Raw genomic sequence first — 112,609 nt, 5'->3', positions numbered from 1 at the left:
CGGCCGGACGACGCGCGCTGGCTGTCGGACGCCGACAAGGCCGCGCTGCGCGCCGCGCACGCGCACGCCGAAGCCGCCACGCCGGACGCGAACGCGGCACGGCCGCTGCTTGCGCACCGCGATTTCTGGCTGCTGTGCGCGGCCAATTTCGCGATCGCGGCCGCCGGCTACGCGCTCGTGTTCTGGATGCCCGTGATCCTGCATCGCGGCGGCCTGCATGGCGCGATGCGGATCGGGGTGCTGTCCGCGCTGCCCTACCTGTGCGGCATCGTCGGCATGCTCGCGATGGGCTGGCGCACCGAGCGGCGGCGCGAATGGCGCGGGCACGGCGCGGTCGCGATGCTCGCGTGCGCGGCCGCGCTCGCCGGGCTGGCGAGCACCACCGGCACATCGCACCTGATGATCGCGCTCTGCGTCGCGGTCGCCACACACGCCGCGGCGCTGCCCGCGTTCTGGGTGCTGCCGGGGCTCGCGCTGCCGAAGCGCTCGATGGCGGTCGCGATCGCGGCGATCACGATGTCCGGCGCGATCGGCGGGTTCGCGAGCCCGTTCCTGATGGGCGTGCTCAACACGGCCACCGGGTCGATGCGCGGCGGCCTCTATTTCAACGCCGCGCTGCTCGCGGCCGGCGCCGTCGCCTTGCTCGGCACGCTGCGCACCCGCGCGGTGTCGCGCACGAACGCCGCCTGACGGCATCGACCTCCCTTTACTCACCCTCATCGACTCCCATGAATTTCGACCTTGAACTCGAACACCGGATGATCCGCGACCTCGTCGCACGTTTCGTGCAGGACGAGCTGATTCCGCTCGAAGCAGCGGTCATGGCCCGCGAGGCCGACGGCCAGCGCTTCGGGCTGCTCGACGAAGAACGCGCCCACCTCGACGAGCGTTCCCGGCAGCTCGGCCTGTGGGGCCTCGACGCGCCGCTCGACGCCGGCGGCTCGGACCTGCCGGCCGTCGCGATGGTCGGCGTCAACGAAGCGATCGGCACGACCGTGACGCCGTACATCCTGCCGCCCGATTCGCCGAACCTGCGGATGCTGTGCGACGTGGCCGACGACGCGCAGCGCGCGCGCTATCTCGAACCGTACGCACGCGGCATCACGCGTGCCGCGATGGCGATCTCCGAACCGGGCGCCGGCTCGGACCCGGGCGCGCTGTCGACGACGGCCGTGCGCGACGGAGACAGCTGGGTGCTGAACGGACGGAAGATCTGGATCAGCCACGCGCCCGAAGCCGACTGGACGATCGTGATGGCGCTCACCGATCGAAGCAAGGGCAAGCGCGGCGGCATGTCGGCGTTCATCGTCGACCGCGGCACGCCCGGTTTCATCATCGAACGGCGGATCCCGATGATCGGCGGGCTGTCGACCTACGAAATCGTGCTGGACGACTGCCGCATTCCCGTCGCGCAACTGCTGGGCCAGGAAGGTGCCGGCTTCGCGCCGATGCAGGCACGGCTCGCGAACCGGCGGCTGGAGATGGCCGCATGGTGCATCGGCCGCGCCGAGCGCGCGGTCGCGATGCTGTGTGACCATGCGAAACAGCGCAAGACCTTCGGCGTGCCGCTCGCGGAACGCCAGGCGGTCCAGTGGTGGGTCGCCGACGCGCTCACGCAGATCCACGCGTGCCGCCTCATGACCTACGAAGCGGCCGTGCGCGTGGATGCCGGGCAGGATGCACGCACGCAGATCTCGATGGTCAAGGTGTTCGCCACCGAAATGGCGTCGAGCGTCATCGATCATGCGATGCAGACGCTCGGCGCGATGGGCATGACGAAGGAAATGCCGTTGCAGCAGATGGCCAGCGAAGCGCGGCTGATGCGCATCTTCGAAGGCCCGACCGAGGTGCACCGCTGGGTCATCGCGCGCAGCGCGCTCTGACCGCGGTGCACCGCCCACCTTCACGATGGAGCCATGCGTTGGACACCCTGCATCTCGTCGACCCTGAAATCCGCCCGCTGCTCGAGACCTGGCCGACCGTCACGCTCGGCATCGACAACCTCGCGCAGTCGCGCGAACGCGTGCTGCCGCTGCCGCCGCCCGACCTGGCCGGCAGCACGCTCGAACACCGCACGGTGCCCGGCCCCGCCGGTGCGCCGGACGTCCCGGTCCTCGTCTACCTGCCTGACGATCACGCGCGCCCGCTCCCGGCCATCGTCCACCTGCATGGCGGCGGCTTCGTGCGCGGCAAGGCGAAGGATCTCGAGGCGGTGCACCGGTCGCTCGTGACGCAGCTCGGCTGCGCGCTGATCTCGATCGACTACCGGCTCGCGCCTGAAACCGTGTTTCCCGGCGCGATCGAGGATTGCTACGCGGCGCTCGCATGGGTCTTCCGCCATGCCGATACGCTCGGCATCGATGCGTCGCGGATCGGCGTGGCGGGCGAGAGCGCGGGCGGCGGACTCGCCGCGTCGCTGGCGCTGCTGGCCCGCGACCGCGGCGAATACCGGCTCGCGTTCCAGCATCTGATCTACCCGATGCTCGACGATCGCACCTGCACGCGCACGCCGCACCCGCATGCCGGCGAGTTCGTCTGGCACGCGGCCAACAACCGGTTCGGCTGGACCTCGCTGCTCGGTCACGCGCCGGGCATCGACGGCGTGTCGCCCTACGCGGCCGCCGCGCGCGCCACGCGGCTCGACGGCCTGCCGCCCGCGTTCCTGTCGGTCGGCTCGCTCGACCTGTTCCTCGACGAAAACCTCGACTATGCGCGGCGCCTGCTCCGCGCGGGCGTGCCGACCGAACTGCACGTGCTGCCCGGCGGCGTGCACGGTTTCGACATCGTGCCCGGCGCGCGCATCGCCGAAACGGCGCGCCGCCTGAGCCACGACGCGCTGCGCCGCTTCCTGCACGGCTGACGAAAACGACGCGGGCGGCCGAAGCCGCCCGCATCCGCGCCGATGCCGGCGACGATCAGAACGCGTCGCCCGGCACCCGCACCCAGCCTTCCATCAGCACGCGCGCGCTGCGGCTCATGATCGCCTTGGTGACGGTCCACTCGCCGTTCTCCTGCTGCTGCGCTTCCGCGCCGACGCGCAGCGTGCCCGACGGATGCCCGAAGCGCACCGCGTTGCGTTCGCCGCCGCCCGCCGCCAGGTTGACGAGCGTGCCGGGGATCGCCGCGGCCGTGCCGATCGCGACCGCCGCCGTGCCCATCATCGCGTGGTGCAGCTTGCCCATCGACATCGCGCGCACCAGCAGGTCGACATCGCCCGCGTTCACGCGCTTGCCGCTCGACGCGACGTAATCGGCCGGCTTCGCGACGAACGCGATCTTCGGCGTGTGCTGCCGCGTCGCGATTTCATCGAGCGTGTCGATCAGGCCCATGCGCAGCGCGCCGTGCGCGCGGATCGTCTCGAACTTCTCGAGCGCCTTCGCATCGCCGTTGATCGCGTCCTGCAGCTCGGTGCCCGTATAGCCGATCGCTTCCGCCTCGACGAAGATCGTCGGGATGCCCGCGTTGATCATCGTCGCCTTCAGCGTGCCGACGCCCGGCACCGCGAGATCGTCGACGAGGTTGCCGGTCGGGAACATCGACCCGCCCGCGCCTTCCTCCTCGGCGGCCGGGTCCATGAATTCGAGCTGCACTTCGGCGGCCGGGAACGTGACGCCGTCCAGTTCGAAGTCGCCCGTCTCCTGCACCGCGCCGTTCACGATCGGCACGTGCGCCACGATCGTCTTGCCGATGTTCGCCTGCCAGATCCGCACGGTCGCGATGCCGTCGCGCGGCACGCGCGACGGATCGACGAGCCCGCCGCCGATCGCGAACGGGCCGACGGCCGCCGACAGGTTGCCGCAGTTGCCGGTCCAGTCGACGAACGCGCGGTCGATCGCGACCTGCCCGAACAGGTAGTCGACGTCGTGGCCGGGCCGCGTGCTCTTCGACACGATCACCGTCTTGCTGGTGGACGACGTCGCGCCGCCCATCCCGTCGATCTGCTTGCCGTACGGATCGGGGCTGCCGATCACGCGCAGCAGCAGCGCGTCGCGCGCGGCGCCCGGCGCCTGCGCGGCGTCCGGCAGGTCCTGCAGCCGGAAGAACACACCCTTGCTGGTGCCGCCGCGGATATAGGTCGCGGGAACCCTGATTTGAGGAATGTGAGCCATGTCCGTGTTCTCTCCGTAGGCCCGTCAGGCCGCCTGCGACGATTCGAGGAAGTCCTGCGCGAAACGCTGCAGCACGCCGCCCGCTTCGTAGATCGACACTTCCTCCGCCGTATCGAGCCGGCACGTCATCGGCACCTCGACGCGCTCGCCGTTCTTGCGGTGAATCACGAGCGTCAGGTCGGCGCGCGGCGTGCGCTCGCCGATCACGTCGAAGGTTTCGGTGCCGTCGATGCCGAGCGTCGTCCGGTTCGTGCCGGGCTTGAACTCGAGCGGCAGCACGCCCATCCCGATCAGGTTCGTGCGGTGGATCCGCTCGAAGCCTTCGGCGGCGATCGCCTCGACGCCCGCGAGCCGCACGCCCTTCGCGGCCCAGTCGCGCGACGAGCCCTGGCCGTAGTCGGCGCCGGCCACGACGATCAGCGGCTGCTTGCGATTCATGTACGTCTCGATCGCTTCCCACATCCGCATGACCTTGCCTTCCGGCTCGACGCGCGCGAGCGAGCCCTTCTTCACCGCGCCGTCGACCACCGCCATCTCGTTGATCAGCGTCGGGTTCGCGAAGGTCGCGCGCTGCGCGGTCAGGTGGTCTCCCCGGTGCGTCGCGTACGAGTTGAAGTCTTCTTCCGGCAGGCCCATCTTCGCGAGGTATTCGCCGGCCGCGCTGTCCAGCAGGATCGCGTTCGACGGCGACAGGTGGTCGGTCGTGATGTTGTCGCCTAGCACCGCGAGCGGGCGCATGCCCTGCAGCGTGCGTTCGCCGGCCAGCGCGCCTTCCCAGTACGGCGGGCGGCGGATGTACGTGCTCTGCGGGCGCCAGTCGTACAGCGGCGCCGCGCGCTCGCCCGCATCGGCGCTGCGCGCGAACATCGGCTCGTAGACCTTGCGGAACTGCTCGGGCTTCACGCTCGACGCGACGATCGCATCGATCTCCTCGTCGGTCGGCCAGATGTCCTTCAGCGTGACGGGCTTGCCGTCCGGGTCGTGGCCGAGCGCGTCCTTCTCGATGTCGAAGCGGATCGTGCCGGCGATCGCATACGCGACGACGAGCGGCGGCGACGCGAGGAACGCCTGCTTCGCATACGGGTGGATGCGGCCGTCGAAGTTGCGGTTGCCGGACAGCACGGCCGTCGCGTACAGGTCGCGATCGACGATCTCCTGCTGGATCTTCGGGTCGAGCGCGCCCGACATCCCGTTGCAGGTCGTGCACGCGAACGCGACGATGCCGAAGCCGAGCTTCTCGAGTTCGGGCAGCAGGTTCGCTTCCTCCAGGTACAGCTCGACCGCCTTCGAGCCGGGCGCGAGCGAGCTCTTCACCCACGGCTTGCGCGTGAGGCCCTTCGCGTTCGCGTTGCGCGCGAGCAGGGCCGCGGCGATCACGTTGCGCGGGTTGCTGGTGTTCGTGCAGCTCGTGATCGCGGCGATGATCACCGCGCCGTCGGGCATCTCGCCCGCCTTCTCTTCCCACTGGCCGGCGATCCCGCGCGCGGCGAGGTCGGACGTCGGCAGCCGCTTGTGCGGGTTCGACGGGCCGGCCATGTTGCGCACCACGCTCGACAGGTCGAACGTCAGCGTGCGCTCGTACTGCGCATCGTTCAGCGTATCGGCCCACAGGCCCGCCGCCTTCGCGTAGGTCTCGACGAGCTTCACCTGCTCGTCGCTGCGGCCGGTGAGGCGCAGGTAGTCGGTCGTCTGGCCGTCGATGAAGAACATCGCGGCCGTCGCGCCGTATTCGGGCGCCATGTTCGAGATCGTCGCGCGATCGCCGAGCGTGAGGCTCGCCGCGCCTTCGCCACGGAATTCCAGATACGCGCCGACCACCTTTTCCTTGCGCAGGAACTCGGTCAGCGCGAGCACGATGTCGGTCGCGGTGATGCCGGGCTGGCGCTTGCCGGTCAGCTCGACGCCGACGATGTCCGGCAGGCGCATCCACGATGCGCGGCCCAGCATCACGTTCTCCGCTTCGAGCCCGCCGACGCCGATCGCGATCACGCCGAGCGCGTCGACGTGCGGCGTGTGGCTGTCGGTGCCGACGCAGGTGTCCGGGTACGCGACGCCGTCCTGCGCCTGGATCACCGGCGACATCTTCTCGAGGTTGATCTGGTGCATGATGCCGTTGCCCGGCGGGATCACGTCGACGTTCTCGAACGCCTTCTTCGTCCACTCGATGAAGTGGAAGCGATCCTCGTTGCGGCGATCCTCGATCGCGCGGTTCTTCGCGAACGCGTCCGGATCGAAGCCGCCGCACTCGACGGCGAGCGAGTGGTCGACGATCAGCTGCACGGGCACGACCGGGTTCACCTTCGCCGGGTCGCCGCCGCCATCGGCAATCGCGTCGCGCAGGCCCGCGAGATCGACGAGCGCCGTCTGCCCGAGGATGTCGTGGCACACGACCCGCGCCGGGAACCACGGGAAGTCGCGTTCGCGCTTGCGCTCGATGATCTGCTTCAGCGAATCGGCGAGGATCGCCGGATCGCAGCGGCGCACGAGGTTTTCGGCGAGCACGCGCGACGTGTACGGCAGCGTGTCGTAGGCGCCGGGCGCGATCGCGTCGACCGCGGCGCGCGCGTCGAAATAGTCCAGCGACGTGCCGGGCAGGGGTTTGCGGTTGGCGGTATTCATGATGTGGGGCGGAATTCGGGGTAAGACGTTCCGCGCGCGCCGGCGGCCCGCATCACGGGCGCCGGCGCGCGCGGCGGGCGTTTCAGCGCTTCTCGATCGGCACGAACTGCAGGTCTTCCGGACCGGTGTAGTTCGCGCTCGGGCGGATGATCTTGTTGTCGATGCGCTGCTCGATGATGTGCGCGCTCCAGCCCGACGTGCGCGAGATCACGAACAGCGGCGTGAACATCGCGGTCGGCACGCCCATCATGTGATACGACACCGCGCTGAACCAGTCGAGGTTCGGGAACATCTTCTTCGCTTCCCACATCACCGATTCGAGGCGCTCGGCGATGTTGTACAGCTTCAGGTCGCCCGCTTCCTTCGACAGCTTGTGCGCGACGCCCTTGATCACCTTGTTGCGCGGATCGGAGATCGTGTAGACCGGGTGGCCGAAGCCGATCACGACTTCCTTGTTCTCGACGCGGCGGCGGATATCGGCCTCGGCGTCGTCCGGCGAGCTGTAGCGGCTCTGGATTTCATACGCGACTTCGTTCGCGCCGCCGTGCTTCGGCCCGCGCAGCGCGCCGATCGCGCCGGTGATCGCCGAGTAGATGTCCGAACCCGTGCCCGCGATCACGCGGCCGGTGAACGTCGACGCGTTGAATTCGTGCTCCGCGTACAGGATCAGCGACGTGTGCATCGCCTCGACCCACGACTTCGACGGCGTCTTGCCGTGCAGCAGGTGCAGGAAGTGGCCGCCGATCGAGTCGTCGTCGGTTTCCGTCTCGATGCGCTTGCCGTTGTGCGAGAAGTGATACCAGTACAGCAGCATCGAACCGAGCGATGCCATCAGGCGGTCGGCGATGTCGCGCGCGCCCGGCAGGTTGTGGTCGTCCTTCTCCGGCAGCACGGTGCCGAGCACCGACACGCCCGTGCGCATCACGTCCATCGGGTGCGCGGATGCCGGGATCTGCTCGAGCGCGGCCTTCAGCGCGTTCGGCAGGCCGCGCAGCGCGCGCAGCTTCGCCTTGTACGCGGCCAGTTCGGTCAGGTTCGGCAGCGTGCCGTGAACGAGCAGGTGCGCGATTTCCTCGAATTCGCACGATTCGGCGACGTCGAGAATGTCGTAGCCGCGGTAGTGCAGGTCGTTGCCGGTCTTGCCGACCGTGCACAGCGCCGTGTTGCCGGCCGTCACGCCCGACAGCGCCACCGATTTCTTCGGCTTGAATGCGCCTGCGGCGGCCGGTGCTGCTGCGTCTTTCGTCTCGCTCATCTTTCCGTTCTCCAATATGTATCGTGGGTGTCATGTCCGCCGGGCGCGGCACGGGTGCGCGCGGCCCGGTTTCATGCAAGGCATGCCGGGAATCGTGCCCGGCGCGCGGGCCGCGTTACTTCTTGCCCTGCGCGAACAGCTCGTCGAGCTTGCGCTCGTATTCGTGATAGCCGAGGAAGTCGTACAGCTCGGCGCGCGTCTGCATCGTCGGCACGGCCGCCTTCTGCGTGCCGTCGCGGCGCAGCGTCTCGTAGAAGTTCAGCGCGGCCTTGTTCATCGCGCGATACGCGCCGCAGCAGTACAGCGCGATGTCGACGTTCGCCTCGCGCAGCTCGTCGAGCGTGAACAGCGGCGTCGAGCCGAACTCGGTCAGGTTCGCGAGGATCGGCACCTTCACGGCCGCCTTGAAGCGGCGGTAGTCGTCGAGCGTCTTCATCGCTTCCGGGAAGATCATGTCCGCGCCGGCCTCGACATAGGCCACCGCGCGCTCGATCGCCGAATCGATCCCTTCGGCGGCGGCGGCGTCGGTGCGCGCCATGATCACGAATTGATCGTCGGTGCGCGCGTCGACCGCGGCCTTGATGCGATCGACCATTTCGTCGGCCGGCACGACTTCCTTGCCCGGACGGTGGCCGCAGCGCTTCTGGCCGACCTGGTCTTCCAGGTGCACGGCCGCGACGCCGGCCTTGATGAACGAGCGCACCGTGCGCGCGATGTTGAACGCGCCGCCCCAGCCCGTATCGATGTCGACCAGCAGCGGCAGGTCGGTCGCGTTGGTAATCCGGTTCGCGTCGATCAGCACGTCTTCCATCGTGCTGATGCCGAGGTCGGGGATTCCGAGCGAGTTCGCGGCGACGCCGCCGCCCGACAGGTACACGGCCTTGAAGCCGACGGCCTGCGCCATCTTGGCCGCGTACGCGGTGATCGCGCCGACCACCTGCAGCGGCTGCTCGGCCGCGACTGCCGCGCGGAATTTCGCGCCGGCGCTCTGAAGATGCGTGTTGCTCATGAACGGCCTCCTGATGGAATGCCCGATAACAGCAAGGACCGGGCCAGCTCGCGGAATGTCGCTAACTCTCTGATTCTTAAGCAACCGGCACGGGCGATGCCGCACCCGGCGATTTCAATTCAGCAATTTCATGTTTCAAAAATGAAATCGCGCGCGCATAATCGACCGCCATGGACCTCTCCTCGACCAAGCCCGTCGGCCCGGCGGATCGCGCGGCGCGCCCGCGCATCTGGGCGATGGGCATCAGCCGCCTGCGCGAACTCTTTCGCGAGATCGCCGGCGAATTCGACGAACGCGCCGACGTGCGCATCGTGACGCGCGCCTATGAGGATGCGCTCAGCGCGATCGCCGAGGCCGGCACCGCGCGGCCCGACGTGATCGTCGCGGCCGGCTCGAACGGCGGCTTCCTGAAGACGCGTGCGCAGGTGCCGGTGGTGGTCGTGTCGCCGACCGGCTTCGACGTGATGCAGGCGCTCGCGCGCGCCCGGCGCGACGCGTCGCGGATCGCGCTCGTCAGCGCCGGCGAAACGCCGCCCGAAGTGCGCCGCTTCGTCGCCGCATACGGCCTCGACGTGCAGTTTGCGTCATATCAGTCCGCGCAGGAAGCGGAAGCCTGCGTGCACGAGCTGCGCGACCGCGGCATCGAGACGATCGTCGGCCCCGGCCTCGTCACCGATCTCGCCGCCAGCGCCGGCATGGGCGCGGTGTTCCTGTATTCGCACGCGTCGGTGCGCAAGGCCGTCGATACGGCGCTCGAAGTCGCGTACGCGACGCATGCCGAGGCGTTCCGCCGCCAGCGGCTCGACAACCTGCTCCAGCACCTGCGCGACGGCGTGGTCGCGCTCGACGCGCGCGGCCGCGTGGAGGCGATCAACGAGCGGCTCGCGTCGGCGCTCGGGGTCGAACCCGCGGCGGCCGTCGGCCGCGCGCTCGTCGACCTGCGGCCCGAGCTGCGCACGCTGCGCGGCGAGGACGGCGACGCGCTCGCGACCGTGCGCGGCGTGCGCTACGTCGTGCATCGCGGGCCGCTGGTCGATCGCGGCGTCACGTCGGGCAGCGTGCTGACGTTCCAGGAATCGCGCGCGGTCGAACGGCTCGACCGCGCACTGCGTTCGCAGCCCACCACGCAGCAGTTCGCGGCGCGCTACGCGCTCGACGACGTGGTCGGCGCATCGGCGCCGATGGCGCGCGTGCGCGATCTCGTGCGCCGCTACGCGAAATCCGACGCGACCGTGCTCGTGCTCGGCGAAAGCGGCACCGGCAAGGAAATGATCGCGCAGAGCCTGCACGCGCTGTCCGCGCGGCGCAGCTACCCGTTCGTCGCGGTCAATTGCGGCGCGTTTCCGGAAGCCCTGCTCGAAAGCGAGCTGTTCGGCTATGAGGAAGGCGCGTTCACCGGTGCGCGGCGCGGCGGCAAGACCGGCCTGTTCGAAGCCGCACACCGCGGCACGCTGTTTCTCGACGAGATCGGCGAGATGCCGCCGTCGCTGCAGAGCCGGCTGCTGCGCGTGCTGCAGGAGCGCGAGGTGATCCGCCTCGGCTCGACCGAGCCGATCCGCATCGACGTGCGCGTGATCGCCGCGACGCACCGTCCGCTGCTCGCCGCCGTCGAGGCCGGCACGTTCCGCGCGGATCTCTATTACCGGCTCAACATCCTGAACGTCGGCCTGCCGCCGCTGCGCGAGCGCGCAGCCGACATCCCGGCGCTCGCGGCCACGCTGCTCGTGCAGGCCGCACGACGCGAACCGCGGCTCGCCGAGCGCCTGCGCGACGCCGACGACGCCGCGCGCGTGCTCGGCGCGACGCAGACCGGGTTCACGCGCTACCGGTGGCCCGGCAACGTGCGCGAACTGCAGAACGTGATCGAGCGGATCGCGGTGGAGCTGGCCGAGGAAGCCGACGAAAACGATCCGGCCGCCGCCTGCGGCACGCTCGATCCCGACGCGCTGCAGGCGATCGCGCCCGAGCTGTTCGCGGCGCCCCCCGACGCGGCCGACGCCGACGATGCGCAGACGCTGCACGCACGCCGCCGTCGCGCGGAAACCGACGAGATCCGCGCGGTACTCGACGCGTGCGGCGGCGACCGCGATCGCGCATGCGCGATGCTCGGCATCAGCAAGACGACGCTGTGGCGGAAGTTGTCGGTGAAATAGGCAGGCCGGATGCGGTGCGCCGGCGCGCGCCTGCGTAACGAGGAACGTCAGTCGACCTTGTGATAGTGGCGGTACGCCTTCGCGCGATTGCCGCACGACGACATCGAACACCAGCGGCGGCTGCCGTTCTTGCTGTCGTCGATGAACAGCCACTGGCAGGCGTCGTTCGCGCAACGCTTGACCTTCGCGAGCCGCGCACCGCCAAGCAGGTCGATCGCCGACCACAGTACCGGGCTCAGCAGCGCCGCGAGCGTGGCGCCTGCGCCGATCCGCCACGCATAGGCGCCGTCGATGCGCGCCAGCGCGACGCGCGGCGCCGCTTCCGCCAGGAAGCCGCCGAGCAGCGCCAGATCGTCGGCATGCGGCTCGCGCTGCTCGGCCTGCGCATGAAACAGCCGATACAGCGCCTCGCGCAGTGCGAGCGCGCGCGCGAGCATCGCCGGCTCGTCATCCTTGTCCCGCACTCGACACGCGTCGGCCAGGCCGGCCGGTACGCACGCCTGCTCGCGGCACCACGTCAACAGGTCGTCCAGCGTCCCGAAGGTCTCCGTCGGCGTGTCGGCGCCGCGCCAGTACAGCGTGTTCGCGAAATCGATGCTCAGCGTTTCCGGCGGCGCCGGAATCAGGCAGTCCGTCGTGACGGAAGGTTGCGTTTTGCTCATGACGCGATCGTATCTAACCAGCATGCCGGTTGACAAGCATCCGGGCGCTTTCTAACATAACCGGCATGGTGGTTAAAAACGGTTGACTGCACTGCGCCCTTTCAGCTCAAGGAGACACAGATGATCGATCGCCTTTTTTCAGCGTTATCCACAACGACCGCAGCCGGGTGTTCGACGACAGCACACTCGGTGCGCTCCGCTACAAGCGGCTGGTATGGTGCTTGTAGGCAGCTTTGCCGTCCTGACGTCCCCTCTTCAGTTCAAGGAGCCCACAGATGATCGATCACCTTTCCTTCGGCGTTGCCCACATCGACCGCAGCCGCACGTTCTACGACAGCACGCTCGGCGCGCTCGGCTACAAGCGGCTGTATAGCGACGACGGCTCGATCGGGTACGGCGAGACCGAGCCGGTGCTGTGGCTGCAGCATGCGGCTCGCCCCATCGCCGCCGATCCCGATTCCGGGCTGCACCTGTCGTTCAAGGCCGCGTCGCCCGTCGAGGTCGACGCGTTCTACCGCGCCGCGCTCGAGCACGGCGGCCAGGACAACGGCGGGCCCGGCAAGCGCGAGCACTACGGCCCCGGCTATTACGCGGCGTTCGTCGTCGATCCCGACGGATATCGGCTCGAAGCCCATTGCGAGCTGGACAACGTCGTCTGATCCGGTTCGTACCGACGCGGGTGAACGACAAGGGCCCGATTCCGCATCGCGCGGAATCGGGCCCTTGTCGTTGTTTTTGCTGCATCGAGGTTCGGTCGCGACGCTCGCCGTGGGCAAGCACGCCGATGCCGGGCGGCGCGGCCGGCTCGCGGCCGATTGCCCCGCGATCCGCCCGCGTCGGGCACGCGCTTACTGCGCGTTGCGCGTGCTCTGCAACTGCTCGCCGAGCCCGTCGATCCCGAGGCGCACCGTCTGGCCGGCCTTCAGGAACACCGGCGACGGCTTGATGCCCATCCCGACGCCCGGCGGCGTGCCCGTCGTGATCACGTCGCCCGGCTGCAGCGTCATGCAGCTCGACAGATAGGCGATCAGCTGCGCGACGGTGAACACCATCGTGCGCGTGTTGCCGTTCTGATAGCGGTGGCCGTCGACCTCGAGCCACAGGTCGAGAAGCTGCGGATCGGGCACCTCGTCACGCGTGACGAGCCACGGGCCGATCGGGCCGAACGTGTCGAAACCTTTGCCCTTGTCCCACTGGCCGCCGCGCTCGATCTGCCATTCGCGCTCCGACACGTCGTTGACGACGCAGTAGCCCGCGACGTAATCGAGCGCGCGCGCTTCGTCGACGTCCTTGCAGGTCGCGCCGATCACGACGCCCAGCTCGACTTCCCAGTCCGTCTTGACCGAACCCTTCGGGATGTCGATGCCGTCGTTCGGGCCGCAGATCGAGCTCGTCCACTTGCCGAACACGACGGGCTCCTTCGGCACCGGCATGCCGGCTTCGGCCGCGTGATCGGCGTAGTTCAGGCCGATGCCGATGAACTTGCCGACATGGCCGACGCACGCGCCGATGCGCGGCTCGCCCGACACGAGCGGCAGCGTGGCCGGATCGATTGCACGCAGACGCGCGAGACCCGCGTCGGACAGCACATCGCCGGACAGATCCGGCACATGCGCCGACAGGTCGCGAATCCGGCCGTCCGCGTCGAGAATACCGGGCTTTTCCTGGCCGGACGGGCCATAACGAAGCAGTTTCATCGTGCTCAACCTCTGTTGTCGAATGGGACAGGATACCGGCCGACGCCGCTCTTCGCGGCCGCGTGCCGGACTGATTGTCGATCGTCGATTGCGCGCGTCGGCGCCGCATCCGGCATGCCGTTCGACGCGCGAGGGTCGCGCGGGCGCAGCGATCGTGGCGCCACACGGAAGTATGGCGCGCATCGAACGGGCGGCCGCCGGTCTGCGCATCGGCGACGACGGCCCGGCACCCGCGACATGGCCCGGCCCGTACCGGCCGGCGTCACGCGCGGCCGCACCGTCGCTGGCCCGCCAGTCTTTGTACCATCGGCCGCGCACGATGAAATGACGCGCGACGGATACCGACTATTGGTGCGCCCGCGGGCGCTGCGGCGCAGCATCGCGGGCGGCGGCGCAGCCCGATTTCCTTTCGAATACCTTGAACCGGTGCCACCTGTCATGAATACCGGGTATTCGGAGCTTCCCTGTCATCCTGAAAACAAATTGATCCGTTCTTGTTAGGTAACGATCGGTAAAAAGACGCTGCATTGCACACTAAATGTTTGTTGTTAAGCTCGGACGGATGGCGTGCGTCGCCACACGCGAGCCCGACACAGGCGAAGTGCAGAATCGGTCAGCGTGCGTCGCCAATCGATCGACAGTAATCCCCCAACCTCACATCGACAATGCAAACAACCAACGACCTGCTTCCCGGCTGCGACGCACGGGAATCGATGGGCACAATCGACCGTTATCGCGCACCCGCGCTCGACAAGGGTCTCGACATCCTCGAACTCCTGTCGGAGCAGAAAGAAGGCCTCACCCGCACCGAAATCACGAAGGAACTCGGCCGCAACGCGAGCGAGATCTACCGGATGCTCGAACGCCTCGTCGCGCGCCGCTACGTGATGCGCTCGACCGGCGGCGACCGCTATACGCTCAGCCTCAAGCTGTTCTCGCTCGCGCACCGGCATCCGCCGATGAGCCGGCTGATCGCCGAGGCGCTGCCGCCGATGCAGCGCTTCGCCGATTCCTCGGAACAATCGTGCCACCTGTCCGTCTACGATCGCGGCAACCTGCTCGTGATCGCGCAAGTCGACGGGCCCGGCCCGTGGGGTGTGTCGGTCCGGCTCGGCTCGCGCATCGGGCTCGCCGATACGGCATCGGGGCGGGTGATGCTGTCGTTCCAGGGCGCCGAGCAGCGCGCGCACATGCTCGCGGAGCACCGCAAGGTCAAGGGCGAAGCGCCGCTGAACGAGCAGGAACTCGCGTACGCGTGCCAGTCCATCCGGCAGGCCGGCTACCTGCGCCAGGACAGCCGCCAGGCGTACGGCGTGACCGACCTGACCGCGCCGATCCTCGGGCCGTCCGGCCATGCGATCGCGGTGCTGACCTGCCCGTACATGCGCCGGATCGATGCGCACATGGCGCCGTCGGTCGACGCGGTCGTCGATGGGTTGCGCGAAACGGCCGCCCATCTGTCGATGTGCCGCACCGAAACCTGCTGACACAGCTGACCCTGCCGACACGCAGGCTCGTCGGAACGCACCGGGTACGGCGCGATTGCGCCGATCCCGGTCGCCCGCGATCACGCCGGTGCGAGGCGCGACGCACGGTGCCATATCGTGCGTCCACGGCGCTACGCTAAAATAGCGGCCCTCTCAAAAACTACGGCGGCCGGTTGTCGCGGCCGTCGTGTCCGATGGATGTCATGGCCAAACTTCTGAACGATCAAGAATTCCAGCGTTTCTCCGAACTTCAGCAGAAGCAGGCAAGCTTCACGATCACGCCCGAGGAGGCGGACGAACTGCGCGATATCGTCGCGCGCGCGCAGAAGAAGCGCGACGATCGTGCCGCCGCGATGCAGGCGATCGAGAACTACATCGAGCAGTTCGACATCACGCCCGACGAACTCTTCTCGCCCGAGCAGATCGGCGACGCGGCCCGCACCTACGGGCTCATCACGGCGACCAAGAAGGAACGCACGCTGCCGCCGTCGATCACGTTCAACGGCAAGCCGTACCAGTGGACCAAGACGCTTCCGGACGACGTGCGCGGCGCGCTGTTCGAAGCATTCACGTCCGGCGAATCGGTCAAGCGCTTCATCGCGATGCCGAAGGACATCGCGCGCTGCGCGCTGACGATCGCCCGCCTCGAGCGCGAAACCGGCGCCGTCTATGCCGATTCGCACCTCGAGGAACTCGCGATTTCGCGCGACCAGGTGAACGACGCGGCGGCGAAACTCGCTGCCTGAATGTAAGCGCGGGCACGGTTCATGCGTGCCCGCCCCCTGCTCAACGCCGACCTTGGCCGGCGTTGCGCTTGCACAAACCGTGCGTCCGGACACTCCCGAAAAGTCTCACCCTGGCGTCCCGCAAGCGCTCACCCACACCTCCCGAAAAAGCTCACCAAGGCTCCCGGAAACCCTCACCGAAGCCTCCCGGATGTGCTCACCGACACGTCCCGCAGCCCCTCACCGATGCGCCCCGGAAAGGCTCACCGACGCCTCCCGCAGGTACTCACCGGCCACTCCCGGGAAGGCTCACCGAATGCTCCCGTATCGGCTCACCTCGACCATCCTGGAGAAGCTCACCGGCGGCTCCTGAAAAATCTCACCTTTTGGGCAGGCTCGAATATTCGAGGCGGAAATACGGCGGCAAATACGTGTGGACACCGCGCGGAAAACTGCGCCGCGGGACCGATATCGCGGCAAACGAAACGCGTCTCGCGATGCCTGCCGTATGCGCGTCGTTGTTTCCATCGCGAACAGGCAGCGACACGTTCGCCGTTGTTTCGCTCGCGAGACCGGTTCGAATGCCCGGCATTCGTGACCGGAAACATCCTCAACGTGCCGGGAAGCCGGGGACATCGACGGCATACGGCGTCCGTGCGCGCCGAGCCGCCGACGGACGCTACGGCTGCAGCTTCATCCTGAAGCCGACGACACCGGGCTCCTCCGTCGTCGACACGGCGAAACCGCACGACTTCGCAAGCGCGATCATCGCCGAGTTCTCGCGCAGCGCCTCGCCGATCATCCATGCGGTTCCGCGCGAACGCGCGTAGTCGATGATCCGGTTCATCATCAGCCGGCCAAGCCCCTTGCCCTTCTGGTCGGGTCGTACCGCGATCGCGAACTCCGCCGTCTCGTTGTCGGGATCGGCCACCGCGCGCGCCACCGCGAGCGTGTGGTCGCGCCCGGACACATCGGTGAACGACACGATGAAGGCCATCTCACGGTCGTAATCGATCTGCGTCATGCGCGCCACCTGTGAATGATCGAAGCTGCGCACCGCACCGAAGAATCGCATCCGCAGATCGTCCGGTGTCATCGCGCCGAGCAGCTCGTTGTGCGCGGCCTCGTCTTCCGGACGGATCGGGCGGATCGTCACCGTCTCGCCGCGCCACTCGAGCGTCTGTTCGAGGTGGCGCGGATACGGCATGATCGCGAGCCGGCTGCGGCCCGTGGCCAGCGTGATACGCGGTGCGATCACTTGCGCACGGTCGGACAGCACGCGCAGCGTGACCGACATCGCAACGACTTCACGCACGTCGCAGACGACCTGCGACAGCGCCGTCAATGCGTCGAGCGTCGGCTCGACGGGTGTGCGGCGTGCATACGGCGAGCGTTCCATCACCGCGCGGGCGAGCACGGTGTTCAGCGGCGGCAGGCCATAGACGACGAACGGCGCCGATACGCCGTCCGCGGGCGGCACGGCATAGCGAAACACCGGGCCGAAGTTCGCATCGTCATACATGTCGACCGTGACATCGACGACTTTCGTGCCGGCCGGCTCGGCGGCCTGCTCGCCCTGCAGGCCGAAACGGGACAGCCAGCCCAGCGCGGCTTCGCCGGTCAGCTCATGCTCGCCGGCTTCGACCATCCGGCGCGCGTCGGCCTGCGCGGATGCAACGCACTCGGCCGGCTGCAGCGGCGTGCCCTCGGGCGTTTGCATCAGCAGTTGCCGCCCGAGGTTGTAGTCGACGAGACGCGCATACGCGCGTGCGAGCCGCTGCGGCGTGGTGTGCACGGGAATGCCGTTCGCATGCAATGCATCGCGCGTCGCCGCGTCGACCGCGCCGAAGAAACACGCGAGGATGCCGCGATGCGCGTACTGCCGCGCTTCGATCAGCGTGTGCGCGACCGCATCGGCCGGCGCGCTATGGGAAGTCGAATGGACGACGAACAGCGTGCCCGTTTGCGGGAACGGCGCGAGCGCCTTGACCGCCGCGGCAAAATGCTCGGGCCGCGCATCGTCGCCCAGCGTCAGCGGATTGCCGGGCGACGCGAGATGCGGCAGCGCGGCCGAGACGGCCGACGTGGCGGCGGGCGGCCAGTCGGCCAGTACGTCGCGCACGTCGGACACCGCGTCGACCGCGAGTTTCGCGACCCCCGCATCGCTCGTCACGAGCGTGGCCGCGCCGCGTGCCGTGACGCGGCCGACGCCGAGCGTCTCGATCTCGTCGAGCAGGTCGTCGAGCGCATCGACCCGCACCATCCCCGCGCGCTGGAACGCAGCCGTATAGAGCGCGTCGCCGGGATCGGCGCGCCCGGTGCGCAAGGCGAGCACCGGCTTGTTGCGCGCGGCCGCGCGGGCGGCGGACATGAACTTGCGCGCCGCGCGCACGGTATCGAGTTCGAGCAGGATCGCGCGCGTGCCGGGGTCGCTCGCGAGATAGTCGAGCACGTCGCCCGCATCGACGTCGGACTCGCTGCCGAGCGCGACGACATGCGAAAAACCGAGGCCCCGTGCGTCGGCCCAGCCGAGCACCGCGTTCGTCAGCGCATTCGATTGCGACACCCACGCGACACCGCCCGATCGCGCCGTATAGGCCGGCGCGCCGAAATGGGCATGCCGTCCGGGCGACAGCACGCCGAGGCTGCCCGGCCCGACGATACGGAGCACGAACGGCTTCGCCGCCTTCAGTGTGCGATCGAGCGCGGCGCGATCGGCATCCGTGCGCGCCTCGCCGACGATCACCGCCACGCGCGTGCCGAGCTCGCCGAGCTTGCGCACGATGCCGGCCCAGGTCGCGGGCGGCGTGCAGATCACGGCAACCGACGGCGGTGCGGGCAACCGGTCGACATCGGCAACGACCGCATGCCCGTGCAGGTCACGATACTTCGGATTGACGGGCCACACGGGCCCCTGGAACGCGCCGTCGAGCACGCGCGACCATACCATCGCGCCGATACTGCCCGCGCGCGACGACGCGCCGACGACCGCAACGGACTTGGGCTGGAACAACGCATCGAGATGGCGAACGGTCACATCGGCTCCCTGCGGTAACGAAAGACGACCCGATCGGCATGCGGCACGGACACAGGCCATACACCGATCGACGCGAACCCCAAGCATAGGCGAAGCGCATGCGGCTGCCTATATGCCGGACGGCCGACTATTCGACAGACGTCAACGCACGCACCATGGGCCTGTGACACGAGCACGAAAAAGCCGTCGCCGCGCGCCGGGCGTCCACATTCGCTCGACGCAGCCGGCGTTCGCATTCGGCGCGGCGCCGTGTCCGCTTCGTCAAAGGTGAGGATTTACAGGAGCTATGGTGAGTAAATTCGGGAATTGCACGGCGCGACGCGCAAACACGCGAAAGGTGATCGGAATTCGCGACGCGCGTGCACCGCGAGAATGGCGCGAGCCAATGCAGATGTGCCGTGAAATTGCGGCGCTGTTTACCGAAAATCGCCGCGATATGCAGCCGAATCGCAGCGAATTCGCAAAACGGGATCCTTTAATTGCGCGGCATCGCAGTTCAATACGCCGTCGGGAATCGCGCCGGGAATGCACAAAAACAAAACGGTGCGACGGCCGCATGGCCGTTCGCACCGTCGGTCGGCACGCGAAAGGTGAGAATTTTCGGGAGTCAGTCCTTGATCAGGAAACGCGTGCGATTCTTGCCGAGCCACGTCGGCGACCGTCCACGGCCACTCCACGTTTCACCCGTCTTCGGGTTCAGGTACTTCGGCGGCGACGTACGCTTCGGCTTCGCGGCGGCAGCCGCCGTCCCTGCGGCCCGGAACCCGAGCTCTTCCGGCGTAATGTCGTATTCCTCGATTTTCGCGCGAATATCGGCAATCGCATCGGCAATCGCCTTTTCGCGTTCCTTGTCGATCTTTTGCTGAAGCCGTTCGAGCTGCGCGGTCAGTTGCCTGTAGGTCGCCATATGGATGGGACTCCGTGAGTGTTATTCGTGAAAAATAGGTGACTCTCAGCAAACAGAAAAGCGCTTCGCCCGATCGTGATCTCCCCAGCCGGTTATCTCGAGGTCAATAACCGCTCTTCTTCTTGCACGCGAAGAGAAGATTTCGCGTGGCGTCATCGCTCGATTGCTGAAGCACTTCGAAATCCCCGTTGCAGATCGCCCGGGCATTGTCCGTGCAATTGCTCCAGTCGCTGCCGGTGCATTGCACCTGGGTAGTCGGACGCCCGTCCGAAGTGAACAGCGGCGCGCTGCCGCCACACCCGCCGAGCCCGGCAACCAGACCCAGCACAACGGCCGCCCGAGGCCACCGACAGACCGACGCAAGCATGTGTTTCATTGTTCTTCCCGTCAACCTTTTTTTGAATGTCGCGAGTATGCCATGCGCGGCCCTTTCTCCGTCAGTCCGGCGTGCGGCCGGGTTGCCCGCGCGCCTTGTACGGCAAGCGCTTGCGCGGATCGTCGGTGATGCGAACGAACACCTGCTCGACGTCCGGAATCGCCTCGAGTTCACGCTGCAATGCCTGCCGGTCGAACGCCGTATCGGCACATCCTTCGACGTAAATGAAACGCCGCTGCACCGTGATCCACAGGCTCGTGCCGTGCAGTCGATCGGAGCCGGCGAAGTGTGCCTTCACGGCGTCGGCGATCGGTGCGTCATACATGTAGGAGTTCGGCTTCGTGCAACGGTGCGCGAGCCAGCACGTGGTGCCGCGTTCGGCACGGTAATGCGCGTCGTCCGTCATCTCGGCCCGGGTCATCCACGGGCCGAGCGGCAACGGGCATTCGGCCACGTCCCGCGACAGCGCGATGAACGGATCGTTGTACCAGTTGCGCCGCGCCTCGGGCGCGTCGGCGTCGCCGGACTGCGCGAGCGCGGCGCTCGCCAGCAACAGCGTCAGCCATCCTGCGATGCCGATCCGTTTCATCGTGCTCTCCTGTTCGATGCCGCACGTCCGGCCGCATCGGCGTTGCCGGTCGGCCTACCGGTCGATGCCCAGCGCCGCCAGCTTCTTGTACAGCGTCGCGCGGCCGATCCCGATGCGCGCGGCCGCTTCCACCACCTTGCCGTCGCAAGCCGCGAGCGCATCGGTCAGGAACTGGCGCTCCCACGCCGCCAATGCATCGGCATACGACGCGGCCGGTGCAGCCCGCATTTCGCCCGTGCGCCGCTCGACCGTCGACACGGCCGCCGGCTGCGCCGGTACTGCACCGTCCGTCGATACGCGCACCGGCCCAAGGAACGGCGCGAGCGCACGCGCATCGATCACCGACCGGTCCGACAGCATCAGCGCGCGCTCGAGCGTATTGCGCAACTCGCGCACGTTGCCCGGCCACGGATACGCACACAGCATCCGCAGCGCATCGTCGGTCAGTTCGCAATGGGCCGCGCGCCCGTGTTGCGCGGCCAGTTCCTCGAGGGTTGCGTAGACGAGCGCCGCAATGTCGGAAGCGCGCTCGCGCAGCGGCGGCGCGTGGATCGTCAGCACGTTCAGACGGTAATAGAGATCCGCGCGAAAACGCCCGGCTGCGACCAGCGCCGGCAGGTCGGCGCTCGTGGCCGCGATGATCCGGACGTCCGCGCGCACGATCCGGTTCGAGCCGACCGGCTCGAACTCCTTGTCCTGCAGCACGCGCAGCAGCTTGCCCTGCAGCGGCAGCGGCATGTCGCCGATCTCGTCGAGAAACAGCGTCCCGCGATCGGCCAGCTCGAACTTGCCGACGCGCCCCTTGCGGTCGGCGCCCGTGTACGCACCGGGCGCCGCGCCGAAGAATTCGGTTTCGAGCAGCGTGTCGGGAATCGCGGCAACGTTGACCGTCACGAGCGGCTGGAGTGCACGCGCCGACGCCGCGTGGATCGCATGCGCGAGCAGTTCCTTGCCGGTGCCCGTCTCGCCGAGCAGCAGCACCGGCGAGTCGACCTGCGCGGCGCGGCGCGCCTGGCGCTTGGTTTCGAGACTCGCCGCACTCGTGCCGACGAAACTCGCGAACGTGTATTTCGCGCGGCGCGCCTGCGCGAGCGAACGCTGTGTCGCGATCAGTTGCTGCTGAAGCTGGGCGTAGCGGGAAAAGATCGGCGTGAGCGTCTTCAACTGGTCGAACAGCGCGAAGCCGATCGCGCCGACCGTCTCGCCGGCCTCGTTCTTCAGCGGCAGGCGCGTGACGACGAGCGGCTCGCGGCCCGTCTCCATGATGTCGAGCAGGATCGGCTGCCCGGTCGACACGACCTCGCGCATCAGGCTGTTCGGGATCACGGCCTCGCAGTCGAGGCCGACAGCCTGTTGCGGATCGGCGAAACCGAAGCGCGCCGCATACCGCTCGTTCATCCACACGACGCGTGCATCGCGATCGACGACCACCGTGCCCGCGCTCGAATCCTCGAAGGTCCTGAACAGCGACTCGGCGGCGCGCCGCAGCACGTCGCCGTAGTTGACGGGCAGGCGGGCCCAGTCGTTCATCATCGTGTCTTCGTCTCCGTGTATTGTCGACCGGCTGTCTCCGGAACGAGACGGATTATCTCACTCTGGAGACACGCCGCAACACGTTGCCCGGGAACGCCCCGCGCGCTTCCACGGGCTGGCCGGACGGCCATTTCGTCTCCAGATGGAGACGTTTTATGTAGAATCGTCAGACAACGACCGGCGCGGGCCCGCCGGTCCCCGGCGGATCCATGTCCGGCGGCGCTATCCGGCCGATGGCACGAAACCTGCACGAACCCGAGCCGGTCCGCGGCGCATCGCGCGATCGAACAACAACCAAAGCCATTAGGAGACTCCCTTGTCTTTCGTGATCGTCCTCGCCGCGCTGGCGTTCCTGATGTTCGCCGCGTATCGCGGCTACAGCGTGATCCTGTTCGCGCCGATCGCCGCGCTCGGCGCGGTGCTCCTGACCGAACCCGCCGCCGTCGCACCGGTCTTCTCCGGCATCTTCATGGAGAAGATGGTCGGATTCGTCAAACTGTATTTCCCGGTGTTCATGCTCGGCGCGGTATTCGGCAAGGTGATCGAACTTTCCGGGTTCTCCGAGTCGATCGTCCACGCGGCGATCCGCTACATCGGCCGCTCACGCGCGAATGCGGTGATCGTCGCGGTGTGCGCGCTGCTCACCTATGGCGGTGTGTCGCTGTTCGTCGTGGTGTTCGCGGTCTATCCGTTCGCGGCCGAACTCTATCGCCAGAGCAACATCCCGAAACGGCTGATGCCCGGCGCGATCGCGCTCGGCGCGTTCTCGTTCACGATGGATTCGCTGCCCGGCACGCCGCAGATCCAGAACATCATCCCGACCACGTTCTTCAAGACGACCGCCTGGGCCGCGCCCGCGCTCGGCACGATCGGCTCGCTGTTCATCATCGTCGTCGGCCTCACGTATCTCGAATGGCGCCGCCGTTCGGCGATGGCAAAGGGTGAAGGCTACGGCACGTCGCTCGTCAACGAACCGGAGCGCGTCGAGGCGAAGTCGCTGCCGAATCCCGCGCTCGCGATCCTGCCGCTGATCCTCGTCGGCGTGTCGAACTTCGCATTCACGAAGCTGATTCCGCAGTGGTACGGCGCCGCGTCGTACACGGTCGCGCCGGAAGTGCTGCCCGGCGTGCACGCGCCGGTCACGACGTCGATCAAGACCGTCGTCGCGATCTGGTCGGTCGAGGCTGCGCTGCTGCTCGGCATCGTCCTGGTCGTGCTGACCGCGTTCAAACGCGTCAGCGGGCGCTTCGCAGACGGCTCGAAGGCCGCCGTCGCCGGTGCGCTGCTCGCCGCGATGAACACCGCGTCGGAGTACGGCTTCGGCGGCGTGATCGCGGCGCTGCCGGGCTTCCTCGTCGTCAGCGATGCCCTGAAGAGCATCCCGAACCCGCTCGTCAACGCGGCCGTGTCGGTCAGCTCGCTCGCCGGCATCACGGGCTCGGCGTCGGGCGGCATGAGCATCGCGCTCGCCGCGATGTCGGACCTGTTCATCAAGGGCGCGCAGGCCGCCAATATCCCGCTGGACGTGCTGCACCGGGTCGTCGCGATGGCGAGCGGCGGCATGGACACGCTGCCGCACAACGGCGCGGTGATCACACTGCTCGCGGTCACGGGCCTCACGCACCGCGAGTCGTATCGCGACATCTTCGCGGTCACGATCATCAAGACGCTCGCGGTGTTCTTCGTGATCGCCGTGTACTACATGACGGGGCTCGTGTAATACCCCTCGCGCGGCGGCCCGTCTCCGGGTCGCTGCCCGCCGGCCGCCGGCCACGTCGCTGCGGCCGGCTTCTCCCCCGCTCCTCCCCTTTTTGCCGGGCACCGTCCAGGTGCGCGCGCCGGCCGTTCATTGTTGTCTTCCGGAGAACACTACGTTGGGCGCAGCGGCATTTTTCGCGCGTCAGGCGAGGCCTACACTGCTTTCGACGGTCACCGAACGTGATCGGCGCCGTCGAAAACCTGGAGGTATCCGCTCATGAACCCGCTGCTCCGCACACTCGCCCTCGCGGCCGCATTCGCCGCTCCCGTCGCCGCGCAGGCGCAAGCCACCTCGCCGCTCACGCGCGCCGAAGTTCATTCCGAAGTGGTTGCACTGAGAAAAGCCGGCTTCCAGCCGAGCGACTGGTTCTACCCTGCCAGCATCCAGGCCGCCGAAGCGAAGATCGCCCGGCAGCAAGGTGCGTCGCGGGCCGCGGGCGCCGGCTACGGCAATCGCGGCGTGTCCGCCACGGGCCAATAGTCCGGGTCCAACCCAGCGGGCTGCGCTCGCGTCAGCGCCACCTTCCCGGCGCGCGCAGCGCTCACCGCGCTGCACGGTCAGCGCGGCTCGATGACCGCTTTCGCGTAGGACTCGCGCTCCAGTTCCAGTATTTCCGCGGACAGTTGCAGGTGCATGCCGGGCGGCGCGACGACGTGCCGCTTCAGTTCCGCCAGCACCCGCTCCGAGAATTCCCGCTTGACGTCAGTCGGGCGGCCGCTCAGCACCGCGAGCTTCGCGTGGACGAACGCGCGCGGCGCCGGCGACGTGCCGACCGCGAATGTATCGAGCCGCAGCGCGCGGCTCTTGATATCGCGCTCGTCGAAATGGCCGGACGCGGCAAGCGCGGCATTGAGCGCGCGCAGTGTCGCGCCGGCGTCGAACCCGTCGAGGTTCGCAGAATATTCGAGCGTCAGGTGGGGCATGGGGTCGGTGGCCTCGTCGGTATCGGGAAACACGCCGGCCGGCATCCCGAAAGCCCACGCAGTGCCACCGGATCTATGCCTTGACCGGCTGGATCAGGCGCTCGCAGGCGCTTGCCTGCGGATCGCCGGCGGGCAGTTTCCCACAGATGCCGTCGAACTGCTTCGCGATCGACCTGACCGATGCGTCGTGCGCGCCGCTGCCGCGCCAGCGGTTCAACTGCGTGACGACCTTGGTCAACGCGCGCAGGTTAGCGCCGTAGAACGCGTCCCGCGTCTTGTCGGCCTGCGCGAGCACACTTGAGGCGATCCCTTCGATGCGCGCCGAATCGTCCGGCGCCAGTTCGACCGCATTCGCGAAATAGGTCGCACCCCAGCGCAGCTTCGTCGCCGGCCCGCTCGCCGCATCGTATGCCTTGCGGTACCAGTCGAGCGCCGCGGCCTTGTCGCCGCGCGCCTTCGCATTCGCGGCCAGCCCGGACATGAAGTAGTACGGCGTGGACGAGCGCGGCAACTCGGCCTTCAGCAATGCATCCGACTCGTCGTACAGCCCCGCGTCGGTCAGCGTGTCCGCGCCTTCGCTGACGAGTGCCTGCCGCTCGTATGCGTTCGCGGCGCCCTGCACCGACGCCAGGATCTGTTTGCGCGCCGTATCGGCCAGCGCCGGCACGGCGAGCGGTGCGCCCTTGCGTGCATCGCCGCGCGCGAGCAGCACGCGGCCGTGCAGCGCCATCAGCCGGTCGATCGACGACAGCGTGGTGTCGGTCGACAGGCGCGCGAGCGCCGTGTCGTACGCGCCGCGCAATTTCGCGCGCTGCGCGTCGCCGCCACCGAGATACGCGACCACGCGCGCGGGCGCGGCGACCAGCACGTCCGAATCGACCCGCGACAAGGCGGGGTCCTGCAGCACCGTGCGCAGCGAATCGGCCAGCGCCGTCTTGTCCAGCGCGCCGGCCTGCGCCGGATCGTCGGACGCGGCGACCACGGCCGACTTCAGCGCGAAGCGCGCCGATTCGGCCTTCGCGCCGGCCGCCCGTGCGCGTTGCGCGAGCGACTGCAGCGTCTCGGCCACGCGATCGGCCGACACCGGCAGCGCGCCGTCGGTATCCCATGAATAATCGGCCAGCAGGCGCCATTCGTCCGGCGTCAGCGACGCACCGTTTTTCAGCGCGGTCGCGAGCGTCTGCCGCACCGGATGCGCGGCCGTCATCCCGAGCGACAGCGCCTGCATGTAGCGGTCGAGATCGGCTTCGCCCGGCAGCCGCGTCACTTCGGTGCCGTCCGGACGGAACAGGATCATCGTCGGGTAGCCGTGCACCTTGAAGCGCTCGCCGAGCTTCTGCGCGCTTTCGGTATCGCCGTCGAGATACACGGGCACGAAGAACGACGAGCGGGTCTTGAATGCCTGCTGGCTGAAGATCGTCGATTTCACCTGGTTGCACGACGGGCACCACACCGCGCCCCAGTAGAGCAGCAGCGGCTTGCCGGTGCGCTTCGCCAACGCGAAAGCGGCGTCGACGTCGCCGTGCTGCCACGCGATGCCGGGCGGCAGGTGCGCGCCGTCGGGCGATGCGCTCGCGACCGGGGTGCCCGTGGGCGCGGCGGCGGCAAACGCCGCACCCGCGGCGGCTGCGAGCAGGCAGGCGGCAGTCAGATTCCGGAGAGCGGTTTTCATCGAAGCGGGTCCGTTGAAAGAGAAGGTTGCGGGAAGGAGTGGCGCGCCAGGCGACGACGGGAAGCGACGACCTGAAGCGAGATTCATGAAGCGATGAAGCGCACCGGCGTGCGGCGTGGCGTAAGCCGGCGTGCGTCGATGCACGCCGCACGCATCGATGCGGAGACCGTCAACGCCGCCCGAAGCGGCCGGCGCAAATCCGTCAACGATACGATCCGCGCAGCCGGCGGGAAACGAACGAATTCTTGAATGAATATGACGCGCGGCATCGTCGCCGCGCGTTCACTCTCGGCCCTTGATCCGCGCCATGTGATACACGGACATGTGCACGCCGTCGCGCAATGCATAACCCGGCGATTCGCCCTCGATCCGGAAGCCGTGCTTCTCGTAGAGCGCGATCGCCGCGCGGTTGTCGGTGAACACGGTCAGCTCGAGGCGCGTGAGGTTCAGCCAGTTTTCCGCGAGATCGATCGCGGCCGCGAGCAACCGGCCGCCGATGCCGCGCCCGTGCCGGGTCGCGTCGACCATCATGCCGAGCCCTGCCGCATGGCGCCGACGCGGATTCGGTTCGAACTCGAGGCCGAGATGGCCGACCACCTCGCCGTCGATTTCGGCGACGAGGCTTGCGCCGCGCTCGTGCGCGTTGGCGAGCCGTTTCTGCCATTTTTCGAACGATGGAAACGGATACTGCAGCGTATTCATGTACACCGCGGGGTGCGCGGCGATCTGCCGGATCGCGTCGACGTCGTGCGTCTCGCTGTGCCGGATCTTGATGTCGGTCATGGGTGGGCCGGTTCCGAAAAGTCGCGCCCGCGGCGCGGGCTGCGCACATGCGCAGCAACGGATCGAGCTTATCCGATTTCACGCATTTGAAACATCGGCGTCATGCGGTGCCGTTGCACCCGCAACGACCAGCGCTCAAGCCACGCCTCCACGCGCAGGGAAAATCTGACCGGCCCGGCGGCCGGAAACCGGTAATTCCTTACCCGCTTCCGTCACGCATCGCTTCCCGATGCCTCCCGATCGATCGTTGCGCACGCAACGTCACGCGCGCGACATGCGATGTCATGCCTTCATCACGTCGGCGTCACGTCGACTCCCTAGACTGGGCGCCGCCCAATCCGGCACGTACCCGGCCGGTGTGTGCCGACGTCCTGGCCCGCGCATCACGAGCGCGCGTCGCGCAGGATCGCGGCAACGGCCCAGGCATCCGCGCGACACCACGGATTGCGCGCGACGCGCGCACTTCCGCCACGCGCGGCCGCCGCACTCGACCGCCCATACCGCGTGCATCGCCCCGGCGGGCGACGCACGGGCACCGCCAGACGAAGTCACGAACGCTCCCATCATCACAGGACCCGAACGCCATGACGTCACGCCGCAGATTCCTCCAGCAGACCGCCACTTCCGGCCTCGCCGCCGCCGCACTCGCCGCGTTTCCGCCGAGCATCCGCCGCGCGCTCGCGATTCCCGCGTTTCACGAAACGGGGACCATCCAGGACGTCAAGCACGTCGTGCTGCTGATGATGGAGAACCGCGCATTCGACAGCTACTTCGGCACGTTCAAGGGCGTGCGCGGCTACGGCGACCGCTTTGCGGTGCCGTCGCCGAACGGCCGCAACGTGTTCTACCAGACGTACACGAAGCCGATGCCCGCCGCCACCGTCACGCCGTATCACCTCGACGCGAGCCAGGGCAACGCACAGCGCGCGGGCGGCACGCCGCACACGTGGGCCGATGCGCAGGCCGCCTGGGACCATGGCCGGATGAACCGCTGGCCCGACGCGAAGACGCCGCTGTCGATGGGCTACTACGACGCGGCGGAAGTCCCGTTCCAGCGCGCGCTCGCCGATGCGTTCACGCTGTGCGACCACTATCACTGCGGGATGCACACGGGCACGATCGCGAACCGCCTGTTCTACTGGAGCGGCACCAACGGCCCGAACGGCATCAGCCCGGCCGACGGCAGCCGCGTGAAGATCGCCGCGCTGAACAACCAGTTCAACGGCGGCAACGACATCGGCCCGTCGAGCCAGGGCTGGACCTGGACCACCTACGCCGACCGGCTGCAGCAGGCCGGCGTGAACTGGAAGGTCTACCAGAGCCTGATCGACAACTTCGGCTGCAACGAGATGATGAGCTTCCGCCACTGGCGCGCGGCGATCGAGCAGATGCCGCCCGCGCGCCGGCCCGCCTACGTCGCGTCGACGGACATCACGCAGCCCGTGACGGCGGCCGGCGCGTTCTACGATCCGGCGATCGACGATCCGCTGAGCCCGCTCGCGAAGGGATTCGGCAACACGATGCCGTACGGCTTCCTCGAATCGTTCCGCGACGACATCCGCAACGGCAAGCTGCCCGAGGTGTCGTGGATCATCCCGCCGTCCGTGTACAGCGAACACCCGGGGCCGTCGAGCCCCGCGCAGGGCGGCTGGTACGTGCAGGCGGTGCTCGATGCGCTGACGGCGAACCCGGAGGTATGGAGCAAGACGGTGCTGCTGGTCAACTACGACGAGAACGACGGCTTCTTCGACCACATGCCGTCGCCGGCCGTGCCGTCGCGCAACGCCGACGGCACGCTCGCCGGCGGCCATACGCTGCGGGACGCCGACGTCGCCGTCGAATACCACGACTTCACGCCGGCCACGTCGAGCCAGCCGGCGATCGACGGCCGCCCGTACGGCCCGGGCCCGCGCGTGCCGATGTGGGTCGTGTCGCCGTGGAGCCGCGGCGGCTGGGTCAACTCGCAGGTGTTCGACCATACGTCGACTTTGCTCTTCCTCGAAAAGCGCTTCGGCGTCGCCGAGCCGCAGATCAGCGCGTACCGCCGCGCGGTATGCGGCGACCTGACGAGCGCGTTCAACTTCCGCTCGCCGAACAACGAACCGCTGCCGACGCTCGCGGGCCGTACGACGAAAAGCCAGGTCGACGCGCTGAGCGCCGCGCAGCAGGCCGCGCCGAAGATCGTGCCGCCGGCCGCGCCGTCGCTGCCGGCGCAGGCCACCGGCGTGCGCCCGTCGCGCGCGCTGCCTTACGAGCTGCATGCGAGCGCGCGTGCCGATGCCGGCAACGGCACGCTCACGCTGAAGTTCGCGAATACGGGCCGCGCCGCCGCCGTGTTCCACGTCTATGACAAGCTGCACCTCGACCGCCTGCCGCGGCGCTACGTCGTCGAACCGGGCAAGACGCTGCACGGCGACTGGGCGGCGCGCGCCGACGACGGCGGCAAATACGACCTGTGGGTGCTGGGCCCGAACGGCTATCACCGCCGCTTCACCGGCGACCTGAGCCGCCTGGCCGGTACACGCGCGCCCCATCCGGAAGTCCGCGTCGGCTATGCGGGCGCGAGCGGCAACCTCCACCTGCGGCTGCGCAACCACGGCGGCGGCACGGTGCGCTTCACCGTGAAGTCGAACCAGGTCTACGGGCCGCTCCCGGGCCGCGGCGCACACGACGGTCGCGGTCACGGCCATGACCATGGCATCGAGGACGGCAACGGCCAGGGTCGCGGTACCGGTACCACGTGGACGGTCACGGTGCGCGCCGGCGACCAGGCCGAACTGGACTGGAAGCTCGACTCGACCGGCCACTGGTACGACTTCATCGTCACCGCGGACAGCGACCCGGGTTTCTCGCGCCGGGTCGCCGGCCGCGTGGAAACCGGCCGCCACTCGGTCAGCGACCCGGCGATGGGGCTCGCCGACCACTTCTGATGCCGCCGCGGCGACACGCGTTGCGCCACGTTGTACGCGTGTCGCCGCCCGCGCCGGCCCGGCCGCGAACGACGCCCGGGCGCCGGCCGCGGCCGGCCCCGATCCGGCGCAAACGCCCGCCCCGCGCGGCTCAAACATCAGAAGGATCGATGGTTCAGCCCTCATTTCAGCTTGCGAAAATGCTCCGACTTGCGGCCCGTTCGCGTTAAACTGCGTCGAGCTGTATTCAACAAAGACATCTTCGCCACTACGGCATCCACGATACGAGGATAGGTTCGATGCGCACTACCGGCTCATCCGGGGCAATGACCCTGCTCACCGAACACGACCCGGCCGACGGCCGCGAACTGCGCTCGCTCCGGCTCGAGGCAACCGGCGACGGCAAAAGCGTGCTGCTGATCGAGATCGACGAACGCAAGCCCGGCATCCATCGCGAAGTCCGCTACGAGATCACGCCGGCCGAACTGATCGCGGCGATCCGCTCGCACGGCGCCGAGCTGCCCGGCGAAAACCACGGCGCCGCGTCGCTCGCCCGCACCTCCTCCTGATTTCGAACGGTGAGCCGCTCGCAGCGCGCCGGCTCACCGCGCCCCTGCCGCCGTCAGGCGCTTTCCGTCATTCCCGCCGTTGTCTTGAAAAAGGCCGATAATCGGCCCATCTGCGTTTCCTGCCCACGCATGTCCTTTTCGGCCAGCCGTCATGCTCCGTGACCTCGTCGCCCAATACGGGCCGCTTCTCGTCTTCGCCAACGTGCTCGCGGCGGCCATCGGCCTGCCGGTGCCCGCGATGCCGACGCTCGTGCTGTTCGGCGCGATGTCCGCGATGCATCCCGAGATGATCGGCTCGCAACTGGTGACGGTGGTGGCGCTGTCGGTGCTCGGCGCATTGATCGGCGACACCGTGTGGTACGTCGCCGGGCGCCGTTACGGCGGCACGACGCTGAAGACGATCTGCCGGCTGTCGCTGTCGCGCGATACCTGCGTGAGAAAGACCGAACGCTTCTTCGGCCGCTACGGCGTGCGCGTGCTCGCGGTCGCGCGCTTCATTCCCGGGTTGTCGCTGGTATCGGTGCCGATGGCCGGTGCGCTCGGCACGCGCTACCGCACGTTCGCCGGCTACGATGCCCTCGGCGCCGCACTGTGGACGATCGTCGGCCTGGTGGCCGGGCTGGTGTTCTACCGGCAGATCGACTGGCTGTTCGCCGGCGCGAGCCGCCTCGGCCGCGCGGTGCTGCTGGTGATCGTCGCGCTGCTCGCCGTGTATGCGGCCATCCGCTGGATGCGCCGCCGCGCGCTGATCCGCCAGCTGGCCAATGCGCGGATCAGCGTCGACGAACTCGACCAGCTGCTGCGCGACGCCACCGCGCCGGTCGTGCTCGACGTGCGCTCGCCCGAGCACCGCAAGCTCGACCCGTTCACGATTCCCGGCGCGCAATTCGCCGACGATCGCCAGATCGGCGACATCGTCGCGCGCTATCCGCTCTCGCAGAAGTTCGTCGTGTACTGCTCGTGCCCGAACGAAGTGACGGCGGCCCTGATGGCGAAGCGCCTGCTCGACGCAGGCTTCACCGATGCGCTCGCGCTGCGCGGCGGCCTCGACGCCTGGCGCGATACGGGCCGCCAGCTCACGTCGCTCGTGGAAGACATGCCGGCCGCGAACGATCCGGTCGCGGGGCTGCACAAGCCGGCCTGATCGTTTCGATCGAAAGCCGGCCGTGCGAAGCGGGGGCGCATGCCCCCTTCGATCAGAACGCGTGCAGCGGCAGGTTCACGACCAGGCGGTACTCGGTGTTCGTCGCGTCCGAGTAGTGCGCCGAACCGGCGTGCCACATCGCGATGAACGTGACCTTCGTGTCCTTCAGCTTGCCGCTCTGGAACGTGTACGACGGGATGAAGCCGAACTCGTGGTGACGGCCCTGCACCGGCGCGCCGTTGCTCCAGTAGATGCTCGACTTGCTCGGATCGAGCGCGGCGCTCGCGCTGCCGTCCGCGCCCCAGCCCGTCACGCCCCAGACCATCGCCTTGAAGCCCGGCAGGCCCGCTTCCTTGCCGTAGAACGTGTAACGCAGCTGCAGCGACTTTTCGTGCGGCGCGTTGTAGTCGACGTCCATCGAGTTGGTCAGGAAGATGCCGTTCGTTTCGTTCAGGTAGTCGAAGAACTGGTCGCCGAGCACCTGCTGGAAGCCGAGCAGCAGCTCGTGCGGGCCGTGCTGCGCGGCCAGCGACAGGCTGTATGCGTTGTTGTTGATCTTGCCTTGCAGCGCATCGCCCGTGTCGTGCGTCGAGTAGACGTTGCCGAAGCCCGTCCACTTGATCGTCTGCGGGCTGCCGATGCTGTGCTTCACCGACGCGTAGTACTGGTGCCACACGTCGTCGGCCTGGTTCGCGTACAGCGCGATTTCGCCGTTCGGCGAGTAATCCCACGTGCCGCCGACGTACGACAGGCGATTGATGCGCGTGCCGCCGTATTGCGTCGTCAGGTTGGTGAGCGTCGTGTGACCGCGCGCGTCGGTCTTCGTGAAGCTGCCGGCCTCGAGCATCACGTTCTTGAATTCATTGCTGACGAGTGTCGCGCCGAGGAACGTCGGCGGCAGCGCACGGTTGTCGTGCTGCTCCATGAACGGGTTGTCGACGGCCTGCAGACCGTACTTGACCACCGTGTTCGAGATGCGCGCCTTCACGTCGTAGATGCCGGGGTAGGCCCATGCGAGCTGGTTGCCGCCACCGCCGCCCTTCGCGATGTGCACCATGCTGCCGGCGCCCTGGCCGCCGTCGAGCTTCAGCGCCGCATACAGCGACGCATCGAAGCCGATACCGATCAGGCCCGTCGTATAGCCCGACTCGAAGTTCGCCATCGCGCCCTGGACCCACGCGTGGCGATGCGGGCCGCCCTTGGCGTCGAGCACGTCCGCATAGTTGCGGAACAGGAAATTGAGGTGGCTGTCGGCAATGAAACCCTTCGACTGCGACTGGGCCGACGGCTCGTCGGGCGGCGTGACGGCCTGGGTCGCTTCGGCGTTGACAATGGCGTTCGGGGTCGTTGCCTGCGCAACGGTCGTGCCCGGTGCGGCCTGGGCGACCGTCAGCGGTGCGGGGGCCGCGTCGTCGGCGTGCGCGACGCCCGTCAGCGAGACACCGGCGAGTGCCGGCAGCCCCCATGCGAGCAGCATTTTCGATGCCGTCCCGATCGTCTTCTGTTTCTTCATCGTAATTCTCGTCTTGTGTTGATATCGTCCACGCCGGCTGCGATCCGCTCCCGGCCCCCCGGCGCGCCCGGTTAAGGACGCGCCTGTACCCGCGGCGCGAAGATCGTTCGCGCCGCACCTACCCCTGTTGACCTGCCTTGGTTATGTTTGCTGCGTCACTTCAGCTCACGCCACACCCGCGCGGATGCATGCGACACGCGCTGCCGACCCCTGCCGAACCTCCGGCAGCGGCACGTCCTGCGCGCACGCATCGATCGCGACCGGGCAGCGCGTGCGGAACGCACAGCCGGACGGCGGGTTGAGCGGCGAGGGCATCTCGCCCGCCAGCAGCATCGGGCGGCGAGCACGCTCGCGCGCCGGCTCCGGCGTCGGCGCCGCATCGAGCAGCGCCTTCGTGTACGGGTGTTGAGGGACGCCGTACACGTCATGCCGCGTGCCGAACTCCATCACGCGGCCGAGATACATCACGAGCACACGCTGGCTGATCGCCTTCACCACGGCGAGATCGTGTGCAACGAACAGATAGGACAACGACAGTTCGCGTTGAAGATCGCGCAGCAGGTTCACGATCTGCGCCTGGATCGACACGTCCAGCGCCGATACGGGTTCGTCGCAGATCACGAGCTTCGGCTCGCTGATCAGCGCGCGCGCGATGCCGACGCGCTGGCACTGCCCGCCGGAAAATTCATGCGGATAACGCAGCAGGTGATGCGCGTTCAGGCCGACGCGTTCGAGCATCGTGACCACGCGGCGGCGCACCTCGGTGCGGCCGAGGCCGGCCTGGTGCGTGACGAGCGGCTCCGCGACGACCTGTTCGATCGTCATGCGCGGATCGAGCGACGCGAGCGGGTCCTGGAAGATCATCTGCACTTCGCGCCGCATCGCGGTGCCGCGCAGGTGATCGGGCGCCACGGCTTCGCCGCGCCATTTCACGGCGCCGGCCGTCATCGGCACGAGCCCGATCAGCGCACGCGCGAGCGTCGACTTCCCGCAGCCCGATTCGCCGACGAGCCCGACGGTCTCGCCGCGCTTCACGTCGAACGACACGCCGTCGACGGCGCGCAGCGTGCCCTTCGGCGACCACGGATAGCCGCCGAGCGGCACGCGGAAATGCACTTTCAGCCCATCGACGGACAGCAGCGTGTCGTCCGTCGCGCCGGTATTGCGGCGTTCATCGACGCTCATCGCAGACCTCCCGTCATATCGGCCACGGGCCGGTGGCATGCGCGCACCGCGCCCACGGCGCCATAGGTTTCGAGCGCGGGGCGCGCCGCGCCGCAACGTTCTTCCGCGTACGTGCAGCGCTTCGCGAACGCGCAGCCGGCCGGCGCCGTGCCGGGCATCGGCGGATTGCCGGGAATCGCGACGAGCGGCGCATCGTCCGCGTCGGTCAGGCGCGGCAGCGCGTTGAGCAGGCCGATCGTGTACGGATGCGACGGCGCCGCGAAAATCGATTCGGCCGGCGCGTATTCGACGGTGCGGCCCGCATACATGACCATCACGTCGTCCGCGAGGCCCGCGACCACGCCCATGTCGTGCGTGATCAGCACGATCGCCGTGCCGCGCTCGCGGTTCAGCTCGCGCAGCAGGTCGATGATCTGCGCCTGCACGGTCACGTCGAGCGCGGTGGTCGGCTCGTCGGCGATCAGGATCTCCGGCTCGGACAGCAGCGCCATCGCGATCATCACGCGCTGGCGCATCCCGCCCGAGAACTCGTGCGGATACATGCGGATGCGGCGCGCCGCGTCCGGGATACGCACCGATTCGAGCGCCTCGATCGCGCGCTTCGTGGCTTCCCTGCGCGACAGCTTGCGATGCAGCTGCAGCGTCTCGGTCATCTGCCGCTCGATCGTCAGGAACGGATTGAGCGACGTCATCGGGTCCTGGAAAATCATCGCGATCCGGTCGCCGCGCACCTTGTTCAGCGCGCGCGCATCCATCTCGAGCAGGTTGTCGCCGCGATAGCGCGCGGCGCCCGTCGTCGTGCCGTTGCCGGCCAGCAGGCCGAGCAGCGCCATCACGGTCTGGCTCTTGCCCGAGCCCGATTCGCCGACGATGCCGAGCGTCTTGCCGGCTTCGAGCGAGAACGACACGCCGCTCACGGCGTCGACCGGCGGCGCGTCCTTGCGCGTGAAGCGCACGCCGAGGTTGTCTACTTCCAGCAGTGCACCCATTTCAGCGATCCTTCGGGTCGAGCGCGTCACGCAGGCCATCGCCGACGAAGTTCACGCAGTAGAGCGTCACGCACAGCATGACGGCCGGGGCCAGCAGCAGCCACGGCATCGATTCCAGTTTCTGCGCGCCGTCCTGGATCAGCACGCCCCAGCTCGTCATCGGTTCCTGCACGCCGAGGCCGAGGAACGACAGCACCGATTCGGTCAGCACGATGCCCGGCACCGAGACCGTCGCGTACACGACGACCACGCCGAGCAGGTTCGGCACCACGTGGCGCCGCACGATCGTGGCCGGCGACACGCCGATCGCGCGCGCCGCGTCGACGAACTCGCGGCTGCGCAGCGACAGCGTCTGGCCGCGCACGACACGCGCCATGTCGATCCACGAGAACGCGCTGATGGTCAGCACGACCAGCATGAACGAGCGGCCGAACAGGGTCATCATCAGGATCGCGATCAGCAGGTACGGGATCGCGTACATCATGTCGACGACGCGCATCATCACGGCATCGGTGCGGCCGCCCGCGAAGCCCGCGGTCGCGCCCCACGCGACGCCGAACAGGCCCGACACGAGCGTGCCGAGCAAGCCGACCTCGATCGACACGCGTCCGCCGATCAGCGTGCGCACGAGCAGGTCGCGGCCGAGCTCGTCGGTACCGAACCAGTGCTGGTTGGCCCAGGTCGGCGGCAGGCTGATCGCGCCCCAGTCGCTCGCGGCCGGGTCGGCGGTCAGCAGCCACGGGCCGACGAAACACGCGATCGTGATCAGCGCGAGCAGCACGAGGCTGAACACGGCCGCACGGTTGTGAAGGAAGCGCGCCATGGCAAGCGCGAGCGGCGAGCGCGAACGCGGCGGCGTGTCGGTCTGCACGGGCAGGCCGACGACGGGAGTAGTCGGAGTCATCGCAGTGCCTCGCTCAATAACGGATGCGCGGATCGAGCCACGCGTACGCGAGGTCGACCAGCAGGTTGAACAGCACGGCGCAGACGGTGGTCAGCACGACGAGGCCGAGCACGAGCGTGTAGTCGCGGTTGATCGCACCGTTCACGACGAGCTGGCCGAGGCCCGGCAGCGCGAACACCGATTCGGTGACGACGGCCGCGGTGATCGACGAGATGCAGACCGTGCCGACCAGCGACACGACCGGCATCAGCGCGGGCTTCAGCGCGTGGCGCAGCACGATAGTCGAGCCCGGCAGGCCCTTCGCGCGCGCGGTGCGGATGTAGTTGCTCGACAGCGTCTCGATCATCGAGCCGCGCATCACGCGCGCGAGCAGCGACATGTTGATGAAGGTCAGCAGCACGATCGGCAGCAGCCGGTACTGCCAGCCGCCGTCGCCCCACCCGCCCGCCGGCAGCCAGCCGTTACCGGCCGACGTCTTCAGCAGGATCGCGAAGATCCACACGAGCACGGGGCCGAGCACGAACGGCGGCACGACGTTGCCGACGTTGCCGATCAGCATCACGATGCGGTCGATGAAGCTGTCGCGGCGCACGGCCGCGACGGTGCCGAGCAGCACGCCGAGCCCGATCGAGATCGGGATCGACAGGCCGCCCACGCCGAGGCTCACCGGCAGCGCCTTGCGCACCAGGTCGTTCACGGACCAGTCGACGTAACGGAACGACGGACCGAGATCGCCGTGCAGCAGCGCGTTCAGGTACATCAGGTACTGCTTCCACAGCGGCTGGTCGAGGTGATACTTCGCGTTCAGGTTCGCGAGCGTCGCCGCGGACAGCTGCTTTTCCGTATCGAACGGGCCACCGGGCGTCAGGTGCAGCAGCAGGTAGCAGACGGTGACGACCGCGAGGATCGTCGGCACCGCCCACAACGTACGCCTCAATGCGTAGGCCAGCATGATCGCTCCGCTCAGTGCTTGATCACGTACATGTCCTGCGACGCACGCATGTCGATCACGTTCTTCAGCGAGTAGCCACCGACGTACGGCTTCACGAGACGGTCGGCCGAGTACTGGAACAGCGGCACCATCGGCGTGTCGTTCAGTGCGAGATCGTGTGCCTGCGTGAGCAGCGTGGCACGCGCCTTGTCGTCGAGCTTCTGGTTGCCTTCGTCGACGAGTGCGTCCACCTGCTTGTTGCAGTAGCCGACGGTGTTCTGCGCGCTGCCGCAACGCAGCAGGTCGAAGAACGTCATCGCGTCGTTGTAGTCGGCGAACCAGCCGTCGCGCGCGATCTGCACCTTGCCGTCATGGCGCTGCTTCATCAGCACCTTGAACTCGACGTTCTCGAGCTTCGTGTTGATGCCGAGCTTGGTACGCCATTCGGACGCCGCGAACAGCGCGACCTTCTTGTGCAGGTCGTTGGTGTTGTAGGTCAGCGTGAACGACAGCGGCTTCGCGTCCGAATAGCCGGCCTGCTTCAGCAGGTCCTTCGCGGTCGAGACGCGCTTGGCCATCGGCCACGACGCCCAGTCCGGCGTGAACGGCTGCACGCCCTTCGTGCCGTTCGGCATCAGGCCGTACATCGGCTTCTCGCCGGCCTGCGTGAGCTTCTGGGTCAGCACGTCGCGATCGAGCACCATCGATAGCGCCTGGCGCACGCGCTTGTCCTTCAGTGCCGGATCGCTGTTGTTCAGGTAGTAGTAGTACGTCGCGAGCTGCAGGCCCTGGCGCAGTTCGCCGCCGAACTGCTTGCTGACCTGCTGGAAGATCCCCGACGGGATCGAGTAGCTGTAGTCGATCTGGCCGGCCTGGTACATGCGCATCGCCGTCTCGTCGCTCTCGATCGGCAGGTACGTGACCTTGTTGATCACGACCTTCGGCGCATTCCAGTATTTCGCATCCTTCGAGATCACGATACGGTTGTTCGGCTGCCAGTCGACGAGCTGGTAGGCGCCGTTGCTGACGATGTTGCCCGGGCGCGTCCATGCGTCGCCGAGCTTCGTCACCGTGTCCTTGTTCACCGGTGCGAGCGGCACCATCGCGGTGAGCTCGGGGAAGAACGCGACCGGCACGTCGGTCGTCACTTCCAGCGTGTACGGGTCGACGGCGCGCACGCCAAGCGTCGACGGCGCGGCCTTGCCCGCGATGATGTCCTTCGAGTTCTTCACGAACTCGACGAGGATCGTGTACTTCGAGCCCGTCTTCGGATCGACGAGGCGCTGCCATGCATAGACGAAATCGGCGGCCGTCACCGGCTGGCCGTTGCTCCACTTCGCGTCGCGGCGAAGCTTGAAGATCCACGTCGTCGGCGTCTTGCGTTCCCACGACAGCGCGACACCCGGCACGACCTGGCCGGCTGCGTCGATGCGCGCCAGCCCTTCGAACAGGTCGAGGCCGATCGTGTTGCCGGTCCACGATTCGATGTGCGCCGGGTCGAGCGACTCGACTTCGGCAGGCACCTGGCGCGTCAGGTCCTGTTGAGGAGCGAGCGCGACGTTCGACGGAACGGAAACGGCGTGGGCGACAGGCGTCAGGGCGAGCGCGGCCAGCACGGCCGACATGGCATGCAAGGATTTCATCGTGGCAGTCTTGAGAAGGGTTGTTCGGTGAGCGTCGCGCGGCGGATGCCGCGGCTTACGCGTGAGACGCTGACGGGCGCAGCGATTGAGGAGGCCCGTGATTCTCGTATTGCATTTTAGTATTCCTTACGTTTCTTTCGACAGGTATTCCGTCTTCGAAACGAAGGAATACCTGTGCGTTAGAACAGCCTCGGCGTACCGACCCAGACCACCACCGACTCGATCTTCGCGGTGTTGACCCAGCTGTGCGGGACCGTCGACTGATAGTGCGAACTGTCACCGGCCTGCAGGACGAACGTCTTGCCTTCCAGCGTCAGCGACACTTCCCCTTCAATCACATACAGGAACTCCTCCCCTGCATGTGTCGTCACCTCAGACCGCTTCTGCCCCGGCGGCATCCTCACGAGGATCGCCTCCAGCTGGCGCCCTTCGGACACGTTCGTCAGCCTCGCGAACAGGTTCGCCGAATCGGCAAACCCGAAGAAGCGCAGCTGCTCGCCTCGGCAGACCGAGCGTTCCTCGCTCGGCGTATCCACGAAGTACTGCACCGTCACACCGAGCGCGTGCGCGATACCGGCCAACGATGTCAGCGACGGCGACGCGAGCCCGCGTTCGACTTGAGACAGAAACGGCTTCGAAATCCCCGCGGCGGTAGCGGTGTCGTCGAGCGTGCGCTTGAGTCGTTGGCGCAACGCGCGAATCTTGCTGCCCAGAGCGGCGGCAGCGTCTGCGGACCGCGAGTTTTCAGTGGGGGGAACCATAGCAGGCCGAAAAGTGATCGTCAAAAAATGTTTGATGGAAAATAACTAAGTTAGAACGATATAGCTTAGTCTTCGGGTTCGCACCCGTCTTCGGTGTTGAGCCCGGTGCACTAAACGGGACACGAAGCGAGCGAAACGACGCGCTATCTTGCCAGACTCGCCGGCTTCACAGGCAAGCTGCAAGCGGCTCTCCGGGAATATTCGGAGAGCCGGCATGAAAGCTTACAAGTAAATGATGAGACGAATGTTCCTGAAAGCTACTGCCACATTAGGAGTTTCCCTAAGTGGCGGATACCAGACGCACCGGACCGGCTGCCGTTACCATGCGCGCGCCGGTCGGGGCCCCTCCCCGCCACACCCGGCGGAGTCAGGCCCCGGCCCGGGCTAACCGCCCGACTGTTCCATCGCCAGCGCAAAGCTTACCCGGCCCATTGTGCATCGGCGCCAGTTCGACCCCAAGACGACGCGCGATCCGTGCCGTCCGTTTCAAACGAGATTGATGATGCAACCACCTGTTTCACAAACCCGATCGTTCACGACGGTCTTCCTCATCGAAATGTGGGAGCGTTTCGGCTACTACGGCATGGCCGCGCTTCTGGTCCTCTTCATGGTCGACCGGCTCGGTTTCACCGACAGCCATGCGAACCTGACCTGGGGTGCGTTTACTGCACTCGTCTATGCCGCGCCGTCGATCGGCGGCTGGATCGGCGACAAGGTGCTCGGCGCCCGCCGCACGATGATCATCGGCGCGTCCGTGCTCTGCGCCGGCTACCTGATGCTGTCGGTACCGAACGACCAGCTGACGTACATGTACGCGTCGCTCGGCGTGATCGTCGTCGGCAACGGCCTGTTCAAGGCCAACGCGGCGAACCTCGTGCGCCGCATCTATGAAGGCGACGACGCGCGCATCGACAGCGCGTTCACGATCTACTACATGGCGGTCAACATCGGCTCGACGGTGTCGATGCTCGCGACGCCGTGGATCAAGGATCACTGGGGCTGGCACACCGCGTTCGCGGTCTGCTGCGGCGGCATGCTGCTCGCGATCCTCAACTTCATGCTGATGCATCGCACGCTCGCACACGTCGGCTCGCTGCCCGACGACCAGCCGATCCGCTGGAAGCGCCTCGGCGCGGTCGCCCTGGGCGGTGTCGGGCTCGCGCTGGTCACGCTGTACGTGCTGCAGCACAAGCAGCTCGCCGTCGCCAGCGTGTGGACGGCCGCGTTCGCGATCCTCGCGATCTTCGCGTACATGATCGCGAAATCGGAGCGCTCGGAGCGCGCCGGCCTGATCGCGGCGCTCGTGCTGATCGGCCAGGTGATCCTGTTCTTCATCTTCTACGTGCAGATGTCGACGTCGCTGACGCTGTTCGCGCTGCGCAACGTCGATCCGCGCTTCATGCTGTTCGGCACGACGCTGTTCACGTGGAGCGCCGCGCAGTTCCAGGCGCTGAACCCGATCTGGATCATGCTGCTCAGCCCGGTGCTCGTATGGGTCTACAACGCCGTCGCGAAGGGCGGCCGTGACCTGCCGGTCGCCGCGAAGTACGCGCTCGGCTTCGGCGCAGTGGCCGCGGGCTACCTGGTGTTCACGATCAGCGGCCGCTTTGCGGTGGACGGCCGCGTGTCGTCGTGGTTCATGGTGTGGGGCTACGGCCTCTACTCGCTCGGCGAACTGCTGGTGAGCGGCCTCGGCCTCGCGATGATCGCCCGCTACGTGCCGGCGCGCATGAGCGGCTTCATGATGGGTGCGTACTTCGTCGCGACGGGCGTGTCGCAGTATCTGGGCAGCGTCGTCGCGAACTTCGCGCAGATGCCGTCGCACGAACTGCCGGCCACCGAATCGCTGCCGCTCTACCTGTCGCTGTTCGAGAAGCTCGGCTGGCTCGCCGCGATCGGCATGCTGCTCGCGCTGCTGCTGCTGCCGCTGATGAACCGCCTGTCGCGCCAGCACCAACGTTGTGCGGAAGAGCGCCGCGAGGAATCGCTGCAGGCGCAGGGTGCCGCCACGGCCCAGTAAGGACTATCCCTCGGCGCGCGGCCTGCACGCCACATTCTCCCGCCGGTTGCGCGATTGCGTCCTACACTGGTTGCAAAGCAGTGCATCCGCCGCGATGCGCGCTGGCGGGAGAAGACCATGAAAAGCAAGACCACGAGGCTCCTCCGGATCCTCTCGGACATCCGGTACGCGCAGCGATGCACTGCGCTGCGCGCCGCCCGGGCAGCAGCCGAAGCCGACGCGGTACTCGCGGAACGCGACGATCCGGCGCCCGACGAGCGCGACGACGCCGAATCCGACGACCCCACCGCCGTTCCCCGCTCCCGTATCGGCTCACCTCACTGACGCCGCGCCGCGCCGCTCACGCGGCCGCACCGCGCCACCGCGCGATCCACGTTCCCGAACCGGCCACGGCCATCATCAGCCCGAGCGCGCACGCGTCGGCCACGAGGCCCACGCCGACGTGCCGCAGGTCGGCACTGCCCACGACCGGATGCAGGAGCGAATCGATGACGAGCGAGATCGCCGCGCCCGCGACGAAGCAGATCAGCCCGCGCTGGCCCACGGCCACGACCGGCCGCACGCCTTGAGCGATCCGCGCGATCCAGCCGAAGCGCACGCAATCGGCCATCAGCCACGCGATGGCCGCGAAGCTCACGACGCGCGGCAGCGCGAGATCGCGCTTGAACACGCCTTCCGGCAGCGGCAGCCCCGAGAACAGCTTGTAGCTCGCGCAGCCGAGCACGACCGCGCAGGCCAGCCCGGTCGCCGCGGCCCCCCAGCGGCCGAGCGCGATGCGCCGGTAGAACGGCTGGCAGCGCGCGAGCACGCCGGCGACGAACATCAGTTGCCACGCGAACGGATTGAAACTCCAGCGGAATCCGTCGGTGTCCAGCAGCTCGGGGCCGAGCCAGCCCGCCGCGATCCACGACGCGACGCCGAGCGCGACGAGCAGCCACGGATGCCGGCGCGCGAACGGCACGAGCACCGGCGACGCGAGCGCGAACAGCACGTACATCGGCAGCACCGACGCGAGATAGGGCTGGCGCTGGAACGTCAGCAGTTCGGCCAGGCCCGTGAGCGGCGAGGCGAGCATCACGCTGACGTCGTCGAGCGCGAGGTTCGGCGCATCGATCCCGTAATGGTCGAGCACGGCCGACACGACGAGCATCAGCGTCGAGGTCGCGAGAAACGCGCGGTAGATCTGCATCGCACGGCGCACGAACCGCCGTTGCGCGGCGCGCGCGCCGTGCCGTTCGGCGATCGCGCCATAGGCGCTCGCGGTCGCGAAACCGCCGAGAAAGACGAAGACCTCGGCCGCGTCGCACAGCGCGAACGCGTGCAGCGTGACGCGCGACAACACGCTCGCGCCGATGTGATCGACGACGATCATCAACAGCACGATGCCGCGGAAGAAATCCACTTCGATCAGGCGGCCGCCGCGCGGCGGCCGAGCGGTGGCGGGCGGCACGCTCAACGACATGAGCGCACCCGCACGACGGCGGTGCGGCATGCACCGGAGAATGGATCGGGAAGAAGAAGGCGCGCGGGATCAGCCGCGATACGCGTATGCCCGCATCGCGCCAACCCGGCCGGCCAGGCACGGAGAGGACCGTTCATTGAAAGGCTGCATACGAAGGGAAGTCGGTGAGGCCAGTCTAGTAGCCGATCAGGAGAGACCCTAAGTAACAAAGTGCAACCGAATCTTCTGTTCGATTACACGCGCGAGCCTTGTGGTACGAAGCAGGCGGTGTCGCCAGATTCGCGCCAGCGCGACGCCAGTTTGCGGTCAGCATCGACGGGTTCGATCGTCGGGCGATGGCGATGCCGATGCTGATGCTGGTGCGATCTGCGCCACGTTCCGCGCCGCCGCCGCGTCGCGATCGACGCCTATCCGTGCGCCTATCCGTGCGCGGGCAGGCGCCGCATCAGCATGGCGCTGTGCCACGCGGTCAGCGCAACGGCGACCCAGATCGGCCCGTACGTCGCGAGCTTCGCGACGCTCAGCGTTTCGCCGAGCAGCAACAGCGACACCGCGACGAGCAGCACGGGCTCGACGTAGCCGAGAATTCCGAACAGGGCCATCGGCAGCATCCGGCTGGCCTTCAGGTAGCTCGCGAGCGCGAGCGTGCTCAGCACGCCGAGCCCCGGCAGCAGCGCGGCCCACAGCACGGGATGGCCGGCCACGCGCGTCGCGCTCGTCGCGACCATCGCGAACGCGACCGGGCACAGCAGCGCGATCTCGACCGCGAACGCGGCGAGCGAATCGGCGTTGATCCGCCGGCGCAGCACGAAATACGGCGGATAACCGAGCGCGACGACGAGCGTCGGCCACGCGAACGCGCGCGTCGCCCACACTTCGTGCGCGACGCCGAGCGCGGCGCACGCGACCGCCGTCCATTGCAGCGGATCGAGCCGTTCGTGATAGTAGAAGCGGCCGACGAGCACCATCGTCAGCGGCAACAGGAAATAGCCGAGCGACACTTCGAGCATGCGCCCGTGCAGCGGCGCCCACAGGAACAGCCACAACTGCAATCCGAGCAGCGCGGCGCTCACGGGCACCGCGATCAGCAGGCGCCAGTCGCGCACGCTGCGCCGAAGGAGGTCGACGAGCGCCGGCCAGCGGCCGCGCAGCGCGATCAGCGCGAGCGCGCCCGGTGCGGTCCACAACACGCGCCACGCGAAGATGTCGAGCCCCGTGAGCGGCGCGAGCAGTTTCGCGTAGGCGGACATCAGCGCGAACAGCGTCGATGCCATCACCGACAGCATGAGGCCGCGCCCGGCCTCCGGATACCCCGTCATGATCGTTCCGTGCCGCTTACTGCTGCTGGAAGCGCTCGAAGCGCTTCTCGGTCCGGCGTTCCTCGAACGTCACCTCGGTCACGCGCGCGGCCGGCGGCCCGTGACGCAGCCATGCGAGCATCCGGTCGATCTGCGCGCCGGGGCCCTGGATCATCGCTTCGACGGTGCCGTCCTCGAGATTCGCGACCCAGCCGCGCAGCTTCAGCGCATGCGCCTCGCGCACCGTCGCATGCCGGAAGCCGACGCCCTGCACGACGCCGCGCACCCGTACGTAGTAGGTCTCGATCCGTTCGTCCAGTTCATTGCGGCTCATCGCGTCGTCCTCCCGTTGCGTTCAAGCCCGGCATTGTAGTCGCGTCGGCCGCTTCGTACATGCCCGCACCCGTCGCGGCCTTGCGTCGCCGCGCGCGCCGACCACGTACAATCTCGCCGACGCTCAACCGCCGCGCCGCCCGCGCGCGGCCCTGAAGGAAACGCATGACTGATACCTCCCGCGATCTCGTTCTCGTCACCGGCGCGTCCGGTTTCGTCGGCTCGGCCGTCGCGCGCATCGCGCAGCAGAAAGGCTATGCGGTGCGCGTGCTCGTGCGCCCGACCAGCCCGCGCACGAACGTGGCGGATCTCGACGCCGAGATCGTCACCGGCGACATGCGCGACGAGGCGTCGATGCGCGCCGCGCTGCGCGGCGTGCGCTACCTGCTGCATGTCGCGGCCGACTACCGGCTGTGGGCACCCGATCCCGACGAGATCGAGCGCGCGAACCTCGAGGGGGCGGTCGCGACGATGCGCGCGGCACGCGCGGAAGGCGTCGAGCGGATCGTCTACACGAGCAGCGTCGCGACGCTGAAGGTGACGAGTGCCGGCGATCCGTCCGACGAAAACCGGCCGCTCACGGCGGAGCAGGCGATCGGCGTCTACAAGCGCAGCAAGGTGCTCGCGGAACGCGCGGTCGAACGGATGATCGCCGACGAAGGGCTGCCGGCCGTGATCGTCAATCCGTCGACGCCGATCGGCCCGCGCGACGTGAAGCCCACGCCGACCGGCCGCATCATCGTCGAGGCCGCGCTCGGCAAGATTCCGGCGTTTGTCGACACGGGGCTGAACCTCGTGCACGTCGACGACGTCGCGCACGGCCACTTCCTCGCGCTCGAGCGCGGCCGGATCGGCGAGCGCTACATCCTCGGCGGCGAGAACCTGCCGCTGCAGCAGATGCTCGCCGACATCGCGCAGATGACGGGCCGCAAGGCGCCGACGATCGCGCTGCCGCGCTGGCCGCTCTATCCGCTCGCAGTCGGCGCGGAAGCGGTCGCGAAGTTCACGAAGAAGGAGCCGTTCGTCACCGTGGACGGGCTGCGGATGTCGAAGAACAAGATGTATTTCACGTCCGCGAAGGCCGAGCGCGAGCTCGGCTACCGTGCGCGCCCGTACCGCGAAGGGCTGCGCGATGCGCTCGACTGGTTCGGCTCCGCGGGCTACCTGAAGTAACACAAAGCGGCGTACTTCACGCCGCTTTGCGCACTTTGTTACACGTCGCGCACGGCCCGGCACCGGCGCAGCGGTTAAAATCGCGGGTCTTACGCAGAGAAGACACGCATGAACCTGAACGATCAGATCGCTTCGCTCACCGTGGGCGTCGATCAGCTCCTCCACGATCACCACGCCGCGCAGCAGGCGGCCCGCAGCGCGGAAGCCTTCGCGCGCGCCGCAGCAGCGGAAGCCCGGGCCGCGGCAGAGCGTCACGCCGCCGCGGAAACCGAAGCGCAGGCCGCCGCGCAACGCCACACGGCCGCCGCCGCCGAAGCCGAGGCCGCGCAGCAGCGCCACGCGAGCGCGACCGCCGCCGCCGAAGCCGCCGCCCAGCGTCATACCGATGCCACCGCGCAAGCCGAAGCCGCCGTGCAACGCCATGCGGAAGCCACCGCGCTGACCGAAGCACTCGCGCAGCGTCACGCGGATGCCGAAGCGGCGTCGCAGCGCCACGCGGCCGCGATCGCCGAAGCCGAGGCCGCCGCGCAGCGTCATCACGCCGCAGCCACCGAAGCCGAAGCGGCCGCCCAGCGCCATGCGGCCGCGACCGTCGAAGCCGAGGCCGCCGCGAAGCGTCACGCGGAAGCGACCGCCGAAGCCGAAGCGGCCACGCAGCGCCACGCGGCCGCCATCGCGGAAGCCGAAGCCGCCGCCCAGCGCCACACGGCCGCGATCGCCGAAGCCGAAGCGCTCGCGCAGCAGCACGCGCAGGCGATCGCGGAAGCGCAGGCCGCCGCGCAGCGTCACGCCGACGCCACCGCCGAGGCCGAAGCCGTCACGCAACGCCATACCGAAGCGATCGCGCAGGCCGAGGCGGCCGCGCAACGCCACGCCGATGCCGCTGCGCAGGCCGAGGCCGTCACGCAACGCCATACCGAAGCGATCGCACAAGCCGAAGCGGCTGCGCAGCACCACGCGAAGGCCATCGCCGACGCCGAGGCGCTGGTCGAGGCCGTCGTCAAGGAAGCCGCGACGAGCGCGGTGGCCGCCACGGCCGTTGCGGCGGAAGTCGTCGAACCCGCGCCGGCCGACACGCCGGCGGCGGAACCGGCCGTGAACGCGCCCGCGCCGGCCGTGGCCGAAGCGGTGGAGGCAACGGCCGACACCGGGACGGCAATCGTCGCGACGGCGCAAGCCGACACGCCGGTTGAAGGTGAAGTCGAAGCCGAAGCCGAAGCCGCCAACACGCCGGCGCCGTCCGACAAATCGACGCTGCACGTATCGCGTCCGACGCAGAACGAACTCACGCTGACCATCAACGGCGAATCGATCACGCTGCATCCGGAACAACTGGGCCAGTTGATCGAGGAACTCGCGCATGCGCGCGCGTCGATGCAGCCGGAGCCGCCGCCCGGCATCCCGGCCGGCTGGCGCTTCGTGACGACGAAGAACCCGATGATGGCCGTGCAGAAGCAGTCGAACGGCGACCGCCTGCTGGTCGCCCGTCACACGGGCTACGGCTGGGTGCCGTTCACGTTCTCGCCGGACGTCGTGATCCAGATGTACATGATGCTGACCCAGCGCTAGGCACCGGCAGGCAGCCCCCGCCGAAAACGAAACAGCCCGATCGTTTCCACGATCGGGCTGTTTGCTTTCCGGCTGCCGGGAGGCACGCCTCCCGGGATCCGCTCAGCGCTCCACCGGCGCCTGCACGCGCGCCTTCCACTGGCCGCCCTTGCCGCGCCAGTAGCGCCACGCGGACGCGAACGTCGCGCCGACGTAGAACAGCGCGACGAGCGGCAGCGCGGGCGCCCACAGCGGCGAGCGCCGGTAGTAGCGCAGCATCGGCGCATACGCGGCGCACATCGACGCCCACGCGAGCCACGCCGGCCACGCGCGCGCGCCGTACGCGAGCGCCGCGGCGGGCGGCACGAGATAGATGATCGTCATCCCGAGCAGCGTGCCGGCCAGCAGCAGCGGCGAATAGTGCAGCTGCGTGAACGCCGTGCGCGCGATCATGTTCCAGATGTCGTGCCAGCTGTCGTACGGACGCAGCGACACGCTGCGGTCGGCCAGGTCGAGCCGGATCGGGTGGCGGCCGCTGCCGCGGTGCTTGATCTGCGCGGCCAGGCTGCAGTCGTCGATCAGCGCGCCGCGGATCGACTCGATGCCGCCCGCTTCCTCGAGCGCCGTGCGCTTCACCAGCATGCAGCCGCCGGCGGCACCGGCCGTCCGGTTGCGCGGGTTGTTGATCCACGAGAACGGGTAGAGCTTCGCGAAGAAGAACACGAACGCCGGGATCAGCGCCTTTTCCCAGAACGAATCGCAGCGCAGCCGCACCATCAGCGACACGAGATCGCGGTTCTCGGCCTGCGCGCGCGTGACGAGCTGCGCGACGGCGTCCGGCGGATGGCCGATGTCGGCGTCCGTCAGCAGCAGGTAGTCGGCCGGCAGGCCGAGCGCCTGCACCGCGGCGATCCCCTGCGACTGTGCCCACACCTTGCCCGACCAGCCGGCCGGCAGCGGCTTCGCGGCCAGCACCGTCAGCCGGTCGGCGCGGTTGATCGCGAGCGCGGCCGCGCGGGCCGCGTCGGCGGTACCGTCGTCGCTGTGGTCGTCGACAATGATCAGATGAAATTCGCCCGGGTAATCCTGCTCGAGCAGCGAAGTCGCCGCCCGGGCGATCACGTCGGCCTCGTTGCGCGCCGGCACGACCGCGACGACGGCCGGCCAGCCGGCCTCGGCCGCGGCGCCGCGCGCCTCGGGCGGCAGCGACCGCGCGGGCACCGCGCGCCAGAAACCGCCGCGCGCGACGAGCAGCACGATCCAGATGATCAGCGACAGCCCGGACACCAGGAAAGCGAGAACCAGCATCATCGGCGCGCCTCCTGCCGGGCGCCGGGTTCGGCAAAATCAATGGGGGTCAGGAACAAAGCACCCGAAACGGCACGGGCGGCCGGGTAATACGCGTAAGAATCGACGGTCATCGAATGGCCTTGAAATGAGCGCGACGCCGGGCAGCCGGAGCGGCTGCCCGCGAAACCGCATAGTTTACTGGGTTCCGCACGCGCCAGCGCCGACGCGGCTCTCCCGCAAATGCAACACGGCAGACACAGCACCAAAGCAAGGACGGCCCGATAGAGTTAAAATGCGCGATTAATTCGGGGTTCCGGGGCCTGGCCGGCCGGTTCGTTCCTGCCTTCATAACATCAAGCCGGGGCGAGCGAGCGAGTGCCAGCTCCTCGAACCCCGGCGTCTGTCGTCGGAGTTCGCTCACTTATGCGAGTCATCCTTGCCCAGCCCCGCGGCTTTTGTGCGGGAGTTGTCCGTGCGATCGAGATCGTCGATCGCGCGCTGCAACAGCACGGTGCGCCGGTCTATGTGCGTCATGAGATCGTGCATAACCGGCATGTCGTCGAAAACCTGCGTAATAAAGGGGCGCGATTCGTTGAGGAGCTCGACGAGGTGCCCCACGGCGCTGTCGCGATCTTCAGCGCGCACGGTGTCGCCCAGACGGTCGAGCGCGATGCGGAAACGCGCGGGCTCGACGTGCTCGACGCCACCTGCCCGCTCGTCACGAAAGTGCACGTGCAAGGCCGCCAGTACGTCGCGGCGGGCCGCCGGCTGATCCTGATCGGCCATGCGGGCCACCCGGAAGTCGAGGGTACGATCGGCCAGATTCCGGCCGAGGTGATCCTCGTGCAAAGCGAAGCGGAAGTCGATACGCTGACGCTGCCCGTCGACACGCCGGTCGCGTACATCACGCAGACCACGCTGTCGGTCGACGATACGCGCGGCATCATCGAAGCGCTGCAGCGCCGGTTCACCGACATCGTCGGCCCGGACACGCGCGACATCTGCTATGCCACGCAGAATCGCCAGGCTGCCGTGCGCGAACTGAGCGAACAGGTCGACGTACTGCTCGTGGTCGGTGCGACGAACAGCTCGAACTCGAACCGCCTGCGCGAGATCGGCACCGAAAGCGGTGTGCCGAGCTATCTCGTCGCCGACGGTTCGGAAGTCAAGGCCGAATGGTTCGCGAATGCGACGACCGTCGGCCTGACCGCCGGGGCGTCCGCGCCCGAGGAAATGGTCGAAGATGTAATCGGCGCGTTGCGCGCGCTGGGCCCCGTCGACGTCACGACGATGGCGGGCCGTGAAGAAAAAGTCGAATTCAAGTTGCCGGCGAAGCTCACGCAAGCTGTCGCCCGCGAAGTTTAAGGAGGACATCTCTTGTCTATTCCGCTGCTCCAGCAAGTCCGCGTCGGCGCGTACATCACGCGCCAACACCTGTCCGGCAACAAACGCTATCCGCTCGCGCTGATGCTCGAGCCGCTGTTCCGCTGCAACCTCGCTTGCAACGGCTGCGGCAAGATCGATTACCCGGATCCCATCCTGAACCAGCGCCTGTCCGTCCAGGAATGCCTGGAAGCGGTCGACGAGTGCGGCGCACCCATCGTGTCGATCGCCGGCGGCGAGCCGCTGCTGCACAAGGAAATGCCGGAAATCGTCCGCGGCATCATGAAGCGCAAGAAGTTCGTCTACCTCTGCACGAACGCGCTGCTGATGGAAAAGAAGATGGACGACTACCAGCCGAGCCCGTACTTCGTCTGGTCGGTCCACCTCGACGGCGACGCGCAGATGCACGACCACTCGGTGTCGCAGGAAGGCGTGTACGACAAGGCGGTCGCGGCGATCAAGGAAGCGAAGCGCCGCGGCTTCCGCGTGAACATCAACTGCACGCTGTTCAACGATGCGATCCCCGAGCGCGTCGCGAAGTTCTTCGATACGCTCAAGCCGATCGGCGTCGACGGCATCACCGTGTCGCCGGGCTACGCGTATGAGCGCGCACCGGATCAGCAGCACTTCCTGAACCGCGACAAGACGAAGAACCTGTTCCGCGAGATCCTGAAGCGCGGCGAAGGCGGCAAGCGCTGGTCGTTCAGCCAGTCGTCGCTGTTCCTCGACTTCCTGGCCGGCAACCAGACGTACAAGTGCACGCCGTGGGGCAACCCGGCGCGTACGGTGTTCGGCTGGCAGAAGCCGTGCTACCTGGTCGGCGAAGGTTACGTGAAGACCTTCAAGGAACTGATGGAAGACACGAACTGGGACAACTACGGCGTCGGCAACTACGAGAAGTGCGCGGACTGCATGGTCCACTGCGGCTTCGAGGCGACCGCCGTGATGGACACGATGGCGCATCCGCTGAAGGCGTTCGCCGTGAGCCGCAAGGGCATCAAGACCGACGGCCCGTTCGCACCGGACATTCCGATCGACAAGCAGCGTCCGGCCGAGTACGTGTTCTCGCGCCACGTCGAGATCAAGCTCGAGGAAATCCAGCGCGCCGGCAAGGGCAAGCTGCAGAAGCCGGCGAAACCGGCAGCCGCCGCCTAAGCGCGTTTCGCCACGCGGGGGGCTTGCCTCCGCGCCGGCGGGAAAAAAGAAGCGCCACGGAGCCTGCTCCGTGGCGCTTTTGTTTTGGGCCGATGTGTCGAGTCGCGTTCCGCCGTCACCGTATGGCCACGACTGGCCACGACAGGCCGCGACAGCCGTGCAATCGCTGCTTCGGCGATTGACGGCGGCCGTGCCGGTGCGGCCGGCCCTGTCTCCTCCAGACTCCCGGCAAAACCGGTGCGACGCTACGCGGCCAGCGATTCGGCCGCGTGCATGCGCATCTTCTCCGCCGCGCCCGCGACGAGCGCCGGCTGGCCGCTCGACGCGAACGCGCAGACGTGCTCCCACAGCTCGGCCAGCCGACGCCGCGTGAGCGTCGTGACGCAGGTGTCGTTCGCCGCGAGCACATGCTCGAGCACCGTGCATTCGTCGTCGTGCAGCGTCCATGCGCCGCCTTGCGCCGCGCGTGCCACGCCCGCGTCGAGCGCACGCTCGGCGTCGACGCACAGGTCGATGTCGGCATCCGCGCACACCGCATCGTCGAGCGCCAGGAACACCAGGTAGACGCTCGTGCGCAACCGCATCAGCAGCGCCTCGTTGCCATGCCCGCCGCGCAGCGCGACGAGCGCCATGTGGCATTTCAGCGAGATGTCGCGTGCATGCACCGGCGGCAGCGGCAGCAACCACTCGCGGGTCAGCGGCACGTGGCGGCGGTGCTTCCGGGAGCCCTTCATGACGGGCTCCCGCTTGCGGGCGCATCGCTCGCCGCGACGGCCGGCCATGCGGTACGGCACGCAACGGCATCACGGTGCGCAAGGCGGCGGGGTTTCGCACGACGTCGCGCGCCGCGCGCATCGTCCCGCCGCTGCGACGCTCGCGCGGCCGGCAGCCGGCGCAGCGCCGGCGCGCGCACGACGCAGGCAAATCGGATCGGGCAAGCCATGCTCGTCTCCTGCATCAGAACGTGTTCTCGCCCTTCAGGTAGTACGCGGTCTTCACGAAAAAGGCCTTGACCGGATGGCCGCCCTGCGCGTCGCGTGCGGCGCGCGCCTCCATCTCGGCCCGCTCTTCGCGCGACCGGTCCGGCACCGGATTGCGGACACGTTCGAGCGCACGCTGCATCGCGAGCGGATAGTTCTGGTTGCCGGCCGACGTCGCGCGATAGCCTGCGCGCGTCATCTGCATCAGTTGCGCGTTGGTTTCGGCACGCGCCGCCGACCAGCTCGACAACGAGGCATTCGATGCCCCATCGGAAACGGCCGACTGCGCAAAGCTGACGGCGGGCAGCGCAACGAGTGCGCAGGAAAGTACAGCAACGGGAACGAGGGATCGCATAGTGGCCTCCAGATGGTTGTCCCCGCATCGATCGTGTTCGACGATGCGTTGAAAGCATCGTATGTCGCGCTGCATGCCGCTTGAATAGCCGATTCCGCAATTGATATTTTCGGCTTCGGAATTCGGTGCGCGAACCACGTCATGCGCGAATCCCTCTCAATCGGAATTTCTTTATTTCATTCAATGCCCTGATCGCATTTGTTCAGACGATCCGAAGCCGTGCACACAGCGCTTTTTCAATTTCCGAAATGACGTGTTGCCGATGCGATCGCAGCGGGCGCACCTTCCGGCAAGGCTTCCGGCGTGATATCGCGCGTGCGGATACCCGCGGATATCTCGAACCGCGGCCTTGCCGGATCGAACGGTTCTCGTGATTCAGGACAAGCATCGCATCCGGATTGCCGGATAGCGACACGACGTGCGCGGCAAGGACGCGCGATAATCACGCATCGGCCGTTTCGCACGGCACCTCATGCATTCCCATTTTTAACGAGTCCTTCCATGGCTGCCCTCGACACCACCGCCATCCACAGTTGGCATGCGCACGTCTATTTCGATGCGGCCAGCCGCGACGCCGCGTGGGCGTTTCGCCAGGTCGTCGACGAACGGTTCGGCGCGGTCATCGAACTCGGCCGCTTTCACGAACGCCTCGTCGGCCCGCACCCGGCGTGGTCGTACCAGATCGCGTTCGACACCACGCGCTTCGACGAAATCGTGCCGTGGCTCGTGCTGAACCACGGCGCGCTGGATATCTTCCTGCATCCGAATACGGGCGACGAACTGCGCGACCATCGCGATTGCGCAGTGTGGATCGGGAAGTCGTACGTGCTGAATCTCGACGCGCTGGCCGGATAACGGCCGAAAAACGGCAGGAAAGCGCCGCCTTCGCCGCGGCGGCATCCACGTTTCGGGTCGACGTGAAACGTCCCGCGACGGCGCGCTCATACAGTGGGTTCCGTTATCGACACTTCCGGAACCCGCCATGACACACCCCGATGCCGATGCCCGGCACATTTACGAAGGCTGGCACGCGGCCGTCGTCGCACGCGACGTCGATGCGCTGATGGCGCTGTATACCGACGACGCGGTGCTCGAAACGCCGCTGATCGTCGTCACGCTGCCCGATCACGGCTCAGGCGTGCTGCACGGCAAGGCCGCGATCGGCGCGTTCTTCGCGGCCGGCCTGCGCAATCCGGGCAACCGGCTCGGGCGCTGGTACCGCACCGGGTCGTTCTTCTCGAACGGCCGCCAGCTCACGTGGGAATATCCGCGCGCGACGCCGGAAGGCGACCAGGTGGATCTCGTCGAAGTGATGGACCTGCGCGACGGGCTGATCGCGCATCATCGCGTGTACTGGGGATGGGTCGGCTTTCTCGCGCTGCGGGCTGCCGCGCCGGCACCCGACCACGCATGACGGCCACCGCGCCGAACCGGGCCGCGGCCCGCCGCGTGCTCGCCGCGACCTGCGTGAGCTACACGCTCGTGCTGCTCGACGCGTCCATCGTCAACGTCGCGCTCACCGATATCGCCCACACGTTCGGCAGCCGCATAGCCGGCCTGCAGTGGATCGTGAATGCGTACACGCTCGCGTTCGCGAGCCTGCTGATGACGGGCGGCACGCTCGGCGACCGGCTGGGCGATCGCACCGTCTATGTCGCGGGGCTCGCGATCTTCGTCGCCGCATCCGCGCTATGCGGCATCGCGCCGAGCCTCCCGGCGCTCGCGATCGCCCGGGCGCTGCAAGGCGTCGGCAGCGCGATGCTGGTGCCCTGCTCGCTCGCGCTGCTCAACCGCGCGTTCCCCGAGCCGGCCGCGCGCGCATCGGCAATCAGCCTGTGGATGGGCTGCGGCGGCATCGCGATGGCGTCGGGCCCGCTGATCGGCGGCCTGCTGATCCACCTGTCCGGGTGGCGCAGCCTCTTCTTCGTGAACCTGCCGCTCGGGCTTGCCGGCATCTGGCTCGCCCGCACGGTCACGCGCGCCGCCGGCGACGCGTCGCGACATTTCGACTGGGGCGGCCAGGCCGCGGCCATCGTCGCGATCGCCACGCTGATCGGCACGTTGATCGAAGGCCCGTCGCTCGGCTGGCGCTCGGCGCCGATCGTCGGCGGCGCGGCGACGAGCGCCGTCGCGTGGATCGCGTTCATCGCGATCGAAGCGCGGCGCCGCGAACCGATGCTGCCGCTCGCGTTCTTCCGCAACCGGCTGTTCGCCGGATCGACGTTCGTGTCGATGGCATCGGCGTTCGTGTTCTACGGCTTGCTGTTCGTCCTCAGCCTGTTCTATCGGCAGATCCGCGGCGCGAGCCCGCTCGACACCGGGCTCGCATTCCTGCCGATGACGGCGATGGTGGCGCTCGGCGGACTGTGCTCGGGCAGGCTCGTTGCACGCTTCGGTGCGCGTGGTTCGATGTGTGCAGCGTTCGCGCTCTACGCGGCCGGCGCGCTCGGCATGACGGGCATCGGTGCGGCGACACCGGCATGGCTCGCCGTCGCACCGATGCTCGCGATCGGCTTTGCATCGGGATTCATCTCGCCGGCCGCGACGTCGCCGGCGCTCGGGGCGGTCGACCGCCGCCGCGCGGGCGTGGCGGCGGCCGCGCTGAACGCGGCGCGGCAGAGCGGGTCGGCGCTCGGTGTCGCGATCTTCGGCGCGTGCATCGCGACCGTGCAGCCGTTTTCGGTGGCGATGCGGGTGGCGTTGCTGGCGGCTGTGGCGATATCCGGGTCTGCGATGGCGACGTGGTGGATCGCAACAAGGGAAGTGCTGAAAGTGGGCGCTCACACGGTCGGGATTCGTGTGGTCGAAGGCGAATAGATCATTCGCCCGAAGCGAAAGCGTGTCACGACGAACAGCGCCACGCACGAGCGGATCTTCCTGCACACGCCCCCTGGTTCATCGCATTACGTCCGCATACGCGTTGCGAACACAACGATCTCGCGTACTGGTGCGCCGACATGCGTTCCGTCACAATATCCGCCGCCACAGCACATCAGCGCGGGGAAACAACAATGCCAAAAATCAGCGTCACGACACGCCAGCTCCCTGTCGGTCAGGGTGGAATGATGATTTCGCTCGTCAAGAACTCGGTCGATGCATCATCGGCACCTTTCACCTTCATGTTCGACTGCGGATCGCTCAATCGCCTGCATCTGAACACCGGGTTCGAACGACTCGACGAGAAAAGGGTCGACATTCTGTTCATTTCCCATCTGGATGGGGATCATGTCAACGGTGTCGACATGCTGACGCACCACCTCGAGTCGATCGACACTGTCGTGCTGCCGTGCCTCGATTCCACGACCATCGCCGCCTACGTTCTCGCCGAAGCGAGCAAGACAGAGATGACAACCGAATTCTGCAATTTGCTGAGCGATCCGGCAAAGTGGTTCGGTGAGCGCAATGTGCGACGGGTCATTTTCCTGCGGCGCCCGACTGACGACGAGATGCAGGCGCGGCCCGGCACCGGAAGGCGCGCCTCGATCAGGCTGAGCAATCCAAATTTCCGGAATGGTCTGGCTGTAACGCTGCAATCACGCAACTTGTCGACGATATCGGCACATGCCGCAAGGACCGCGGAGTTGATCGAAGCCGATGCCGATACCGTTATCGATATCGCATCGTCGAAAGATACATCGACGGCCCTCTGGACACTGATTCCTTACAACCATCCATTCGACGACAAGCTCGTCAATGCATTCCATGCAGCAGCGGGAACCGTGATCAAGGGCATGCGCAAACCCGGCGCGGCTGCCGATCCATCCGTCGCGCCAGCCATACTGCGAGCGATCGAGAACAAGCCCGAACGGGACGTCCTCAAGGCCTGCTACCGGATTCTCGACAACGACGGGAATGTGCCGTCATTAAGCCTGTATAGCGGCCCGCCGGCCGTTGCCCCCAAGCTGGAGGTGCGGACACCCGACTTCCCCACTCCTCAGGCCGGATGGCTGACCACCGGCGACGCGAAACTGAAAGCCGCCTGGATCCGGAAGCCATGGATGGAGCGCTACGACGCCGTGTTCGACAAGGTTGGCCTGTTCGTACTCCCGCATCACGGAAGTGACTACAGCATCGACCAGAGCGTCCTGACGCGCCTTTCTCACGCATCGATGCTCGCCTGCGCGGATTCAAAAAGCACGAAGCATCCTCACAAGAAAGTGGTGGAAAAGATGAAAGCGCTGAAGATCGCCCACCACATCGTTTCCGAGAAGCCGGGGAGCGAATACCAGACGATCGTCAACGTGGAGATATGAGCCCGCGGGCCAACCCGATGCCGGTGCGCTCGTCGACCAACGACTGGTCAGCGCGGGGCTTCCGACGATTAGCACCGCCTTCCGCTCACGCAACGTACATCGCGACACTGACGAACTGGCACAGGCTGCCGGCCAGCACGAACAGATGCCAGATGCCGTGTCCGTGGCGGATGCGTTCGTCGTTGATGAAGAAGTAGATGCCCGCGCTGTAGATGAGGCCGCCGGCCACGAGCCACGCGGTGCCGACCGGCGGCAGCGCGTGGATCAGCGGACGCACCGCGACGAGCGCGAGCCAGCCCATCGCCACGTACAGGATCATCGACAGCATGCGCGTGCGCCGCCCGAGCGTCAGTTCCTGCACGATGCCGAACACGGCCAGCCCCCAGCTCACGCCGAACAGCGACCAGCCCCACGGGCCGCGCAGCGTGACCAGCGTGAACGGCGTATAGCTGCCGGCAATCAGCAGGTAGATCGCCGAGTGGTCGCACTTCTGCAGGATGGCTTTCAGGCGCGGGCTACGCACGCTGTGGTACAGCGTCGAGATCGCGTAGAGCACGCAGAGCATCGCGCCGTACACGCTGAAGCTCACCACCTTGTAGGCGTCGCCTTCGAGCGCGCCCATCGTCACCAGTGTTACCAGCCCTGCCACCGATAGCACCGCGCCGACGAGATGGGTAATGCTGTTGAAACGCTCACCGGCATGCACGACGGGCTCCTCCTGTGCGGGTTCATCGGGGTGAATGGTTCACATGATACCGGCCGGGAAACGAAGCCGGGTTGCAGGCAGATCAAACCCGGCACACGGACGGCGCCGCGGCGCTGCGCGCCCGGTGCGTCACGCTCGCCGCCGCTTGGCGAACCGGCGCGCCCCGCCGGGCGGCTCATCCACCATCCACCCTCACCAGCCGTCAACCGTCGCTGTCTGCCGGCGGCGCCCACTCGGCCACGAGCTTCAGCAGGCCGGGAAAGCGCAGATCGAGATCTTCCGTGCGCACGCGGCTGCGCCGCTCGAGCCCGTATTGACGCTGGCGCAGCACGCCCGCGTCGCGCAACGCCTTGAAGTGATGGGTGAGCGACGATTTCGGGCGATCGAAGCCGAACCAGCCGCAAGGATGGTCGTAAGCCTCGGATTCCAGCATCAGTTTCCGCACGATCGTCAGTCGCAACGGATCGGCCAGCGCGCCAAGAATGGTTTCGAGCCGCAGCTCGGCGACGTCCGGCTCCGGCAGCGGATCGGGCAAATCCGCAGGTGCCGGCGCGAGGCCGGCCGCCCGTTCAGGGTGGGTGCGTTTCATGTCGGCAAGCATATCACCCTGTACGAGTTTTTTCGAACTAAGCTATAGTTCGAAAAAACTCGTACAAGGAGTGCGTTCATGTCCGACACCGCCGCCCCCCAATCGCGACCCGCGGGCTCGCGTTCCGCGCCCCGCATGGCACACGCCGCCTGGATGGTCACCGCCGTGTTCATGCTGTCCAACTCGCCGACGCCGCTGTACGTGTCCTGGCAGCACGCACTCGGTTTCTCGTCCGGCACGCTGACCGTCATCTTCGCGCTCTACATCGCCGGCCTGCTGGGTACGCTGCTCGTCGCCGGCCAGCTTTCGGACCGTTACGGGCGCAAGCCGGTCCTGCTGCCCGGCCTCGCCGCGGCGCTGATCGCGTGCGCGTTGTTCGCGACCGCGTCGTCCGTCGCCATGCTCGCGGTCGCCCGCATGCTGACGGGCATCGCGGTCGGCGTGATCGTGTCGGCGGGCATGGCGTCGGTGATCGATCTCGCGGGCACCGAGCGGCGCAAGGCCGCGCTGCTCGCGTCGGTCGCCATGGTGCTCGGCGCGGGGCTCGGGCCGTTGCTCGCCGGGATTGCCGCGCAAACCGCCGCGCATCCGGTCGCCCTCGTCTTCGGCGTCGAGTTCGTGATCCTGCTGAGCGCGTCGGCCGTCGCCCTGCGGCTGCCGCGCAACCGGCCCGCGCAGGCGCCAGGCGACGCGCCGCCGCTACGTCTGCCGTCCGTGCCGGTTCACAACCGGCGCCATGTCGCCAGCGGTGTCGCCGTGTTCGGGCCGGGCATCACCGCGACCTCCTTCGTGCTTGCGTTGGGCCCGTCGTTGCTGGCACGCCTGCTTCACGTGCGCAGCCCGCTGCTCGCGGGCGGAATGGCCTGCGCGATGTTCATCGCCGCTACCGGCGTCCAGTTCGTCGCACGGCGCGGATCGATCCGTACGACGTTCGTTGCCGGCACGGTCGCCACCATGCTGTCGATGGTGATGCTGTGCATCGCCGTGCATGCGTCGTCGGCCGCCGTCCTCGTCGCGGCGGCGCTCTTCGCGGGCGCGGGACAAGGCCTCGGGCAGCTCGGCGGCCTGACGCTGATCGGCCTGCACGTACCGGACGCGCGGCGCGCCGAGGCGAACGCCGTCATGAACATCGGCGGCTACCTCCCGGCGGGACTGATGCCCGTGATGACCGGGTATGCGATCGACCGCGTCGGCTTCACGGCAGGCGCGACCGGTTTCGCCGTCGCCTTGACGCTGATCGCGCTCGCCGCGGGAGCAGCCGCGGTGCTTGCGCTCCGTCACGACGACTGACGGCCGCACGCGACGGCATGCGCTGCACGAGCCGGTCGCCTTGCGTCGGCATGAAAAAAGGCGTCATGGCTCTCACGCCATGACGCCTTTTCGTTCTTTCCCGCCGTTTCAACCGCTCAACAGCACTTTCCCGCCCCCGACCCGTACCGCGCATTCTGACGCTCGCGGAAGAATTCCTCGTACGTCATCGGCTCGCGGTCCGGATGGGTCTCGCGCATGTGCGCGACGTAGGTGTCGTAGTCGGGCAGGCCGACCATCAGCCGCAACGCCTGCCCGAGGTAACGCCCCGCGCTGCGCAGGTCGCTGCCAAGATCGCTGAACATCGCGGCCTCCCCTTAACGTCCGCTGCCGAGCGCCTGCGCGGCCGGCATCGCTTCATACGGCGTCTCGCGCACGGTCGGCTTCGACTCGCGGCGCGCGCGCAGCACGGCGAGCACGCCGTACACCGCGATCGCCACGACGACGAAGATGAACAGCCCGGCCAGCGCCGCGTCGATGTAGTCGTTGAAGATGATCCGCTTCATCTGCGCGATCGACTTCGCCGGCGCGAGCACCTTGCCTTCGTCCACCGCGGCCTGCAGCTTCGCGGCGTGCGCGAGGAAGCTGACCTTCGGGTTCGCGTCGAAAATCTTCTGCCAGCCGGCGGTCAGCGTGCAGATCAGCAGCCACGCGGTCGGCACGATCGTCACCCACGCATAGCGCTCGCGCTTCATCTTGAACAGCACGACGGTGCCGAGCACCAGCGCGATCGCGGCCAGCATCTGGTTCGAGATGCCGAACAGCGGCCACAGCGTGTTGATGCCGCCGAGCGGATCGACCACGCCCTGGTACAGGAAGTAGCCCCACGCGGCCACGCACAGCGCGGTGGCGACCAGGTTCGCGGGCAGCGACTCGGTGCGCTTGAGCGCCGGGTGGAACGTGCCGAGCAGGTCCTGCAGCATGAAGCGGCCCGCGCGCGTGCCGGCGTCGACGGCCGTCAGGATGAACAGCGCCTCGAACAGGATCGCGAAGTGATACCAGAACGCCATCATCGCTTCGCCGCCGATCACCTGGTGCAGGATGTGCGCCATGCCGACGGCCAGCGTCGGCGCGCCGCCCGCGCGCGCGATGATCGTCGTTTCGCCGACGGCCTTCGCGGTCTGCGTCAGCATGTCCGGCGTCAGCACGAAGCCCCACTGCGTGACCGTGCTGGCCACCGCTTCCGGCGTCGAGCCGAGCACGGCCGCCGGTGCGTTCATCGCGAAGTAGATGCCCGGCTCGATCACGCACGCGGCAACCAGCGCCATGATCGCGACGAACGATTCCATCAGCATCGCGCCGTAACCGATGAAGCGCGCGTTGGTTTCGTTGTCGATCAGCTTCGGCGTCGTGCCCGACGAGATCAGCGCATGGAAGCCCGACACGGCGCCGCACGCGATCGTGATGAACAGGAACGGGAACAGGTTGCCCGACCACACCGGGCCCGTGCCGTCGACGAACTTCGTCAGCGCGGGCATCTTCAGTTCCGGCGCGACGACGAGGATGCCGATCGCGAGGCCGAGGATCGTGCCGATCTTCAGGAACGTCGACAGGTAGTCGCGCGGCGCGAGCAGCAGCCACACCGGCAGCACCGATGCGACGAAGCCGTAGCCGATCAGGATCCAGGTGAGCTGCGTGCCGGTGAACGTGAACCACGCGGCGAGCGTCGGCGAATCGTGCACGTGCTGGCCGAACGCGATCGACGCCATCAGCAGCACGAAGCCGATGATCGACACTTCGCCGATGCGGCCCGGACGGATGTAGCGCGTGTAGACGCCCATGAACAGCGCGATCGGAATCGTCGCGGCGACGGTGAACGTGCCCCACGGCGAATTGGTCAGCGCCTTCACGACGATCAGCGCGAGCACCGCGAGGATGATCACCATGATCAGGAACGCGCCGAACAGCGCGATCACGCCGGGCACCGTGCCGAGCTCCATCTTGACGAGATCGCCGAGCGAACGGCCGTCGCGGCGCGTCGAGATGAACAGCACGATGAAGTCCTGCACCGCGCCGGCGAACACCACGCCGGCCAGGATCCACAGCATGCCGGGCGTGTAGCCCATCTGCGCGGCGAGCACGGGCCCGACGAGCGGGCCGGCGCCGGCGATCGCGGCGAAGTGATGGCCGAACAGCACGTACTTGTTGGTCGGCACGTAGTCGAGGCCGTCGTTGTACTTGACGGCCGGCGTCATCCGCAGCCCGTCGAGCTGCATGACCTTGCTGGCGATGAAACGGCTGTAGAAGCGATACGCGATCAGATACACGCAGACTGCGGCGATCACGATCCAGAGGGCACTGACGCGCTCGCCGTGTGCGAGCGCGATCGTGCCGAACGCGAACGCGCCGAGCAGCGCGACCGCAATCCAGAGCAGGGTACTGGAAGCCCGATTCATGGCGTCTCCTGGTCTCCAATGTGTTTTTGAGTGGATGCGGCGAGGCGCCGAACCCGCGTGACGTCGATGCGTCGTGCCGCGGTCTCGCAAAGGCCGCGGCGATGGGCCGTAGTATTCCGTGTGACCGGGGAGGCTTACAAGCGGTTAACTACGTACGCGGAGCTACGTAGAATTACGTAGATGTCGGCTGCGTAGATATCGTCCGGCGCGCGATTGATCGTGAACGGCGGGCCACGTACAGTGTTCACCTGTCTCTCTGCCGGAACCGCCATGCCGATCGGATTTCAGAAGATGAACGCAAACGGCGACGACTTCGTCATCGTCGACCTGCGCGGTCAGGATCAGGAACACGTGCCGCGTATCGACCGCGACCTCGTGCGACGCATGGGCGACCGGCACCGCGGCATCGGCTTCAACCAGCTTGCCGTCGTGTCGGACTGCGACGACGCGGCGGCCCGCGTCGCGTTCTGGAACGCCGACGGCTCGCCGCTCGACACCTGCGGCAGCGCGACGCGCGGCGTCGCGCGGCAACTGATGCGGGAAACCGGCATGGCGTCGCTCGTGCTGCGGACCCGCCGCGGTTATCTCGTGTGTTCGCGGGAGACGAACGGCCTGATCACCGTCGAGATGGGCACGCCGCTCACCGGCTGGCGGGACGTGCCGGTCGCCGACGCGCTCGACACCCTCGCGCTGCCGCTGCCCGGCGCGCCGGCCGCCTGCAACATGGGCAACCCGCATTGCACGTTCTTCGTCGACGATCTCCACACGATCGACGTCGCGGCGCTCGGCCCCGCCATCGAAACGCATCCGCTGTTTCCGCAGAAAACCAACGTGCATTTCGTTCAGGTCATCGATCGCACGCATATTCGCCTGCGCATCTGGGAGCGCGGCGGCGGCGTGCCGCTCGGTTCGGGATCGTGTTCGTGCGGTGCGGTCGTCAACGGCATCCGGCGCGGGCTGCTCGACGATACGGTGCGGGTGACCTGCGACGGCGGCGACGTCACCGTTCGATGGGACGGCGCCGGCAGCGTGCTCCTGAGCGGGCCGGTTTCGTTCGGGTTCGACGGGGTGTGGGTGGACGAAGAGAAGCCGGTGATCTGATCGCCGGCATGTGCGGCATTCACGGCGTGTGGCGGCGCACCGCGCCGGTTCGCGCGCGATGCGCAGCCGCATCGTCATCGATCGTCGGGGCAATTCGCCCGGAGCCATGATGCGACGCCGAGCCCCCGCCGACTTGCGCCGACTCGCATGGCCACCGACGAACGGCGGTCGCCGGACCCGGCGCGGTGCGCGCCGGGCTGCGATACATCGAATCGACGATCAGTGCTTTTCGTCGACCTTCTTCGGCTTCGGCGGCGACGGCACCTTCGCGTACTGGAACGCCGGCGTCGCCTTCAGCGCTTCCTTCGTCGCGCCCGGCAGGTAGATGTTGCCCTTGCGCACGTCGAGCGACGCGATCGGCACCGCGACGTCGTGCGCGGCCACGCCGAGGAAGCCGCCGGCCGACACGATCGCCGCGGACACCGAGCCGTCCGGCGCGACGATCAGGTCGCGCACGGTGCCGACCTTCTGGTTGTCGTCGTTGTAGACGGCCTTGCCGAGCACGCTCTTCTTCACGCTCCAGCCTTCGAGCAGCGCCTGCGATTGCTCGACGGTGACGCTGATCGGCTGCGCACCCGCGATCTGCGCGTGCGCGCTGACGCTCGAGGCGAGGACGGTTGCTGCGATGAGGGTTTTGTAGAAAGCCATGCTGTTGTGCACTCCGGTGAATTGTTGTCGGTCGCGGCGGTCGGCCGAGCCGCCGCCGTGCATGCGCCGTGCATGCGCCGCGCGAAGCCCGGTGGCCCGCGCACGACACATCGCACCGGCCCATGTTAGCGCCACTCGCGCAACGCTGCATCGGACGCGATGACGCAGCACCCGTCATCTGCCCCGCGCGACGGCGACATTACGGACACCGCAGCGAATCGCGAACGCGGTCGAACTCCGGCAGATAACGCGCGTAGTTCTCCTCGCGCGCCGTGTAGATCAGCGCGCAGGTCTTCGTGTCGCCGGCAGTCGCCACGACCGCCTGGTGGACGATTGCATCGCCGAGCGCCTCCTTGTGCTCGCAAGTCAGTGCGGGCCTGCCGGCTATCGTTTCGTTTGCCGCGTGCGACGATTCGATCGCGCTGCCGCCTTCCCCGCCCCCCTCGTCCCACCCGTCGCAGAGGCTCGACAGGGCATCGTCGCTCTTGTCGCCGATGACGAACTCGATCCCGGCCGAGATCAGCCCGAACCTGAAACGCCGGATCCGGTAGGTCGCGTCGCCGCGATCCTCCGGCTGGTTCGCGACCCGCCATCCCGCAGGCAGACGCAGCTCCGCGGGCGCCGGATAGTCGCGCACGAGCCGCAGGTCGTTGTCGAAGTTCAGCACGCCCGCAACACCCAGCACGACGATCGCCGTCGCAATCGACAGCCAGACGCCGAGCAGCGTCAGCAGGCCGATGCCCGCCGCACGCCAGTTCGATTGCAGCGCACCGCCGGCCGCCCGATGAGCGTCGACGGCCTCGCGCTGCGCGTGCCGTGCATAGACGATCGTCCCGGCGAGACCGGCAATGACGACCGCATGCACGAGCGCGTGGGGCACCGCCGAGGTTTCCGGAACGTCCGCCGCCGCGTAAAGCACGATCGACGCGAGCGTGACGAGTGCCGTGACGAGAATCTGCCGCTGCGCGAGCGCGCGGTGGCCGAGACGCCGCGCGTTCGCCGCGAGCAAGATGCCGCCGGCGAGCGGCGAGCCGAGAAACGCCGCCCAGCCTATGCCCGCCATCGTGAACAGCTTGCCGGGCGGCGCCGTCGCCGCCCCGCCGGAAGCAGCGGGTTCGCCCGGGACAGCCGGTGCGTCGGACGGGAAATCGGTCATGCCGGTATCGTCCGCGTCACGCATTGCGCGAATACACCCTTCGATGTCGCACCGCCTCCGCCAGCACGTCGAGCACCGGCTCCGTCTGCGTCCAGCTCAGGCATGCATCCGTGATCGATACGCCGTACTTCAGCGGCACGCCCGGCTTCAGGTCCTGCCGCCCTGCCTCGAGATGGCTCTCGACCATCACGCCGACGATCCGGTGCTCGCCCTGCGACAGTTGCCGCGCGAGATCCTGCGCGACGTCGATCTGGCGGTCGTGCGACTTGTTCGAGTTCGCGTGCGAGCAGTCGACCATCACCTGTTCGCGCAACCCGGCCTTGCGCAGCACCGCACAGCATGCGTCGACATGCGCGGCGTCGTAGTTCGGGCCGTTCTTGCCGCCGCGCAGGATCACGTGCGCGTCGTCGTTGCCGCGCGTCTCGAAGATCGCGGCCATCCCCATCTTCGTCATCCCCATGAACGCATGGCTCGCGGCCGCCGCGACGATCGCGTCGGACGCGACCTGCACGCCGCCGTCGGTACCGTTCTTGAACCCGATCGGGCAGCTCAGGCCCGACGCGAGCTGGCGGTGGCTCTGGCTCTCGGTCGTGCGCGCGCCGATCGCGCCCCATGCGATCAGGTCGGCGATGTACTGCGGGCTCAGCAGGTCGAGGAATTCGGTCGACGCCGGCAGGCCCAGCGCGTTGATGTCGAGCAGCAATTGCCGCGCGGCGCGCAGCCCTTCGTTGATGCGGAAGCTGCCGTCGAGGCGCGGGTCGTTGATGTAGCCCTTCCAGCCGACCGTCGTGCGCGGCTTCTCGAAGTAGACGCGCATCGTGATCAGCAGGTCGTCCTTCAGCGCATCGGCGGCGGCCTTCAGCCGGCGTGCGTAGTCGAGCGCCTGGTCGTGATCGTGGATCGAACACGGGCCGACGACGAGCAGCAGCCGGTCGTCGCGGCCGTGCAGGATGTCGCCGATCACACGGCGCGTATCCTCGACGAGCGTCTGCGTGGCGGCCGGCACCGGCAGCTCGTCCAGCAGCAGCGCGGGCGAAATCAGCGGGCGCACGGCGCCGATGCGGACGTCGTCGATGCGCGTGGTGTCCTGCGTCGCGTCGGCGCTGCCTACCTCGCGATCGTGGGAAGGATTGTCGAGGTTCTGCATGGTGATTCTCCGGGGGACGTCTGTAATGATGAGCAGGCTCGATTATGGCACCCGGGCGGGGCGGCGAAGGGTTCCGGCGGGAGGGCGAGCGCGGCAAAGGCCGCGTTGACGCGACCAGGGTCAATTCCGGAATGAAAAAAGGCGACCCGTGAAGGGTCGCCCGGCCATGCGCCGCGTCGCGCGGTGCAGTGCGGTGCGACTAATGCAGCGTTTCGGGCGCCAGCGAATTGCTCGGCAGCAGCGACGTCAGCCAGCAATTGCTCGGCGCGGCTTTCCCGTTGAAACGGTCGTAGAGCCACGGCAGCATGCCGGCCACCCACGGCACGATCGCGCCCGCATGCTCGAGCGGATACTCGTTGTATATGACCGGCGTGCCGCTGGCGCAGAACTTCTGCGCGAGGGCGCGCACGTCGTACGCGAGCATCACGCCGTCGCCCACCTGGCTGCTGAAGGTGCCGTCCAGCGCGCCCGCGGTGCCCTGGCCGATGAACATCGGGATCGTCGGCGATGCGGCCAGCCCGGCATTCACCTTGTTGGCATACGTCACGTACGCGGGAATGCTGTTGATGTCGTTCGCGTATTGCGGCTTGAACAGCGTGCCCCAATGCAGCCCCGTGTATTTCGGCAGGATGTACGCGAGCGACTGGCTCTGGATGTCGTTGAACACGGCGACGCCGGTATCGCTGAGATAGGGCGTCAGGTCGAAGCCGTAGCCGCGCGACAGCCCGGCCAGCGCGGCCGCGGCCACGCCGCCCCACACGATGCTGCCGTCGACATAGCGCAGGTTGTGCGCGGGGTCGACCAGCACACCGCCTTCCGCCGCGCCGACGAGCTGCCGGTTGATCTCGGGCGCATAGCTCGGCGCGAGCTGCGCGGCCCAGTTCGTCGCGATCGCGCCGCCGGAATAGCCGATCATCGCGACCTTGCTCGACGGACTCAGGCCGGTCGACGGCGTATTGAGCGCCGCGCGGATCGAATCGAGCGTCGTCATCCCGTATTCGGGGCCGGCGGCGAAGTCGGCCGTCTGGCCTTCCGTATCGGGCACGATGACGTTGTAGCCGAGCAGCAGCAGCGTCGACAGCGGAATCGATTCCGCGCTGTAGAGCAGCGTGCCGACGTTGATGATCTTCGTGACGTCGCGATCGCCGGCGATCACCTGCGACGGCTCGTCGTACGGGTTCAGCGAATCGTAAGCCGACTGGTAGGAGATGGCCCGGCCGTTGCTGACCTGGCTCCGGATCACCGACGTCACGTTCACGACCGGCTGGTTCAGCGCGTTATTGGTGCGATACAGCAACTGCTGCGCGGTCAGCGCGGTCGGGATGCCGGCCACGTGATAGGTGACGTTGCGCGTCTTGAGCACCGTGCCCGGTGGAATCGATGCCAGCGGCGTGGTGCCGGTGTAGGTATAGAACGGATCGGACACGGCCGGTGCGCCGGCGCTGGCCGGCGATGCGGCGACCGCCAGCGCGGCGGATACGGCTGCCGCGGCCAGCATGAAACGTCTGGAGGACATGGTTTGGGCCCCTGGGATAACCTGCTTTCATCGAAGGAAGTTCGGCGGTGTTGCAGACCATCGTGTGCGCCGCGTCAGAACCGTTTCCGTGCCATCGACTGTCTCCTGTGAAAGAATGATCCGGCCTGTTCCGAGTTCGTAGTTTTAGTAGGAGTGCAAACCGGATTCATTGAAGCACATCGAGAACGCGCTCGACGGGCGTTTTCCATTGTTTGAAGGTAAACGTCTAAACCCGCCGCCGCACGATGCGGAGCGCGCCGGCCATTCGGCCGACTGTCCGCGTTTCGCGGAAGTACCGTACGATCACGGCTGTCGGGTACCGAAGCGGCCGCGTCGTGCGATGCCGGCCGCACGGCGCACCGCCTGCCTGTGACCGATCGTTTCCTGCCCAGCCGACACGCCACGATGACCGTCTCCGAACTGCTCCGCGCCATTCGCCAACCGTATGCCGACCTGCTCGCGAAAGCGGCCGCACAACCGGCCGTGATCGCCGAACCGGCCTACCGGCGTGCCGACGGCACGCTCGCCACCGAAGGGCCGCTCGCGCTGCCGTGCCGGGCCGACATCATCGCGACCGAAGGCGAATCGGCCGGCCAGCCGGCGATGGTCGATTCCGCCACGCAGCTGGATTTCGAGCCGCTCGCGTTCGATCTCGACACGGCGGCCGTGTCGATCCGCCCGTTCGTGTGGGACTGGGCCGCGATCGAGGCCGACGGTCTCGACGAAAGCGCGGCGGCTGACGCGTTCAAGGCATGGTTCTTCGCGTGGTTCGATGCCGACGACGAGAACACGCCGGCCGAAGACGGCCTGCACGGGATCGTTCACTACCTGTCGGAGCCGGTTCGCGCGGAACAGGGGTGGCGCGTCCATGCGGATCTCGGCTCCGCGCCCGAAACGGCCGTGGAGGATCTGCTGTTCCGGCTCGTCGATGCGGGCGCTTCGCGGATCAGCATCGGTTGACTGGCCGCTCCGTTTCCCTTACGCCATCATGAAAAAAATCTTCGCAACCGTGCTGCTTTGCGTGTCGCTTCCGGCACTCGCCAAGGTATCCACCGACGTGTTCTGCTTCAGGTCGGACGGCGACAAACCCGTGCGCTTCGAGATGCGCACCTACTATGACGATGCGGTCAAATGGTCGGGCGGCATGGTCCGGTACGCGCAATCGAAAACGGCCCTGCCGCTGGTGATCGAACATGAGGAGGATGAAGTGCTCGACGAAAGCCGTCCGCATCAGTACACGACGACCTGGGTCGAAATGGTCGGCGGCAAGGTCAACGGGCGCTACGAAATGATGACCCAGGGCGCGATGGTCTATTCGATGACCTACACCAACGCACGCACCGGCAAGCAGACCGCGTTCGGCCGCGCGCTGGATGTCGACGCGTCCGAACAGACCGGGTGCCGCTGGTGATGCGCCCGCTGATCCGGATCGCGTGGGTGCTGGTCGCGCTGCACGCAGGCTTCGCGCATGCCGCGCCGCGCACGGTCTACGAGGGCACGCTGCAAGGCGCCGGCACCGTCGTGATGGAACTCGACGATCGCCCGGCTGCGGACGGCTCGATCTCCGGCCGCTACTTCTATGCGCAGCACGGCGTCGATATTCCGCTGCACGGCACGCCCGCGCAGCTGGTCGAACCGCTCGTGCGAACGCAGTTGCCCGACGATGCGCGCGACGCGTCGGGATTCCGCGAGCAAGCCGATTTCGATCATGCCGCGGCCACCTGGCAAGGCACGCGGGACAAGGCCGGCTATCGCGGCCGCTGGACCGATGCGCGCTCCAGCAAGACGCGCAGCTTCACGCTGCGGCGCGTCGCTGAATACGATCCCGATGCGGTTGCGCCCGGGTCGGTCGAAGCCGTCACCAACAGCATCGCCGGCGGCGTCGGCAGCGGTATCGCAAGCGGCGTGGCCATCGACATGCGGCAGGCGCCTTATGCCGCGCTGAAGCTTGCCGGGCACGCGCAGCCGGCCGGCCCCGAGATCGGAGACGGCACCGTCGCGTACCGAATGTGGCGCGACCCGCGCACGAAGCTCATGTATCCGCGTCTGAGCCGCCATCCCGATCCAGCGGTCATGGCACGGGTCAACCGCCTGCTCGAACAGCAGCACTGGCAGATGAATCTCGCCGCGCTCGAATGTGCGTCGACCCGCTATTCCGACGACGGGCCGTCCGCCGGTTCGCTCGGCGGCTACGACGACGAACAGGTGACGGTCACGTGGCTGTCACCTGCGGCACTCGGCATCGTGGAATCGGGCAGTACGTACTGCGGCGGCGCTCATCCGAACAATCACTACGATCCGGTCACGTTCGACCTGCTGCGCGGTACGTACCTCGACTGGAATCGCGTGATCGACGCGGCTAAAGCAGGCAAGGACGGCGCCCCGGCAACGAGCCCCGCGCTGGTGAGTTTCATTACGCAGTTGCGCGACAAGGCAACACACGGTCTGCAAGTGACAGACGGCAAAGACGTCTCGCTGTCGTGCGCGGATGTGTTCCCCGAGTATCTGGCGTTCGAACTCGACGCACCCGGCAAGCTCTCGTTCGTCGTATCCGGGATCGGGCACGCGATGGGCGCCTGTCTCGGGCCGCAGCTCGATGCGCCGTTCGCGGCGCTCGCGCCGATCCTGAGGCCGGGCGGCGCGCGTTATCTCGTACCGGGCGTCAAGCTGAAGTAACGCGGCGGCGCGGGCGTTATCCGCGTCGCACCCCGGCCCCACCGCGTGGCGACGGGGCCGGGCGACGCGCATGCACCGCCGTCATTTACGTCAGGACGCGTCGCCTTGCGCGTCGACGTCGATGCCCAGCTCGCCGGCCATCCGCAGAACCAGCGCATTCAGCCGCGCCACTTCATCCGCGAGGCGCTTCTGTTCGGCCTTCAGCGCTTCGAATTCCGAAGGCGGCACGGAATCCGCCCCGCCGGCATCCGCACCCGCGAAGTCGGCCACGTTCACTTCGCCGCACATCAGGTGCATCCAGCGGTTCTCGCGCGCGCCCGGCGCACGCGGCAACCGGACGACGAGCGGCTGCGCGCGCGCCGCGAGTTCGTCGAGGAACGCCTCGACCGACGAGATATCCGCGAAACCGTGCAGGCGCGCGCTGTTCAGGCGCAACTCTGCGGCCGTCTGCGGGCCACGCAGCAGCAGAATCGTCAGCAGCGCGATCGCCTGGCTCGGGATGCCGAGCACGCGGTTCACGTTGTGCTCGAAACGCGGCACGCGGCTGCTGCTGCCTTCCATCACGAGGCTCAGGTGCTTCAGCCCGTCGAGCGCGGTCGTGACTTCGTCCTCGCTGACGTTCATCACCGGCGAGCGCGCGGTTTTCTGGTTGCAGCCCGCGGTCAGCGCATTCAGCGACAGCGGATAGGTGTCCGGCACCGTGTGCTGTTTCTCGACGAGCACACCGAGAATGCGGGCCTCGAGGGGCGTGAGTTCGCGAAGGGCGCGTGGCGTGGGCGTATCCGGCGTGGTGGTCATGAGTGGCGTCGCAGCGTGCAGCAGGTGAAGGGAAACAGTCGCGGCCCGTCCGGCATCGCGCACGGGCGAGCCATATGATAGCTCGCGTCGCTCGGCCCGGCGCCACTCGCCAGCCGCCGCGCGCACTTGCCGCAGCCGGCTTTCGTCCGGCCTGCCTGCCGGCCGGTGCCGCGCGGCGACGGATGCGCGCCGTGCCGGCGATTCCGCCGCCTCGCACGCGGCGGCGTTTGCGCGACACGCATGCCGGCGCTACGATATGCGTCACCCCGACGTCCGCGGCGCGGCGCGAGCGCTCTCGCACGCATCACCACGCATCGCCCGTCCCGCACGCCATGCCGCCACGCATGCGCGTCGCCCGTCGACGCCGCTCATCCGCTCATCCGCTCATCCATTCACCCCTTCGACCCGCTCACCGCCATGACCGCATCCTCTTCCGCACCTCACGTGCGCGCCATCGTCACCGGACACACACGCGGCCTCGGCGCGTCGCTCGCCGAACAGCTGCTGCTGGAAGGCATCGCCGTGCTGGGCGTGTCGCGCAGCCGTCATCCGACGCTCGCGTCGCAAGCCGGCGACCGATTCTCCGAAATCGAACTCGACCTGTCGGACACGCCGGCCGTCGCGACCTGGCTGGCCGGCGACACGCTGCGCCGCTTCGTCGACGGCGCGTCGATCGTGCTGCTGTTCAACAACGCGGGCATCGTCGATCCGATCGGCCCGCTCGCCGCGCAGGATCCGGCGATCGTCGCACGCGCGGTCGGCGTGAACGTCGCGGCGCCGCTGATGCTGTCGGCCGCGCTCGCGCAAGCGGCATCGGCCACGACCGAATGCCGGATCCTGCACGTGTCGAGCGGCGCGGCGCGCAACGCATACGCGGGCTGGAGCGTCTACTGCGCGACCAAGGCCGCGCTCGATCACCATGCGCGCGCGGTCGCGCTCGACGCGAACCGCGCGTTGCGGGTCTGCAGCGTCGCGCCGGGCGTCGTCGACACGGGCATGCAGGCAACGATCCGCTCGACCAGCGAAGACAACTTCCCGATGCGCGAGAAATTCGACCAGTTGAAGTCGAGCGGCGCGCTCGCGACGCCCGAGGCGGCCGCGCGGCAGTTGATCGGCTATGCGCTGAGCGATGCGTTCGGCTCGGTACCGACCGCCGACGTGCGGGAACTGCCGAGCCACTGAGCCACGCCGGACGTCAACGTCCTTCGAGCCGCTTCGTCCAGTCCTCGACCTGCCGCTCCGCCCGGCGCTTGTCGAGCATCCTGCGCCAGCCGGCCGGCAGTATCGGGACCTCGCACAGCGCCTCGAGCGCGGCCATGTCGAGCGTGCGCCGGTACAGCACGTCGAGCACCGTCGACAACGTCCATTGCGGATAGGCGCGCCGCTGCAGCGCCAGCACGTCGCCCGGCGCCACCCAGCCCGCCTGCAGCACGCGGTAATACCAGCCGGTCCGGCCGCTTTGCTGCACGAGCGCGGCCATCCGCGGATGATCGAAGCGCGCGTTGAGCTTCCAGCACGGCTGCCGCGACTGCGACACCTGAAGCACGGCGCCGCCGAGCGTGAACTCGTCGCCGAGACACACGTCGTGCTCGGTCACGCCGTGCGTCGACAGGTTCTCGCCGAACGCACCCGGTTGCGCGAGCACGTCGCGTGCGCCGATCTGCGCGGCCCACCATGCGTAGTGATCGTGCGCATAGTGGTGCACCGCCTTGTCGGGGCCGCCGTGATGCCGCGCATCGGCCTGCTCGTCGCCGGCAAAGCCGAGCGCGCCCAGCCACAAGCGCGATCCGACCGGCTGCTTGTCGATCGCGCTGGCGTGCGGCGTGCCGGCCAGCGGCCGGCTCGTGCCGATCCGCACCGCGCCGATAGAGGCCGAGATCGCCGGCCATGCCACGTCGCTCATGTCGTCACACCGTCAGGCAATGCCGCGAGCAGGCGTTCGAGTTCGCGCGTGCGCGCGTCGCCGAGCGGCATCAGCGGCTTCCTCGGTTCGCCGGCATCGAAGCCGCACAGGCGCAGCCCGGCCTTCACGGTCACCGGCAAGCCGCCGTTGACGATGAACTGCAGCAGCGGCAGCTGCGCCTGAAAGACCGCCCGTGCGCGCGCCAGGTCGCCCGCGCGCATCGCGTCGAACAGCGCCAGCGGCAACACCGCATTCAGGTTCGGCGCGGCCGTGCACCATCCGGCCGCGCCGGCCGCGAGGGCGGCGAGCGCCATCGGGTTGCTGCCGTTGTAGAACGGAATCGCGCCGTCGCTCAGTTGCGCGAGACGGTGCATCCGCCCGATGTCGCCCGTGCTCTCCTTCACCATCGTCACGTTGTCGACGGTCCGGCAGATCGTCGCGATCAGGTCGGGCGACATGTCGACGCCGCTCGTCGCGGGGTTGTTGTACAGCATGATCGGGATGCCGATGGCGGCGCCGATCGCGCGATAGTGCGCGACGATCTCATCGTGACCGAGCTTCCAGTACGACACCGGCAGCACCATCACCGCATCGGCGCCGGCCTGCTCGGCGAAGCGCGCGCGGCGCACCGCGCCCGCCGTGGTGAGATCGGAAATGCCGACGACGGTCGGCACGCGCCGGCGCACCGCGCGGATCGACGCGGTGGCGACCGCCTCCCATTCCGCGTCGGACAGGTATGCGCTCTCGCCGGTACTGCCCAGCGGCGCGATCGCGTGGACGCCGTCGGCAATCAGGCGCTCGATCAGCGCGTCGAGCGCCGTGAGGTCGACGCCGCCGTCGGCGGAGAACGGTGTAACCGGGTAGGCAATGATGCCTTTCAGCAGGATGGACACGATAGGTAATCCTCAGTGATGGTCGGACACGGCAGCGGCGAATCGCCCGCTCACGCGACGCAGTCCGGATGTGTGCGCAATGCCCTGCGCGCGTAGTAGTCGAAAGTCACCGCATCGCGCTTCGGCTTCGAAATCCAGTCGTGCGCTTCGCGCGCCAGCGCCGGCGGCACCGGCCTGATCTCGCCGGCCGCCATCGCGAGCAGTTGCAGCTTCGCGGCCCGCTCGATCAGCAGCGCGAGGATGCACGCTTCCTCGATCGTCTTGCCGACCACGAGCTGGCCGTGATGCGACAGCAGGATCGCGCGCTTGCTGCCGAGCGCCTTCGAGATGATCTCGCCCTCCTCGTTGCCGACCGGCACGCCGGGCCAGTCCTTCAGGAACGCGCAATCGTCGTACAGCGGGCAGGTATCCATGTGCGACACGACGAGCGGCTGCTCGAGCATCGACAGCGCCGCGACATGCGCCGGATGCGTATGGATGATGCAGTTCACGTCCGGGCGCTCGCGATAGATCCATGTATGGAACCGGTTGGCCGGATTCGGGATGCCTTCGCCGTCGACGACGTCGAGATCCTCGTTCACGCGCAGCAGGTTCGCGGCCGAGATCTCGTCGAAACCGAGCCCGAGCCGCTGCGTGTAGTACGTGCCGGCGTCGCCCGCGCGGCAGGTGATCTGCCCGGCCAGGCCGGAATCGTGGCCGGCGTCGAACAGGATCCGGCACGTGAGCGCGAGCTTCTGCCGCGCGGCCCAGCCGCTGTCGCCCACCTCGTTGTCGAGACGCCGCTCCGCCAGTGCGACCAGCGCCTCCTTCGTCAGATTCAGCGTTTCCGCCATGTTCACCTCCTGAATGGACCGGGTCGGTCACGCCGTTCGCGCCGCTTTCCCGGGAATACGTGACACACGATACACCACAGGACACGTTGTGTCATGCGTTACAATCCGTTTTTCGAAGGACACCTGGCGCCCCATGACGATTCGCCTGAAGCTGCTCAGAAAACAGAAGGGCTGGACGCTCGACGTGCTGGCCGACGAGACGGGCCTCACCAAGAGCTACCTGTCGAAAGTCGAGCGCGGCCTGAGCGTGCCGTCGATCGCGGTCGCGCTGAAGCTGTCGAAGGCACTGAATGTCGATGTCGAACAGTTGTTCTCGGAAAGCCGCAACCGCGAGCTGATCACGGTCACGCGCGCCGGCGAGCGCACGGCGATGGGCGCGGCGGCCGACAGCCACGCACACCGCTTCGAGAGCATCGCGGCCGGCGTCGCACCGAAGAAGATGCTGCCGTTCGTCGTGCATCCGCCGCACGAGTTCGTCGCATCGACGTTCCGCGAGCACGAAGGCGAGGAATTCCTGTTCGTGCACAAGGGGCGCGTCGAAATCGAATTCCCGAACGAGACGGTGCAACTCAAGACCGGCGATTCAGTCTATTTCAACGCACTCATCCCGCACCGCACGCGCAGCCTCGGCGCCGCGCAGGCGGAGATCCTGGTCATCGTCAGTCACGACGACTAGCCTCGCCACCTCTTCGCGCAAGGATCCCCGATGGTCACGAAGGCCACCGCACCGTTCCAGCAGATCAAGACGCTCGTTCGCCAGAACGTCGACTCGGGCGACTGGCGCCCCGGCGACCGCATTCCGTCCGAGCTCGATCTCGCCGCGCAGTTCGGCGTTGCACGCATGACGGTCAACCGCGCGTTGCGCGAGCTGACCGAGGAAGGCGTGCTGAAGCGCATCGCGGGCGTCGGCACGTTCGTCGCCGAGGCGAAGCCGCAGTCGAACCTGCTGATGATCGCGCACATCCGCGACGAAATCCGCGCACGCGGGCACGAATACCGCTGCCGCGTGCTGAGCCAGTCGAGCGAGCCCGCGTCGTTCGACGTCGCGGCCGCGTTCGGCCTGCCAGTCAATACGCCGGTTTTTCACGTGGTGTGCGTGCACGAGGAAAACGGCCGCCCGATCCAGCTCGAGGATCGCTACGTGAACCCGGCCGCCGCGCCCGGTTTCATCGACCAGGATTTCCAGGTCGAGCCGCCGTCCGAGTATCTGTACAACAACGTGTCGCACTACGAACTGGAAATCGAGCACGTGGTCGATGCGTCGCTGCCGACCGGCGAACAGGCGCGGCTGCTCGACATGCGCGCCGACGAGCCGTGCCTCACGCTCACGCGCCGCACCTGGACGAACGGGCTGCCCGTCACGTTCGTGCACTTCCTGCATCCGGGCAACCGCTACCGGCTCGGCTCGCGCTTCAAGCCGGGCGCCGGGCGCCACCCGACCTGATCCTTCGTCACACACCGGCACGCACAAATGCGCGCGGCGGCCGTTTCGTCGAGAAACGGCCGCCGCGTCCTTCACGCGCGCCCGCCGGCGTCAGAGCACGCCGGCCTGCCCCGCACCACGCGACCACACGACCGGAAACAGCGGATGGTCGAGCGGCGCGCCGTCGGGCAGTTGCTCCGCGAGCCCGGGAAAATCGGGCGACGTCTTCCAGCGGCGCGGCGCGTGACGGATATCGTCGCCGACGAAGCGGATCGAGAACGCGCGCCGACGGTTCTGCGTACCGCCCGACGCGTGCAGCGTGAGCATCCGGAAGCACACCATGTCGCCGGGCTCGAGCGCCCAATGGCGGATCGGGAAGGCCGCACGGTCGCCTTCGATGTCGGGCAGGTCCGCGAGGCTGCCTTCCGGAAACCACTTCGCTTCCTTGTCCATGAACGTGCGCGGCATCAGCCACGGCCCGCGATGCGAGCCCGCGACGAACTCCAGCGTCGATTCGAGCGGCACCGGATCGACCGGAATCCACATGCTGACGTTGTCGTCGCCCTCGATGTTGTAGTACGGCTGGTCCTGATGCCACGGCGTGCGCTGCCGCGTGCCGGGCTCCTTCACGAGCAGGTGGTCGTGATGAAGCCGCACGTTCTCCGTGCCCATCAGCGCGGCAGCCACCGACGGCGCCGGCGAGCGCACGATGAAGTCGCGATACGCGTCGTTGTGCTGCCAGTTGCAGAAATCCTCGAAGAACCAGCCCGGATCGTCGGGCCGGCTCGCGACTTTCGCGCGCGGGCTCGGCTGCGCGAGATTCGCGTCGATGCCGGCGCGCAGCGCGGCGACTTCATCGGGCGAGAAGATGCCCTTGATGCAGACCGCGCCTTCCTCGCGGAACGCGGCAATCAGTTCGGGCGTCACGGCTTGCGCGACGCGATCCTCGATACTCGTCATGGTGTGCCTGTCGATTGAATGAATCACGGAATCACCGAATCACGGTGCCGAAGTCAGCTGCTGCTTCGCACCGTAGATGTCGAAGTCGAAATATTTCGCGGCGATCTTCTGGTACGTACCGTTCGCGCGGATCGCGACGATCGCGTCGTTCAGCCGCTTCTTCATCGCGTCGTCGCCCTTGCGCACGCCCATCGCGACGCCGTAGCCGGTGATCCGCACGTCGGTCACGTCGGGGCCCGCGAACGCATAGCCCTTGCCGCGCGGCGTCTTCAGGAACGAGTAGCCGGCCTGCGTCTTGTCCTGGAAGGTCGCGTCGAGGCGGCCGTTGACGAGATCCTGGTACACCTGGTCCTGGTTCTGGTACGAGACGATCGTCACGCCCCTGGTCGCCCATTCGGCCTTCGCGTACGCCTCCTGCGTCGTGCCCTGGTCGATCCCGACGCGCTTGCCCGCGAGCGACGCGGCGGTCGGCAGCAGCTTCGAGCCGACCGGCGCGACGAGCGCGCCCGGCGACGCATACAGCTTGTTCGAGAAGTCGATCTGCTTGAGCCGCTCGTCGGTGGCCGTCATCGCGGACATGATCACGTCGAACTTGCGTGCGCGCAGCGCCGGAATCATCCCGTCGAAGCCCTGCTCGACCCAGACGCACTTTGCACGCAGTTGCTCGCAGATCGCATTGCGCAGGTCGATGTCGAAGCCGGCGAGCGAGCCGTCGGGCTGCTTCGCCTCGAACGGCGGATACGTGGGATCGATGCCCCAGCGGATCGTCGACGTGTCCTGCGCGAACGACACGAGCGGCGCGAATGCCAGCGCGGTAACGAGAAGCCTTGCAGTGCGGTTCATGGCGTGTCCTTGATGGTCTCGACGCGGCGCGCAAGCGCCGGCGTCCGGTGGGTGGCGTTGCGCCGGAACGCCCGGCGCGGTGCGCGAAAGACTGGGACTTCGATGGAACTGCGATGCAGTCTAGACCGCTCAAATTTCGAGCGCAAGCGGGGGGAAGGCAGAATGCGCGGATTAAGGTCGGGAGACTGTGAGAGGCCGGAAATGACGCCCTGAACACACGCGCATAGCGTGGATTTACGAGATTTTCGGGTGTTTACCCTACGAGACGCGCGCCCGCCACAGGGCGCGTTTTTCCGGATTTCCGTGAAATAACGATGTCTATACAGGCACCCGCTCGATCGCCGCATACCCGCGCCGCCGCGCATGCCGCAGCGGCGTCTCGCCGTTCGAATCCGCGAGATCGACGTTCGCGTGCCCGTCGACGAGCAGTTGCACGATCCGCACATAACGCGCGCTGCCGTCGCCGAGCATGATCGCCTCCAGCAGTGCGGTCCAGCCGAGCCGGTTCACGTGGTCGACGTTCACGCCCGCGTCGATCAGCGTGTGCACCGTCTCCACATGGCCGCGCGCCGCTGCCGGAATCAGCGCGGTGCCGCGATACCGGTTCGTGCCGCTCAGGTCGGCGCCGTGCGCGAGCGTCATCCGCAGGATGTCGAGATGGCCGCGCGCACCGGCGTACAAATACGGGCTGTCCTGGATCGCATCCTTCGCGTTGACGTCCGCACCCGCGTCGATCAGCACGCGCGCCGCCTCGACGTGATTGCCGTGCGTCGCGAGCAACAGCGCCGTGCGGCCCTGCCCGTCGCGCGAATCGATCGGCGCGCCGCGTTCGAGCAACGTGCGCACTTCGCCCGCGTCGCCACGGTCGGCCGCGCTGCGCAACCGGCCCTCGAGCGCGCCGCCGTCGGCGGCGGCCACGGCCGACGTGAGCGTGGTCAACGCAAACGAGCCGATGATCGCGATCCGTTTGAAAAACATCCGGTGTCCTCCTTGCGTGCGGCGCACGCCGATGCCCGGTCGATGTGTTCCGTCAGGCGCCCCCGCGACGCCACCCGACGCCGCGCCGGGTCCGGCGAAACCGCGATTGCCCACGGCATCCGGCCATGTTAAAAGTCGTCGCATGCATTTGAAAACGAAATGTTCGAATCCACAGAAGTGCAGAAATGAATAGACCCCTGTTCGACATCGACCTGCTGCGCGCGCTCGTGATGGTCGCCGACTGCGGCAGCTTCACGACGGCGTCCGCGCGCCTGCACTCGACGCAGTCGACGGTCAGCCAGAAGGTGCGCCGGCTCGAGGAAATCGCCGGGCATCGCCTGCTCGACCGCGGCACGCGCGACGTGCGGCCGACCGACGCGGGCGTGACGGTGCTCAGTTATGCGCGGCGCATGCTCGCGTTGAACGACGAGATGCTGGAAGCGCTGTCGGGTGCGACGGTCGCGCTGACGATCCGGCTCGGCGTGCCCGACGATTTCGCGGCGGGCCGCACGACGCATGCGCTCGCCGCGTTCAAGCGCGAGCATCCGCAGGTGAAGCTCGAGGTGATGTGCGGGTTGAGCCGCGACATCAGCGCCGCATACGACCGCGGCGAACTCGACCTCGTACTGATCAAGCAACGCCGCGACAGCCGCGAGGCCGTCGTGCGCTGGCCCGAGAAGCTGCGCTGGATCGACAGCGCCGCGCATCCGTCGATCGATCTCGACCCGGTGCCGATCGTCGTGTTTCCGCCGCGCGGGCTCTATCGCGACGACATGATCAAGGCGATCGAGGAGCGCGGCCGCCGCTGGCGGATCAGCTTCACGACGTCGAGCCTGAGCGGCATCCAGGCCGCCGTCGCCGACGGGCTCGGCATCAGCGTGCTGCCCGCGCGCGTGGTGACGGACGAGCACGTCGTGCTGACCGCGAAGCAGGGTTTCGCGCCGATCGAACACATGGACATCGCGATCCTGCATCGGCCGACGGCCGACCCGATGGTCAGCGAACTGACGAAGGCGCTCGCGGCCATGCTGGAGCACGAGGAGCAGTAGGAAAGAAAACGCCGGATGCGGCAAGCAAGCGAACGAACGCCGCGACGCCGCCGGCACGGCCGATGCGACGCGATCGCGCGCCCGATCCCCGTCAGAACATCGTGTTCCCGTTCGCGGCCTGCTCGGGCACGGGTTGATTGACGTCCCAGTGCTCGACGATCTTGCCGTTCTCGAGCCGGAAGATGTCCATGATCGCGCTGCCGCGCGTGCCGGGTTCGCGCACCGCGTGCACGTGCAGGATCACGTAGTCGCCGTCGACGAACGAGCGCTTGATCTCGCTGTGCGACCGCGGATACTTGTCGCGCAGGAACGCGACGAATTGGCGGAAGCCGTCGCGGCCGTCGGCCGCGTTCGGGTTGTGCTGCACGTAACGATCGCCGACATACGCGAGTGCGGCGTCGGCATCCTTCTCGTTCAGGCCTTTTTCATAGAACGCGAGCACCGTGCGCCGGTTCGCTTCCTGCTGCGCGTCCGTCGGCCCGGCCGCCACCGCATGCGCGGCGCTCACGGCGAACAGGGCCGCCGCCATCCATCGTGCGGCCCGTGCCGCGATCGTGCGTCGCATCGCCTTCTCCCGGGAAATCCGGCTGAAAACCGGATCATACCGGGGCGATGCTTCACCCGGGTTTTGCTCAGACCAGCACGCCGTTACGCGCCACGATCTTCCCCGACGACACGACGAGCCGCCGCACCGGCCGTGCGACGACGGCCTCGGCGAACGTCAGCGCGTCGACCAGCACGACGTCCGCGCGGCTGCCCGGCTGCAGCCCGTAACCGTCAAAGCCGCAACCGCGCGCCGCGCCGTGCGTCACGCAGTCGAGCGCGACCTCGAGCGCATCGTCGCGGCGGAAATCGTTGCGCATGCCGATCAGCATCGCGCGTTCGAGCATGTCGGGCGACCCGTACGGCGTCCACGTATCGCGCACGCCGTCGTTGCCGCCGATGACCGTCACGCCCGCCGCACGGCACGCGGCCACCGGCGGCACGGGCACCGCCGCCGGCGCGGTCGTGACGAGCCCGACGCCGAGTTCCGCCATCCGGGCAAGCAGCGCATCGCGCTCGCGTTCGGCGATATCGCCCAGACAGAACCCGTGGCTGATCGTCACCTTGCCCTGCATGCCGCGCGCCGCCGTGCGCTGCAGGATCAGGTCGAGCGAATACGCGCCCATCGAGCCGCGCTCGTGCAGGTGGAGGTCGAGCCCGCGGCCATGGCGTTCGGCGATCGCGAACAGCACGTCCACCGCCTCGACCGGATCGCCTTCGATCGCGCACGGGTCGAGCCCGCCGAGCAGATCGGCGCCGGCGGCGAGCGCGTCGGACAGCAGTGCGTCGGTGCCCGGCCGCTTGAGCACGCCCGATTGAGGAAACGCGACGATCTGGATTTCAACCTGCCCGCGCAGCGTCTCGCGCGTCGCGAGCACGCCGTGCAGATGCCGCAGCCCGGCTTCGGTATCGATGTCGACGTGCGTGCGGATACGCGTCGTGCCGGCCGCGAGGAATGCGCGCGCCAGCGCGAGCGACGCGACGCCGGCGTCGTGGCCGCTCGTCGCGCGATAGTGGCGCTCGTTCTCGATCCGGTCGACGAGGCGCGGGCCGACCTGGTTGCGATACCACGGCATCCCCCAGTGCGTCTTGTCGAGGTGCGTATGGCCTTCGACGAGGCCGGGCAGCGCGAGCGCCCCCGCGCCGTCCTCGATCGCGCAGCCGGCGGGTGCGTCGAGCGACGGGCCGATGCGCGCGATGCGATCGCCTTCGATCAGGATGTCGAGCGCGGCGTCGGCGCTCGGGCGGACGTTGCGGATCAGCAGGTTCGTCATGTCGGTTCCGGTGTGGTCAGTCAGTGCGGTCGGTACAGTCCGTGCAACGGAGCACGGCGCGTGCCGTGCCGCCGGCCGGGTCGGTCAGCGCGTGAAGCGCAGCAGCGCAGGGGCGAACGGCGCGCCCGTGTCGCTTTCGCCGCGGCGGAATACCCAGCGCTCGGCCGGCACGCCCGCGACGGCCGCCGCCGCATTCGGCGCGCGCACCGCGACGAACGTCGCGTCGCAGCCGACTGCGATTCCATAGTTCTCCTTGCCGATCACGCGCGCGCCGGCATGCGTCGCCATGTCCAGCGCGATGCCGAGCGCCTCGTCGGTGTAGAAGCCCGACCGATAGCCGACCATCATCGCGCGCTGCAGCATGTCGCCGTTGCCGTACGGCCACCATGCGTCGCGGATGTTGTCGTTGCCCGCGAACACGCGCACGCCCGCGTCGCGCAGCGGCTGTACCGGCGGAAACGCGCAGTCGCCCGGCGCATTCGTCAGGATCGACACGCCGGCTTCGGCCAGTGCCGCCGCGGTGCGCCGCACGTCGTCGTCGCTCACCTGGCCGAGCGCGTATGCATGGCTCACGTTCACGCGCCCGCCGAGCCCCGCCGCGCGCGTGCGCGCCGCGATCCGCAGCAGTTGCGCGATGCCCGTCTCGCCCGGCTCGTGCAGGTGGATGTCGATCTTCGCGCCGCGCTTCTCGGCGATGCCGAACACGATGTCGAGCTGGCCGTCCGCGTCGCCGTCGAGTGTCGTCGGGTCGATCCCGCCGACCACGTCCGCGCCTTCGCGCACCGCTGTGTCGAGGATCTCCGCGGTGCCGGGGCACGTGACGACGCCGGCCTGCGGGAACGCGACGAGTTCGATATCGACGATGCCGCGCCATTGCTCGCGCGCGGCCATCACGGCCTGCAGGTTCGACAGGCCCGTCGTCGCATCGACGTCGACGTGGCTGCGCATCGCGACCGTGCCGAACGCGGCGGCCTGCGCGATCAGCGCATTCGCGCGCTCGACGATCGGCGGCGCGGCCGCGAGCTGGCGCTTCTCGACCGCGAGCCGCTCGCGCAGCGTGCCGACCGTTTCGTGCGGCACCCAGCGATCGCCGACGAAGCTCTTGTCGAGGTGAATATGGCCATCGACGAAACCGGGCAGCACGACGCGGCCGTCGAGGTCGATCGTTTCCGCGCCGGGCGCGGCCGCACGATCGGCGCCGATCGCGGTAAAGCGGCCGTCACGGACGACGAGGTTGATGGGCTGGCCGCCGGCGTCGACGGCGTTGATGAAGATACGATCGGTCATGGCTCGGAATGTGGGGCGGTCGCGGCACGTCACCGGCGCGGACAGGGGAAGGAACCGCAGCCGACACGGCGCAACCGTTGGCAGGGAGTCCGGCCACGATATCGGACGGCGCCGGCCGAGGCCAATTAAATGTCGCGATGCCGCGCATTCGATTTCGCGATGTGCGGCGCAAACGCCGTGCCAGCCACGTGCGGCTACGGGGTCCGATCTCGTCGGCGACGGCCCGCATGCCGATGGCCCGTCGGGTGACGTCGCCGAAGCCGAAGTTTCGCGCGCCGGCATCGAGAGGCCGACTGCCTCGCAGGATAAGCCGCCGGACCGCTGTCGATCCGCGTCATCGCAGTTGCCGAATGGGCGCCGCCGCCCTCGCCGGGCATTGCGCGATTGCCCTGCCCGGGCGGCGATTTACGCGGCAACAGACTTTACACGTTGTTACCCGGCCGCACCGGACGCGCCACCTGCCATTCCTTATACTCACGCCGAGTTCGCCACCCGTCCTGGAATTCGTCGGCGAACCCGTTGCCGATGCAGGAATCATCATGATGCGCATGCCTTCCACGAAGACCGTTCTGTTCGCCTCGCTCGTCGCCGTCGCGGCGCTTCCGCTGACCGCCTGCGTCGCGCCGGGTTACTACGGCGCGCAGCCGGGGTATCCGCAGCAACAGCAATACGCGACGCCCGGCTACGCGCAGCCCGCGTATTCGCAACCGGGCTACGTGCAGCAGCAACAGCCGTATCCGAACCAGGCGCCGCAACCGTACGATCAGTACGGCAACCAGCAGCAATACGGGTCGCAGCCGTATGACCAGTACGGCAATCAGCAGCAATACGGCAACGGCTACGGCACGCAGTACGGCACGGTCTCGAACATCCAGCCGGTCAACGGTTCGGTCGGCCCGTCGGGCGTGGCCGGCACCGTCGTCGGTGCGCTGGTCGGCGGCCTGGTGGGCAACCAGTTCGGCCGCGGCCACGGCCGCGATGCGGCGACCGTGATCGGTGCGCTCGGCGGCGCGGTGGCCGGCAACCAGATCGGCCAGCAGATGGGCGCCGCGCAAGGCCCGAGCAGCTACCGGATCGACGTGCAGGTCAGCGACGGCACGATGCGCTCGTTCGACGTGCAGTCGCCGGGCAACCTCCGGCCGGGCGATCGCGTGCAGATCAACGGCAACCAGCTGGCGCGGTATTGATTCGGACGCGGTGCGCCTGACCTGATCGGGCGCATCTTCGCGCGTTTGACGTCGGGGCCGGTTCGGCGCGACGGCGTACCTGCTTCACCCCATCCTCATCCTTCGTGCCGGTGCGGCGCACATGATGCGCCGCCGACATTGCCGCGACACCGTCGCCCTCAACGCCCCCGTCGCGCGATCGCTCACCCGCATCAACGCCCGCGCTCCCGCGCCTGGCCGTCACACCCGCTCGATGCCGAGCCCGACGCGCGTCGACCGCGCGGCTGCGCGACGCGCGCAAGTCACGCGGCCTGACGCTCGCGCAACTGTCCGAGCGTTCCGGTATCGCGGTGTCGACGATTTCGAAGGCCGAGCGCGGCGACATTGCGCTCACCTACGACAAGTTCGCGGTGCTCACGCATGCGCTCGCGCTTGACTTCGACACGATGTTCGGCCGGCCCGCGCCCGCCGGCGCGATGACGCCGTCGTTCACGCCGGCCGGCCAGCAGATGGTCTACGACACGCCGAACTATGCGTACGGGATGCTCGCGAACGACCTGACCGGCAAGCGGATGGTGCCCGTGCGCGGGCGGATCCATGCGCGCAAGCTGTCGGACTTCGCCGACTACATCCGGCACAGCAGCGAGGAGTTCGTGTTCGTGCTGAGCGGCGAACTGGAGCTGCGCTTCGAGAACGGCCACGCGTACCGGCTCGGCGCCGGCGACAGCCTGTACTTCGACAGCGCTGTCGGGCACGTGTACCTGAGCCTCGGCGACACCGATGCCGAGGTGCTCGCGTGCTGCGTCGACGGCGACGCGCGGCGGCCGCGCGACGCGATCTGAACGCAACGGCGCGGCCACGGCGAGCGATGCGCCGAACGCCGACGCGCGCGATCCGGATTCCCGTTAGGATCAGTACGATGCATCCCGCGGTCGTATCGGTCGTATCGGTCGTATCGGTCGTATCGGTCGTATCGGTCGTATCGGTCGTATCGGTCATAGCGGTCGTATCGGTCATAGCGGCCATATCGGCCATATCGGCCCGCGCCGGCATGCACGACCCTCAACCGGAATCCCCTCGATGACGATCACGACTCGCCTGCTCGACGCGGCCGACGCCGCCCGTTTCCAGACCGTTCGCCTGCGTGCGGTCGACACCGCGCCCACTTCTTTCCTGCCGACGCCCGACGAAGAATCGCAGGTGCCGGTCGACGAATTCGCGATACGCATCACGCCGACCCACGAACGTGCCGTGTTCGGCGCATTCGACGGCGATACGCTCGTCGGCATCACCGGCGTGCGCCGCGATGCGCGCGCGAAGATCGCGCACAAGGCGACGATCTGGGGCGTGTTCGTCGATCCCGCCTATCGCGGGCAGGGCATCGCGCAGACGCTGCTCGAAAGCGCGACCGCGCATGCGGCGCAGGCGTGGGGCTGCAAGCAACTGATGCTGTGCGTGAACGAGGTCAACGCCAACGCGGAGCGGTTGTACGCCTCGCAAGGGTTCGTCCGGTTCGGCACGGAACCGCGCTCGCTGTTCGTCGACGGGCGGTTCTACGACGAACACCACATGATCAAGACGCTGGCTTGACGCGTCCGGTCTGGCGATCGCGTTTGCCGGCCGCGCCCGGACGCAAACGCTCGCCCCCTCTCGCCCATGCGCATGCCGGCATGCCTGCCCGGCAATCGCCTCGTTCGTCGGCGCCGACTACTGGCGGCGCCTCCCCGACGAGATGTTGTGAATATTTATGCGCAAAAACTTTTATTGAAAAACGCGCGCCAAGCGATGCCCACCGGGTCGATTGCTCACTCACCCGTCGCCGCGATCGTTCCCGTCGCCGGCTCGCGCCCTGCGGAGGCGGCCGGCTCGAAGATCAGCACCATGTCGCCACGGTAACGTCCATTGGCTGGCGCCGCGTCGCCGGCAGCCCGCGCTTGCGCGCTGACCTTCACCTGACGGGTTTCGTCATAACCGTCGAAGCCGTCGTGCCCACGCTTTCCCAGCGTGAGCACGCGAGCGGCGTCGACAGTAATTTCGGCGTCGGCCGCGCTGCCCGCCAGCACGACCTTCGCGTTGGTCAGGTCGTCGCGGCCATTCGACAGCCTTAGCGGCTGCAGCAATGTGACGTTGATGTCTGGATTCGTCGTCCGTACGCGGATCGGCAGCGTTGCGCCGAGGGCCCGCTGGTCGCGATCCGTCGCGGTCAGTTCGACCACGTCGTATGCGGCGTTGTCCGGCCTCGAAACGAACAGGCTGTCACCAATGTGCGCGGTCAACGTGATCCGCTTGACGACGGCTTGCGGCGACGTCGGGCCGGCGTGGGCAATGCCGGCCAATACGCCGCATGCGACGAGTGCGGTGAGATGTGTTCCGATCTTCATTGGAGTGCTCCGTTTTCCGGATGGTTGTCGTTCGGGCACCTGATTCCGTCATCGCAGGAAAATCCGGGATTCATTTATCCCAAAATTAGCCGGCAATATCCCCGTGGAATTCGATATACCCAGCCGCATACGCGAACGCGCCGAGTCGGCGGATGCCGTCTCGTACGCCGCCAGGATACGATCGCCAGCCTTTACCGGCAGGCTCCGACGCGCTCCTCTCGTCACGGCATGCAATAACGATAGGTCACGGAACGTCCACTAAAAATCCATGGAAACCTGCACGGTTCTTTCAGGATTCCATTCACCAATGCCATCTCGGAATCAAATAGGACACGGGAGTCGATCGCACCAATTTCCGCCCGCCCCCAACCCGCCTCGGTAATTCCGCCTCTGTTCAGCCCCCTGCCGGCCGCGCTATCGTTTCTCCTTCTTCACAGCCCAGGAGCTGCCTTTGCCTTCCCGCCACGGAGTCGACCTCATCCGCGCCCGCGCGCTGTTCGAGCGCGAGCGCCAAGCGTTCACCGAAGCCATGCCGGTCTCCCGCGCCCTGTCCGCGGAAGCGTCCGAGCACTTGCTGTTCGGCGTGCCGTTGCACTGGATGCAGGACTGGTCGACGCCGTTCTCGCTGTATGTGAAGGAGGCGCGCGGCGCGACGTTCACCGACGTCGACGGCCATCGCTATGTCGATTTCTGCCTCGGCGATACGGGCGCGATGTTCGGCCACGCGCCCGAACCGGTCGCGCGCGCGCTCGTCGAACAGGCCACGCGCGGTTATACGACGATGCTGCCGAGCGAAGACGCCGCATGGGTGTCGCGCGAACTCGCGCGCCGCTTCAAGCTGCCGGTCTGGCAATTTGCGCTGAGCGCCAGCGACGCGAACCGCTTCGTGCTGCGCTGGGCGCGCGCGGCCACCGGCCGCAACACGATCGTCGTGTTCAACGGCTGCTATCACGGCACGGTCGACGACGTATTCGTCGATCTCGTCGACGGCCGCCCGGTGCAGCGCGACAGCCTGCTCGGGCAATCCTACGACCTGCTCGCGAACACGCGCGTCGTCGAATTCAACGACCTGGGCGCGCTCGAAGCCGCGCTGAAGGATGGCGACGTGGCATGCGTGCTGGCCGAGCCCGCGATGACGAACATCGGGATGGTGCTGCCTGACCCGGGCTTCTGGGCGGCCGCGCGCGAGCTGACGCGCCGCTACGGCACGCTGCTCGTGATCGACGAGACGCACACGATCAGCAGCGGCCCGGGCGGCTACGCGGTCGCGCACGATCTCGACGCGGACATGCTGGTGGTCGGCAAGCCGATCGCGGGCGGCGTGCCGTGCGCGGTGTACGGGTTCAGCGCCGAATTCGCGGAACGCGCGAAGCAGGCGAAGCTGAACGCGCCGCCCGGCCATTCGGGCATCGGCACGACGCTCACCGCGAACATGCTCGCGATGCATGCGATGCGTGCGACGCTCGCCGAAGTCGCGACCGACGCAGCATATGCGCACATGTTCGAACTCGCCGCGCGGCTGGCGACGGGGCTCGAACAGGCGATCGCGAAACACGGGCTGCCGTGGTGCGTGACGCGTATCGGCGCGCGCACCGAGTTCCAGTTCGCACCCGTGCCGCCGCGCAACGGCACGATCGCGGGCGCGCAACTCGACAGCGAACTCGAGCACATCGTGCACCTGTACCTGCTGAATCGCGGCGTGCTGATCACGCCGTTCCACAACATGATGCTCGTGTGTCCGCAGACTACCGCCGAGGACGTCGATCGGCTGGTCGCGCAGTTCGATGCGTGCCTGGGGGAACTGGTGTGACGCGGTGACGTTCGCGGCGGATGCGCATCGTGCGGGCACGGCGCTGTCGGTGTGCTCGCGATGCGCTGCCGCGTTGCGGAGCCGCTCGTGTCGCTCGTGTCGCTCGTGTCGCTCGTGTCGCTCGTGTCGCTCGTGTCGCCGAACGGCAAAGCGGCCCGCCATCAAGCGAGCCGCTTCCCCTGATACGTCAATCGCGCGACGACACGTTACGCCGCCTGCAACGCCCGCCGCGCCACTTCCGCGAAATACCGCGCGCCCACCGGCAGGATCGCGTCGTTGAAGTCGTACGTCGCGTTATGCAGCGGCACGCCGCCGAGGCCACCCGCTTCACCGTTGCCGATGAACACGAAATTGCCGGGCACCGCCTGCAGGAACGCGCCGAAATCCTCGGAGATCATCATCGGCTGCACGTCGGCATTCACCGCCTCCGCGCCCGTGACCTGCGCCGCGGCCCGCACCGCCGTGTCGACCCACTCCGGCGAATTCACCGTCGGCGCGAACTCGTGCGTGTACTCGAACGTGCACGCCGCGCCGTGCGTGCGGCAGATCCCTTCGCTGATCTCGCGCATCCGCGTTTCCAGCAGCGCCTGCACGTCGCGCGAATAGCTGCGCGTGTCGCCCTTGATCGTCACCGTCGACGGCAGCACGTTGCGCAGCCCGTCGGTGATGAATTCCGTGCACGAGATCACCGCCTGCTGACCCGGATCGAGATTGCGCGACACGATCGTCTGCAGCGCGAGCACGACCTGCGCGCCGATCACGATCGGATCGATGCCCATGTGCGGCCGCGCCGCATGCGTGCCGCGCCCGTCGATCCGGATCACGAAGTTGTCCTCGCTCGCCATGATGCCGCCCGCGCGCGTCGAGAAGGTGCCCGCGCGCATGCCCGGCATGTTGTGCGCGCCGAAGATCGCGTCGACCGGGAAGCGCTCGAACAGCCCGTCGGCCATCATCGCCTTCGCGCCGCGGCCATGCTCCTCGGCCGGCTGGAAAATGAAACGCACGGTCCCGTCGAAATCCTTGCGCTCGGCCAGCAGTCGTGCCGCACCGAGCACCATCGACATGTGGCCGTCGTGCCCGCACGCGTGCATCTTGCCCGGCGTGCGCGACGCATGTTCGCGGCCCGGCGCGTGCTCGGCGATGTTCAGCGCGTCCATGTCCGCGCGGATGCCGATCGCGCGCTTGCCGGTACCGGCCGTCAGGTTCGCGACGAGCCCCGTGCCGCCGATCCCGCGATGCACGTCGAGCCCGAGTGTCGTCAGGATGCGCGCGACGTAGTCCGACGTGTTCACCTCTTCGAAACCCGTCTCCGGATGCTGGTGCAGGTGGCGGCGCCAGGTCTTCAGTTGCCCCTGCAGCGTGCTTTCGTCGATTGTGTCGATTGCGTCCATTGCGTTTGCCTCGTCGGTCATAGTCGGTCGTCGTCGGTCGTGATGTCGTTCAGGCCGCCACCGTCGCGCGGTCCAGCCAGTCGCGCTGCCGCGCGAGCACGGCGTCGGCCGACTCGCCGACGCAGCTCCGGTACACGGACGGCGCCGTCGCGCCTTCCGTATTGATCGCCAGCACACGCGAATGCGCGTCGAGCCCCACCTGCCGCGCGCGTGCCGGGTCGCGCATCAGCACGTCCAGCCCCGCGACGCCGGCCGCGCCCGATTCGCCGGCCACGACCGGCACGTCGCGTTCGCTGCCGGCCGCGAGGCCGCGCATCGCCTGCACCGCGTCTTCGTCGTCGATCAGCATGAAATGGTCGATGCACATCTCGAGGAAATCCCACGCCAGCGGCGACGCCTCGCCGCACGCGAGCCCGGCCATCACCGAATCGACGCTGCCGCTCGCCTTGGTGGCGCGCCCGGCCAGTGCACTCTGGTACAGGCAGTCGGCCTGGCGCGGCTCGACGACGATGAAATGCGGCCGCTCCACGCCGTCGCGCTCCCACAGATAACTCGCGACGCCCGCGGCGAGGCCGCCCACGCCGCCCTGCAGCAGCACATGCGTGAACGGCCGCCCGCCGTCCGGCGCCGCCTGCGCGGCGGCCTCGGCGGCGATCACGCCGTAGCCCTGCATCACGTCGCGCGGAATCGCTTCGTAGCCGTCGTACGACGTATCCGATACGACATACCAGCCGTTCGCTTGCGCGAGCTGTGCCGCGCAGACCACCGATTCGTCGTAGTTCCCCGCGATGCGCACGATCCGCGCGCCGTACGCGGAGATCGCGCGCTCACGCTCCGCATCGACGTTCGCGTGCAGCACGATCACGCACCCGCAGCCGATCGCGCGCGCGGCGGCGGCGAGCGCGCGGCCGTGATTGCCGTCGGTCGCGCTGATCACCGTCAGGTCGGCCAGTTCGGACGCATAGCGTCCGGTGACGAGCCCTTGCGGATCGAGATCCTGCTGGCGGCGCAGCCGCTTCACGAGCCGCACCAGCGCGATCGGCGCGCCGAGCGCCTTGAAGCTGCCGAGCGGCGAGCGGCACGACTCGTCCTTCACGCTGACGCTCGCAACGCCGAGCCGCGCGGCAAGATCCGGCAGCACGCGAAGCGGCGTGCGCGCGTGGCCGACGAGCGGCCAGTGCGACAGCCACGCGCCGCTTTCGTCGGCCGACGCAATGTTCATCACGCGGCGCAGCGCGTGGGGATAGGCGGCGCGCGATGCGCGGGGGTTGGCGATCAGCATGGCGAAAGGCTCAGGAACAGGGCCGCGCCGGCGGCCCGTCGGGTGGATCGGATCGGGCAAGCGCGGGTTGCGTTCGCCGTCGGTCCGAAAAATAATATTGCGCATCCCGGTCAATAAAATCGCCGAATCGACCGTCCATACGCAAAAATTTCTCATTCTTTCGAGGTTTCACGCACCATCATGACCACCCCACTCGATGCGTTCGATCGCAAGCTGCTGATGGAAATCCAGCGCGACGCGCAGACGCCGCAGAGCGAACTCGGCGCGCGCGTCAACCTGTCGACCGCGGCCGTGAACCGGCGCCTGAAACGTCTCGCGGACGACGGCGTGATCGAGCGCTACACCGCCGTCGTCGCACCGGACAAGGTCGATCATCCGCTGACGATCGTCGTCAACGTCGAGGTCGAAAGCGAGCAGATCGACCAGCTCGACGCGATGAAACGTGCGTTCGAGCGCTGCCCGCAGATCCAGCAGTGCTACTACGTGACGGGGGAATGGGATTTCGTGCTGATCGTCGCGGTACGCAACATGGATCAGTACAACGCGCTCACGCGCGAGCTGTTCTTCGCGAACAACAACGTGAAGCGGTTCAAGACGCTGGTGAGCATGAGCCGCGTGAAGGTCGGGCTCGAGGTGCCGGTCGATCCGGGCGAATGAGTGAGTGAACGAGTGAGCGATTGCACACATGAAGCGGCCGGCACGCGATCGCGCGCGCACCGGCCGTTTCCCATCGACGGCTACGTCAGCGGCAACTGAAGCTCGCCGCCGAATTCACGTCGCCTGAACCGTTGTAGCGCGCCACCTGCGGATACGGGCACAGCGGGCGCGTACGACCCGCGCCCCATGACGCCGGCACATCCGCACTCGGCACCGCGTTCGTCGCGTCGCGCGCGGCGGCCACCACCGTAGCGGGCGCCTGCCCCTGCTCGACCCACGCGACGAGCGGCGTCAGCAGGTCGAACTGGTCGGCCGCCGGCCCGCCCGAACAGTGGTTCATCCCCGGCACCGGATAAAGGCGCGCGAAATCCGACGCATCGCCGCCGTTCGCCTGTGCGAGCCGCGCATACCAGTCACGCGTGTCGTCGAACGAGAACACCGGGTCGCCCGTGCCGTGATAGACGAGCAGCTTCGCGCCGCGCGCCTTCAGCGCGGACAGGTTCGTCTCGTCGGGCGGCGTCATGAACGTCCACGCGGATTGCGTGTACGCACCGTTCGTCGCGAAGATCGCCGGTGCGTCGTTGTCCATGTCGAAGCCGAGCGCGAAACCGGGCAGGTTCGCGAGCGTCGCGGCGCTTTTCGGCGGCGTCGTGAACGTGAACGCCATCGCGGCCGGATCGAGCGTGATCGAATTCGACTGCTTCCACGCGGCCCAGCCGCCACCGGCAATGCCCGGGTCGTACGGAAAGCCCGCGTAGAGCGCCGTGCCCGCGCTGTTGCGTGCGCCCGCGAACACGTTCTCGAGCGCGGTCTTCTGTGCGGGCGTCAGGCAGGCGCCCGTGCGCGTGCCGTTCGCGCAAGTGGGGACGTCCGACTCGACGCTGAAGTGCGCCTGGCACGCGGCGACGTCCTGCACCATCCCGTCGGCCGTGCCGTCCAGCGCATCGCATTTCTCGAGGATCTTCGCGCCGACGAACTGCCGCTCCGCATCGGTGAAGCCGCTGCGGATGTCCGGCAGCCCGTTCGTCCCGGTCGCCGAGGCGATCTTCGCGAACTGTTGCGCGCCGTACATCTCGCCGATCGCCGCCTTCGGCAGATGAAAACCCGGATCGCCCGCGATGATGCCGTCGTAGTCGGCCGGGTTGCGCACGGCGGTAACCATCGCGTGACGGCCGCCGTTCGAGCAGCCGCCGAAATAGCTGCGGTCGGGCGCCTTGCCGTATGCGAGCCGGATCACCTGCTTCGCCATCGGCGTGAGCGCGTCGACCGCGCCGTAGCCGTAGTCGATGCGCGCCTGCGGATCGAGGCCGAACAGCGGATTCTGCGCGGCACTGTGCCCGGAATCCGAACTGATCACGGCGAACCCCATGTTCAGCGCATCGTTCAACGGCCCGCCGCCGCCGATCTCGCCGGTCGCGGTCACGACATTGCCGTCGAGCCCGCCGTTCGCCTGGTAGAAGAAGCGGCCGTTCCACGCCTTCGGCAAGCGCATCTCGAAGCCGATTGCGTAGGTCTTGCCGTCCACCGCGCTCACGCGCTCGTTCATCTTCCCTTCGATCACACAGTGCTCGGCGACCGGCTTGCCGGCCACCTTCAGCGCGCCCGCGGCCGCGGTCGTCACCGACGTGAACGACGTGTTCGCATACGCGAGCTTCGCGGCGAGCGCGTCACAGGTCTGCGCCATCGCGGCCGGCGTCGCGGCGCTCATATGTGTCGGCGTGGCGTTGACCGAATCGTCGCCGCCGCACCCGGCGAGCATCGCCGCCGCGGACAGCGGCGCAATGCAAAGGAATGCAGATTTTCTGTTCAAGATATCCCTCGTTCGTCAGGCTGCCGAATCAGAACATGTGCCGCACGCCGACCATCGCGCCGAGCTGCCCCATCCCTTCGCCGGGCGTCGTGCCGGGCCCGCCGCCGCTGACCGCGTAGCGTGCATGCGCGCTGTTCCACAGATACGACGACTGCGCGTAGACGGCCGTGCGCTTGGTCAGCAGATAGGTCGCGCGCAGCGTGGCCATCGTCGCGCGCGTGTCGTGCGCGCTGTTGACGATCCGGTAGCCTTCGCCGTCGACGACGAAATCCGGCTTGACCGCATACGACGCGCCGACGAAGAACAGGTCGGAATGCGCGCCCGGCGCGGCCGGCGAACCGGTCGACACGCGCCGCCCGATCCAGCCCGCGCCGATCCGCGCGCCGGCCGCCTGCGCATACGCGCTCACGTGCGTGCGCGCGTCCTTGCCGCCGCTGCTCGTGAAAGGAACGGGCGCCACGCCATCGAAGAAGTTGGCGGCCGCGCCGGTGCCGCCGCGCTGCTCCTCGTACGACGCCGCCGCGCCGAAATACGCGCTGTCGTACTTGAGCATCACCGACCAGTTGCGGCACTGCGTGGCGTCGCCCGGCACCTGGCCCGCGCACGTGCCCTGCCCCGGCGAGTTGCCGGTGCCCGCGCCGTCCCGGCCGAACGAGTACGCGGCGCCGAGCGTCACGCCGCGATACGTGCCGACGTAGGTCACCGCGTTGTCGGAGCGGCCGTTCGGCACGTACGCGTCGAACGAGCCGAGGCCGTAGATGTCGGGGCCGATGATGTCCGCGCCCTGCAGCGCGAGATAGGTCATCGTGTACTGGCGGCCGAACGCGAGCGTGCCGAAGCCGCCCTTCAGCCCGACGAACGCCTGCCGCCCGAACAGCCGGCCGCCCTGCCCGAGATCGCCGCCGCGCACGTTGAAGCCGCTTTCGAGCGTGAACACCGCCTGGTAGCCGCCGCCGAGATCCTCGGTGCCGCGCAGGCCCCAGCGCGACGGCAGCTCGCCCGTCACGCCCGGCATGCGTACCACGTGGTCGCCGGCCGCGTTCGCGTGCGACACGAACTCGACGCCCGTGTCGATGATCCCGTACAGCGTCACGCTCGACTGTGCATGCGCGCCGGTCGCGGCCAGCGCGCATGCGCCGGCCGCCAGCAAGGCTTTGGTGTGCTTCATGGTGTTCGTCTCCAGACCTGTGTCGTAATCGCGCTCTACCGGCGCTCGTGGTTGAAATGGGAAGAAATCAGTCGTGCGCCTGCGGGCGCCGGATCAGCATCAGCGCAGCGACGGCGGCGACGAGCGTGACGGGAATGCTCGCGCCGATCACGACCGACGCGCTGCGGCCCATGGCGAGCAGTTCGGCGGCGGCGAGCGGCCCGACCACCGAGCCGAGGCGGCCGACGGCAACGGCGGAGCCGACGCCGGTGCCGCGCATCGCGGTCGGGTAATAGATCGCGGCCAGCGCATACAGCACCGACTGGCCGCCGACGACGAACATCCCGGCCGCGAACGCGGCGGCGGACAGCCACAGGAGTCCGGGCGCGATCGCCAGCGCGGCAAGCGAGAGCACGATCCCCGCGTACATGCCGCCGACCACGCGCGACGGACGCAAGCGGTCCATCGACATGCCGATGCCGAGCACGCCGAGGCCGCTGCCGATGTTGAAGAAGATCTGCACGATCCCGGCCTGGCTGCGCGCGAGCCCCTTCGCGGCCATCAGCGACGGCAGCCAGTTCAGCAGGAAATACAGCACGATCAGCGTGCAGAAGTAGCTGAGCCACAACGCCAGTGTCGTGCCGGTGCGCGAGCCGCCGAACAGCGTCTGTCCGACGCTGGGACGCGCCGCGCCCGATGCGCTGACGTCGAGGAACGCACGCGATTCGGGCAGCAGTGCGAGCAGCAGCGGCGCGAGCAGCAGCGGGCCGACGCCCCCGACATAGAAAATGTGCCGCCATTCGGTGTCGCCTGCGAGCAGCACGCCGATCAGCGACGCGATCACGCCGCCGAACGGAATCCCGCAGTACATCACGGCCACCGCGCTGCTGCGCGAGCGTGCGTCGACCGCTTCCGACGACAAGGCAATGAGGTTCGGCATCGCGCCGCCGAGGCCGAGGCCGGTCAGCGCACGAACGGCGACCAGCATCGCGAAGCTCGACACCTGCGCGGTCGCGATCGACAGCAGCCCGAACAGGCAGACCGACGCGATCAGCACGTGCTTGCGGCCGACCCGGTCGGCCAGCCAGCCGCCGAGCATCGCGCCCGGCAGCAGGCCGAACGTGCCCGCGCTGAAAGCGAGCCCCATCTGTGAAACCGAGAGCCCGAATTCGTGGGCCATGCGCGGTGCCGCGACGCCGACCGACTGCAGGTCGAGCCCCTCGAGCAATGCGATCGCGAAACACAGGCCGAGCGTCGTCGCGACGGCCGGCCTTGCGGCAACGGAAGTGTCCATGTCGTCTCCTAACCGTGACTCGCGCGGCATACGCCGAACGCATGCGCGGTGTCCTTGCTTTATCGTGATCGGGTCTCGTCTATTTATCAGGTAACCTGATTAAGAACCCGAAAGAAAATCCCGTCGAGGGACGGGATGATTTAATAACAGGTAACCTGATATTTCAAGTGTCGCGAGCGCGGTGTTAACCCGCAACCCGTTCGCGACCCGCGCCATGCCGCGGCATGGCCCGGAACGGCCGGAGAAACCGGAACGAAAGACGCGGCGGCGTGCTCAGTCGCGCAGGTTGCGCACGAACAGCTCGAGCGTGCGGTGAACCTGCGCGACGTCGTCGGCGCTCACGTCGTCGCCGAGCATCCGGCGTTCGAGCGGCCGCAGCACCTGCTCGCATTCGCGCAGGATTGCCGAGCCCTCGTCGGTCAGGCGCAGCAGGATCACGCGGCCATGGCTGGGATCGGCCTCGCGCGTCACGAAACCGCGAGCGGCCATCGCAACCATCACTTCGTTCGCGGATTGCGGCGTGATGAACGAACGCACCGCGAGTTGCGCATTGGACAGCGCGCCGCGCGCCTCGAGCACCGACAGCGCCGTGTACTGCGCGAGCGTCACACCGAGCGGCGCGAGCGCATCGCTCATCTGGCGGCGCAGCAGCCGGTCGAGATTGCCGATCAGGTAGGTAAGCCGCTGCTGCGAACGCATGCGCGGCCTGGCTTCGCTGGCGCGGGCCGTGCGTTTCGTGCCGGCCGGTTTGACGGGTGTCGAACTCATGAACGTGTCGGAAGGAGGATCGCGGGCCATCTTACCTCACGCGGTCCGTATATCAGGTCGTAATCAGCCCGTATATCGGCCCGTAATCGGCCCGCACGGCGGCTCGTGCCGGCCGGCGAGCCGCCCCGGGCCGTCCACACCCGGCTCGGACGAACCTTATGCCGCGGCAACCGGCAACGCCGCGCGGCAGCCCGCGTCCACCAGCGCGAGCCGGTGTGCGAATGCCGCGAGCGGATAGTCGAAGAAGTAGGTGCCGACCGCGCGCTTGCCCGCACGGAACGAATCGTCTCCCGGCGCATCGCCGACGATGCGCAGCGTGCGCGCCCACGCGAACGCGAGCAGCAGCCAGCCGACCAGCGCGAGATAGTCGTCCGCGACCCGGTAGGGCAGATCCGGATCATGCTCGCTCGCGCGGATCACGCCGGCCGTCACGCGCTCGAGGTCCGCGCACAGCGTGGCGACGCGCGCCCCGGCGTCCCTCGCCCGCTCGTCCGCTGCCGCCTGGACGCTCTGCGCGGCTTCCGCGCGAACCAGCTCGAGCAGCGCATGCAGCGCCTCGCCGCGATCCCCCAGCACCTTGCGCACCAGCAGATCGATCGCCTGGATCTCGTTGGTCCCTTCGTACAGCATCGACACGCGGCAATCGCGCACCGTCTGTTCGATCCCGTATTCGTGAACGTAGCCGTAGCCGCCGAATACCTGCAGCGCGTTCGACGCGGCCGCGAAGCCGTTCGCGGTGAAGAACGCCTTGGCGACCGGCGTGAGCAACGATGCCAGCCGCGACGCCGCGAGCCGTGCCGGCGGCTGCGGATCGTGCGCGGCGACGTCGAGCCAGTGCGCGATCCAGTAGCCGATCGCGCGCTCGCCTTCGACGATCGCCTGCGCATCGAGCAGGATGCGGCGGATCGCGGCGTGTTGCGCGATCGGCGCCGCCCTGCCCTGCACGCGCTCACGCGCATAGGCCGACGCGGCCTGCCATGCGCTCTGCGCATGCCCGACACCCTGCATGGCGACCTGCAGGCGCGCCGCGTTCATCATCACGAACATCGATGCGAGCCCGCGATGCGGCTCGCCGACGAGCCAGCCCGCGGCCGCGTCGAAACGCATCGTGCAGGTCGGGCTCGCCTTCAGCCCCATCTTCTTCTCGATGCCGTCGCACCAGACGCCGTTGCGCACGCGGCCGCCCGGCGCGTCGAGCCACTTCGGCACGACGAACAGCGACAGCCCCTTCGTTCCCGCCGGCGCATCGGGCAGCCGCGCGAGCACGAGATGCACGATGTTGTCGGTCAGGTCGTGCTCGCCGCCGGTGATGAACAGCTTGCTGCCGCTGATCCGGTAGCCGTCGGCGGCCGGGTCCGGCACTGCCTGCGTGCGCAGCAGGCCGAGATCGCTGCCCGCCTGCGGCTCGGTGATGCACATCGTCGTCAGCCACTCGCCGCTCGCGATCTTCGGCAGCACGTCGCGCTTCAGGCGCTCGCCGCCGTGCGCGCGCAGGCACGCCACCGCGCCGTGCGTGAGCCCCGGCGACATCAGCCACGCATGGTTCGCCCCCGCGAGCATCTCCTGCAGCGCGACGTCGAGCAGATGCGGCAGCCCCTGGCCGCCGCAATCGGCGTCGAGCGCCAGCGTCGGCCAGCCGGCGTCGACGTAGTCGCGATACGCATCGCGAAAGCCCGCCGGCATCGTCACGCCGGTACCGTCGAACCGGCAGCCCTCGAGATCGCCGGTCGAATCGAGCGGCGCGATGCGTTCGACCACGAAGCGGGCGGCTTCGTCGAGCACCTGCCCGGCGGTCGACAGGTCGAGCTCCGCCCAGTCGGGCACGCGGCGCCACAGCGCCGGCGCATCGAGCCATTCGCCGATCACGAACAGCATGTCGCGCAACGGCGCGCAATACGCGTTGCTCATCGCGCGCGCCTCATGCCCGGCGCGCCGCGCCGGCGACGATCACGCCGGCGTCGGCCGCGCCCGGTTCGTACATCGCGTCGACCACCGCCGCACGGTGCATGAGCACTGCACGCTGGTTGATCGAGCCCTTGTCGGTGACTTCGCCGAGATCGAGCGAAGGCGGCGTATCGAGCACGCACAGCCGCGTGACGAACGTCGCGCTGCCGGTCGCATCGCGGTTCAGGCGCTCGAGCAGGTCCGCGAAGAACGCCCGCACCGCGGGCGCCCGCAGGACGGTGCGCACGTCGGCATCCGGTGCCGCGCCGGCCAGGCGACGGCAATCGTCGACGCGCGGGAAGATCATCACGCCGACGTCGTCGCGGTTCATCCCCGTGACGACCGCGTCCTGCACGTACGGCGCGCCGTTCGACACGATCCGCGCGCGCATGGGCCCGACGCTCACGAAGGTGCCTGACGACAGCTTGAAATCCTCCGCGATGCGCCCGTCGAACATCAGGCCGATCTCCGGCCGCGCGGGATCGACGAAACGCACCGCATCGCCGCTGCGGTAGTAGCCCTCCTCGTCGAATACCTCGCGCGCGTCGTCGCCGCTCGCGCGCCAATAACCGGCCATCACGTTCGGCCCGCGAAAGCGCGCCTCGAGCTTGCCGTCGACCGGCACCAGCTTCGCGTCGCAGCCGGGCGCGGGCAGGCCGATGTAGCCGGCTCCCGACATCGGCCCGGTGGTGAACATGCACGATGGCGCGGCCTCGGTCATCCCGAGGCCCGCCATGATCCGGATGCGCTCGCCGCAGTGCGCGAGCGTCACGCGCTCGAGCCGGTCCCACGCGGCCTGCGACAGTCCGGCGCCCGCGAAGAAATACATCTTCACGCGCGAGAAGAAGGTTTCGCGCAGCGCGGCATCCGTTTCGAGCGCCGCGGTCAGCTCTTCCCAGCCCTTCGGCACGTTGAAATACACGGTGGGCGCGATCTCGCGCAGGTTGCGCAGCGTCTCGCCGAACTTGCCGGCGACCGGCTTGCCGTCGTCGATGTACAGCGTGCCGCCGTTGTACAGCGCGATGCCGACGTTATGGCTGCCGCCGAACGTGTGATTCCACGGCAGCCAGTCGACCAGCACCGGCGGCTCCAGACCGAACTGCGGAAACGTCTCGAGCAGCATCTGCTGGTTGCTGCACAGCATCCGGTGCGTGGTCGGCACCGCCTTGGGCAGCCGTGTCGACCCAGACGTGAACAGGAATTTCGCGATCGTGTCGCCGGTGATCGCATCGTGCGCGGCATCGACGCTGCCCGGTGTCGTGTCGAGCAGCGACGAGAAACGCGTGACGCCATCCATCCCGTCGGGTGCCGACACGACCACGCGCTCGACATCAGGCGGCACCGACGCGTCGAGCGCGGCACGAAACGCCGCGCCGTCCGACGCGAAGACCAGCCCCGGCGTGAGCACGGCGAGCGCGTGGCGCAGCTTGCCGTAATCGCTCGACACGAGCGAATACGCGGGCGACAGCGGCGCATGCGGAATGCCGGCCCACATCGCGCCGAACGCGAGTTGCAGATGTTCGAGGTCGTTGCCCGACAGGATCGCGACGGGCCGCTCGGCCGACAGCCCGCGATCGAGCAGCGCCTGGCCGATCGCGCGGGCGCGCTCGAGCATCTGCGCATACGTGATGCCGATCCACGTACCGTCGGGCCCGCGCCGCGCGACCAGCCAGCGGTCCGGATGCGCGCGCGCGCCGCTCGCGAGCCGGTCGGTCAGCCGATGTGGGTACGCGCCGAGCGGGGTCGTCGCGCGCAAGGTCCAGCAGCCGTCGCGTTGCACGATCTCCGGCGGTGCCGTGCCGATCGCCACGGGGCGATAGCCGGCGGGAACGCGCTGTGCGGCAGCCGCGTCGCGCAGTTGGGTCGGATCCGCATCCAAGTTCTGTCTCCGGTCGGTTCCGCCCCGCGCGCGTGCGCGCGCCGGGCGGGGACTTCATTGTGTCGTTGTCTCAACTGGGGCGCCGCGGCGCCCGGGACTGCTCAGATCGGGTAGTGACGCGGCGTGGTCTGGACCGTGATCCAGCGCAGGTCGGTAAACTCGGCGATCGACGCCTTGCTGCCGAACCGGCCGTAGCCGCTTGCCTTCACGCCGCCGAACGGCATCTGCGCCTCGTCGTGCACCGTCGGCCCGTTGATGTGGCAGATGCCCGATTCGATCTGCTTCGCGACCTGCATCGCGCGCGCGATATCGCGGCTGAACACCGCCGCCGACAGCCCGTACTCGCTGTCGTTCGCGGCCGCGAGCGCGGCGGCGTCGCCGTCGACGCGCTGCACGGTCACCACCGGCCCGAACGATTCGTCCGCATACAGCTGCATGTCGCGCGTGACACCGTCGACGATCGTCGGCTGCATCACCGCGCCGTCGACTTCACAGCCGAGCGGCAGCGCGGCGCCGTGCGCGCGCGCGTCGTCCACCATCGCCGCGATCCGCTGCGCGGCGGCCGCGCTTTCGAGCGTGCCCAGCACGACGCCCGGCGCGGCCGGGTTGCCGGCCTTCAGCGTGCGGGCCTTCGCGACGAGCCGTTCGACGAACGCATCGGCGACCTTGCGATCGACGATCACGCGCTCGGTCGACATGCAGATCTGCCCCTGGTTGAAGAACGCGCCGAATGCGACCGCCTCGACCGCCGCGTCGAGATCGGCGTCGTCGAGCACGAGCACCGGCGCCTTGCCGCCGAGTTCAAGCAGCGCCGGCTTCAGGTGCTGCGCGGCGAGCGTCGCGACGATGCGGCCGACGCGTGTCGAACCGGTGAAGTTCACGCGGCGCACCGCCGGGTTCGCGATCAGCCGCTCGACGATCGCCGGCGCGTCCTGCGGCGCATGCGTGATCACGTTGACCACGCCGTCGCCGAGCCCTGCGTCGTGCAGCACGCTGCCGATCAGCCGGTGCACGCCCGGACAACCCTCGGACGCCTTCAGCACCACCGTGTTGCCGCATGCGAGCGGCATCGCGAGCGCACGGGTCGCGAGAATCACCGGCGCATTCCACGGCGCGATCCCGAGCACGACACCGCACGGCTGGCGCACGGCCATCGCGAGGCTGCCGGGCACGTCCGACGGGATCACCGCGCCGTCGATCTGCGTGGTCATCGCGGCCGCCTCGCGCAGCATGTTCGCCGCGAGCATCACGTTGAAGCCGTACCAGTTCGCCATCGCGCCGGTTTCCGCGCGGCCGGTTTCGATGAATTCGCCCGCGCGCGCGTCCATCCGGTCGGCCGCCGCGAGCAGCCGCCGACGGCGCTCGGTCGGCGCGAGCGCGGCCCACGCGGGGAATGCGCGCGCCGCTGCCGCGACCGCGGCGTCCGCGTCGGCAAGCGTCGCCGCGGCGGCGCGCGACGCCACCCGTCCCGTCGCCGGATCGATCCGGTCGAAGGTCCCGCCGTCCGACGCGCCGCGCGACACGCCGTCGATCAACAAACTCACTTCGTGCATTTCCGTGTCTCCACTCGGATCCGGTTGCGTGCGGCGGCGCGCGTCAGCGCTTGTACGCCTGCAGGCCCGGCTTGATGCTCTTGTCGTCGAGGAACTGCTTGAGGCCCTGCTCGCGCCCGCCTTCCGGATCGCGGTAGTTCGCCTGGTCGAGCTTCGCGTACAGGTAGTCCTCGTTCTGCTCCCAGGTCAGCTCGCGGCAACGCTTGAAGCCGTGCTTCGCGTTACGGATCACGACCGGGTTCTTGTCGAGCAGCTTCGCGGCCAGCGCGCGCACCTCGTCGCGCAGCTGCGCGCGCGGCACGCTCTTGTTGACGAGCCCCATTTGCGCGGCCTGCGGGCCGGTGAAGGTGTCGCCGGTCATGATGTAGTAGAGCGCCTGGCGATGGCCCACGGTGTCGGCCATCGCCTTGCTGACGAGGTTGCCCGGCGGGATGCCCCAGTTGATTTCCGACAGGCCGAACACCGCTTCGTCGGCCGCGATCGCGAGGTCGCACGCGACGAGCGGCGAGAAGCCGCCGCCGAAGCACCAGCCGTTGACCATCGCGATCGTCGGCTTCGCATACATGCGCAGCAATTGCCACTGCCAGCGGCTCGCGTCGCGGCGAATCTTTTCCTGCAGGATTTCCGGGCCCGCGTCGACTTCGCGGAAATATTCCTTCAGGTCCATCCCGGCCGTCCAGGCGTCGCCCTCGCCGGTCAGCACGAGCACCTGCGCCTCGGCATCGAGTTCGATCGCCTCCAGCACGTCGATCATCTCCGCGTTCAGCGTCGGGCTCATTGCGTTGCGCTTGTCCGGACGGTTCAGCGTCACCCATGCGATTCCGCCCTCGACCTCGACCTTCACCGTTTTCCAGCGCCCTTCGTAACCCATTTTCGTTCTCCAATGACGATGCCGCCCTGTGCGACTCGCGACCAATTTACTATCAGGTAACCTGATATGTAAAGTAGAATGGAAGCGGCTCCGGACAAACCCCTAAACGGGCCCGGACAGCCGATTTCGCGCCGTGCCGGCCGACGCATCACGACATGAGGAGACACGCTTGGACATCGAGAACCTGATCGCCATCGACACGCACGTGCACGCCGAAGTGTCGTGCTGCCAGCCGCCGGACCTGTTCGCGAAGGCATTCGACGACGCGGCCGACAAGTACTTCGGCACCGTGCTGAAGCAGGGCCGTCGGCCGACCATTCCGGAGACGATCGCGCATTACCGCGAGCGCCGGATCGGCTTCGTGATGTTCACCGTCGACTGCGAGACGAACATCGGCCGGCGACGCATTCCGAACGAGGAAATCGCGCAATTCGCGCAGGACAACGCCGACGTGATGATCGCGTTCGCGAGCATCGACCCGCACAAGGGCCGCTTCGGCGCGCGCGAGGCGCGCCGCCTGATCGACGAGCACGGCGTGAAGGGCTTCAAGTTCCATCCGACGATGCAGGGATGCTTCCCGAACGACAGGCTCGCCTATCCGATCTACGAGGTGATCGCGGAATACGGGTTGCCGGCCGTCTTCCACAGCGGGCATTCGGGGATGGGATCGGGGATGCGCGGCGGCGGCGGGCTGCGTCTGAAGTATTCCGAACCGATTCACCTCGACGACGTCGCGGCCGACTTCCCGGACATGAAGATCGTGATCGCGCACCCTTCATGGCCGTGGCAGGAGCAGGCGCTGTCGATCGCGCTGCACAAGCCGAACGTCTACATCGACCTGTCGGGATGGTCGCCGAAGTACTTCTCGCCCGAGCTCGTGAAATACGCGAACACGCTGCTCAGGCACAAGGTGCTGTTCGCGTCCGATTTTCCGCTGATCCGGCCGGACCGCTGGCTCGAGGATTTTCAGGGCGCCGGGTTCCGGCCCGACGTGCATTCGCTGATTCTGAAAGACAACGCGGTCGCGTTGCTGGGGCTGCAGGCCGCGCGGCAGTCGTGACCCGTCCGGCCATGACGGCGCAGGCAGCGCGCCGCCGCACGCACCGGCGCGCTCAGTTCGCGGGTTTGCCCGCGAAGCGCGCGGTCGGCAGCCCCGCGTAGCGCGTGCGGGCGACGAACACGCCGCCGGCGTCGGCATCGCTCGCCAGCGCGTCGTCGCTCAGCCCGACGCGCGCGCTCGTCACGTACAACCGGCCTTCGCCGTCGAGCGCCACGCAGCTCGGCTGCGCGGTCGGCACTTCGACGCGCTCCGTTTCAACGCCGTCAGGCCCGTAGCGCACCACCCGCCGGCCGCCCCACTGCGCATTCCACAGGCCGCCGTCGCGATCGACCGTCGAGCCGTCCGGATCGCCGTCCGCATCGGTCAGCCGCGCGAACGGCCGCACATTCGCGACATCGCCGCCCGCGCGGTAATCGCACACGAAAATCTCGCGCACCAGCGAATCGCAGAAATACATCTTCGACCCATCCGGCGAGAACGCGATGCTGTTCGCGATCGCGGCCGGCGGCAACGCGAGCCGCTCGAGCGTGAGATCCGGATTGAGCCGATGGAACCCGCCGACCGCTTGCGGCGGTTCGCTGCCTTCGTCCTTCATCCCGAACACGAATGCGCCGGCCCCATCGCAACGCCCGTCGTTCAGCCGCGTCGGCAGATCGGGTTCGACGTCGACGATCCGCGTGAACGCACCGCTGCGCAGATCGAAGAACGCGAGATGCGTCGCGAGCCCGACGAGCAGCACGTCCGGATCATGCGTCAGCGCGAAGCATGCGAGCCGTTCCGGCATCGGCCACCGCGCGAGGCCCGAGCCGTCCGCGCGGCAGCGCCACAGCCGCGCCCCTTCGATGTCCGTCCAGTACAGCGCGTGCGCCGCGTCGCACCACGTCGCGCCTTCGCCGAGCGTGTTGCGGCTGTCCACGAGCAGCGCCGCCGCGCCCGGATGAATCTGTTGCATGCCGTCTCCCGATGTCTGTCGCCTTCGCAGGCGGCCGCGCGTTCGTCAGGGTCAGATCTTCATCGCGCGCCGCTGGTTGCGACGATACTGGTCGAACAGCACCGCGAGCAACAGAATTCCGCCGCGTATCAGATATTGGTAAAACGTCGGCACGTTCAAGAGGCTCATCGCGTCCTGCACGGAACCCATGATCAGCACGCCGACCAGCACGCCGGAGATCGTCGCGACGCCGCCCGTCAGCGACACGCCGCCGAGCACGCACGCGGAGATCACGCCGAGCTCGAGGCCGACCGACGTCTTCGGATCGCCGAGGCTCATCCGCGATGCGAGCATCACGCCGGCGAAGCCGGTCACGAGCCCCTGCAGCACGAACACGGTGATCTTGATGCGCATCACCGGCAGCCCCGCGAGCAGCGCCGCCTCGCCGTTGCCGCCGACGGCCAGCACGTTCTTGCCGAATACCGTCCGGCGCAGCAGGAAGCCGAACACGACGAAGCCGACGATGTTGCTCCAGATCGGATACGAGATGCCGAGGAACGACCCGCCGCCGAGATCGAAGAAGCGTTCCTCGGAGATCATCACCGCGTCGCCGTTCGACGTGATGAACGCGAGCCCGCGCACGACTTCCATCATCGCGAGCGTGACGATCAGCGAGTTGATCCGCCAGCGCGCGATCAGCACGCCGTTGACGAGCCCGACCGCGCCGCCCGCGAGCACGCCGCCGGCGATGCCGAGCACGACGCTGTGCGTCGCGGTGATCAGCGTCGACGCGACGACGCCCGAGAACGCGACGATCGACGCGACCGACAGGTCGACCTCGCCGAGCGCGAGCACGAACATCATCGTCACCGCGATCGAGCCGATCAGCGTGACCGACAGCAGCAGGCCCTGGATGTTGCGCGGCGTGAGGAAGTCCGGCACCGTCAGCGACAGCGTCGCGAACAGCACGAGAAACACCATCACGATGCCGGAGCGGTTGATCAGTTGCCACACGCCGCCGCGCGCTCGCGCGGGCGTGGCCGCGGCATCGGGGGACGGGGAAGTGCGTTGGGGTTGCATTGCCTGGCTCATATCAGTTGCTTTCCGGTTGACTGCAGGCCGCTAGCGCGGCAGCGCGAGCTTGATCAGCGCGTCGGGCGTCGCCTGCGCCTTCGCGACCTCGCCCGCGATCCGTCCTTCCTTCATCACGATGATCCGGTCCGACACGCCGATCACCTCGGCGAGGTCGCTCGACACGAGGATCACCGTGCGGCCCGCTTCCGCGAGTTCGTAGAACAGGTTGTAGATTTCCGCGCGCGCGCCGACGTCGATGCCGCGCGTCGGCTCGTCCATCAGGAACACGTCGATGCGCTCGGCCAGCCAGCGCGCGAGCACGACCTTCTGCTGGTTGCCGCCCGACAGCGCGCCGATCGGCGTGTCGCCGTCGCGGGTCTTGATCGCGAGCCGCTCGATATAGCGCTGCGCGAGTTCACGCTCGCGCCGCCCGTCGAGCAGCACGCGCGCCGGGCTGAAATGCCGGCGCGCGCTGATGTTCAGGTTGTCGGCCACCGACGCGATCGCGACGATGCCTTCCTGCTTGCGGTCTTCCGGGCACAGCGCGAGGCCCGCGCGCACCGCGTCGCGCGGGCTCCCGAACGCGGCCCGCCGCCCGTTCAGCTCGACGTGCCCCGCGCTCGGGCGCGCGGCGCCGTACAGCAGCTTCATCAGCTCCGAGCGGCCCGCGCCGACCAGCCCGAAGAAGCCGACGATCTCGCCGCGCCGCGCGGTGAACGACACGGGCTCGGCGAGCCCGGGCCCCGCCAGCCCCTTCGCCTCGATCAGCACGTCGCCGGGCGCGCGCGGCCGGTAGCCGTACACGTCCTCGATCGAGCGGCCGACCATGCAGCCGATCAGCCGGTCGCGATCGAGATCGGCCACGGATTCGAACGTCTCGATGCGACGGCCGTCGCGGAACACGGTCACGCGGTCGCACAGTTCATACACTTCCTCCATCCGGTGCGTGACGTAGATGATCGCGCGGCCTTCCGCGCGCAGTGCACGGATGATCCGGAACAGTTGCGCGGTCTCGCGCGCGGACAGCGAGCTCGTCGGTTCGTCGAACGCGATCACGCGCGCGTCGCGCATCAGCGCCTTGCCGATCTCGATCATCTGGCGCTGGCCGATCGACAGATACTTCACCGGAATGCCCGGATCGATGTGCTCGCCGAGCCGCTCCAGCGCATCGAGCGCACGCACGGCAAGCGCGCGTTCGTCGACCACGCCGAGCCGGCTCGGCAGCTGCCCGAGCATCAGGTTTTCCGCGACCGTCAGCTCGGGCACGAGATGCAGTTCCTGGTAGATGATCGCGATGCCGGCCTCCAGCGCCGCGCGCGTCGACGCGAACTGCTGCACCGCGCCGTTCAGCGTCAGCGTGCCGGCCTGCGGCTGGTTCACGCCGGACAGCACCTTCAGCAGCGTCGACTTCCCCGCGCCGTTCTCGCCCATCAGCCCGTGCACTTCGCCCGCGCGCACCGACAGCGACACGGCGTCGAGCGCGCGCACGCCCGGGAACGTCACCGTGATGCCGTCGAGCGCGAGCAGCGCCGCGTCCGGCCTCGCCACGCCGGCTGCGCCGGCGGCCGTGCTGCCGGCGGATTCGGTCGTCATCGTCTGCGTCGTCATCGCTTGCTCGCCCCGCACGCTCAGATGCCGAGTTCGGCGCGCACGGCCTGCCAGTTCGCGCGCGTCATCAGCTTGCCGCTCGTCTGCGTGTCGGCCGGCGGCGTCTTGCCGTTGCGAATCCAGTCGACGAGGTTCTGCGTGCTGTCCTTGCCGTGGTTCGTCGAGCTGACGGCGATCGTCCCGTAGAAGCCGGTCGGCTCCTTCTTCTGGAATTCGGCGAACGCCTCGCCGGCACCGTTGATGCCGACGCCGATCACGTCGGCGGCCGGAATATGCAGCTGTTCGGTCGCGCGCACCGCGCCGAGCACGGTTTCCTCGTTCAGCGCGTAGACCACCCACTTCTTGATGTTCGGATGCCGCGCGAGCACCGGCGCGGCCGCGCTGAAGCCGCCTTCGTCGTCGGTCGTCTTCTGCGGTGCATCGAAGATGTTCTCCTGGCGGAAGCCGTTCGCGAGCAGCGCCTGCGTCGCGCCGTCGGTGCGCAGCTTCGCGGTCGGCAGCTCGTAGTTCGTGATCCGCAGCGCGCCGACTTCCTCGGGCTTCCAGCCGCGTCGCTTCATCTCGTCGGAAATCGCCTGGCCGACCTGGTTGCCGATCTTGGTCGCCGACATCCCGAGGTGCGGCACGTTCGACAGCGGCTTGCCGGTCGAATCGACGAGCTGGTCGTCGACGGTCACGAACTTCATGTTGTAGCGCTTCGCACGCGCGGCGATCGCCGGCCCGAGGCGCACGTCGGGCGCGCAGATCACGAAGCCCTGCGCGCCTTGCGAACCGAGGTTGTCGATCGCGGCCAGCACCTTCTCGCCGTCGGGCGTGCCGATCTTCACGACCGAGAAATTCTCCTTCTGGCCGAGCGCGGACGCCGCGTTCTGCTCGTTGATGAACCATGCCTGCTCGGGCATCTTCACCAGGAAGCCGATCTTCAGCGGCGCGTCGGCGTGCGCGGCGCCCTGCATGCCGAGCGGCGCGATGCACAGCGCGGCGAGCAGCGCGCGCAGGGTGTGTCGGCGAATGGTTTGGGTCGTGCGGTTCATGCGGTGTCTCCTTGATGTCGGCTTGTGCCGTAATGATTCGTCGTGCGCGATCGCGCCGCGGCGCGCCCGCGTAGTCAGCGTCCGAACGCGTCGGTCTGCACGCGCCGGCCGAACAGGAACGCATCGGCGACGAGCCGCAGCGGCCGCACGTCGACGTCGCTTTCACCCCGCGCGATCAGCGCATGGAAGTGCGCATACAGCGCCGGATACTCGCGTTCGGGCCCGATCTCGACCGGCTCGCCCGCGATCGACAGTTGCGCGCCGCCGCGGCTGATCGCGAGCACGCCGTCGGCCGTGTCGACCGCGATTTCCCATTGCTCGACCGGGCCGTGCCGCCAGTCGAATTCCGCGCGCACGGGCACGCCATCGGTATCCGTGCAATCGAGTTCGGCGGCGATCGGCGTCTGCACGTCGCTCGGCACGATGAGCGTCGCCTCGCGCAGCACGAGCTCGCGCGGCAGGATCCGCGTGACGATCGACAGCGCGTTGATGCCCGGATCGAACACGCCGAGGCCGCCCGGTTCCCAGATCCATTGCTGCCCCGGGTGCCAGCGCCGCACGTCCTCCTTCCAGCGCACCTGCACCGCGCGGATCGTGCGGGTCGCGAGCCACGCGCGCGCGGGCTCCACCGCGCTCGCGCAGCGCGAATGCCACGTGGCGAACAACGTGAGCCCGCGCTCGCGCGCGAGCGCGTCCAGCACGGCCACTTCGCCGAGCGTCGCGCCCGGCGGCTTCTCGAGCATCACGTGCTTGCCGGCCTCGAGCGCGGCGCGCGCCTGCGCGTAGCGCACCTGCGGCGGCGCGCACAGCGACACGGCGTCGAGCTCGCGCTCGGTGGCCAGCAGCGCGCGCAGGTCGCGATAGTTGCGCACGCCGGCGACTTCCGCATGGCGGCTCGCGCATGCGGTCAGCTTGAAGCCCGGTTCGGCGTCGATCGCCGGCAGATGCTGGTCGCGCGCGATCTTGCCGACGCCGACGATACCCAGCGAAACCTGATCACTCATCGTGCATGCCTCCTTGGCGAATCGTTCGGTGGTCGTTCAGTGCGCCCAGCGCAGCACAAGCGGATCGAGCCGGCGCGCGATCGCGAGCAGTTCCGCGCGCGTGTCCGGATGCAGTTCCGGCATCGGATGCCGTGGCCGCTCGCTCGCGATCACGCCGCCTTCGCGCATCAGCGCTTTCGCGGTGAGGATCCCGGACTGGCGGTTCTCGTGATTGATCAGCGGCAGCCACGCCTGATAGCGCTCGAAAGCGTCGTCGTGGCGCCCTTCGCGCCAGGCTTCGAGAATCGGCCGGATGCCGTCCGGAAACCCGCCGCCCGTCATCGCGCCGGTCGCGCCGGCATGGAGGTCGGCGAGCAGCGTGATCGCCTCCTCGCCGTCCCACGGCCCCTCGATCGCGTCGCCGCCGAGCCGGATCAGTTCGCGCAGCTTGTTCGCCGCCCCGGGCGTCTCGATCTTGAAGTACGCGACCTGCTCAATCTCGCGCGCCATCCGTGCGAGGAACGGCGCGGACAGCGGCGTGCCGCTCGCGGGCGCATCCTGGATCATGATCGGGATGTCGATCGCGTCCGAAACGCGTGCATAGAAGTCGAAGATCTGCGCTTCCGGCACGCGGAACGTCGCGCCGTGATAAGGCGGCATCGCCATCACCATCGCCGCGCCGAGCTGCTGCGCGCGCAGGCTGCGCGCCGCGCACACCTGCGTGCCGTAGTGCGACGTCGTGACGATCACCGGCACGCGGCCCGCGACGTGTTCGAGGATCGTGCGCGTGAGCACGTCGCGTTCGTCGTCGGTGATCGCGAACTGCTCGGAGAAATTCGCGAGGAGGCACAGCCCGTCGGAACCCGCGTCGATCATGAAATCGACCGCGCGTTTCTGGCTCGCGAGGTCGAGCTCGCCGGTGTCGGTGAAGGTCGTCGGGACGACGGGGAAGATGCCGCGATAGCGCGGCGTGCTGCTCGATGTCATGGTTCGCGTCCTGCTTCGGCGTCGGTGGCGACCGCCGTCATGCGTTCACGGTTTCACGAAGCGGGCCCGGGCGGGCCCGCAACCGGCTGCGGCGCGCGTTTGTGGCACTTCTCGCGCCGCCTGCCGCTCAGTGCGAATGGCTCGGCACGTCCGCGCCGCGCGTACCGACCAGGAAGTCGAGGTCGCACCCCTCGTCGGCCTGCAGCACGTGATCGATGTACAGCCGTGCGTAGCCGCCCTTGCCGAGCTGCCCGGCCACGCCCGGCGCCGCGGTCGGATCGACGTCCGACAGGCGGCGCTGCAGTTCGTCATCCGGAATGTCGAGATGCAGCGTGCCGGCCTCGCAGTCGAGCTCGATCCAGTCGCCGTTGCGCACGGCCGCGAGCGGCCCGCCGGCGGCGGCCTCCGGCGCCACGTGCAGCACGACCGTGCCGTACGCGGTGCCGCTCATCCGCGCGTCGGAAATCCGCACCATGTCCTTCACGCCCTGGCGCAGCAGCTTCGGCGGCAGGCCCATGTTGCCGACCTCGGCCATCCCCGGATAACCGCGCGGCCCGCAGTTCTTCAGCACGAGCACCGAGCTGGCGTCGACGTCGAGCGCCTCGTCGTTGATCGTCGCCTTGTAGTGGTCGAGGTTCTCGAACACGACCGCGCGGCCGCGATGCTTCAGCAGCTCGGGGCTCGCCGCCGACGGCTTCAGCACCGCGCCGCGCGGCGCGAGATTGCCGCGCAGGATGCAGATGCCGCCGTCCGCGATCAGCGGCCGGTCGAGCGGGCGGATCACTTCGTCGTCGTAGTTCGGCGCTTCGCGCACGTTGTCCCACAGCGACTTGCCGTTCACCGTCAGCGCGTCCGGGTGCGGCAGCAACCCGCCTTCGCCGAGCCGGCGCAGCACGGCCGGCAGCCCGCCCGCGTAATAGAACTCTTCCATCAGGAAGCGCCCCGACGGCATCAGGTCGACGATCGTCGGCGTGTCGCGGCCGATGCGCATCCAGTCCTCCAGTTCGAGCGGCACGCCGATGCGTCCGGCGATCGCCTTCAGGTGGATCACCGCATTCGTCGAGCCGCCGATCGCCGCATTCGCGCGGATCGCGTTCTCGAACGCCGCGCGCGTGAGGACCTTCGACAGCACCAGCCCTTCGAGCGCCATCTCGACGATGCGGATGCCGGACATGTGCGCGAGCACGTAGCGGCGCGAATCGACGGCCGGGATCGCCGCGTTGTGCGGTAGCGCGACGCCGAGCGCCTCGGCCATGCACGCCATCGTCGACGCGGTGCCCATCGTGTTGCAGGTGCCGGCCGAGCGCGACATCCCGGCTTCGGCCGACAGGAAGTGATGCAGGTCGATCTCGCCGGCCTTCAGTGATTCATGCAGCTGCCACACGGCCGTGCCGGAGCCGATGTTCCTGCCTTCGAGCTTGCCGTTCAGCATCGGCCCGCCCGACACGACGATCGCCGGCACGTCGCAGCTCGCCGCGCCCATCAGCAGCGCGGGCGTCGTCTTGTCGCAGCCGGCGAGCAGCACGACCGCGTCGATCGGGTTGCCGCGGATCGCTTCCTCGACGTCCATCGACGCAAGGTTGCGCGTGAGCATCGCCGACGGGCGCAGGTTCGATTCGCCGTTCGAGAACACCGGGAACTCGACCGGGAAGCCGCCCGCTTCGAAGATCCCGCGCTTCACGTGCTCGGCGAGCTTGCGGAAGTGCGCGTTGCATGGCGTCAGTTCGGACCACGTGTTGCAGATGCCGATGATCGGACGGCCATCGAACTCGTGATCGGGAATGCCCTGATTCTTCATCCAGCTCCGGTACATGAAGCCGTTCTTGTCGTTCGTGCCGAACCATTGGGCGGAGCGCAGC

Annotated in this window: 101 protein-coding genes (2 of these 101 running past the window's edge); 38 read left to right on the top strand and 63 right to left on the bottom strand. The window is 68.1% G+C overall.

All coding sequences use genetic code 11. The annotated features are described in order from the left end of the window. The 3 genes in view from ABIC51_RS02565 to ABIC51_RS02555 are tightly spaced (at most 38 nt apart) and all read left to right on the top strand, a layout consistent with a single transcriptional unit that may run on beyond the window. A protein-coding gene (locus ABIC51_RS02565; protein ID WP_175898437.1) for an MFS transporter crosses the window boundary here: on the top strand, positions 1 to 690 show its 3' portion. 633 nt of this gene lie to the left of the window's left edge; only the last 690 of its 1,323 coding nucleotides appear in the window; its start codon lies beyond the left edge, outside the window; its stop codon occupies positions 688 to 690. Positions 691 to 728: 38 nt separating this feature from the next. Further along, entirely contained in the window at positions 729 to 1,883 is a 1,155-nt protein-coding gene (locus ABIC51_RS02560) for an acyl-CoA dehydrogenase family protein (RefSeq protein WP_175854506.1), read from the top strand. Between the two features lie 38 nt (positions 1,884 to 1,921). Continuing rightward, complete coding sequence (locus tag ABIC51_RS02555) at positions 1,922 to 2,860, top strand: alpha/beta hydrolase (protein WP_146253777.1); 939 nt, start codon at positions 1,922 to 1,924, stop codon at positions 2,858 to 2,860. Between the two features lie 55 nt (positions 2,861 to 2,915). Here the strand turns inward: ABIC51_RS02555 and prpF are convergent, their stop codons facing one another. From prpF to prpB, 4 genes are all read right to left on the bottom strand, one after another. After that, entirely contained in the window at positions 2,916 to 4,109 is a 1,194-nt protein-coding gene (gene prpF / locus ABIC51_RS02550) for a 2-methylaconitate cis-trans isomerase PrpF (RefSeq protein WP_175854504.1), read from the bottom strand. Positions 4,110 to 4,133: 24 nt separating this feature from the next. Continuing rightward, positions 4,134 to 6,728, bottom strand: coding sequence for a Fe/S-dependent 2-methylisocitrate dehydratase AcnD (acnD, locus tag ABIC51_RS02545; RefSeq protein WP_059693071.1), 2,595 nt, complete (start codon positions 6,726 to 6,728; stop codon positions 4,134 to 4,136). Between the two features lie 82 nt (positions 6,729 to 6,810). Continuing rightward, a complete protein-coding gene (gene prpC / locus ABIC51_RS02540) occupies positions 6,811 to 7,983 on the bottom strand; it encodes a bifunctional 2-methylcitrate synthase/citrate synthase (protein ID WP_027790338.1) in 1,173 nt (390 codons plus the stop codon). Positions 7,984 to 8,098: 115 nt separating this feature from the next. Beyond that, positions 8,099 to 8,992 (bottom strand): methylisocitrate lyase, encoded by an 894-nt coding sequence (prpB, locus tag ABIC51_RS02535; RefSeq protein WP_027790337.1) that lies wholly within the window; start codon positions 8,990 to 8,992, stop codon positions 8,099 to 8,101. Positions 8,993 to 9,162: 170 nt separating this feature from the next. Here prpB and prpR point away from each other — a divergent pair, with 170 nt between their 5' ends. Further along, entirely contained in the window at positions 9,163 to 11,145 is a 1,983-nt protein-coding gene (gene prpR / locus ABIC51_RS02530; RefSeq protein WP_146253779.1) for a propionate catabolism operon regulatory protein PrpR, read from the top strand. A gap of 47 nt (positions 11,146 to 11,192) precedes the next feature. Here the strand turns inward: prpR and ABIC51_RS02525 are convergent, their stop codons facing one another. After that, on the bottom strand, positions 11,193 to 11,831 hold the full coding sequence (locus ABIC51_RS02525) for a CGNR zinc finger domain-containing protein (protein ID WP_175898445.1): 639 nt from the start codon (positions 11,829 to 11,831) through the stop codon (positions 11,193 to 11,195). Positions 11,832 to 12,082: 251 nt separating this feature from the next. On the opposite strand from ABIC51_RS02525, the gene ABIC51_RS02520 reads away from it, so the two are divergent. Continuing rightward, positions 12,083 to 12,466: a VOC family protein gene (locus ABIC51_RS02520; RefSeq protein WP_027790334.1), complete on the top strand. Its 384-nt coding sequence runs from the start codon at positions 12,083 to 12,085 to the stop codon at positions 12,464 to 12,466. A gap of 189 nt (positions 12,467 to 12,655) precedes the next feature. On the opposite strand, the gene ABIC51_RS02515 is transcribed toward ABIC51_RS02520, so the two are convergent. Continuing rightward, a complete protein-coding gene (locus ABIC51_RS02515; protein WP_124815773.1) occupies positions 12,656 to 13,504 on the bottom strand; it encodes an ureidoglycolate lyase in 849 nt (282 codons plus the stop codon). Positions 13,505 to 14,169: 665 nt separating this feature from the next. On the opposite strand from ABIC51_RS02515, the gene ABIC51_RS02510 reads away from it, so the two are divergent. Together ABIC51_RS02510 and ABIC51_RS02505 are read left to right on the top strand one after the other, a co-directional pair. Beyond that, positions 14,170 to 14,991, top strand: a complete 822-nt coding sequence (locus ABIC51_RS02510) for an IclR family transcriptional regulator (RefSeq protein ID WP_027790332.1) — start codon at positions 14,170 to 14,172, stop codon at positions 14,989 to 14,991. A gap of 194 nt (positions 14,992 to 15,185) precedes the next feature. Continuing rightward, complete coding sequence (locus ABIC51_RS02505; protein WP_027790331.1) at positions 15,186 to 15,737, top strand: hypothetical protein; 552 nt, start codon at positions 15,186 to 15,188, stop codon at positions 15,735 to 15,737. A gap of 658 nt (positions 15,738 to 16,395) precedes the next feature. Here ABIC51_RS02505 and ABIC51_RS02500 read toward each other — a convergent pair. The 5 genes from ABIC51_RS02500 to ABIC51_RS02480 form a co-directional block, all read right to left on the bottom strand. Further along, positions 16,396 to 18,753 carry a GNAT family N-acetyltransferase gene (locus ABIC51_RS02500; RefSeq protein ID WP_060174026.1) on the bottom strand — a complete coding sequence of 786 codons (2,358 nt, stop codon included), beginning with the start codon at positions 18,751 to 18,753 and terminating at the stop codon, positions 16,396 to 16,398. A 607-nt stretch (positions 18,754 to 19,360) separates the two neighbouring features. Then, positions 19,361 to 19,660 carry an H-NS histone family protein gene (locus tag ABIC51_RS02495; RefSeq protein ID WP_175854496.1) on the bottom strand — a complete coding sequence of 100 codons (300 nt, stop codon included), beginning with the start codon at positions 19,658 to 19,660 and terminating at the stop codon, positions 19,361 to 19,363. A gap of 103 nt (positions 19,661 to 19,763) precedes the next feature. Further along, entirely contained in the window at positions 19,764 to 20,036 is a 273-nt protein-coding gene (locus ABIC51_RS02490; RefSeq protein WP_048023821.1) for a hypothetical protein, read from the bottom strand. A gap of 61 nt (positions 20,037 to 20,097) precedes the next feature. Further along, positions 20,098 to 20,625: a BON domain-containing protein gene (locus tag ABIC51_RS02485; RefSeq protein ID WP_021159648.1), complete on the bottom strand. Its 528-nt coding sequence runs from the start codon at positions 20,623 to 20,625 to the stop codon at positions 20,098 to 20,100. Between the two features lie 54 nt (positions 20,626 to 20,679). Then, positions 20,680 to 22,158, bottom strand: a complete 1,479-nt coding sequence (locus ABIC51_RS02480; protein ID WP_027790327.1) for a sigma-54 interaction domain-containing protein — start codon at positions 22,156 to 22,158, stop codon at positions 20,680 to 20,682. 316 nt (positions 22,159 to 22,474) lie between these two features. Here ABIC51_RS02480 and ABIC51_RS02475 point away from each other — a divergent pair, with 316 nt between their 5' ends. Then, complete coding sequence (locus ABIC51_RS02475; protein ID WP_027790326.1) at positions 22,475 to 23,878, top strand: GntP family permease; 1,404 nt, start codon at positions 22,475 to 22,477, stop codon at positions 23,876 to 23,878. A 255-nt stretch (positions 23,879 to 24,133) separates the two neighbouring features. Continuing rightward, complete coding sequence (locus tag ABIC51_RS02470) at positions 24,134 to 24,397, top strand: DUF4148 domain-containing protein (RefSeq protein WP_027790325.1); 264 nt, start codon at positions 24,134 to 24,136, stop codon at positions 24,395 to 24,397. 77 nt (positions 24,398 to 24,474) lie between these two features. Here the strand turns inward: ABIC51_RS02470 and ABIC51_RS02465 are convergent, their stop codons facing one another. From ABIC51_RS02465 to ABIC51_RS02455, 3 genes are all read right to left on the bottom strand, one after another. Then, entirely contained in the window at positions 24,475 to 24,840 is a 366-nt protein-coding gene (locus ABIC51_RS02465) for a 5-carboxymethyl-2-hydroxymuconate Delta-isomerase (RefSeq protein ID WP_027790324.1), read from the bottom strand. A 73-nt stretch (positions 24,841 to 24,913) separates the two neighbouring features. Beyond that, a complete protein-coding gene (locus ABIC51_RS02460; RefSeq protein ID WP_175898447.1) occupies positions 24,914 to 26,512 on the bottom strand; it encodes a thioredoxin family protein in 1,599 nt (532 codons plus the stop codon). 282 nt (positions 26,513 to 26,794) lie between these two features. Continuing rightward, entirely contained in the window at positions 26,795 to 27,295 is a 501-nt protein-coding gene (locus ABIC51_RS02455; RefSeq protein WP_027790322.1) for a GNAT family N-acetyltransferase, read from the bottom strand. 584 nt (positions 27,296 to 27,879) lie between these two features. Here ABIC51_RS02455 and ABIC51_RS02450 point away from each other — a divergent pair. From ABIC51_RS02450 to ABIC51_RS02440, 3 genes are all read left to right on the top strand, one after another. Then, complete coding sequence (locus tag ABIC51_RS02450) at positions 27,880 to 30,225, top strand: phosphocholine-specific phospholipase C (RefSeq protein ID WP_175854493.1); 2,346 nt, start codon at positions 27,880 to 27,882, stop codon at positions 30,223 to 30,225. Positions 30,226 to 30,503: 278 nt separating this feature from the next. After that, positions 30,504 to 30,773: a hypothetical protein gene (locus ABIC51_RS02445; RefSeq protein WP_011353737.1), complete on the top strand. Its 270-nt coding sequence runs from the start codon at positions 30,504 to 30,506 to the stop codon at positions 30,771 to 30,773. A gap of 151 nt (positions 30,774 to 30,924) precedes the next feature. Then, positions 30,925 to 31,917, top strand: a complete 993-nt coding sequence (locus ABIC51_RS02440) for a DedA family protein/thiosulfate sulfurtransferase GlpE (protein ID WP_060174031.1) — start codon at positions 30,925 to 30,927, stop codon at positions 31,915 to 31,917. 52 nt (positions 31,918 to 31,969) lie between these two features. On the opposite strand, the gene ABIC51_RS02435 is transcribed toward ABIC51_RS02440, so the two are convergent. The 7 genes from ABIC51_RS02435 to ABIC51_RS02405 form a co-directional block, all read right to left on the bottom strand. After that, a complete protein-coding gene (locus tag ABIC51_RS02435) occupies positions 31,970 to 33,430 on the bottom strand; it encodes an OprD family porin (protein ID WP_021162448.1) in 1,461 nt (486 codons plus the stop codon). 165 nt (positions 33,431 to 33,595) lie between these two features. Further along, complete coding sequence (locus ABIC51_RS02430) at positions 33,596 to 34,615, bottom strand: ABC transporter ATP-binding protein (RefSeq protein ID WP_021162449.1); 1,020 nt, start codon at positions 34,613 to 34,615, stop codon at positions 33,596 to 33,598. Next, the gene (locus tag ABIC51_RS02425; RefSeq protein WP_021162450.1) at positions 34,612 to 35,604 is read right to left on the bottom strand and encodes an ABC transporter ATP-binding protein; all 993 of its coding nucleotides are present in this window, start codon (positions 35,602 to 35,604) and stop codon (positions 34,612 to 34,614) included. Before ABIC51_RS02425 ends, ABIC51_RS02430 begins: the two co-directional genes overlap by 4 nt. 1 nt (position 35,605) lies before the next feature. Next, positions 35,606 to 36,508: an ABC transporter permease gene (locus ABIC51_RS02420; protein WP_027790318.1), complete on the bottom strand. Its 903-nt coding sequence runs from the start codon at positions 36,506 to 36,508 to the stop codon at positions 35,606 to 35,608. Positions 36,509 to 36,521: 13 nt separating this feature from the next. Next, a complete protein-coding gene (locus ABIC51_RS02415; RefSeq protein WP_021162452.1) occupies positions 36,522 to 37,460 on the bottom strand; it encodes an ABC transporter permease subunit in 939 nt (312 codons plus the stop codon). 11 nt (positions 37,461 to 37,471) lie between these two features. Then, positions 37,472 to 39,082 (bottom strand): peptide ABC transporter substrate-binding protein, encoded by a 1,611-nt coding sequence (locus tag ABIC51_RS02410; RefSeq protein ID WP_027790316.1) that lies wholly within the window; start codon positions 39,080 to 39,082, stop codon positions 37,472 to 37,474. A 179-nt stretch (positions 39,083 to 39,261) separates the two neighbouring features. Then, on the bottom strand, positions 39,262 to 39,843 hold the full coding sequence (locus tag ABIC51_RS02405; RefSeq protein ID WP_021162455.1) for a cupin domain-containing protein: 582 nt from the start codon (positions 39,841 to 39,843) through the stop codon (positions 39,262 to 39,264). A gap of 499 nt (positions 39,844 to 40,342) precedes the next feature. On the opposite strand from ABIC51_RS02405, the gene ABIC51_RS02400 reads away from it, so the two are divergent. Both ABIC51_RS02400 and ABIC51_RS02395 read left to right on the top strand, forming a co-directional pair. Further along, positions 40,343 to 41,863 (top strand): peptide MFS transporter, encoded by a 1,521-nt coding sequence (locus ABIC51_RS02400; RefSeq protein WP_027790315.1) that lies wholly within the window; start codon positions 40,343 to 40,345, stop codon positions 41,861 to 41,863. 117 nt (positions 41,864 to 41,980) lie between these two features. Continuing rightward, positions 41,981 to 42,187, top strand: a complete 207-nt coding sequence (locus ABIC51_RS02395; protein WP_027790314.1) for a hypothetical protein — start codon at positions 41,981 to 41,983, stop codon at positions 42,185 to 42,187. A 16-nt stretch (positions 42,188 to 42,203) separates the two neighbouring features. Here ABIC51_RS02395 and ABIC51_RS02390 read toward each other — a convergent pair whose 3' ends face one another. From ABIC51_RS02390 to ABIC51_RS02380, 3 genes are all read right to left on the bottom strand, one after another. Beyond that, the gene (locus ABIC51_RS02390) at positions 42,204 to 43,325 is read right to left on the bottom strand and encodes an OpgC domain-containing protein (RefSeq protein ID WP_027790313.1); all 1,122 of its coding nucleotides are present in this window, start codon (positions 43,323 to 43,325) and stop codon (positions 42,204 to 42,206) included. A gap of 419 nt (positions 43,326 to 43,744) precedes the next feature. Then, positions 43,745 to 44,644, bottom strand: coding sequence for an EamA family transporter RarD (rarD, locus tag ABIC51_RS02385; protein ID WP_175854491.1), 900 nt, complete (start codon positions 44,642 to 44,644; stop codon positions 43,745 to 43,747). A gap of 16 nt (positions 44,645 to 44,660) precedes the next feature. After that, a complete protein-coding gene (locus tag ABIC51_RS02380; RefSeq protein ID WP_006480292.1) occupies positions 44,661 to 44,957 on the bottom strand; it encodes an acylphosphatase in 297 nt (98 codons plus the stop codon). A gap of 164 nt (positions 44,958 to 45,121) precedes the next feature. Here ABIC51_RS02380 and hpnA point away from each other — a divergent pair, with 164 nt between their 5' ends. Both hpnA and ABIC51_RS02370 read left to right on the top strand, forming a co-directional pair. Then, on the top strand, positions 45,122 to 46,129 hold the full coding sequence (gene hpnA / locus ABIC51_RS02375; RefSeq protein ID WP_011353724.1) for a hopanoid-associated sugar epimerase: 1,008 nt from the start codon (positions 45,122 to 45,124) through the stop codon (positions 46,127 to 46,129). A 108-nt stretch (positions 46,130 to 46,237) separates the two neighbouring features. Continuing rightward, positions 46,238 to 47,698 (top strand): hypothetical protein, encoded by a 1,461-nt coding sequence (locus ABIC51_RS02370; protein ID WP_027790311.1) that lies wholly within the window; start codon positions 46,238 to 46,240, stop codon positions 47,696 to 47,698. 102 nt (positions 47,699 to 47,800) lie between these two features. Here the strand turns inward: ABIC51_RS02370 and ABIC51_RS02365 are convergent, their stop codons facing one another. Next, positions 47,801 to 48,988: a glycosyltransferase gene (locus ABIC51_RS02365; protein WP_354006335.1), complete on the bottom strand. Its 1,188-nt coding sequence runs from the start codon at positions 48,986 to 48,988 to the stop codon at positions 47,801 to 47,803. A gap of 402 nt (positions 48,989 to 49,390) precedes the next feature. Here ABIC51_RS02365 and ispH point away from each other — a divergent pair, with 402 nt between their 5' ends. Together ispH and hpnH are read left to right on the top strand one after the other, a co-directional pair. Beyond that, positions 49,391 to 50,332, top strand: coding sequence for a 4-hydroxy-3-methylbut-2-enyl diphosphate reductase (gene ispH / locus ABIC51_RS02360; protein ID WP_027790309.1), 942 nt, complete (start codon positions 49,391 to 49,393; stop codon positions 50,330 to 50,332). A 12-nt stretch (positions 50,333 to 50,344) separates the two neighbouring features. Continuing rightward, positions 50,345 to 51,505, top strand: coding sequence for an adenosyl-hopene transferase HpnH (hpnH, locus tag ABIC51_RS02355; RefSeq protein ID WP_021158681.1), 1,161 nt, complete (start codon positions 50,345 to 50,347; stop codon positions 51,503 to 51,505). A gap of 245 nt (positions 51,506 to 51,750) precedes the next feature. Here hpnH and ABIC51_RS02350 read toward each other — a convergent pair whose 3' ends face one another. Then, positions 51,751 to 52,239 carry a hypothetical protein gene (locus ABIC51_RS02350; RefSeq protein WP_175860426.1) on the bottom strand — a complete coding sequence of 163 codons (489 nt, stop codon included), beginning with the start codon at positions 52,237 to 52,239 and terminating at the stop codon, positions 51,751 to 51,753. Positions 52,240 to 52,462: 223 nt separating this feature from the next. Then, positions 52,463 to 52,840: a hypothetical protein gene (locus ABIC51_RS02345; RefSeq protein ID WP_027790307.1), complete on the bottom strand. Its 378-nt coding sequence runs from the start codon at positions 52,838 to 52,840 to the stop codon at positions 52,463 to 52,465. Positions 52,841 to 53,341: 501 nt separating this feature from the next. Between ABIC51_RS02345 and ABIC51_RS02340 the strand changes: the two genes are divergently transcribed. The 4 genes from ABIC51_RS02340 (at position 53,342) to ABIC51_RS02325 (ending at position 57,093) form a co-directional block, all read left to right on the top strand. Then, positions 53,342 to 53,695, top strand: coding sequence for a DOPA 4,5-dioxygenase family protein (locus ABIC51_RS02340; RefSeq protein WP_027790306.1), 354 nt, complete (start codon positions 53,342 to 53,344; stop codon positions 53,693 to 53,695). Positions 53,696 to 53,822: 127 nt separating this feature from the next. After that, complete coding sequence (locus tag ABIC51_RS02335) at positions 53,823 to 54,254, top strand: nuclear transport factor 2 family protein (RefSeq protein ID WP_124544836.1); 432 nt, start codon at positions 53,823 to 53,825, stop codon at positions 54,252 to 54,254. Beyond that, positions 54,251 to 55,657, top strand: coding sequence for an MFS transporter (locus tag ABIC51_RS02330; protein WP_226128792.1), 1,407 nt, complete (start codon positions 54,251 to 54,253; stop codon positions 55,655 to 55,657). The genes ABIC51_RS02335 and ABIC51_RS02330 overlap by 4 nt, the downstream gene beginning before the upstream one ends. 194 nt (positions 55,658 to 55,851) lie before the next feature. Continuing rightward, a complete protein-coding gene (locus ABIC51_RS02325; RefSeq protein WP_175898452.1) occupies positions 55,852 to 57,093 on the top strand; it encodes a ComEC/Rec2 family competence protein in 1,242 nt (413 codons plus the stop codon). Between the two features lie 85 nt (positions 57,094 to 57,178). Here the strand turns inward: ABIC51_RS02325 and trhA are convergent, their stop codons facing one another. Together trhA and ABIC51_RS02315 are read right to left on the bottom strand one after the other, a co-directional pair. Next, a complete protein-coding gene (gene trhA, locus ABIC51_RS02320) occupies positions 57,179 to 57,799 on the bottom strand; it encodes a PAQR family membrane homeostasis protein TrhA (RefSeq protein ID WP_021158676.1) in 621 nt (206 codons plus the stop codon). A 202-nt stretch (positions 57,800 to 58,001) separates the two neighbouring features. Continuing rightward, positions 58,002 to 58,388: an ArsR/SmtB family transcription factor gene (locus ABIC51_RS02315; RefSeq protein ID WP_088611426.1), complete on the bottom strand. Its 387-nt coding sequence runs from the start codon at positions 58,386 to 58,388 to the stop codon at positions 58,002 to 58,004. A 135-nt stretch (positions 58,389 to 58,523) separates the two neighbouring features. Between ABIC51_RS02315 and ABIC51_RS02310 the strand changes: the two genes are divergently transcribed. Next, positions 58,524 to 59,678: an MFS transporter gene (locus ABIC51_RS02310; RefSeq protein ID WP_175860428.1), complete on the top strand. Its 1,155-nt coding sequence runs from the start codon at positions 58,524 to 58,526 to the stop codon at positions 59,676 to 59,678. Positions 59,679 to 59,794: 116 nt separating this feature from the next. Here the strand turns inward: ABIC51_RS02310 and ABIC51_RS02305 are convergent, their stop codons facing one another. Beyond that, positions 59,795 to 60,001 carry a YbdD/YjiX family protein gene (locus ABIC51_RS02305; RefSeq protein ID WP_006480280.1) on the bottom strand — a complete coding sequence of 69 codons (207 nt, stop codon included), beginning with the start codon at positions 59,999 to 60,001 and terminating at the stop codon, positions 59,795 to 59,797. Between the two features lie 12 nt (positions 60,002 to 60,013). Beyond that, complete coding sequence (locus ABIC51_RS02300; protein ID WP_175854486.1) at positions 60,014 to 62,092, bottom strand: carbon starvation CstA family protein; 2,079 nt, start codon at positions 62,090 to 62,092, stop codon at positions 60,014 to 60,016. Positions 62,093 to 62,362: 270 nt separating this feature from the next. On the opposite strand from ABIC51_RS02300, the gene dapF reads away from it, so the two are divergent. Continuing rightward, on the top strand, positions 62,363 to 63,193 hold the full coding sequence (dapF, locus tag ABIC51_RS02295; RefSeq protein WP_354006334.1) for a diaminopimelate epimerase: 831 nt from the start codon (positions 62,363 to 62,365) through the stop codon (positions 63,191 to 63,193). A gap of 219 nt (positions 63,194 to 63,412) precedes the next feature. Here dapF and ABIC51_RS02290 read toward each other — a convergent pair whose 3' ends face one another. The 4 genes from ABIC51_RS02290 to ABIC51_RS02275 all read right to left on the bottom strand — a co-directional run bounded on the left by ABIC51_RS02290 (position 63,413) and on the right by ABIC51_RS02275 (position 67,660). Beyond that, positions 63,413 to 63,841, bottom strand: coding sequence for a PRC-barrel domain-containing protein (locus ABIC51_RS02290; RefSeq protein ID WP_027790281.1), 429 nt, complete (start codon positions 63,839 to 63,841; stop codon positions 63,413 to 63,415). Positions 63,842 to 64,040: 199 nt separating this feature from the next. Next, positions 64,041 to 64,997: a hypothetical protein gene (locus ABIC51_RS02285; RefSeq protein ID WP_138143397.1), complete on the bottom strand. Its 957-nt coding sequence runs from the start codon at positions 64,995 to 64,997 to the stop codon at positions 64,041 to 64,043. Between the two features lie 16 nt (positions 64,998 to 65,013). Then, positions 65,014 to 66,144 carry a 3-deoxy-7-phosphoheptulonate synthase gene (locus tag ABIC51_RS02280; protein WP_354006333.1) on the bottom strand — a complete coding sequence of 377 codons (1,131 nt, stop codon included), beginning with the start codon at positions 66,142 to 66,144 and terminating at the stop codon, positions 65,014 to 65,016. 199 nt (positions 66,145 to 66,343) lie between these two features. Next, positions 66,344 to 67,660 carry a lipase family protein gene (locus ABIC51_RS02275; RefSeq protein ID WP_027790279.1) on the bottom strand — a complete coding sequence of 439 codons (1,317 nt, stop codon included), beginning with the start codon at positions 67,658 to 67,660 and terminating at the stop codon, positions 66,344 to 66,346. Between the two features lie 405 nt (positions 67,661 to 68,065). Here ABIC51_RS02275 and ABIC51_RS02270 point away from each other — a divergent pair, with 405 nt between their 5' ends. The 3 genes from ABIC51_RS02270 to ABIC51_RS02260 are packed head-to-tail and all read left to right on the top strand — an operon-like array spanning position 68,066 to position 70,336. Further along, entirely contained in the window at positions 68,066 to 68,620 is a 555-nt protein-coding gene (locus ABIC51_RS02270; RefSeq protein WP_354006332.1) for a hypothetical protein, read from the top strand. Next, positions 68,589 to 69,071 carry a hypothetical protein gene (locus tag ABIC51_RS02265; protein ID WP_226128796.1) on the top strand — a complete coding sequence of 161 codons (483 nt, stop codon included), beginning with the start codon at positions 68,589 to 68,591 and terminating at the stop codon, positions 69,069 to 69,071. The genes ABIC51_RS02270 and ABIC51_RS02265 overlap by 32 nt, the downstream gene beginning before the upstream one ends. After that, the gene (locus tag ABIC51_RS02260; RefSeq protein ID WP_354006360.1) at positions 69,071 to 70,336 is read left to right on the top strand and encodes a hypothetical protein; all 1,266 of its coding nucleotides are present in this window, start codon (positions 69,071 to 69,073) and stop codon (positions 70,334 to 70,336) included. The genes ABIC51_RS02265 and ABIC51_RS02260 overlap by 1 nt, the downstream gene beginning before the upstream one ends. Positions 70,337 to 70,426: 90 nt before the next feature. On the opposite strand, the gene ABIC51_RS02255 is transcribed toward ABIC51_RS02260, so the two are convergent. Then, entirely contained in the window at positions 70,427 to 71,134 is a 708-nt protein-coding gene (locus ABIC51_RS02255) for a YceH family protein (protein ID WP_027790275.1), read from the bottom strand. A 417-nt stretch (positions 71,135 to 71,551) separates the two neighbouring features. Between ABIC51_RS02255 and ABIC51_RS02250 the strand changes: the two genes are divergently transcribed. Beyond that, on the top strand, positions 71,552 to 72,316 hold the full coding sequence (locus ABIC51_RS02250; RefSeq protein WP_027790274.1) for an SDR family oxidoreductase: 765 nt from the start codon (positions 71,552 to 71,554) through the stop codon (positions 72,314 to 72,316). Between the two features lie 13 nt (positions 72,317 to 72,329). Here the strand turns inward: ABIC51_RS02250 and ABIC51_RS02245 are convergent, their stop codons facing one another. The 3 genes from ABIC51_RS02245 to ABIC51_RS02235 are packed head-to-tail and all read right to left on the bottom strand — an operon-like array spanning position 72,330 to position 74,763. Next, the gene (locus ABIC51_RS02245) at positions 72,330 to 73,037 is read right to left on the bottom strand and encodes an MOSC domain-containing protein (protein ID WP_354006331.1); all 708 of its coding nucleotides are present in this window, start codon (positions 73,035 to 73,037) and stop codon (positions 72,330 to 72,332) included. Then, positions 73,034 to 73,930: a dihydrodipicolinate synthase family protein gene (locus tag ABIC51_RS02240; protein WP_354006330.1), complete on the bottom strand. Its 897-nt coding sequence runs from the start codon at positions 73,928 to 73,930 to the stop codon at positions 73,034 to 73,036. Before ABIC51_RS02240 ends, ABIC51_RS02245 begins: the two co-directional genes overlap by 4 nt. Positions 73,931 to 73,980: 50 nt before the next feature. Continuing rightward, on the bottom strand, positions 73,981 to 74,763 hold the full coding sequence (locus ABIC51_RS02235; RefSeq protein ID WP_354006329.1) for an aldolase: 783 nt from the start codon (positions 74,761 to 74,763) through the stop codon (positions 73,981 to 73,983). 133 nt (positions 74,764 to 74,896) lie between these two features. On the opposite strand from ABIC51_RS02235, the gene ABIC51_RS02230 reads away from it, so the two are divergent. Continuing rightward, entirely contained in the window at positions 74,897 to 75,439 is a 543-nt protein-coding gene (locus ABIC51_RS02230; RefSeq protein WP_021158662.1) for a helix-turn-helix domain-containing protein, read from the top strand. A 30-nt stretch (positions 75,440 to 75,469) separates the two neighbouring features. Beyond that, a complete protein-coding gene (gene hutC / locus ABIC51_RS02225; RefSeq protein ID WP_027790270.1) occupies positions 75,470 to 76,207 on the top strand; it encodes a histidine utilization transcriptional repressor HutC in 738 nt (245 codons plus the stop codon). A 90-nt stretch (positions 76,208 to 76,297) separates the two neighbouring features. Here hutC and ABIC51_RS02220 read toward each other — a convergent pair whose 3' ends face one another. The 3 genes from ABIC51_RS02220 to ABIC51_RS02210 form a co-directional block, all read right to left on the bottom strand. Beyond that, positions 76,298 to 77,146 carry a phytanoyl-CoA dioxygenase family protein gene (locus ABIC51_RS02220; RefSeq protein WP_060372935.1) on the bottom strand — a complete coding sequence of 283 codons (849 nt, stop codon included), beginning with the start codon at positions 77,144 to 77,146 and terminating at the stop codon, positions 76,298 to 76,300. Positions 77,147 to 77,185: 39 nt separating this feature from the next. Next, positions 77,186 to 77,989: an ABC transporter substrate-binding protein gene (locus ABIC51_RS02215; RefSeq protein WP_027790268.1), complete on the bottom strand. Its 804-nt coding sequence runs from the start codon at positions 77,987 to 77,989 to the stop codon at positions 77,186 to 77,188. 318 nt (positions 77,990 to 78,307) lie between these two features. Then, a complete protein-coding gene (locus tag ABIC51_RS02210) occupies positions 78,308 to 78,967 on the bottom strand; it encodes an ankyrin repeat domain-containing protein (protein WP_354006328.1) in 660 nt (219 codons plus the stop codon). 185 nt (positions 78,968 to 79,152) lie between these two features. On the opposite strand from ABIC51_RS02210, the gene ABIC51_RS02205 reads away from it, so the two are divergent. After that, positions 79,153 to 80,016, top strand: a complete 864-nt coding sequence (locus tag ABIC51_RS02205; RefSeq protein ID WP_059523154.1) for a LysR family transcriptional regulator — start codon at positions 79,153 to 79,155, stop codon at positions 80,014 to 80,016. A gap of 91 nt (positions 80,017 to 80,107) precedes the next feature. On the opposite strand, the gene ABIC51_RS02200 is transcribed toward ABIC51_RS02205, so the two are convergent. The 3 genes from ABIC51_RS02200 to ABIC51_RS02190 form a co-directional block, all read right to left on the bottom strand. After that, positions 80,108 to 80,581 (bottom strand): nuclear transport factor 2 family protein, encoded by a 474-nt coding sequence (locus tag ABIC51_RS02200; protein ID WP_146253798.1) that lies wholly within the window; start codon positions 80,579 to 80,581, stop codon positions 80,108 to 80,110. A 67-nt stretch (positions 80,582 to 80,648) separates the two neighbouring features. Then, positions 80,649 to 81,833: an amidohydrolase family protein gene (locus ABIC51_RS02195; protein ID WP_146253799.1), complete on the bottom strand. Its 1,185-nt coding sequence runs from the start codon at positions 81,831 to 81,833 to the stop codon at positions 80,649 to 80,651. An 84-nt stretch (positions 81,834 to 81,917) separates the two neighbouring features. Beyond that, the gene (locus ABIC51_RS02190) at positions 81,918 to 83,120 is read right to left on the bottom strand and encodes an amidohydrolase family protein (protein WP_354006327.1); all 1,203 of its coding nucleotides are present in this window, start codon (positions 83,118 to 83,120) and stop codon (positions 81,918 to 81,920) included. Between the two features lie 539 nt (positions 83,121 to 83,659). Between ABIC51_RS02190 and ABIC51_RS02185 the strand changes: the two genes are divergently transcribed. From ABIC51_RS02185 to ABIC51_RS02175, 3 genes are all read left to right on the top strand, one after another. After that, positions 83,660 to 84,307, top strand: a complete 648-nt coding sequence (locus ABIC51_RS02185) for an outer membrane lipoprotein (RefSeq protein WP_027790262.1) — start codon at positions 83,660 to 83,662, stop codon at positions 84,305 to 84,307. Positions 84,308 to 84,519: 212 nt separating this feature from the next. Beyond that, complete coding sequence (locus tag ABIC51_RS02180; RefSeq protein WP_354006359.1) at positions 84,520 to 85,128, top strand: helix-turn-helix domain-containing protein; 609 nt, start codon at positions 84,520 to 84,522, stop codon at positions 85,126 to 85,128. 238 nt (positions 85,129 to 85,366) lie between these two features. Next, a complete protein-coding gene (locus ABIC51_RS02175) occupies positions 85,367 to 85,876 on the top strand; it encodes a GNAT family N-acetyltransferase (protein ID WP_059693168.1) in 510 nt (169 codons plus the stop codon). A 215-nt stretch (positions 85,877 to 86,091) separates the two neighbouring features. On the opposite strand, the gene ABIC51_RS02170 is transcribed toward ABIC51_RS02175, so the two are convergent. Then, complete coding sequence (locus tag ABIC51_RS02170) at positions 86,092 to 86,706, bottom strand: CS1 type fimbrial major subunit (RefSeq protein WP_158605822.1); 615 nt, start codon at positions 86,704 to 86,706, stop codon at positions 86,092 to 86,094. A gap of 412 nt (positions 86,707 to 87,118) precedes the next feature. Between ABIC51_RS02170 and ABIC51_RS02165 the strand changes: the two genes are divergently transcribed. Together ABIC51_RS02165 and ABIC51_RS02160 are read left to right on the top strand one after the other, a co-directional pair. Beyond that, on the top strand, positions 87,119 to 88,477 hold the full coding sequence (locus ABIC51_RS02165; RefSeq protein ID WP_226128810.1) for an aspartate aminotransferase family protein: 1,359 nt from the start codon (positions 87,119 to 87,121) through the stop codon (positions 88,475 to 88,477). A gap of 60 nt (positions 88,478 to 88,537) precedes the next feature. After that, positions 88,538 to 88,660 (top strand): hypothetical protein, encoded by a 123-nt coding sequence (locus ABIC51_RS02160; protein WP_354006326.1) that lies wholly within the window; start codon positions 88,538 to 88,540, stop codon positions 88,658 to 88,660. A 23-nt stretch (positions 88,661 to 88,683) separates the two neighbouring features. Here the strand turns inward: ABIC51_RS02160 and ABIC51_RS02155 are convergent, their stop codons facing one another. Both ABIC51_RS02155 and ABIC51_RS02150 read right to left on the bottom strand, forming a co-directional pair. Then, the gene (locus ABIC51_RS02155) at positions 88,684 to 89,868 is read right to left on the bottom strand and encodes a M20 aminoacylase family protein (protein ID WP_354006325.1); all 1,185 of its coding nucleotides are present in this window, start codon (positions 89,866 to 89,868) and stop codon (positions 88,684 to 88,686) included. Positions 89,869 to 89,917: 49 nt separating this feature from the next. Then, complete coding sequence (locus ABIC51_RS02150; protein WP_354006324.1) at positions 89,918 to 91,150, bottom strand: diaminopropionate ammonia-lyase; 1,233 nt, start codon at positions 91,148 to 91,150, stop codon at positions 89,918 to 89,920. A 180-nt stretch (positions 91,151 to 91,330) separates the two neighbouring features. Between ABIC51_RS02150 and ABIC51_RS02145 the strand changes: the two genes are divergently transcribed. Next, positions 91,331 to 91,807: an Lrp/AsnC family transcriptional regulator gene (locus ABIC51_RS02145; RefSeq protein WP_027790255.1), complete on the top strand. Its 477-nt coding sequence runs from the start codon at positions 91,331 to 91,333 to the stop codon at positions 91,805 to 91,807. A gap of 85 nt (positions 91,808 to 91,892) precedes the next feature. On the opposite strand, the gene ABIC51_RS02140 is transcribed toward ABIC51_RS02145, so the two are convergent. From ABIC51_RS02140 to ABIC51_RS02105, 8 genes are all read right to left on the bottom strand, one after another. After that, positions 91,893 to 93,617, bottom strand: coding sequence for a tannase/feruloyl esterase family alpha/beta hydrolase (locus ABIC51_RS02140; RefSeq protein WP_124918152.1), 1,725 nt, complete (start codon positions 93,615 to 93,617; stop codon positions 91,893 to 91,895). Between the two features lie 28 nt (positions 93,618 to 93,645). Continuing rightward, on the bottom strand, positions 93,646 to 94,785 hold the full coding sequence (locus tag ABIC51_RS02135; RefSeq protein ID WP_027790253.1) for a porin: 1,140 nt from the start codon (positions 94,783 to 94,785) through the stop codon (positions 93,646 to 93,648). Positions 94,786 to 94,852: 67 nt separating this feature from the next. Next, entirely contained in the window at positions 94,853 to 96,058 is a 1,206-nt protein-coding gene (gene mhpT, locus ABIC51_RS02130; RefSeq protein WP_059651509.1) for a 3-(3-hydroxy-phenyl)propionate transporter MhpT, read from the bottom strand. A 273-nt stretch (positions 96,059 to 96,331) separates the two neighbouring features. Continuing rightward, positions 96,332 to 96,826: a MarR family winged helix-turn-helix transcriptional regulator gene (locus ABIC51_RS02125; RefSeq protein ID WP_027790251.1), complete on the bottom strand. Its 495-nt coding sequence runs from the start codon at positions 96,824 to 96,826 to the stop codon at positions 96,332 to 96,334. 156 nt (positions 96,827 to 96,982) lie between these two features. Continuing rightward, positions 96,983 to 98,734, bottom strand: a complete 1,752-nt coding sequence (locus tag ABIC51_RS02120) for an acyl-CoA dehydrogenase (RefSeq protein WP_354006323.1) — start codon at positions 98,732 to 98,734, stop codon at positions 96,983 to 96,985. Between the two features lie 10 nt (positions 98,735 to 98,744). Then, a complete protein-coding gene (locus ABIC51_RS02115) occupies positions 98,745 to 100,649 on the bottom strand; it encodes a feruloyl-CoA synthase (RefSeq protein ID WP_226212275.1) in 1,905 nt (634 codons plus the stop codon). A 101-nt stretch (positions 100,650 to 100,750) separates the two neighbouring features. Further along, positions 100,751 to 102,202, bottom strand: a complete 1,452-nt coding sequence (locus ABIC51_RS02110; RefSeq protein WP_027790248.1) for an aldehyde dehydrogenase — start codon at positions 102,200 to 102,202, stop codon at positions 100,751 to 100,753. A 43-nt stretch (positions 102,203 to 102,245) separates the two neighbouring features. Further along, complete coding sequence (locus ABIC51_RS02105; protein WP_021163522.1) at positions 102,246 to 103,073, bottom strand: p-hydroxycinnamoyl CoA hydratase/lyase; 828 nt, start codon at positions 103,071 to 103,073, stop codon at positions 102,246 to 102,248. Between the two features lie 169 nt (positions 103,074 to 103,242). Between ABIC51_RS02105 and ABIC51_RS02100 the strand changes: the two genes are divergently transcribed. Continuing rightward, on the top strand, positions 103,243 to 104,133 hold the full coding sequence (locus ABIC51_RS02100) for an amidohydrolase family protein (protein ID WP_226181693.1): 891 nt from the start codon (positions 103,243 to 103,245) through the stop codon (positions 104,131 to 104,133). Positions 104,134 to 104,185: 52 nt separating this feature from the next. Here ABIC51_RS02100 and ABIC51_RS02095 read toward each other — a convergent pair whose 3' ends face one another. The 7 genes from ABIC51_RS02095 to ABIC51_RS02065 form a co-directional block, all read right to left on the bottom strand. Next, a complete protein-coding gene (locus ABIC51_RS02095; RefSeq protein ID WP_354006322.1) occupies positions 104,186 to 105,085 on the bottom strand; it encodes an SMP-30/gluconolactonase/LRE family protein in 900 nt (299 codons plus the stop codon). A gap of 51 nt (positions 105,086 to 105,136) precedes the next feature. After that, entirely contained in the window at positions 105,137 to 106,156 is a 1,020-nt protein-coding gene (gene araH / locus ABIC51_RS02090) for an L-arabinose ABC transporter permease AraH (protein WP_027790245.1), read from the bottom strand. A 30-nt stretch (positions 106,157 to 106,186) separates the two neighbouring features. Then, complete coding sequence (gene araG, locus ABIC51_RS02085; RefSeq protein ID WP_354006321.1) at positions 106,187 to 107,746, bottom strand: L-arabinose ABC transporter ATP-binding protein AraG; 1,560 nt, start codon at positions 107,744 to 107,746, stop codon at positions 106,187 to 106,189. 20 nt (positions 107,747 to 107,766) lie between these two features. Further along, entirely contained in the window at positions 107,767 to 108,780 is a 1,014-nt protein-coding gene (locus ABIC51_RS02080; protein ID WP_124918158.1) for an arabinose ABC transporter substrate-binding protein, read from the bottom strand. A gap of 74 nt (positions 108,781 to 108,854) precedes the next feature. Then, positions 108,855 to 109,784 (bottom strand): Gfo/Idh/MocA family protein, encoded by a 930-nt coding sequence (locus ABIC51_RS02075; RefSeq protein WP_091920771.1) that lies wholly within the window; start codon positions 109,782 to 109,784, stop codon positions 108,855 to 108,857. Between the two features lie 36 nt (positions 109,785 to 109,820). Then, complete coding sequence (locus ABIC51_RS02070) at positions 109,821 to 110,750, bottom strand: dihydrodipicolinate synthase family protein (RefSeq protein ID WP_354006320.1); 930 nt, start codon at positions 110,748 to 110,750, stop codon at positions 109,821 to 109,823. Positions 110,751 to 110,877: 127 nt separating this feature from the next. Beyond that, a protein-coding gene (locus tag ABIC51_RS02065; protein WP_027790240.1) for an IlvD/Edd family dehydratase crosses the window boundary here: on the bottom strand, positions 110,878 to 112,609 show its 3' portion. The gene runs 20 nt beyond the window's last position; the window shows 1,732 of its 1,752 coding nt (coding positions 21-1,752); its start codon lies off the right edge, out of view — the gene reads right to left on this strand; the stop codon is at positions 110,878 to 110,880.

It is taken from the genome of Burkholderia sp. 572 (assembly GCF_040545135.1).
Taxonomy (GTDB): Bacteria; Pseudomonadota; Gammaproteobacteria; order Burkholderiales; family Burkholderiaceae; genus Burkholderia; species Burkholderia cepacia.
This window is presented reverse-complemented; position numbering and strand designations above follow the sequence as displayed.

What these genes read in the sequence shown, in the direction of transcription:
- ABIC51_RS02305 (WP_006480280.1), bottom strand. Translation starts at nt 60,001, where the DNA reads ATGTTCAGCGATCTTGGCAGCGACCTGCGCAGCGCGGGGCGTTACCTC.
- prpB (WP_027790337.1), bottom strand. Translation starts at nt 8,992, where the DNA reads ATGAGCAACACGCATCTTCAGAGCGCCGGCGCGAAATTCCGCGCGGCA.
- araG (WP_354006321.1), bottom strand. Translation starts at nt 107,746, where the DNA reads ATGACGACGCAGACGATGACGACCGAATCCGCCGGCAGCACGGCCGCC.
- ABIC51_RS02280 (WP_354006333.1), bottom strand. Translation starts at nt 66,144, where the DNA reads ATGCAGAACCTCGACAATCCTTCCCACGATCGCGAGGTAGGCAGCGCC.
- ABIC51_RS02480 (WP_027790327.1), bottom strand. Translation starts at nt 22,158, where the DNA reads ATGATGAACGACTGGGCCCGCCTGCCCGTCAACTACGGCGACGTGCTG.
- ABIC51_RS02095 (WP_354006322.1), bottom strand. Translation starts at nt 105,085, where the DNA reads ATGCAACAGATTCATCCGGGCGCGGCGGCGCTGCTCGTGGACAGCCGC.
- ABIC51_RS02435 (WP_021162448.1), bottom strand. Translation starts at nt 33,430, where the DNA reads ATGAAGAAACAGAAGACGATCGGGACGGCATCGAAAATGCTGCTCGCA.
- rarD (WP_175854491.1), bottom strand. Translation starts at nt 44,644, where the DNA reads ATGACGGGGTATCCGGAGGCCGGGCGCGGCCTCATGCTGTCGGTGATG.
- ABIC51_RS02300 (WP_175854486.1), bottom strand. Translation starts at nt 62,092, where the DNA reads ATGAATCGGGCTTCCAGTACCCTGCTCTGGATTGCGGTCGCGCTGCTC.
- ABIC51_RS02445 (WP_011353737.1), top strand. Translation starts at nt 30,504, where the DNA reads ATGCGCACTACCGGCTCATCCGGGGCAATGACCCTGCTCACCGAACAC.
- ABIC51_RS02390 (WP_027790313.1), bottom strand. Translation starts at nt 43,325, where the DNA reads ATGTCGTTGAGCGTGCCGCCCGCCACCGCTCGGCCGCCGCGCGGCGGC.
- acnD (WP_059693071.1), bottom strand. Translation starts at nt 6,728, where the DNA reads ATGAATACCGCCAACCGCAAACCCCTGCCCGGCACGTCGCTGGACTAT.
- ABIC51_RS02440 (WP_060174031.1), top strand. Translation starts at nt 30,925, where the DNA reads ATGCTCCGTGACCTCGTCGCCCAATACGGGCCGCTTCTCGTCTTCGCC.
- ABIC51_RS02290 (WP_027790281.1), bottom strand. Translation starts at nt 63,841, where the DNA reads ATGGCTTTCTACAAAACCCTCATCGCAGCAACCGTCCTCGCCTCGAGC.
- ABIC51_RS02145 (WP_027790255.1), top strand. Translation starts at nt 91,331, where the DNA reads ATGACCACCCCACTCGATGCGTTCGATCGCAAGCTGCTGATGGAAATC.
- ABIC51_RS02330 (WP_226128792.1), top strand. Translation starts at nt 54,251, where the DNA reads ATGACGGCCACCGCGCCGAACCGGGCCGCGGCCCGCCGCGTGCTCGCC.
- ABIC51_RS02430 (WP_021162449.1), bottom strand. Translation starts at nt 34,615, where the DNA reads ATGAGCGTCGATGAACGCCGCAATACCGGCGCGACGGACGACACGCTG.
- ABIC51_RS02315 (WP_088611426.1), bottom strand. Translation starts at nt 58,388, where the DNA reads ATGAAACGCACCCACCCTGAACGGGCGGCCGGCCTCGCGCCGGCACCT.
- ABIC51_RS02405 (WP_021162455.1), bottom strand. Translation starts at nt 39,843, where the DNA reads ATGGTTCCCCCCACTGAAAACTCGCGGTCCGCAGACGCTGCCGCCGCT.
- ABIC51_RS02105 (WP_021163522.1), bottom strand. Translation starts at nt 103,073, where the DNA reads ATGGGTTACGAAGGGCGCTGGAAAACGGTGAAGGTCGAGGTCGAGGGC.
- ABIC51_RS02125 (WP_027790251.1), bottom strand. Translation starts at nt 96,826, where the DNA reads ATGAGTTCGACACCCGTCAAACCGGCCGGCACGAAACGCACGGCCCGC.
- ABIC51_RS02185 (WP_027790262.1), top strand. Translation starts at nt 83,660, where the DNA reads ATGATGCGCATGCCTTCCACGAAGACCGTTCTGTTCGCCTCGCTCGTC.
- hutC (WP_027790270.1), top strand. Translation starts at nt 75,470, where the DNA reads ATGGTCACGAAGGCCACCGCACCGTTCCAGCAGATCAAGACGCTCGTT.
- ABIC51_RS02275 (WP_027790279.1), bottom strand. Translation starts at nt 67,660, where the DNA reads ATGTCCTCCAGACGTTTCATGCTGGCCGCGGCAGCCGTATCCGCCGCG.
- ABIC51_RS02205 (WP_059523154.1), top strand. Translation starts at nt 79,153, where the DNA reads ATGAATAGACCCCTGTTCGACATCGACCTGCTGCGCGCGCTCGTGATG.
- ABIC51_RS02370 (WP_027790311.1), top strand. Translation starts at nt 46,238, where the DNA reads ATGAACCTGAACGATCAGATCGCTTCGCTCACCGTGGGCGTCGATCAG.
- ABIC51_RS02160 (WP_354006326.1), top strand. Translation starts at nt 88,538, where the DNA reads ATGCGCTGCCGCGTTGCGGAGCCGCTCGTGTCGCTCGTGTCGCTCGTG.
- prpC (WP_027790338.1), bottom strand. Translation starts at nt 7,983, where the DNA reads ATGAGCGAGACGAAAGACGCAGCAGCACCGGCCGCCGCAGGCGCATTC.
- ABIC51_RS02190 (WP_354006327.1), bottom strand. Translation starts at nt 83,120, where the DNA reads ATGACCGATCGTATCTTCATCAACGCCGTCGACGCCGGCGGCCAGCCC.
- ABIC51_RS02510 (WP_027790332.1), top strand. Translation starts at nt 14,170, where the DNA reads ATGCAAACAACCAACGACCTGCTTCCCGGCTGCGACGCACGGGAATCG.
- ABIC51_RS02150 (WP_354006324.1), bottom strand. Translation starts at nt 91,150, where the DNA reads ATGCTGATCGCCAACCCCCGCGCATCGCGCGCCGCCTATCCCCACGCG.
- ABIC51_RS02335 (WP_124544836.1), top strand. Translation starts at nt 53,823, where the DNA reads ATGACACACCCCGATGCCGATGCCCGGCACATTTACGAAGGCTGGCAC.
- ABIC51_RS02455 (WP_027790322.1), bottom strand. Translation starts at nt 27,295, where the DNA reads ATGACCGACATCAAGATCCGGCACAGCGAGACGCACGACGTCGACGCG.
- ABIC51_RS02245 (WP_354006331.1), bottom strand. Translation starts at nt 73,037, where the DNA reads ATGAGCGACGTGGCATGGCCGGCGATCTCGGCCTCTATCGGCGCGGTG.
- ABIC51_RS02395 (WP_027790314.1), top strand. Translation starts at nt 41,981, where the DNA reads ATGAAAAGCAAGACCACGAGGCTCCTCCGGATCCTCTCGGACATCCGG.
- ABIC51_RS02490 (WP_048023821.1), bottom strand. Translation starts at nt 20,036, where the DNA reads ATGAAACACATGCTTGCGTCGGTCTGTCGGTGGCCTCGGGCGGCCGTT.
- ABIC51_RS02425 (WP_021162450.1), bottom strand. Translation starts at nt 35,604, where the DNA reads ATGGGTGCACTGCTGGAAGTAGACAACCTCGGCGTGCGCTTCACGCGC.
- ABIC51_RS02340 (WP_027790306.1), top strand. Translation starts at nt 53,342, where the DNA reads ATGGCTGCCCTCGACACCACCGCCATCCACAGTTGGCATGCGCACGTC.
- ABIC51_RS02235 (WP_354006329.1), bottom strand. Translation starts at nt 74,763, where the DNA reads ATGGCGGAAACGCTGAATCTGACGAAGGAGGCGCTGGTCGCACTGGCG.
- ABIC51_RS02420 (WP_027790318.1), bottom strand. Translation starts at nt 36,508, where the DNA reads ATGACTCCGACTACTCCCGTCGTCGGCCTGCCCGTGCAGACCGACACG.
- ispH (WP_027790309.1), top strand. Translation starts at nt 49,391, where the DNA reads ATGCGAGTCATCCTTGCCCAGCCCCGCGGCTTTTGTGCGGGAGTTGTC.
- hpnA (WP_011353724.1), top strand. Translation starts at nt 45,122, where the DNA reads ATGACTGATACCTCCCGCGATCTCGTTCTCGTCACCGGCGCGTCCGGT.
- ABIC51_RS02120 (WP_354006323.1), bottom strand. Translation starts at nt 98,734, where the DNA reads ATGAGCAACGCGTATTGCGCGCCGTTGCGCGACATGCTGTTCGTGATC.
- ABIC51_RS02250 (WP_027790274.1), top strand. Translation starts at nt 71,552, where the DNA reads ATGACCGCATCCTCTTCCGCACCTCACGTGCGCGCCATCGTCACCGGA.
- ABIC51_RS02070 (WP_354006320.1), bottom strand. Translation starts at nt 110,750, where the DNA reads ATGACATCGAGCAGCACGCCGCGCTATCGCGGCATCTTCCCCGTCGTC.
- ABIC51_RS02080 (WP_124918158.1), bottom strand. Translation starts at nt 108,780, where the DNA reads ATGAACCGCACGACCCAAACCATTCGCCGACACACCCTGCGCGCGCTG.
- ABIC51_RS02260 (WP_354006360.1), top strand. Translation starts at nt 69,071, where the DNA reads ATGCGCCCGCTGATCCGGATCGCGTGGGTGCTGGTCGCGCTGCACGCA.
- ABIC51_RS02350 (WP_175860426.1), bottom strand. Translation starts at nt 52,239, where the DNA reads ATGAAGGGCTCCCGGAAGCACCGCCGCCACGTGCCGCTGACCCGCGAG.
- ABIC51_RS02505 (WP_027790331.1), top strand. Translation starts at nt 15,186, where the DNA reads ATGGATGTCATGGCCAAACTTCTGAACGATCAAGAATTCCAGCGTTTC.
- ABIC51_RS02560 (WP_175854506.1), top strand. Translation starts at nt 729, where the DNA reads ATGAATTTCGACCTTGAACTCGAACACCGGATGATCCGCGACCTCGTC.
- ABIC51_RS02415 (WP_021162452.1), bottom strand. Translation starts at nt 37,460, where the DNA reads ATGCTGGCCTACGCATTGAGGCGTACGTTGTGGGCGGTGCCGACGATC.
- ABIC51_RS02470 (WP_027790325.1), top strand. Translation starts at nt 24,134, where the DNA reads ATGAACCCGCTGCTCCGCACACTCGCCCTCGCGGCCGCATTCGCCGCT.
- ABIC51_RS02075 (WP_091920771.1), bottom strand. Translation starts at nt 109,784, where the DNA reads ATGAGTGATCAGGTTTCGCTGGGTATCGTCGGCGTCGGCAAGATCGCG.
- araH (WP_027790245.1), bottom strand. Translation starts at nt 106,156, where the DNA reads ATGAGCCAGGCAATGCAACCCCAACGCACTTCCCCGTCCCCCGATGCC.
- ABIC51_RS02210 (WP_354006328.1), bottom strand. Translation starts at nt 78,967, where the DNA reads ATGTTTTTCAAACGGATCGCGATCATCGGCTCGTTTGCGTTGACCACG.
- ABIC51_RS02255 (WP_027790275.1), bottom strand. Translation starts at nt 71,134, where the DNA reads ATGACCACCACGCCGGATACGCCCACGCCACGCGCCCTTCGCGAACTC.
- ABIC51_RS02450 (WP_175854493.1), top strand. Translation starts at nt 27,880, where the DNA reads ATGACGTCACGCCGCAGATTCCTCCAGCAGACCGCCACTTCCGGCCTC.
- ABIC51_RS02400 (WP_027790315.1), top strand. Translation starts at nt 40,343, where the DNA reads ATGATGCAACCACCTGTTTCACAAACCCGATCGTTCACGACGGTCTTC.
- ABIC51_RS02465 (WP_027790324.1), bottom strand. Translation starts at nt 24,840, where the DNA reads ATGCCCCACCTGACGCTCGAATATTCTGCGAACCTCGACGGGTTCGAC.
- dapF (WP_354006334.1), top strand. Translation starts at nt 62,363, where the DNA reads ATGCCGATCGGATTTCAGAAGATGAACGCAAACGGCGACGACTTCGTC.
- mhpT (WP_059651509.1), bottom strand. Translation starts at nt 96,058, where the DNA reads ATGGACACTTCCGTTGCCGCAAGGCCGGCCGTCGCGACGACGCTCGGC.
- ABIC51_RS02200 (WP_146253798.1), bottom strand. Translation starts at nt 80,581, where the DNA reads ATGCGACGCACGATCGCGGCACGGGCCGCACGATGGATGGCGGCGGCC.
- ABIC51_RS02410 (WP_027790316.1), bottom strand. Translation starts at nt 39,082, where the DNA reads ATGAAATCCTTGCATGCCATGTCGGCCGTGCTGGCCGCGCTCGCCCTG.
- ABIC51_RS02460 (WP_175898447.1), bottom strand. Translation starts at nt 26,512, where the DNA reads ATGAAAACCGCTCTCCGGAATCTGACTGCCGCCTGCCTGCTCGCAGCC.
- ABIC51_RS02155 (WP_354006325.1), bottom strand. Translation starts at nt 89,868, where the DNA reads ATGGACGCAATCGACACAATCGACGAAAGCACGCTGCAGGGGCAACTG.
- ABIC51_RS02515 (WP_124815773.1), bottom strand. Translation starts at nt 13,504, where the DNA reads ATGAAACTGCTTCGTTATGGCCCGTCCGGCCAGGAAAAGCCCGGTATT.
- ABIC51_RS02110 (WP_027790248.1), bottom strand. Translation starts at nt 102,202, where the DNA reads ATGCACGAAGTGAGTTTGTTGATCGACGGCGTGTCGCGCGGCGCGTCG.
- ABIC51_RS02135 (WP_027790253.1), bottom strand. Translation starts at nt 94,785, where the DNA reads ATGAAGCACACCAAAGCCTTGCTGGCGGCCGGCGCATGCGCGCTGGCC.
- ABIC51_RS02520 (WP_027790334.1), top strand. Translation starts at nt 12,083, where the DNA reads ATGATCGATCACCTTTCCTTCGGCGTTGCCCACATCGACCGCAGCCGC.
- ABIC51_RS02270 (WP_354006332.1), top strand. Translation starts at nt 68,066, where the DNA reads ATGACCGTCTCCGAACTGCTCCGCGCCATTCGCCAACCGTATGCCGAC.
- ABIC51_RS02485 (WP_021159648.1), bottom strand. Translation starts at nt 20,625, where the DNA reads ATGAAACGGATCGGCATCGCAGGATGGCTGACGCTGTTGCTGGCGAGC.
- ABIC51_RS02195 (WP_146253799.1), bottom strand. Translation starts at nt 81,833, where the DNA reads ATGACGAACCTGCTGATCCGCAACGTCCGCCCGAGCGCCGACGCCGCG.
- ABIC51_RS02365 (WP_354006335.1), bottom strand. Translation starts at nt 48,988, where the DNA reads ATGATGCTGGTTCTCGCTTTCCTGGTGTCCGGGCTGTCGCTGATCATC.
- prpF (WP_175854504.1), bottom strand. Translation starts at nt 4,109, where the DNA reads ATGGCTCACATTCCTCAAATCAGGGTTCCCGCGACCTATATCCGCGGC.
- ABIC51_RS02265 (WP_226128796.1), top strand. Translation starts at nt 68,589, where the DNA reads ATGCGGGCGCTTCGCGGATCAGCATCGGTTGACTGGCCGCTCCGTTTC.
- ABIC51_RS02310 (WP_175860428.1), top strand. Translation starts at nt 58,524, where the DNA reads ATGGCACACGCCGCCTGGATGGTCACCGCCGTGTTCATGCTGTCCAAC.
- ABIC51_RS02525 (WP_175898445.1), bottom strand. Translation starts at nt 11,831, where the DNA reads ATGCTGGTTAGATACGATCGCGTCATGAGCAAAACGCAACCTTCCGTC.
- ABIC51_RS02215 (WP_027790268.1), bottom strand. Translation starts at nt 77,989, where the DNA reads ATGAACCGCACTGCAAGGCTTCTCGTTACCGCGCTGGCATTCGCGCCG.
- ABIC51_RS02220 (WP_060372935.1), bottom strand. Translation starts at nt 77,146, where the DNA reads ATGACGAGTATCGAGGATCGCGTCGCGCAAGCCGTGACGCCCGAACTG.
- ABIC51_RS02345 (WP_027790307.1), bottom strand. Translation starts at nt 52,840, where the DNA reads ATGCGATCCCTCGTTCCCGTTGCTGTACTTTCCTGCGCACTCGTTGCG.
- ABIC51_RS02230 (WP_021158662.1), top strand. Translation starts at nt 74,897, where the DNA reads ATGACGATTCGCCTGAAGCTGCTCAGAAAACAGAAGGGCTGGACGCTC.
- ABIC51_RS02495 (WP_175854496.1), bottom strand. Translation starts at nt 19,660, where the DNA reads ATGGCGACCTACAGGCAACTGACCGCGCAGCTCGAACGGCTTCAGCAA.
- ABIC51_RS02325 (WP_175898452.1), top strand. Translation starts at nt 55,852, where the DNA reads ATGCCAAAAATCAGCGTCACGACACGCCAGCTCCCTGTCGGTCAGGGT.
- prpR (WP_146253779.1), top strand. Translation starts at nt 9,163, where the DNA reads ATGGACCTCTCCTCGACCAAGCCCGTCGGCCCGGCGGATCGCGCGGCG.
- ABIC51_RS02380 (WP_006480292.1), bottom strand. Translation starts at nt 44,957, where the DNA reads ATGAGCCGCAATGAACTGGACGAACGGATCGAGACCTACTACGTACGG.
- ABIC51_RS02285 (WP_138143397.1), bottom strand. Translation starts at nt 64,997, where the DNA reads ATGACCGATTTCCCGTCCGACGCACCGGCTGTCCCGGGCGAACCCGCT.
- ABIC51_RS02175 (WP_059693168.1), top strand. Translation starts at nt 85,367, where the DNA reads ATGACGATCACGACTCGCCTGCTCGACGCGGCCGACGCCGCCCGTTTC.